This window comes from Pseudarthrobacter sp. L1SW (assembly GCF_020809045.1).
Taxonomy (GTDB): Bacteria; Actinomycetota; Actinomycetes; order Actinomycetales; family Micrococcaceae; genus Arthrobacter.
On sequence record NZ_CP078079.1, the window covers coordinates 1,652,397 to 1,766,590 of the forward strand.

A 114,194-nucleotide genomic window follows, 5' to 3' on the forward strand; every position below is an offset into this window, starting at 1 on the left:
AGCCAGCCTGGTCGAAGTCCACCTGGAGACGGGCCGCACCCACCAGATCCGCGTCCACTTTGCCGCCCTTCGGCACCCCTGCGCCGGAGACCTGACGTACGGTGCCGATCCGCGGCTTGCTGCCACCCTTGGCCTGACGCGGCAGTGGCTGCACGCCCGGGAACTGGGATTCGACCACCCGGTGACCGGGGAACCGGTCCGGGTCAGCAGCGACTACCCGCAGGACCTCGCGTTTGCCCTGGAAGTGCTCGCGTCCGGCAAGGCCTGACGCGGTCCAGCCACACCCGGCGCATAGAATAGTGCGGTGACTTCCAGCAACGACTCGTTTGTCCATCTCCACAACCACACCGAGTACTCGATGCTGGACGGTGCCGCCAGGCTCGGCGAGCTGTTCGATGAAACGGAGCGGCTGGGCATGCCTGCCCTTGCCACCACCGACCACGGCTACCTCTTCGGCGCCTTCGACTTCTGGAAGAAGGCCACGGACAAAGGGATCAAGCCGATCATCGGCGTCGAAGCCTATGTGACTCCGGGAACAGCCCGCGGTGACAAGAGCCGCGTGCGCTGGGGTGAGGAACACCAGCGCAAGGACGATATTTCCGGCGGTGGTTCCTACACCCACATGACCCTGCTCAGCTACAACAACGCGGGCATGCGGAACCTGTTCCGGGCATCCTCCATCGCCTCCCTTGATGCAGTCTTCGGCAAGTGGCCGCGCCTGGACAGGGAGCTGCTGAACACCTATTCCGAGGGCCTGATCGCCACCACGGGCTGCCCGTCCGGTGAAATCCAGACCCGGCTGCGGCTGGGCCAGTACCGCGAGGCGCTGGAGGCCGCTGCGGAGTTCCGGGACATCTTCGGGGCGGAAAACTACTTCTGCGAACTCATGGACCACGGGCTGGACATCGAGCGGCGCGTCACCGGGGACCTGCTGCGGCTCGCCAAGGAGCTGAACCTCCCGTTGGTGGCCACCAACGACCTCCACTACACCCACGAGCACGATGCCAAGGCCCACGAGGCCCTGCTGGCCATCCAGTCCGGTTCAACCCTGCTGGAACCCACCTATGACAACGGCGGGTCCCGCTTCGCCTTCTCCGGCAGCGGCTACTACCTGAAGTCGCCCCAGGAAATGCGGGAACTGTTCCGCGACCACCCCGACGCCTGCGACAACACCCTCCTGATCGCCGAGCGCTGCGAAGTGTCCTTCAACACCGGGGCCAACTACATGCCGCGGTTCCCCTGCCCGCCGGGGGAGGACGAAACCTCCTGGCTGGTCAAGGAAGTGGCCAAGGGGCTGGAATACCGTTATCCGGGCGGTGTCCCCGACAACGTCCGCGCCCAGGCCGACTACGAGCTGGGCGTCATCACTTCCATGGGTTTCCCCGGCTACTTCCTGGTGGTGGCGGACTTCATCAACTGGGCCAAGAACAACGGCATCCGGGTTGGCCCCGGACGTGGTTCCGGCGCCGGCTCCATGGTGGCCTACGCCATGCGCATCACCGACCTGGACCCGCTGCGCCACGGTCTGATCTTTGAACGGTTCCTGAACCCGGACCGCGTCTCCATGCCCGACTTCGACGTCGACTTCGATGACCGGCGCCGCTCCGAAGTCATCGACTACGTGACCCGGAAATACGGCGACGAACGCGTGGCCATGATCGTCACGTACGGCACCATCAAGACCAAGCAGGCGCTGAAGGACTCCTCGCGCGTGCTGGGCTACCCGTTCAGCATGGGTGAAACGCTCACCAAGGCCCTGCCCCCGGCCGTGATGGCCAAGGACATCCCGCTGGCGGACATCCAAAACCCGGAGGCCAAGCGCTACGGTGAAGCGGGCGATTTCCGCCAGCTCATCAGCACGGACCCGGAGGCCGCGAAGGTTTTTGAGACGGCCCTGGGCATCGAGGGCCTGAAGCGGCAGTGGGGTGTCCACGCGGCCGGCGTCATCATGTCCTCGGACCCGATCATCGACGTCATCCCCATCATGCGCCGGATCCAGGACGGCCAGGTCATTACCCAGTTCGACTACCCCACGTGTGAGGGCCTCGGCCTGATCAAGATGGACTTCCTGGGCCTGCGGAACCTGACGATCATTTCCGACGCCCTGGAAAACATCAAGATGAACCGCGGCATCGACCTGGACCTGGAAAACCTGGAACTCGACGACGCCCCGTCCTACGAGCTGCTGGCCCGCGGCGACACCCTGGGCGTGTTCCAGCTCGATGGCGGGCCCATGCGGTCCCTGCTCAAGCTGATGAAGCCTGACAACTTCGAAGACATTTCCGCAGTGCTCGCCCTGTACCGGCCCGGTCCCATGGGCGCCAACGCGCACACGGACTATGCGCTGCGCAAGAACGGGATCCAGGAAGTCATCCCCATCCACCCGGAACTGAAGGAACCCCTTTCGGAAATCCTCGGCGGAACCTATGGCCTGATCGTGTACCAGGAACAGGTTATGGCCGTGGCGCAGAAGCTGGCCGGGTACTCGCTGGGCCAGGCAGACATCCTCCGGCGCGCCATGGGCAAGAAGAAGAAATCGGAACTGGACAAGCAGTTCGCGGGTTTTTCCCAGGGCATGCAGGACAACGGCTACTCCATGGAGGCCGTGAAAACCCTGTGGGACATCCTGCTCCCCTTCTCCGACTACGCCTTCAACAAGGCGCACTCGGCCGCCTACGGCGTGATCTCCTACTGGACCGCCTACCTGAAGGCGCACTACGCCCCGGAGTACATGGCCGCGCTCCTGACCTCCGTGGGCGACGACAAGGACAAGTCGGCCATCTACCTCAACGAATGCCGGCGCATGGGCATCACCGTGCTGCCGCCGGACGTGAACGAGTCCGCCCTGAACTTCACTCCCGTGGGCAATGACATCCGCTTCGGCATGGGTGCCATCCGCAACGTGGGCGTCAACGTGGTGGAGGCCATGGTGGCCGCCCGGGAAAGCGAGGGGGCGTTCACGTCCTTCAAGGACTACCTGATGAAGGTCCCCGCCGTGGTCTGCAACAAGCGGACCATTGAATCCCTGATCAAGTCCGGCGCCTTTGATTCCCTGGGCCACCACCGCCGGGCCCTGGCCATGATCCACGAAGAGGCGATCGACTCCGTGATCACGCTCAAGCGGAACGAGGCGATCGGACAGTTCGACCTCTTCGCCGGCTTCGACGAAGCCGAGTCCGAGTCATCCCTGAGCATCGAAATCCCGGACCTGCCGGAATGGGAAAAGAAGGACAAACTCTCCTTCGAACGCGACATGCTGGGGCTCTACGTTTCGGACCACCCCCTGCAGGGCCTCGAAGGGCTGCTGAGCCAGCATGCGGAGATGAGCATCACGTCCGTCCTGGGCGAAGACGGACCGCAGGACGGCGCCATCATCACCATTGCCGGAATGATTACGTCGCTGAGCAGGCGCATTGCAAAGGCCAGCGGCAACGCGTACGCACGGGCCGAGGTGGAGGACCTGGGCGGCTCCATGGAAGTCATGTTCTTCGGCCAGGTCTACGGCCCCATCGCTTCCGTGCTGGCCGAGGACCTGATCGTGGTGGTCAAGGGACGCCTGCAAAAACGCGACGACGGTGCCATCACACTGAACTGCATGGAGCTGTCCGTCCCCGACCTCAGCGAGGGGCTCAACGGCCCGCTGGTGATCACCATGCCCACCTACAAGGCCACGGAAGCGGTGGTCACCGAACTTGGCGACGTCCTCCGTACCCACCGGGGCAACTCCGAAGTGCGGCTGCACCTCCAAGGCGACACGCGGACGGAAATCATGGGCCTGCCGGTCCACCTGCGCGTGAACCCCAGCCCGTCCCTGTTCGGCGACCTGAAAGTGCTCCTCGGCCCCGCCTGCCTTGACGCCTGACACACGGACTGACGACGGCGGGCGGCACGTGCCGCCGTCGTCCGCGGTTTGCCGGGACTGCTAGATCTCGTAGTCCAGGGGAACCGGCTGGCCGTACGCTCCGCCGTGGTATAGCAGGGGAGAGCCTTCGCCGCCCACCTGGCCGTCCACCACCTGGACCACCACCACGGCGTTGTTTTCGAAGGACAGGCGCATCTGCACTTCGCCAATAAGCCAGCCTGCCACGCCCTTGAGCACCGGCACGCCGTGCGGGCCCACCTCCCAGTGGTCACCCTCGAAGCGGTTGCCGGCACCGGCAAACCGGTCAGCAAGCTGCTGGTTCTCCAGGCCCAGCATGTGGACCCCAAGGTAGGTGGTGTTGGCCACGGCAGGCCACGAGCGTGAACTGCGGGCCATGTTGAAGGTGAAACGCGGCGGCTGCGCGGAAAGTGAGGCAACCGAGGTGGCGGTGAAACCGTAGGGCTGGTCCTGGTAGTTGACCGTGATGATGGCGACGCCGGCAGCATGGCGCCGGAACATCTCCCTGAACGTCCGCTCAAACGGAACGTCGGCTGTTGTCACGGAAACTCCTGGTGGCTGGAATGGCTGGTGTTCTCTGTCCTCCTTCAAGGGTATTGGTCCGGCGCGCCTGCGGTGAATCACTTGAAGCACCACGAACGGCGGTTAACCCGGCAGAACATTTGTTAAGGTTTGTTGCATGACGAAAGCCACCCGCCGCACGCGCCCGCGCCTGTCCTGGGCTGTATTCGCGGTCCCGGCAGCTGCGGGTGTCCCGCTCGGCATCCTGTGGTGGCTCCTGGCCCCCGGCGGGCTCAACCTGATCACCCGGGATCCCTCCCTCGCCAGCGGCACCAATCCGGTGGTCTGGCTGCCGCGGGACCTGACGCTGGCCGGCCTGCTGGTCCTGGCCGGGTGCCTCCTTGCCGTCTTCCTGGCCGACAGGAAGCGCGTGGACCCGCAGGCGGACCTGGTGATGGGGCTCGCCGGCGCCCTGTGCGGCGCAGTGACCGCCTGGCAGGCGGGGCTGCTCAGTGCCCAGCTGTGGGCGCCCGCCGTGGACGCCTCGGCGAACGCCAGCATTGCCTTTTCGCTGCGGGCCTGGCCGGTGCTGCTGCTGTGGCCCGCTGCCACGGCCGCTTCGGTTTTTGTACTGGAGCTTCTAAACCTCCTGGGCAGGAAGTCCGACGGCGGCACGCACCAGCCGCAGCACGCTGCGGCGGCGCCGTGAAGCAGGGCGGCGGGCCCGTAAAATGGCATGGTGACCATTTCTTCGGAGAATCCCGCCAGCCCAGCCGCCGCCGTCGTAGACTTCCGCACCGTTGACCTGCGCGGCCAAAGCCTGACCCTCGCCGGACTGCGCGCCGCTGTCCCGCGCGCCCAGGGCCAGACCGTGGCGGACGCGGAAGGGAAGGTCCTGGACATCATTGCGGCCGTCCGGCGGGGCGGCTTCGAAGCACTCGGAGAACTCGCCCTTCGATTCGACGGCGTGCAGCAGCGCCATCCGCTGGTCCCGCAGGAGGCCCTGGCAGCCGCCCTGGAGGAGTTGGAGCCGTCCGTCCGCAGCGCGCTTGAGGAGTCCATCAGCCGGGCACGGCGCTTCGCGGACGGCCAGCGCCCCCGCGACATCGAGGTCGAGCTTGGCGACGGCGCCGTGGTGGCCCAGAACTGGGTGCCGGTGGCAAGGGTGGGACTCTACGTACCCGGCGGCCTCGCCGTCTACCCGTCCTCCGTAATCATGAACGTTGTTCCCGCCCTCGCCGCCGGAGTGCAGTCGATCGCACTGGCGTCGCCGCCGCAGAAGGAGTTCGGCGGCCTGCCGCACCCCACCATCCTGGCCGCCGCCGCTCTGCTGGGCATCACCGAGGTGTACGCCATCGGCGGCGCCCAGGCCATCGCCGCGTTCGCCTATGGTGTTGAGGCCACGGAGGCTGGCCCGGCACTGGAGCCTGTGGACGTGGTGACCGGGCCGGGCAATATCTTTGTTGCCACCGCCAAGCGCCTGGTGAAGGGCGTCGTGGGGATCGATTCGGAGGCCGGCACCACGGAGATCGCCATCCTGGCGGACTCCACGGCCCGGCCGGCCCTGGTGGCCGCAGACCTCATCAGCCAGGCTGAACACGACCCCAAGGCGGCCTCGGTGCTGATTACCGATTCCGAGGACCTCGCCACGGCGGTCCGCGCCGAACTCGGCCACCAGGCTGGGGCCACCAAGCACTCCGGACGGGTCCTCGAGGCGCTGTCCGGACCGCAGTCCGGGGTGGTACTGGTGGACAACCTGGAACAGGGCATCGCAGCCTGCGACGCCTATGCGGCAGAACACCTGGAGATCATGACCGCGGACGCCGCCGGCGTGGCCGCCAGGATCCGGAATGCCGGCGCCATTTTTGTGGGCGACTACAGTCCCGTCAGCCTGGGGGACTACTGCGCGGGGTCCAACCACGTCCTGCCCACCAGCGGCACCGCCGCTTTTTCGTCCGGCCTGAATGTCACCACGTTCCTGCGGGCCATCCAGGTAGTCAACTACAGCAGGGACGCGCTGGCCGAGGTCAGCGGGCACATTGTCAGCTTGTCCGGCGCCGAAGACCTTCCCGCCCACGGGGAAGCGGTGACGGCAAGGTTCGCCTGAAACCCCTCCCGGGCCAATATCTAGTGGGTCCTACCACTACATGTAGTATTACACGCTTGTTATTAGGGGTCCCGGGGACATAAAATAGGAGGCGCTGAAGGTGCGCCTGCACTGGCGCCTGGGAAGGAGGGTGGCACTATGTATTGTCCGTTCTGCCGCAACCCGGACTCCCGGGTGGTGGACAGCCGCATGGCGGATGACGGTTCGGCCATCCGCCGGCGCCGCCAGTGCCCGGAGTGCGGCCGAAGATTCACCACGGTGGAAACTACCAGCCTTTCCGTGATCAAGCGTTCCGGCGTGGGGGAGCCCTTCAGCCGCAGCAAGGTGATCAACGGGGTGCGCAAGGCCTGCCAGGGGCGGCCCGTCAGCGAAGACGACCTCGCGCTGCTCGCGCAGGAAGTGGAAGAGCAGATCCGGTCCTCCGGCGCGGCCGAGATCGACGCCCACGAGGTTGGCCTGGTCATCCTCGGCCCGCTGCAGAAGCTGGACAAGGTTGCCTACCTGCGCTTCGCCAGCGTCTACCAGGCTTTTGAATCCCTTGAGGACTTTGAAACCGCTATCGCCCTTCTCCGCCAGGAGGAGGAAGGCGCCCCAGGTATTACCCCAAAGGGCGCGAAGAGCTCCGAGAAGAGCCCACTCTAGACTCCGGTGGCGGCAGCGGAGGGGAAGCCGCAGCCGCCACCGGCACCACCGTCAGGATCCGCGTTGGCGGGCGGTTCACCTGCCCCCGGACACCGGCAGCACCACTCCTGTGATGTAGGACGCCTCGGCTGACATCAGCCACAGGACTGCCGCGGCCACCTCCTCCGGCTCCGCTCCACGTCCCATGGGAATGGTGGGGTTGAGGCGTTCCATCCGGTCCGGCATCCCGGCTGCTGCGTGCAATCCCGTGTTGGTGCTGCCGGGGGCCACGGCATTGACCCGGATGCCTTGGCTGGCCACTTCCGCCGCGAGGCCCACGGTCAGGACGTCCACCGCACCTTTGGACGCCGCATAGTGCGCCCATGTCCCGGGTGACCCTGCCTTGGTGGCAGTGGATGAGATGTTGACGATGCAACCGCCGCGTCCTCCGGCCGCTGTGCCGAGGCGCCGCACCGCCTCCTGGCACACCTGGACGGTCCCGGTGATGTTGACGTCCATCACCCGGCGGACCGTCTCAGCCGGCACATCGGCAAGCTTGCCGATCCGGTTCCCGGTTATCCCGGCGTTGTTCACGACGGCCGTCAGTGTGCCCAGGTTGGCGGCGGCCTCGAACAGGGAACGGACGGCGGAGGGGTCGCTGACGTCCGCCCGCACCGGAACTGCCGTGCCGCCGTCGTCAGTAATGCCTCGCACCACGGAATCCGCGCCGGCGGCATCCGCCGAGTAATTCACGACGACGGCAAATCCCCTGCGGGCAGCAAGCCGCGCAATGGCGGCGCCGATGCCGCGGCTGGCCCCCGTCACCACCATGACGCCCCGGCCCGGGGCGGTCGCAGCCACGGCTACTTGGCGAGCTTGTGCTTCAGCGCGATTTCGATGGCGGCACCAACGATGCCGGCCTCGTTGCGAAGGACTGCCGGCACGATGGGGGTGCGGAGCCGGAGGTTGGGCAAGTACTCGTCGGCGCGCTTGGAGATGCCGCCGCCCACAATGAACAGTTCGGGCGAGAACAGGAATTCGACGTGCGAGAAGTAGCGCTGCAGCAGGACGCTGTATTCGTCCCAGGACAGGCCGTCGCGCTCCCGTGCCACTGCCGAGGCTTTGGATTCGGCGTCGTGGCCGTCGATTTCCAGGTGGCCCAGTTCAGCGTTGGGAACAAGCTTGCCATCGAAAATGAACGCCGAGCCGATTCCCGTGCCCAAAGTGATCACCAGGACCGTGCCCTTGACACCGGCCCCCGCACCGTAGCGGGCCTCCGCCAGCCCTGCGGCGTCGGCGTCGTTGATGACCTCCACCGGCCGCCCCAGCCGGGCGGTCAGGAGCGCATCGATGTCCGTGTTGAGCCAGCTCTTGTCCACGTTGGCGGCGGAGTGGACCACGCCGTGCTGGATGATGCCGGGGAAGGTCACGCCCACGGGCGAGCCGGCCGCCGGCGCCTCGGGCCGGGCAGAAAGCTCTGAGACCACCAGAGCCACTGCTTCGGCAACGGATTCCGGGGTGGCCGGCTGGGGGGTGGGGACCCGGAACCGTTCGCCAAGCAGCTTGCCCTTCTTCAGGTCGACGATGCCGCCCTTGATTCCAGTGCCTCCGATGTCGATGCCGATCAGGGGGGCGTTCTTGTGCGACTTTTCGTCATTCTTGGCCAATGGGATTCCGTTCGTGGCAGAGGCGGGCAGGGTTGCGGCGGCCGGAGGGCCGCCTGGGATGTGATGTCCGGTCAGGAACCGGGAAAGGGTATGCGGCGATCAGTACATCAGGCTGGAGACCAGGTGAACAGGCTACGGCAGGGTCAGGATCTCCGCACCGGAGTCCGTCACCAGCAGCGTGTGCTCAAACTGGGCAGTGCGCTTCCGGTCCTTCGTGACCACGGTCCAGTCATCAGCCCACATGTCCCACTCCACGGTGCCCAGGGTCAGCATCGGCTCGATGGTGAAGACCATGCCGGCTTCGATCACGGTGTTGTAGGCCGGGGCGGCATCGTAATGCGGAATGATGAGCCCAGTATGGAATGCTTCGCCCACGCCGTGGCCGGTGAAGTCCCGCACCACACCGTAGCCGAAGCGCTTGGCGTAGGACTGTATGGCGCGGCCGATCACGTTGATTTCACGGCCTGGGGCCACGGCCTTGATGGCCCGGTTCAGCGACTCCTGCGTCCGTTCCACCAGCAGCCGGGATTCCTCGTCTACGTCGCCCACCAGGAAGGTGTAGTTGGTGTCGCCGTGGACGCCGTTGATGAAAGCGGTGATGTCGATGTTGAGGATGTCGCCGTCCTGGACCACGGTGCTGTCCGGGATGCCGTGGCAAATGACTTCGTTCAGGGACGAACACAGGGACTTGGGGAAGCCCCGGTAGCCCAGGGTGGACGGGTAGGCGTGGTGGTCAAGGAGGAACTCGTGGCCCACCTTGTCCAACTGGTCCGTGGTGACGCCCGGCTGGATGTGCTTGCCCACTTCCACGATGGCCTGCGCGGCGATCTTCGAAGCCACCCGGATCTTCTCGACCGTTTCGGGGGATTTGACCTCCGAACCCGTGAACTTTGCCGGGGCAGGCTTGCCGACGTACTCCGGCCGGGGGATGGACGCCGGGACGGGACGCTGCGGACCTATGGTTCCCGGAGTGAGGGTGCCGATGGGTGCAGTCGAGGCAAGGGAAGGCATAGATTGATCATATAAGGCACTGCAGAACGCCTAACAACCGGAAGCCGCGCGGGACCCGCGAAAGAATTTAAGTTACGCGGATCACGCCGCTGCTTCCCCGCCGCCGGAACGAGGAGCCACGATGACTGAGTACTGGTACAACGTCAGGACGCACGAGATCGAAGAGGACCGGCTGTCCGACTGGAGCCAGCTGATCGGCCCGTACAAAACCAGGGAAGAGGCCGAGCACGCCCTCGAGAAGGTCCGCGCCCGCAATGAGGCGTGGGAAAAGGACGACGACGACTGAACGTCGGGCGGAAGGGCTGGCCGGGTGCCGGCCAGCTGTTCCGTCGGCGCCTTTCAGAAGGAGTGTTCAGGCCCGGGGAACTGGCCGGACCGGACGTCGTCGGCGTAGGCAGTGGCAGCATCCAAAAGGGTGCTGCGCAGGTCCGCGTACTGCTTGACGAACTTGGCCATCCGCCCGCCGCGGAGCCCCGCCATATCCTGCCAGACGAGCACCTGCCCGGTGGTTTCCTTGCCGGCGCCGATCCCCACGGTGGGAACAGTGACCGCCGCGTCCACCGCGGCCGCCGTCTCGGCCGGAACCATTTCCATCAGCACACTGAACGCGCCCGCCTCAGCCAGCGCGACGGCGTCGTCAATCAACCGCTGTGCGTCGCCGCCGCGGCCCTGGACGCGGTACCCGCCCAGCGCGTGCTCGCTCTGCGGGGTGAAACCGATGTGCGCCATCACCGGGATCCCGGCCTGCACCATGGCCTTCACGGTGGGGGCATAGTACTTGCCGCCCTCAATCTTGACGGCGTGGGCCAGGCCTTCCTTGAGGAAGCGAACGCCCGCGGCGACGGCCTGCTCGGGCGAAACCTCGTAGCTGCCGAACGGCAGGTCGGCCACCACCAGCGCGCGTTTGGCGGACCGCGCCACGGCCCTGCACAGCGGGAGCAGCTCGTCCACGGTCACCGGCAGGCTGGTTTCATTGCCGAACACGTTGTTCGACGCCGAGTCGCCGACGAGGAGCACTTCGATGCCGGCGGCGTCGAAGATCTCCGCCGTGTACTGCTCATAGGCAGTCAGCATCGCGAACTTGGTCCCGTCCCTCTTGGCCTGCTGAAGGTGGTGGATGCGGACTTTTGCAGGCTTCCGTTCCGCAGCGGACGCGGCAGCCTGCCCGGGCCCGCTGCCGTAGGGGGCGGGGACGTCGGCGGACATGCTGGAGTCGGAGCTGTTGCTTGTGGCCATGGCACGAGCGTAGTGCGGTACCGGCCGTCCTAGCTACCGGCGGCCGTCACGGCCAGTGGTGATACGCATCATAGGTCGGCGCCAGGACACGTCCCCGGGAGCGGGCGGAGGCGCGCTCCGGAGCCAAAATCCGGCGGGGAGGTGTTAACGCTGTGTTACGCGCGGCGCAGGCTCCAGCATCGGCGCCGAATGCTTAGTACAGTGTTGGTGAACTGCTGCCGGCTTTCCCCCTCTGCGGACCCGGAGCATGGACGTTGACCGGAGAAGAGGCCATCATGGACCGCCAGCAAGAGTTTGTCCTGCGCACAATCGAAGAGCGCGACGTACGGTTCGTACGCCTGTGGTTCACCGACGTCGTGGGCTCGCTCAAGTCCGTGGCACTTGCGCCCGCTGAGGTTGAGGGCGCCTTCGAGGAAGGCCTGGGCTTCGACGGTTCCGCGATCGAAGGCCTGGCCCGGGTGTTCGAATCCGACATGTTGGCCCAGCCCGACCCCTCCACGTTCCAGATCCTGCCCTGGCGCGGCGAGACGGAGCAGACGTCGAGGATGTTCTGCGACATCCTCACGCCCGACGGCGAGCCGTCCGCCGCGGATCCGCGCAATGTGCTGAAGCGGACCCTCGCCAAGGCGGCGGACATGGGCTTCACCTGCTACACGCACCCCGAGATCGAGTTCTACCTCCTGAAGTCGCAGGAACCGGGTCCGGACGGCGCGCCCGTGCCGGTGGACGAGGGCGGCTATTTCGACCATGTGCCCGGCGGCGTAGCCCAGGACTTCCGCCGGACGGCCGTGACCATGCTCGAATCCGTGGGGATCTCGGTGGAATTCAGCCACCACGAAGCAGGTCCAGGCCAGAACGAAATCGACCTCCGCTACGCGGATGCCCTGCAGACCGCGGACAACATCATGACGTTCCGCACGGTCATCAAGGAAGTGGCACTCCAGCAGGGGACCTATGCCACCTTTATGCCCAAGCCGTTCACCGCGCATCCCGGGTCCGGCATGCACACGCACTTCTCCTTGTTTGAGGGGGACACCAACGCCTTCTACGAGGCCGGCGCGGAATTCCAGCTGTCCAAGACCGCCCGCCAGTTCATTGCCGGCATCCTGAAGCACGCCCCGGAATTCACTGCGGTGACCAACCAGTTCGTCAACTCCTACAAGCGGCTCTGGGGCGGCGGGGAAGCCCCCAGCTACCTGAGCTGGGGCCACAACAACCGCTCGGCGCTGGTCCGGGTTCCGCTGTACAAGCCGGGCAAGGGGCAGTCCGCCCGGATCGAGTACCGCGGCATCGATTCCGCCGCGAACCCCTACCTGGCGTACGCCGTCCTGCTCGGCGCCGGCCTCAAGGGCATCGAGGAAGGCTACGACCTTCCCGCAGCCGCCGAGGACGACGTCTGGTCGCTGAGCTCCGCGGAACGCCGGGCCATGGGCCACGATCCCCTTCCCGCAAGCCTCCACGACGCCATCCGGACCATGGAAGACTCCGAACTGATGCCCCAGATCCTGGGCGAGCAGGTCTTTGAACACTTCCTGCGCAACAAGCGCGCCGAGTGGCAGGACTACCGCCTGCAGGTGACGCCCTACGAGCTGCAGCGCAACCTCGGCATCCTCTAGGCGGCGGGCGTGAGCCTGGCACGCCGCCTTATTGCGGCCGGTTTCAGTGACCTTGAAAAGGGCGAAAGGTTCCTGGCTGCCCGCGAACTGGAAGGGCTGGACCAGGACAGGCTATTCGCGGGACTGCACATGGCAGCCAGCCCGGACACTGCCCTGCAGTCCCTGGTCCGGCTGATCGAAAAGCACCCGGAGCTGCGGGACCTCGCCGCCGCCGACCCCGACACCAGCGAGCCCATGTACCGGGTGCTCGGTGCGTCCGAGGCGCTGGGGGAGTTCCTCATCCGCCACCCGGAACACCTGGAGGCCTTCCGGGTCAGGGCAAGTCCTGAGCCGCTGCAGGCAAATCCCGCGGACCTGCGCGACGCCCTGCTGCAGTCCGTTGGCGCCGACCCGCGTGCCGAGCGCCCGGTGGCAGCCAGCACGGGAGCCGAGGCCTATGCCGCCCTGCGCACGGCCTACCGCAGGGGAGTAGTGGACCTCGCCGTCAAGGACCTGTGCGCGGCCGATCCCCTGGACTTCCTGCCGTCTGTGGGCGGCGAACTCGCGGACCTGGCCGGGGCAGCCATCGAGGCGGCCCTCGCTGTCTCGCGCGCCGAGGCCTCCGGGCAGTACGCCGCGGAGGACGTAGCCGCCGTCGGGCTTGCCGTCATCGGCATGGGCAAATGCGGCGCCCGCGAGCTGAATTATATTTCCGACGTCGACGTCATTTACGTCGTGGACCCCGGGTCCCTCGACGACGCGCACGCCAGCACCATCGGGACGGCCCTTGCCAGCGGGATATCCCGCGCCATCTCCTCCGTCGCACGTGAGCCGGGCCTCTGGGAGGTGGACGCAAACCTGCGGCCGGAAGGAAAATCCGGTCCGCTGGTGCGCACCCTGGCCTCACACGAGACGTACTACGCCCGCTGGGCCGAAAGCTGGGAGTTCCAGGCCCTCCTCAAGGCCAGGACCATTGCCGGTGACGCCGCCCTGGGCCGCCGCTACGAGGAGGCCGTGGCGCCGCTGATCTGGAGTTCGGCGAGCCGTGACGGTTTCGTTGAATCCGTCCAGGCGATGCGCCGCCGGGTCACCGAGCACATTCCGGCCGCGGAGGAGCAGAGGCAGATCAAACTGGGCCGCGGGGGCCTCCGTGACGTTGAATTCACTGTCCAGCTGCTTCAACTGGTGCATGGGAAGGCAGATGAAACGCTGAGACGGCGTGACACCACTTCTGCCATCGCTGCCTTGTCCGCCGGCGGGTACATTGGCCGCTCCGACGCGGCCGCGTTCGACAATGCCTATCGGTACCTGCGGCTGCTGGAGCACCGCATCCAGCTCTTCCAGCTGCGCAGGACCCACCTTATGCCGGTGGCTGAACCGGCCCTCCGGTCGCTGGCCAAGGCCGTGCTGGGGCCCTTCTCAAATGAGCGGCCCCACCCGGACGCGTTGCTCGCCACGTGGCAGAAGACCAAGCGTTCAGTACGGGAACTGCACGAGCGTATCTTCTACCGGCCGCTGCTCAACACGGCCGCCAAGCTCAGCAGCGAGGACGCCAAACTGACCCCGGAAGCCGCCCAGGGCCGGCTTGCCGCCCTCGGATACCGGGATCCGCAGGGTGCCATGCGGCACATCGAGGCGCTAACGGCCGGGGTCAGCAGGCGCGCCGCCCTGCAGCGGCAGCTGCTGCCAATCCTGCTTGACTGGCTGGCCGAGGGCGTGGATCCGGATGCCGGGCTGCTTGCCTTCCGGCGCATCAGTGAAGCGCTGGGAACCACGCACTGGTACCTGGGAATGCTCCGGGACTCCAACGCCGCAGCAGAACGCCTGTGCCACATGCTGTCGAATTCCAGGCTGATCGCGGATCTCCTGGAGGTCTCGCCCGAGTCCGTCGCCTGGCTGGGCCACGACAAGGACCTGATGCCGGTGGGCTTCGAAGCCCAGTGGCAGGAGATCACGTCCAAGATGTCCCGGCATGCGGATCCGGAGAGCGCCATGCGGCTGATCCGCCTGATCAGGCGGCGGGAGATCCTGCGGATCGCCGTGGCCGATTCAGCCGGCCTGCTGGACCAGGACCAGGTGGGGACTGCCCTGGCGGACACCGACCGGGCTGCAGTGCTGGGTGCCCTGCGGGTGGCCGAAGGCATCGTCTCCGCCGGCGGCCCGTTGAAAACGGCAGTCCTGGTGGTGGCCATGGGCAGGCAGGGCGGCCGCGAGATCGGCTACGGCTCGGACGCGGACGTTATGTATGTGCACAGGGCACTGCCCGGTTTCAGCCAGGAGGAAGCGCAGGAGCAGGCTGCCCGGATCGTCGCGAAGGTCTCCACTCTGCTGACCCAGCCCCTGAAGCCGGCCATCATGGCCGAGCGCGTCCTGCAAATGGACGCAGACCTGCGGCCCGAGGGAAAGAACGGCGCGATGGTCCGCTCGCTGGATTCCTTTGCCGAGTACTACCGGCGATGGTCCCTGATCTGGGAGGCCCAGGCGCTCCTAAGGGCGCGCCCCATGGCCGGCAACGACGATCTGGCCAAGGATTTCCTCGAACTCATTGACCCCATCAGGTACCCGGAAACCATCGCGGACACCGACGTGCGGGAAATCAGGCGGATCAAGGCGCGCGTGGAGGCAGAACGGCTGCCCCGGGGAGCCGACCCCGCACGGCACCTGAAACTGGGTCGCGGCGGATTGAGCGACGTCGAATGGCTGGTCCAGCTTCTGCAGCTTCAGCACGCGGGCCGGCACCCCGAACTGCGGACCACGTCCACGCTCGAGGCTCTGGAGGCCGCCGCCCAGCTTGGCCTGCTGGCCCGGGCGGATGCCGAGCTCCTGGCCCGGGCCTGGCGCCTTGCCAGCCGCATCCGGTCCGCCAACGTGATCTGGAGCGGCAAGGCCTCGGACCTCCTGCCCTCCTCCCGCCGCGACCTGGAAGCGGTGGCGCGCTGGTGCGGGTACGAGCCGGGACAGGCAGCCGTGCTTGAAGAGGACTACCTTCGGGTCAGCCGGCGCGCACGGGCGGTCTTCGAACGGGTTTTCTACGGCCAATAGGCACGGCAGGCAGCAGGACGCCTCCCCGGCGGTGACCGCGAATGGCTGACACCAGTCAGAGCCGGTGCTATTTTGGGCCCATGGCTACCGAAATCTATTTCAACCTGCCCGTCAAAGACCTGAAACGCTCGGTGGACTTTTTCACCGCCCTTGGCTTCTCCTTCAACCCGGACTATACGGACGAGAATGCCACCTGCATGATCGTCAACGAGAACGCGTACGTCATGTTCCTGGTGGAGTCCTTCTTCAAAACCTTCACCTCCAAGGACGTTGCGGACAGCAAGGGCTCCGCCGAGGCGATCATCGCCTACTCGGTGGACAGCCGGGAGGCGGTGGACGAGGCCGTGAGGACCGCACTGTCCTCCGGCGGGTCCCCGTCCGAGAAGCCGCAGGATTACGGGTTCATGTACAACCACAGCTTCCAGGATCCGGACGGCCACCTCTGGGAAGTGATGTGGATGGATCCGGCCGGTCCGCCGGCTGAATCCGCGGCGGACGGTAATTCCGCCGGCCCCCAGTCCTGAGCGGCATGGACCGGAGCGTCTGGCTTATTTCGCTCCGGGACCTCGACGCCGATGCCCGGGCTGTCCAGCTCGGTGCGGTGGCGGGCTTGGAGCTTGGCCCCGGGCAGGAGCGGTTCGTCGGCGACCCGCTCCGGATGGCCCTGGCAGGACTGGCGGAGGAATCGCGGCGGCCTTACGTGATCGAGTGCGCCGGCCGGGCTGTTGGGGTGCTGACCCTGCAGGCGGGGGCAGCACGCCTGGCGGGGTGGCCGGACGAGGCGTCAGCGTGGCTGCTACGGGGTTTCCTGATCGACAGGCGGGAGCAGGGCCGTGGGCTGGGCCAGCTCGCCGCAGCCGCCGCTGTGGCGGCCGCTGGAAAACTTACCGCCAGGCACCAGACCCCGGAGGCCGGCGTCGTTCTTTCGGTTAACGAAGCCAATCCTGCGGGCCTGTCCGCCTACCGGCAGGCGGGCTTCGAGGACCGCGGCCAGTACACGGGAGGGGCGGCAGGACCCCAACGCATCATGTTCCGCAGTTTTCGGCCACAATAGCGTCTCGGCGGCGGGGCGTCGTTTGCACTGAGAAAGCGATTGCCCGATCATGTGGATTGGCGGTGTTCTTCAACCTTGTTGGGGGGAAGGCTGCAACGGTCTTCATCCCGGGGGGCATTCGTCAGGGGGTCTGGTTCCCGGTCTCAGCACGTCTGGAACCGGGCCCCCACCTATACTTTCTTCCCGGCCAGGGTCCCTTCCCGCGCATGGCCTTAGGGGCGGCACGCAAAAGGCGGCCACCGGATAACCGGTGGCCGCCTTTGGTGTCTTAGGAGTCCTGAAGAACAGGTCCTGGACTAGACGCCGTAGTAGAGCTCGAACTCGTAGGGGTTCGGGCGCAGCGACAGCGGGCGGATCTCGTTCTCGTACTTGTACTCGATCCAGGTGTCGATCAGGTCCTGGGTGAACACGCCACCGGCCTGCAGGAACTCGTTGTCCTCGCGCAGTGCTTCCAAGGCCTCCTCGAGGGTGCCCGGTGCCTTGGGGATGTCCTTGGCTTCCTCGGCCGGGAGCTCGTAGAGGTCCTTGTCGATCGGAGCCGGGGGCTCGATGCGGTTGCGGATGCCGTCGATGCCGGCCATCAGCTGGGCAGCGAACGCCAGGTACGGGTTGGATGAGGGGTCCGGCGCGCGGAACTCGATGCGCTTGGCCTTGGGGTTGGTGCCCGTGATGGGGATACGGATACCGGCGGAGCGGTTGCCCTGCGAGTAGACCATGTTGACCGGAGCTTCGAAGCCCTTGACCAGGCGGCGGTAGGAGTTCACGGTCGGGTTGGTGAAGGCCAGGACGGCGGAGGCGTGCTTGAGCAGGCCGCCGATGTACCAGCGGGCGGTGTCGGACAGGCCGGCGTAGCCCTTCTCGTCGTAGAACAGCGGCTCGCCGCCGTTCCAGAGCGACTGGTGGCAGTGCATGCCGGAGCCGTTGTCGCCGAAAACCGGCTTGGGCATGAAGGTTACGGACTTGCCCCAGGCGTCTGCGGTGTTCTTGATGACGTACTTGAACTTCTGCAGGTCATCGGCAGCGTGGGTCAGCGTGGTGAACTTGTAGTTGATCTCAGCCTGGCCGGCGGATCCAACTTCGTGGTGGCTGCGCTCGACCTCGAGGCCGGCCTCGTCCAGTGCAACACACATGGCGTCACGGAGGTCAGCCTGCTTGTCGGTGGGGGAGACCGGGAAGTAACCGCCCTTGACGGGGGTCTTGTAGCCGAGGTTTCCGCCCTCTTCCTCACGGCCGGTGTTCCAGTGTGCTTCTTCGGAGTCGATCTTGTAGAAGCTGCCCTGCGGGGAGGACTGGTACTGGACGTTGTCGAACACGAAGAACTCGGCTTCGGGAGCGAAGAACGCGGTGTCCGCGATGCCGGTGGAAGCCAGGTACGCTTCAGCCTTCTCGGCAACGCCGCGGGGGTCGCGGTGGTAGGGATCGCCCGTGCGGGGGTTCACGATGGAGAAGTTCAGCGCGAGGGTCTTCTCCATGCGGAAGGTGTCCAGGAACGCCGTGGTGACGTCGGGGATGAGCTGCATGTCAGACTCTGCAATGCCCTGGAAGCCGCGGATGGAGGATCCGTCGAAGAGCTGGCCGTTGATGAAGAAGTCGGCGTCAACACTCTTCGCGGGGACGTTGAAGTGCTGCTGGACGCCCGGAAGATCGGTGAAACGGATGTCGACGAACTTAATATCTTCGTCCTTGATGAACTTGAGGACTTCGTCCGCAGTCTTGAACATCTATGCTCCTAACGCATATGTAAATATCTGGCGTGCAAGCCAGCTGATCCAGCGCAATCCGAAGGCAGGGAAACAACGCGGTGTTCCCCTGCCTTCAGTACCCTGCCGCAATTGCCTGCCGTGTACTACCTGCTGTGTTGCCTTCCGGCGGATTGCTCGAAACTGGTAACAGCCTATGGACGCGGCATTTCCCGTCCGTGTCCGCATTGTTTCGGGCAGGTTACAGAATGCCCTGATATGGCAACGCTATCCTCTGTCCACAGTGTGGTCTAACCCCATCCACAGTGTGGTCGGGGGGAAGTCGCTAAGCTTGGACGGTGGTAGATCGCAAAGACATCGGCTCCTGGCTCTCCGGCCCCGACACCTCGGGCATATCCAAATACCCGGGGGAGCGCCTGGGACTGCCGGAGTCGGGGCCGGGCTCCATTGCGCGGGCGGGCCGCAGGATCGCCGCCATCATGATCGACTGGATCGTGGCGCTGCTGATCAGCAATTTCGCCTTTGCGGGCGACGCCTGGGCCACCCTGGCGATCTTCGCCGTCGAACAAACCCTGCTGGTAGGCACGCTCGGCTACAGCATCGGGCACCGTGCGGTGGGCATCCACGTGGTGAGGGCCGGAGGCGGTGCCCCGGGTCCGCTGGCCGCTTTGGTGAGGTCCCTGCTGCTCTGCCTGGTAATCCCCGCAGTGATTTTCGATCCTGACCATCGCGGCCTCCATGACAAGGCAATGAACACCCTGCTGGTCCGCCGCTAGGCACGGGAAGCCCGGGAGGGGAACGGGGCGGACCCGGCAGCCCCTAGACGGAGCTTGGCTCCCGGACGGGAGCGGCGGACGGTGCCCCGGCAACGCTGAGGTGCCCGCGTTTGCCTGCCCACCGTTCGAACAGGACCGTGGCGAACGGGAACACCGCGGACAGGCCTGCGAACAGGGCCACCACAAAGGGCCAACGCTGCAGCCACCAGAGTGCCAAGGCACAGACGCCATACCCCACGAACAGGGCCCCGTGGATGGGCCCCGCTACCTGGACGCCGATTTCCGTGGTGCCGGCAATCCACTTGAAGTACATGCCGACCAGCAGGGCAACCCAGCTGAAGGCTTCCGCGACGGCCAGGATCCGGAACGCGCGGATCACTGCTGTGGTCATGTTCATGGTGATGTCCTGTCCTGCCTGGGGGCTGCAAAGAAAACGCCCCGGCTGCCGGCTGAAGCCGGAACCGGGGCGGGATCAAAACCTAGCGCCCGCGGTTGGGACGCGCCTTGTAGGGGTCGATGCCCTTGGGAATGGGGAGGCGGTTGCCCAGCGACGAGATCCGCTTGGACACGGCGTTCACCTCAAGCTTGGTCAGTTCCTTCTTGAGTTTGCCCATCTTCTTCGCCACCTCGCTGAGCGGCACTTGGCCCTCGCCGCGGCCGCTTTCGATCACGTGCACGGTGACGTTGGGCAGGATGCGTGCCAGGCGCTTGCGTTCAGCCTCCAGCAGCGGCTTGACCCGGTGCGTGGGGCCTTCGCTGACGAGTACGACGCCGGGACGGCCAATGGCGCGGAAGACGGCGTCCTGCGTGCGCGGGTTAACGGCAACAGGCTGTTCCTCGGTGATCCAGCCGCGCCGCAGCGTGCCCAGCGCAGCGCCGGAGGCACCGGGCTGGTCCTCAATCTGCGCGAAGGCGGCGCGCTCGGCCCGGCGCGACAAGATGAACGTGGCGCCGAGAAGGCCCAGCGGGATGCCGATGATAAGGCCGGTGATCCAGTTGTCCAGCCAGAAGCCCACCAGGAAGCTGACAGCCACAACACCAAGGAAGACCAGCAGCATAAGCCACGGAACCATCGGGTCATGACGGCGGGTCATGGTGAAGACTTCGCCGATCTGCTTGAGCCGGCTGGGCTTCTTGGCCTTCGCCTCTTTGGGCTTCCGGGAGAAGAGGCCACGCTTGACTGCGCTGGAGCCAGACGGAGTGGAGTTGCTGGAATCAGGGGATTTCGCCATAGTCCCTCAATTCTACGTGACCAAAGCCCAAGGGCCGGCACCGGAGTCTTCCGGTGCCGGCCCTTGGCTCGCGCGGTGTTTTTGTGGAAGGCGGGCAGCTCAGGAGCGGGCTGCGAGCAGTGAGCTGGCTTCCTGGCGGGTGGTGCCGGAGTCCTGGATGCCTTCGGCGATGTGGGCGAGTTCGGCGGGGATGTCGCGGCCCTTCTTGCGCATGGCGGTGGCCCAGAGCCGGCCGGCGCGGTAGGAGGAGCGGACCAGCGGGCCGGACATGACGCCCAGGAAGCCGATTTCGTTGGCTTCGTCCTGGAGGTCCACGAATTCCTGCGGCTTGACCCAGCGGTCCACCGGCAGGTGCCGCTCGGACGGGCGCAGGTACTGGGTGATGGTGATCAGGTCGCAGCCGGCCTCGTGCAGGTCCCGGAGCGCTTCGGAGATCTCCTCGCGGGTTTCGCCCATGCCCAGGATCAGGTTGGACTTGGTCACCATGCCCAGGTTCCTGCCCTGCGTGATCACGTCCAGGGACCGGTCGTAGCGGAACGCGGGCCGGATCCGCTTGAAGATCCTGGGCACGGTTTCGACGTTGTGCGCGAACACCTCGGGCCTGGAATCGCAGATCGCGGCGATGTGTTCGGGTTTGCCGGAGAAGTCCGGGATCAGCAGCTCCACTCCGGTGCCGGGGTTCAGCTCATGGATCTTCCGGACCGTTTCGGCGTACAGCCACACGCCCTCATCGGCGAGGTCGTCCCGGGCCACGCCGGTGACGGTGGCGTAGCGCAGCTGCATGGCCTGCACGGAGCGGGCCACCTTGGTGGGTTCGAACATGTCCACCGGCGAGGGTTTGCCGGTATCGATCTGGCAGAAGTCACACCGGCGCGTGCACTCGGACCCGCCGATCAGGAAGGTGGCTTCCTTGTCCTCCCAGCACTCGAAAATGTTGGGGCAGCCGGCCTCCTCGCACACCGTGTGCAGGCCCTCTTTCTTGACCAGGTTCTTGAGCTGGACGAACTCCGGGCCCATCTGGACCTTGGCCTTGATCCAGTCCGGCTTCCGCTCCACCGGGACAGCGGAATTGCGCTGTTCAACGCGCAAAAGCTTCCGGCCTTCAGGTGCCAATGTCACAGTAGAGCTCCTTCGGGGGTAGCGACCAGGGCGTCTTCATTCTTGCGAAGTTCTTCGATGACCCGGGAAACAAGGTCGGCAGGGGCAACATCCTGGCCGGTTTCCTGGGCAATGGTTGTCACGCCGGCATCCGTGATTCCGCAGGCGATGATCTGTGAATACGGTGCAAGCTCGTTGTTGCAGTTGATGGCGAAGCCGTGCATTGTTACGCCTTCGTGCACCCGGATGCCAATGGCAGCGATCTTCCGGTCCGGGCCCTTGCTGTCTGCGGTGATCCAGACTCCGGCCCTGCCTTTGATGCGGACGGCGTTGATCCCGTAGTCGGCAAGAACGGCAATAATCACCGATTCCAGGCGTTCGACATAATCACGGATGCCTGCCCGGTTCTTCAGTTTGATGATGGGGTATCCCACCAGCTGGCCCGGACCATGCCAGGTCAGTTTCCCGCCGCGGTCCACCGGGACCACCGGGGTGCCGTCGAACGGCCGTTCGTGGTCCTCGGTCCGCTTGCCGGCGGTGTAAACCGGTGCGTGTTCCAGGAGGAGGACGGTGCTGGGGGCCACCCCCGCGACCACTTTGTCATGGAGTTCGCCCTGGATTTCCCAACCACGGGTGTAATCGACAAAATCGGGAGCAAGACCCAGCTGTGAAAACTCAAGAGTCATGGCATCCAGCTTAGACCCCGTGGCGTTCCCGGCCCGGTTTAGTGCTTAAGCTCACCCATCCCCTGGAGGCACGTCACAGGCTGCCCGACGCCGGTGCGGAGCGCGGCTGCGGGGCCTGTGGATAACTTCTGCGGGCCCCGCCAAATTCGGCTAGACATAAGCCATGGAAGATTTGCAGGCACCCGAGGTGCCGGGCTTCGCCGTCGAACGCTTGCTTGGGCAGGGCTGCAGCGCGCTTGTCTGGCTGGCCAGGGAGCAAAGGACGGGGCGGAACTTCGCGGTGAAATGCTTCCGCCCGGGCCCGGGCGGGGTAGAGGATGCCGAAGCGGTCACGGAAGACGCGGTGCGGCGCGAGATCCGGATCCTGTCTGCCCTGGACCACCAGCATCTGGTCAAAGCGTATGATGCCGTCCGGCTGCCCGGGCCGCCGGACGGCGGAACGGCCCTGGTCATGGACTACGCGCCAGGCGGGTCCCTGGCAGCCCTGGTAGCCAACCGCGGCCGGCTCAGTATTGGGGAGACAGTGACAGTGCTGACGCCCCTGGCCCAGGTCCTGGGCTACCTGCACGGCAAAGGATTTACCCACTCGGATGTCTCTCCGGGAAACGTCCTGTTCACCGGACAGGGCAAGCCGCTGCTGTCCGACCTCGGCATTGCGCGCATGTTGGGTGACCCCGGCAGCGCCGGGCGTTCCGGGACGCCCGGCTTCGTGGACCCGGCCCCGGTGGACGCGGTGCGGGGCCTGCAGCCGGAACGGGATGTGTATTCGACGGCGGCACTTGGCTGGTTCTGCCTCACCGGCCAGGCTCCGCCACGGACGGCTGACCGCCCGCCGCTGTCCCTCCTGGTTCCGGAGGTTCCGCGGGAGCTTGCGGCCGCCTTGGAGGCCGGCCTCAACGAGGACCGGAGGAGCCGGCCCACGGCGGCGTCCTTGGCCATAGCCGTCTACCGCAGCGCATCGCCCCGGCCGCTGGATCTCGCGGCCTCGGTCCATCCCACGGTGATCCCGGAGTTGATGACCCGCCGGCACGTCCCGGCACCCTCCCGGCGCGGAGCAGTGCAGGACAAAGCCGCGGCCGCTGTCAGGCGGATCGCCACTGCGGCGTGGGTGCGGCTGCCCCAGCCGAGGCAACGCATGCCTTTCCCGGACACAGCGGGTGAAGCCCACCCTTCCCAGGGCAAACACGCGCGCTCAGCTCCCGGCGCGCGCACACCGGCCGGCGGGGTCCGGCGCCGTGTGCGGGTGCTGCGCCTGCTGCCGGCCGCAGTGGCAGTGGCAGCTGCCGGCCTGTGGTGGCTTTCCGGAACTGGAGGCACGCCCGCCGAATCTGCCCCCGCACCGGGATCAGCCGGTGCCACCGCCGGACCGGCACCGGCAGCGGCCGGGACCGAAGGAGGGACAGGCCCGGCGGGTGCGGCCAGGCACCAGGCCGGGGCCGCCGATCCCGTCCAGGCTGTCGAAGGCCTGGCCCGCCTGCGGGACCTCGCCTTCAGCGGGGGCCAGTGGGAACTGCTGGACGAGGTCAATGCCAAGGGTTCGCCGGCGGCGGCAACGGACCAGCAGACGGCGGAACCCCTTCGCAGGTCCGGCCACGTCCTGGCCGGGTTCTCCAGCAACATCGACGAGCTCCGGACCGAGGACGGTGCAACCGCCGCCCGTGCCGTGGTGCTCCTTCTCTCGGGTTCCTCTGCATATGAGGTGAAGGATGCCCGGGGCGCCGTCATCGGCAAGGGGCCGGCGGCGGGCGCGCGCCAGCTCAGGTTGGTACTTGTGGCCGAGGACGGTACGTGGCGGATCAGCGACATCCTGCCGGGAAGCTGACCCGGCTGACCCGGCTGATCCGGCCGCCGGGCTGGTCAGCCCAGGCCGGCGCCTTCCTTGCCTGCAACCTTGTCCCTGCCGGCAACCCACTGCGCGGCCTGGGCCAGCGTGGGATGCTGCCACACAAACCCTTCCGCCTGCAGCACCGCAGGCTCCATGCGCTGGCTGGACAGCAGGAGTTCCTCCGCCAGATCGCGCATCAGCAGCCGCAGGACGGGGGCCGGGACCCGCAGGGCCGAGGGCCGGTGCAGTGCGTGGGCGATTTCCCCGACCAGCGCGTTGACGTCGGTTTGTTGGGGAGCGCAGACGTTGACCGGGCCGCTGATACCGGACTCCAGCAGAAAGAGGGACGCCGCCGACACGTCCGGAAGGGTTATCCAGGGCCAATACTGTCGGCCGTTCCCCAGCGGCCCGCCGACGCCCAGCCGGATCAGGGGCAGCAGCCTGCCCAGGGCGCCTCCCTTGCGGCTGAGGACCACGCCCGTCCGCGTCACCACCACCCGTACACCCGGGGGAGCGGTGGCGGCGGCGTCCTCCCACTCCCCGCAGATGGCGGCCAGCGTTCCGGAACCGCGCGGCGCATCTTCGCGGAGCACCGTATTTCCGGCGTCGCCATAGTAGTTGGAGCCTGACTGGCTCAGCAGGACAGGCGGCGGGGAATCAAGCTGCTGCATTGCCCGGGTGAGGGTACGCGTCGAGTCCACCCGCGAGCTGAAGAGCTCCTCGACACGCTTGCGGGTCCACGGCCTGTCACCGATGCCGGCGCCGGAGAGATTGACGACGGCGCCCGCCCCGGCGAGGGCCTGTGGGTCCAGTTCGCCCGCGGCCGGGTTCCAGCGGACTTCCGCCGCCGTGCCGGGGGCCCGCCTGACCAGGGACACGACGTCGTGTCCCGCGTTCCGGAACGTTGCTGACATGGATTTGCCGATCAGCCCGGAGGCCCCGGCCATGACGATGCGCATGGTCCATCTCACCACGCCACGGCCCCTGCGGCACCTCCCGACCGGCCGCAGAAGGGTTGACTATGATCGAACGATGACCTTTTCGAGCTACTTCCGTTTCCCGCATCTGCATGGCGATCTGGTCACTTTCGTGGCCGAGGATGACGTATGGATTGCGCCCCTGGGCGGCGGCCGCGCCTGGCGTGTCTCCGCGCTCCAACTGCCCGCCCGCAACCCCCGCTTCACCCCCGACGGCAAGCGGCTGGTGTGGACGGTGGTCCAGGGAACGGCACCTGAAGTGGTCTCTGCAAAGGTCGACGGCGGCGGGTACCGCCAGCTGACCTACTTCGGCCACAGCACCACAAGGGTCAAGGGCTTCACGGCCGGCGGTTCGGTGGTGGTCACCAGCGCCTTCCGGCAGGCCGAAAGCAGGCACACGCATGCCTACAGCGTGCCCCTGGAGGGCGGCTGGGCGGAGGAACTCCCGTTCGGACCAGTCGAGTCCGTGGCTTTTGGCCCCGAAGTGGGCGACGAGCGCCCCGTGGTGGTGGGCAGCGTGCTGTCCCGGGAACCGGCCTGGTGGAAGCGCTACCGCGGAGGCACGACGGGGAAGCTGTGGATCGACACGGATGGAAACGGGGAGTTCGAGCGGCTCCTTCCGGAGCTTGAGGGCAACCTCGCTGACCCCATGTGGGTGGACGGCCGCATTGCGTTCCTTTCCGACCACGAGGGTTACGGGAACCTGTATTCGGTCCTGCCCGGCGGAAAGGACCTGCGCCGGCACACGGACCACGAGGACTTCTACGTCAGGCACGCCTCCACCGACGGCAAGCGCGTCGTCTTCGAGTCCGCGGGCGAACTCTGGGTGCTGCACGATCTCGGTTCCGACGCCGTCCGGCTGGACATCAGCCTGGGCTCCGCCTCACAGTCCCGGCGCCCGGCACTGCTGAAGGCAGCCAAGCACCTCGGCGCAGTGGTACCGGACCCATGCGGCTCAGCCAGCGCGGTGGAATCCCACGGCACCATCCACTGGCTACGGCACAAGGATGGTCCGTCGCGCATCATCGAAGCCACGCCGGGGGTACGCGCCCGGTTGCCCCGGCCCCTTGGTGACGGCAGGATCGCCTACCTGGCAGACCACGACGGTGTGGAGGCGCTGTACATCAAGGACATTGCCGCCCCTGTGCCGCAGCCTGCCGCAGCACCCGGCACCGATGCACGCAGCCCACATGCCGCGGGCACGGAAAGCGGGGACGGGCGTCCGGATACAGCGGGTCAAGGGGAAAGCGTGGTGCTGCCGCAGCCCGTCCCGGCTGCCGGCGCCGCCGTGCTTGCCGGGAACACCCCGGCCGTCCACGCCTCGGACGAGCAGGCCGACGTCGCGCCTGGATCCGGCGCACCAGCTGCGGAAGCACCGGCAGGTCCGGCCGCAACCCGCATCGCTTTCCCCAAGCCCTCGCGCGCCAGTGCCTTGGAGGCGAGCCCGGACGGCCGCCGGATAGCCCTCGGGACGTCCTTCGGTGAGGTCTACGTGGCGGACACGCAGACGGGAGAACTGACACTCCTGTCAAGCATCGGTGAGGGCACGGTGGCCGACCTCGCATGGTCCGGAGACTCGCAGTGGCTCGTATGGTCGGAACCGGTCACGTCCTTCGGCTCCCGCAGCCGGCTGCGGCTGGCCAGCATTGCAAAGCCCGGCGCCGCCCCGGTGGACGTCACCGATGGCCGCTTCTGCGACCAGTCCCCGGCCTTCACCCCGGACGGGAAGTTCCTGGCCTTCCTGTCCAACCGCAGCTTTGACCCGGTGTACGACGGACATTCCTTCGACCTCTCCTTCCCCAGCCCCATCAAGCCGTACCTTGTGGCACTCGCTGCGGACACGCCGTCGCCCTTCGGCCCCGCCGTGGACTCCGAAGGGGCGGACACGCCGTCCGCTGGTGAGGCAGGCCGGAAGGACGAGGGCGGCCCGGAGCAGCCGGAGGTCCGGGTAGACCCCGAAGGCCTGGCGCACCGGGTCATCACCGTGCCCGTGCCGCAGGGCAACTACACATCCCTGAAGGCCGCCGAGGGCGCGCTGCTGTGGCTCGACTGGGCCCTGGCCGGCGTTACCGGTGATGGAAAGGCCAGCCAGGAGGACAAGGACTCCCGGCCAAGCCTGGTCCGGTTCGACCTCGGCCGGCGCAAGCAGGCCACCCTCGTGGACGCGCTGGACAGCTACCGGCTGTCAGGGGACCGCAGCAAGGTGGTGCTGATCTCGGACAAGCAGGTCACGGTGGTCCCCGCCGACGCCAAGGCGGATGAGGAGTCCGGGAAGCTGGTCAAGGTTGACCTGGGCCGGATCCGGGTGATGATGGACCCGCTCAGTGTTTGGGGCCAGGCCTTTGACGAGGCCTGGCGGCTGCAGCGCGATTTCTTCTGGACCGAGGACATGGCCGGGCAGGACTGGGACTCCATCCACCGCCGCTACCGTCCGCTCGTGGAACGCCTGGGCTCGCACGATGACCTGGTTGACCTCCTCTGGGAGCTGCACGGCGAGCTGGGCACGTCCCACGCCTACGTCCGGCCGGCTCCGGTCACCGAAAACGGCAGCCACGGCCAGGGCAGGCTGGGCGCGGACCTGGCCTGCACCGCCGCCGGGTGGGAGATCACCCGGATCCTGGCCGGTGAGTCTTCCGATCCGCTGGCCACGTCACCCCTGACCAGGCCGGGAGTGGGGGCGAAGGCCGGCGACGTCCTGCTGGCCATCGACGGCGTGCCGTTGTCCGAAGCTGTCACCCCGGCCATGCAGCTGGTGGGTGCGGCCGGACGCGCAGTGGAGCTGACCCTCCTGAACGGTTCGGCGCACGGGGCCGCCGCAGGCACCCAGCGCCGCGTCGCCGTCGTTCCCATCAAGGACGAGGAGCGACTCCGGTACCAGGAATGGGTGGCCTCAAACCGGCGCACCGTCCGGGAGGCCTCGGCGGGCACGTTCGGCTACCTGCATATCCCGGACATGATGGCCAACGGCTGGGCGCAGCTGCACCGGGACCTTGACACCGAGACTGCGCTGGACGGCCTCATCGTCGATGTCCGCCGGAACCGCGGAGGCCACACCTCGCAGCTGGTGGCGGAACTGATCGGCCGCAAGGTGACCGGGTGGAGCATGCCGCGCGGGGAAAAGCCGCGGACCTACCCGCACCACGCGCCACGCGGCCCGGTGATCATCCTGGCGGACGAATTCGCCGGTTCTGACGGTGACATCATCACGCAGGTGTCAAAGCTGCGGGGTATCGGTCCGGTCATCGGCACGCGCACCTGGGGCGGTGTGGTGGGCATTGACAACCGGTTCTCCCTCGCCGACGGCACCGGCGTGACGCAGCCGCGGTACGCCACCTGGTTCGGCGGCGGGGTGGGCTGGAGCGTGGAGAACTACGGTGTGGATCCGGACATCGAGGTCACCTACCCGCCGCATGCCTATGCCGCGGGCCGCGACCCCCAGCTGGAGTACGGCATCGGTGCGCTGAAGGAAATGGTCCAGGAGCTGCCCACGGACCGCCCGCCGGCCCGCGAAGGGTACCGACGCCTGCGGCCGGCTCCGCTCCCGGCGCGCCGCCAGGGGAACTGACCGGGGAGCAGCCCGGGGGCGCCAGCGAGGCACCCGAAACAGCAAAAAGGCCCTGCCTGGCCGGAAAGATTCCGGTCAGGCAGGGCCTTTTGCCGTCAGCCCTGGATCAGGGCTGGATCAGGAGCCCAGGGTCAGGACTGCAGCGTCGCATCCAGGGTGATGTCGATGCTTGCGAGGGCGCCGGAGACCGGGCAGCCCACCTTCGCTTCAGCAGCGATCTTCTGGAATTCCTCTTGGGAGATGCCGGGGATCCGGGCGGACATGGTCAGGTGGCTGCCAGTGATGCCGGTGCCCGGAACGAAGGTGACGTCCGCCTTGGTGTTGACTTCCTCCGGCGCGTGGCCGGCCTGGGCCAGCGCGTGGCTGAAGGCCATGGAGAAGCAGGCCGAGTGGGCTGCGGCAATAAGTTCTTCAGGGCTGGTCTTGCCGCCGGAAGCCTCGGTACGGGCCTTCCAGGTGACCTCGTAGGTGCCCAGGCCTGAGCTGTCCAGCGTGGTGTTCCCCGAACCCGTCATCAGGTCGCCGTTCCATACCGTGTGCGCGGTGCGTGTTGCTGCCATAACCACTCCTCAAGTCGATTCGAACCGGGGCAGGCCAGTGCCTGGCCCCGCCGTCTCCCATCCTAGGGACTTCCCGGGAGCCGTGCACCAGCTGTCCGCTGTCAGAGGATTGTGACCAGGGCAGGCGGGTAGCCACCGCGGCCAATACATAACGACGGCGGGACATAACGACGGCGGGACATGACGACGGCGACGCCCCCGGCTGAGGGGGACGTCGCCGTGATCGCGTCAGCGGCCGGCGCTTACTTCCAGAGGGTCGCGATGGCGATGTTCAGCAGCGCGAGGCCGCCGACGCCGTGCGCCAGGCCCGCGCTGATGTCCTCGCCCTTCTTGTACTTCCGGCGGCCGATGAAGGCCAGCACGCCCACGGCGAGGGCAACGGCGAACTTGATGCCGAGCTTGAAGTAGTTGGCGTCCATGTCCAGGGCCGGGATCAGGCCCATCAGGGCGACGCCTGTGAGGAGCTGGAGCATGGCGCCGTCGAACTGGCGGGGGTGGACGGTGGGCTTCTTCATCTGGCCGATCCAGATGCCCACGATCATGGCGGCGCCGACGATGTGCAGGAAAACCACGATGTTATAGACGATGTTCATGGGACCAGTGTAGCCAGAGATTCTACAGCCTGTAGTAGTTAAACGCCGACGGCGGTGCAGGCCGCCCGGTGGATTTCCACCGGTGCCTGCACCGCCGTCGTGCGTTTTGGTCCGTTACAGGCCCAGGTCAGCCTCGAAGGCGCCTTCTTCAAGGCGTGCCTTCAGGGTCTGGAGGAACCGGCCGGCGTCCGCGCCGTCCACCAGGCGGTGGTCGTACGTCAGGGACAGGTACATCATGGAGCGGATGGCGATCGAGTCGTCGCCGTTTTCATCGGAAACAACCACGGCACGCTTGACGATGGCGCCGGTGCCGAGGATGCCTACCTGCGGCTGGTTGATGATCGGGGTGTCGAACAGGGCCCCGACCGAGCCGATGTTGGTGATGCTGAACGTGCCGCCGGACAGTTCATCCGGGCCGATCTTGCCGTCGCGGGTGCGGCTGGCAACGTCGGCGATCTTGCCGGCCAGGCCTGCGAGGTTCAGGCTGCCGGCGTCGGAGATGACCGGGACCAGCAGGCCCTTGTCGGTGTCGACGGCGATCGCCAGGTGCTCCGCGTTGTGGTAGGTGATCTCCTGCTTTTCCTCGTCGTACGCAGCGTTGAGCTTGGGGTGCTGCTTGAGGGCCTCGGCCACTGCCTTGGCGATGAACGGCAGGAAGGTCAGCTTCACGCCGTTCTGCGCCTGGAACGAGTTCTTGGCACGGGCGCGGAGCTTGGCCACCTTGGTCATGTCCACTTCGTGGACCTGCGTCAGCTGCGTGGAGACCTCAAGGGACTCGCGCATGCGGCGGGCTATGACCTGGCGGATGCGCGGAGCCTTCTGCGTGGTGCCGCGCAGCGAGGAGACTGCGCCGTTGGATGCTGCGGCGGCGGGTGCTGCCGGGGCCGAAGCGGCTGGAGCGGCGGCCGGTGCAGCCTTTGCTTCGGCCGCGGCAATGACATCCTGCTTGCGGATGCGGCCGCCGACGCCGGTACCCGAGAGGGAGGTGATGTCCACGCCGTGCTGGTTTGCCAGCTTGCGGACCAGGGGAGTCACGTAGCCGGATTCGCCGCCGGCAGCGGGTGCCTCGGCTGCGGCCGGGGCGGACTGCGGTGCACTCGCCGGTGCAGGCGCTGCCGCGGGGGCCGGAGCTGCTGCCGGTGCTGCTGCGGGGGCTTCCTGCTTCGGTGCCTCCTGCTTGGGCTCTTCCTGCTTCGGTGCCTCCTGGGCGGGGGCGGACTGCGGTGCTGCAGGTGCCGGAGCGGCAGCCGCGCCTGAGCCGATGACGGCCAGGACGGAGCCAACCTCTGCGGTCTCGTCCTCGTTGACGCGGATCTCCTGGAGCGTACCGGCCACGGGGGAGGGGATTTCGGTGTCGACCTTGTCGGTGGACACCTCCAGCAGGGGCTCGTCCACCTCCACGGTGTCTCCGACGGCCTTCAGCCAGCGGGTGACGGTGCCTTCGGTGACGCTTTCGCCGAGGGCCGGGAGGGTGACCTCGTGGCCCTCGCCGCCGCCTGCAGCCGGAGCCTGCTGGGCCGGTGCCTCTTCGGGCGCTGCTTCCTGTGCAGGGGCTTCGTCCGGTGCGGGGGCCTCGGTGGACGGGGCCTCGGCGGGGGCGGCCTGCCCAGCAGCCGGGGCCTCTTCGGCAGGAGCTTCTGCGGCGGGTGCACCACCACCGGAGCCGTCGCCGATGCGGACCAGGGGAGCGCCGACCTCAGCGGTCTCGTCCTCGGCGACCAGGATTTCCTCAATCACGCCAGCTACAGGAGAGGGGATTTCAGTGTCTACTTTGTCGGTGGAGACTTCGAGCAGGGGCTCGTCCACCTCTACCCGGTCACCTACCTGCTTGAGCCAGCGGGTGACGGTTCCTTCGGTGACGCTCTCACCGAGGGCGGGCAAGTTAACGGATTCAGACATGTCGTCCCCGTTCTCCTTATTGATCTTTAGTGCGGATGATTGCTGCCTTGTTGGCCAGCCTAGTGCACCCGGCATTCCGTGCCGGGTGCACCAGGCCCTGTGGTGCTTGGGGGAGACTAGCCGTGAAGGGGCTTGCCCGCGAGTGCCAGGTGGGCTTCGCCCAGGGCTTCGTTCTGGGTGGGGTGGGCGTGCACCAGCTGCGCCACATCCTCGGGGTAGGCTTCCCAGTTCACGATCAGCTGGGCTTCGCCGACCTGCTCGCCCATGCGGGCGCCGATCATGTGGACGCCCACCACGGGGCCGTCCTTCTGGCGGACCAGTTTGACCAGGCCGGAGGTGCCCAGGATGGAGCTCTTGCCGTTGCCGGCCAGGTTGTATTCCTGCGTCTGTACCTGGTCCTCGCCGAACTTCTCCTTGGCTGCCTTTTCGGTGTAGCCAACCGTGGCGATTTCGGGCTCGGAGTAGGTGACCTTCGGGATGTTGATGTCCTCGACGATCACGGGCTTCAGGCCGGCGATTTCCTCGGCCACGAAGATGCCCTGCTGGTAGCCGCGGTGTGCGAGCTGGACGCCGGGCACGATGTCGCCCACTGCGTAGATGTTGCCGACGCCGGTGTGCAGGCGCTCGTTGGTGATGACGAAGCCGCGGTCGATTGTGACGCCGGCTTCCTCGTAGCCAAGGTTGGCGGTGACTGGGCCGCGGCCCACGGCAACCAGGAGGAGGTCGGCTTCGAAGGTCTTGCCGTCCACCAGGGTGACCTTGACGCCGTCCTCGTTCTGCTCGACGCCCTGGAAGAAAACGCCAGTGGAGAACTTGATGCCGCGCTTCTTGAAGGCACGCTCGAAGTTCTTGACGATGGTGGCGTCCTCGTTGGGAACCAGCGAGGGCAGGCCTTCCACGATGGTGACGTCCACGCCGAAGGACTTCCAGACGGAGGCGAACTCGACGCCGATTACGCCGCCGCCCAGGATGATGGCGCTCTTGGGGATGAAGTCCATGGTGAGGGCCTGGTCCGAGGTGATGACCTTGCCGCCGAGCTCCAGGCCCGGGAGGGTGCGGGAGTAGGAACCGGTGGCCAGGACGATGTTCTTGCCCTTGTACGCGGTGCCGTTCACCACGACAGTGTCGGTGCCCTGGAGCTTGCCTTCACCTTCAATGACAGTGATGCCCTTGGACTTGATGAGGCCCTGCAGGCCCTTGTACTTGCCGGCGATGATGCCGTCCTTGTACGCGTTGACAGCGTTGATGTCGATGCTGTCAAGGGTGACGTTCACGCCGTACTTGGCGGAGTCACGGGCGTGGTCGGCCAGCTCCGCAGAGTGCAGGAGGGCCTTGGTGGGGATGCAGCCGTTGTGGAGGCAGGTGCCGCCCAGCTTTGCCTTCTCCACGAGGCCGACGGTGAGGCCAAGCTGTACTGCCCGCAGCGCGGCGGCGTATCCGCCGCTGCCGCCACCGAGTACCAGGATGTCGAATTCTTGCGCAGTTGCCTGATCGGCCACTTAAACGCTCCCTCGCGTGAACGATGACGCGGTCCTGCGCATCATCTGGTCTTGGAACCTGCACTGCCGTGATTATTCCAGCAGGCCAATTCTCTTGCATTTGTGACTACCGTGGTTCACCTTAGCGAACCACTAATCCATGCTCCACCCTGGCACCACGTTTGTGGAGCGCTTGTGTCGAGTGTCACGCGGCTTTGTGGCACAGGGATCACCGGTCCCGCAAAGCCGCGTGCCAGCACGGTGCCGGCCGCCGGATGTCAGGCAGCAGCAGCCAGGATGTCCTCCACGTAGGCCACCAGCGTCCGGACCGTGCAGCCCGTTCCCTGCTTGTGCGTGTAGCCATAGGGGCTCCCGTTATTGAAGGAGGGCCCGGCGATGTCGATGTGGGCCCAGGGGATCTGTTCCCCGTCCTTGCCCTTACCCACGAACTCACGGAGGAAAACGGCCGCGGTCATCATGCCGCCGTGGCGTTCGCCGATGTTCGCGAGGTCGGCCACCTGGGAATCAAGGCTGGGCCGCAATTCCTCGGGAAGCGGCATCGGCCACACGAGCTCTCCGGCCCGGTCCGCTGCGGCCTTGAGCGGGCCGGTCACGCTGTCCGATCCCATGACGCCCGCGGTCCGGTTTCCCAGGGCGATCAACTGCGCCCCGGTGAGGGTTGCGACGTCGATGATGGCGTCCGGGTACTCGGCGCTGGCGGCAACGATGCCGTCGGCCATGACCAGGCGCCCTTCGGCGTCGGTGTTCAGGACCTCCACGGTCTTGCCGCCGAACATCGTCAGGACGTCAGCCGGACGTGATGCGGCGCCGGAGGGCATGTTCTCGGCGATGCACAGCCAGGCGGTTGCCTTAACCGGCAGGCCGAGTCCCGCGAGGGCCAGCACAGTATTAAGGACGACGGCGGCGCCCGCCATGTCGCTCTTCATGTCGCCCATGCCAAGGGCCGGCTTGATGGAGATTCCGCCAGTGTCAAAGGTGATGCCCTTGCCGACGAGCGCGATCTTTGACGTTGCCTTGGCGGGAGAGTATTCCACCTTGACGAGGCGCGGCTGGCGGGCGGAGCCCTTGCCCACGCCCATGATGCCGCCGAAGCCCTCCTTCTCGAGGCGCTTCTCGTCCCAGACGGTCACCTTGACGGGCAGGCCCTTGGCCAGGTCCTTTGCAGCTTCGGCGAAGGACTCGGGGTAGAGGTGGCTGGGCGGCTGGTTCACCAGGGAACGGGTGGCGTTGACCGCCTTCCCGATCAACGCCGCCCTCTTAAGGACGGGGCCAAGTTCCTTCTGGTCAGCCAGGTCGGTGAAAATAACCGCATTGCGGACCGGATCCTTCAGGCCGTCCCTGGAGGTCCGGAACTCGGTGAAGGAATAGGCCCCCATGGCGGCACCTTCGGCCACCGCTGCGACGTCGGTGACTGTCGCCGTCGGAAACGCCAACGCGACCGTGGCGAAACCGGCGAGCTGGCGGATGGCGGAACCGGCCGCCCGGCGCAGTGCTTCCCCGGCAAGCGGTTCCGCAGCCGATACCTTGCCCACGCCGGCCAGGACCAGGACACCCGCGCCGGTCTCCGGCAGGCCCGGCAGGCGCACCAGCTGGTCGGCCGCGCCCGTGACCCCGAGCGCCTTGAGCGAATCCGCGAGTGCCTCGGCGGACCTGGCAGTCAGCGGGTTCTCCAGGAGGACGGGACCGTCTGCACCCTGCCCAACGCCTATGACCACCGCGTCGCTGGGGCTCTTCTTCAGGTCCCGCGAGAGGGTACTAAGGTTGATTTCAGTATTCTTGACCACGGGGTCAGTCCTCGATTCTCGAAAGATGTTCGGGCAGGGGTGCATGTTCGGCGTTCTGCCATGGTTGCCCGGGTACGGCCGTTCGGAACGCAGTCCGGGTGTCTGCAGGCCCGTCTGGCAGGCCAGTTCCGATCGTAGCCCGTAGCCGCCGCGCCGGGGGAATTTCGTGAGAGGTGCGCCACACCGGGTGCCGGAATGCGCGGCCGTCCCGGGGCGTTGTAAAAGAATGTCCACCCGCACCTGTGAAAGGAACATGCCGTGCTTGAACGGATCTCCGGCTCCCTGCTGGACCCCGGCGCGCTCTACGCGAGCAACATTGGGCTATTCCACAGCCCCGGGCTCCGCGGGCTGAACCTGGTGATGGGCTTCACCGGATTCGCCGATGCCGGCCACGTGGTGAAGCAGATCAACGCGGAGTTGCTGGACTCGCTCGACGCCGAGCCGGTGGCGGTGTTCGATGCCGACCAGCTGATCGACTACCGCTCGCGCAGGCCGCACCTGACGTTCGTGGAGGACCACCTCCAGGATTACCAGGAACCGAAACTGGCCCTGTACCGCCTCGTCGACGGGCTGGGTAAGCCTTTCCTCCTGCTGGCCGGCTTCGAACCGGACCTGCAGTGGGAACGCTTCGCACGCGCCGTGGTGGGCATCGTGGAGCAACTGGATGTCAACCTGGTCACCTGGATCCACTCCATTCCGATGCCGGTTCCGCACACCCGCCCGGTGGGCGTCACGGTGCACGGGAACCGGCCGGAGCTGATCGAAGGCATCTCCGTGTGGAAGCCCACCGTGGAGGTTCCCGCAGCCGTGGGCCACATCCTCGAACTCCGCCTGATGGAGGCCGGACGGAATGTGGCCGGTTATGTCATCCACGTGCCCCAGTACCTGGCCGAGGCGGAATACCCCACGGCCGCCGTCGCCGGCCTGGAATACCTTGGCGCAGCCGCCTCGCTGATGCTGCCCTCGGACAGGCTCCGCGAAGCGGGCCGTGAAGTCAGCCGCCAGATCGCCGAACAGATTGATGCCTCCGAGGAAGTCCAGCAGGTGGTGTCGCGGCTGGAGACCCGCTATGACGAAAAGGCGGAGGGCACAGTTCGCCGCTCGCTCCTGGCGGACGAGAACGACGAACTGCCCAATGCCGACGACCTCGGCGCCGCGGTGGAAGCGTACCTGGCACGGGAGAACCCGGGTCAATAAAGGGGCTGGACCAATAAAGGCCTCCGGCCGCCGCCCGGGCATAATGAAGTGGTGACTGCACCCCGCGCCTGGCTTATCTGGACCATCGGAATTTTTGGGTACCTGGTAGCGGTGGCGCAGCGGACGTCCTTTGGCGTAGTGGGACTGGAAGCCACCGAGCGGTTCCAGGCCAGCGCGTCAGCGATCTCGTTCTTCACCGTCCTCCAGCTCCTGGTCTACGCCGGACTCCAGATTCCCGTTGGCCTGCTGGTGGACAGGTTCGGCTCTCGCGCCATGATCGCCGGCGGTGCGGCCCTGATGGGGCTGGGCCAGCTCCAGCTGGCTTTTGCCGACACCATTCCCGGGGGAGTCGCAGGCCGGGTGCTGGTGGGGGCCGGGGACGCCATGACATTCATCTCCGTGATCCGCCTCATTCCGCTGTGGTTTGCTCCTGCCCGGGTGCCCCTGGTGACCCAGCTCACGGGCATGTCAGGCCAGCTCGGTCAACTGTTCAGCGTGATCCCGTTCGCCTTCGTCCTGCATCTCTCAGGCTGGACCCCCGCGTTCCTGATGCTGGCAGGCCTGTCAGCCTTCGCCGTCGTCCTGGTCCTGCTGCTCCTGCAGGATGCACCGCCAGGCACCGAACGGCCACACGCGAAGCAGGGCCTGCGGGCTACGGGTGCGTCACTTGCCCGGGCGTGGCGCCAGCCGGGAACACGGCTGGGCATGTGGAGCCACTTCACCATCCAGTTCAGCGGCACAGTGTTTGCGATGACCTGGGGCTACCCCTTCCTCATTTCCGGCCAAGGGCTGGACGCCGGAACAGTGGCCGCACTCATGGCGCTGTACGTCGCCGCCGCAATGGCCGTAGGTCCCTTCATCGGGCGCTTCGTTTCACGGCATCCGCTGCGGCGTTCCACCATGGTCCTGCTCATTGCCGGCGCCACCGCCGGGGCATGGGCTGCCGTCCTGCTGACTCCCGGACAGGCGCCCCTGTGGCTGCTGGCCGGCCTTGTCGTGGTGCTTGCCGTCGGCGGCCCCGGCTCGATGATCGGCTTCGACTTTGCGCGGACGTTCAACCCGGCGCACCGGATCGGAACAGCGACGGGCATTGTCAACGTGGGCGGGTTCATCGCAGCCCTTGTTGCGATCTTCCTGATCGGGCTGGTGCTGGACGTCCTGTTTGCCAGCGGCTTCTCCAACGGCGTGCTGTATGGCCTGGATCCGTTCCGCATTGCGCTGAGCGTCCAGTTCCTGCTGCTCGGATCAGGTGCGGCGGCGATGCTGGTCTGCCGGCGCAAAGTGCGGCGGCAGATGGCCGCGCAGGGCGTCGTTGTTCCACCGCTGCGCAGCGCCATTGCCCGCCAGCGGCGGGAAAACCTCGCCCGTCGCCGGCAGCCAACGCCTGTGGATGACGCCGACTAGTCCTGCACCGACTAGTCCTGCACCGACCAGTCCTGCACAGGGCAGGTTTCTTCACATAGCCGACGGCGGGCCTTACCCGGCATCGGAAGCCAGCGAAGGCTGGAGGCATGACACCTCCAGAACACCTGACAGTCCGCAGCCCGCAAGACGTCCTGGGCTTCATTCCCCATTCGCTGGGCTACTGGCCGTCCGCAAGCCTGGTTGCCATGACGTTGCAGGGCAAACGGCTGGGCGCCACGCTCAGGCTGGACCTTCCCGCTCCGGAGGTCCTTGCGCAGCCCGCCGCTTTTGCCCGGACGGTCTGCGCCTACCTTGAAGCGGACCAGCACGCCGACGGGTCGCTGTTGGCACTTTTCACGAACAACGGCTGGCTGGCGGGTCCGGACGGCTACGGCAGCCTGCTCGCGGAGTTGCAATGGACGCTGGACCATGCGGGAATGCCGGTAAGGGACGCCTGGTACGTCGGCAGCGAGTACTGGCGGGACGCCTTTTGTGCCGATCCCGCCTGCTGCCCTTTTCCAGGACGTCCGGTCCAGGAGATCCGGGACAGCACCCTGAACGCCGAAATGGTGTACCGCGGAAGCAGCGTGGGTCCGCCGCCGCATGAACAGCCGGCCGCGGTCCTGCCGGGTTCCAGCCTCCACTGTGCTGCCGTCCGGGAGGCGGAGGAGGCGTGGTCGGCGGAACTGGACCTTCGCCGAGGAAGCAGGGGGCAGTTTGACGCCGTGCTCGGGCTCTGGACGGCCCTAATTAACCGTCCGCCGGGTGAACCATGGCTTCCCGAGGCTGACCGCGACGGTTTCCTGCGGGCAACCCTGCTGGTGCCGGGATGGCGGGATGCCGTCCTGATGATGGCCGCCGCCGGACGGAGGGCAGCGGAAGCCGGGGCTGAGCAGTTCGCCATCTTTCGCGATGAGTGCCGCCTGGATCCCGTGGCGCCGCCGGCAGGACCCCCGGGAGCAGGCCCCGCCGAGGAAGTGGCCGGGCTTGGCGGTGGCGTAAGCGGCCGGGTGCTGGAGGTTGGGGTTCCTTGCTATGGCGATGTCCTGATGGGGATCCAGCCCGCCGTTCCGGACTGGGAGAGGCTCGACGCGCTGGATCTCGTACTCCAGCAGCTGGCCGCGGCCGGCGGCCCGGCAGCCGCAGCCTCGCTCACGGGAAGGGGCTGGATCGCCTGGTGCCGGGGCCGCGGTTCGTTCTCGGCAGCCCACCTGGCGCAGGCCCTTGAGATCGAACCCGGGTATCGGCTGGCCGAGCTGCTGCTGGAAATGGTCCACCGAGGCACCATCTGCGGCTGGGCGGCCCGGAAGGAAGCTGCGTGGCAGAAATTCGGTCCTGACGCCGCCTAGGGCCACACGCAGGATGGCGGGGAGGGTGCCGCGGGCCCGGGGCGGCGGCCCCTGTGGCGGCGGAGAACGGCGGGGAGGCCGGAATCGGGGAAATCATGAGACAATGGATGCCGAGACCCGGTTGGGTCCGTGTATCGAGCGCTCAGGATTGTGCCCTTCGGGGAACATTACAGCGGCTCCGGCAGTTGTCTTAATAGACTCTGCCGGCCGTGGTGGCGCTTGGTTTTCACCACGGACTTGACAGGGTCATAGTGGTGTTGCCCGTATGGTGATTCCACAGACCACCGCTAGAAAGGTTTTCTGTGACCCCGTCTTCCACGAAGAAGGACCCCGCCGCCCAGGACGAACTGTCCGCCGAGGAGAAGCAGGCTGCGACCAACGCCAAGCGGGCAGCTACGCGGGCAGCCAACAAGGCATCTGCCGGTGAGGCCGCGGACGGCAAGCGCGAGCCCAAGAAGCGCGGCCCCAAGCCCGGTGCAAAGGCAGCTGCCGAGGCTGCCGGCAAGTCTGCGGCCGGTGGCGCGGACGATGTAGAAGAAGTCGAGGAAGAGCTCGACGACATCATCCTCGAAGGACCTGAGGTCATCGAGGAGGACGCCGAAGCAGATCCAGCCAAGGGAGCTGCCGGCTCGGGCAAGGGCTTCGTCTATTCGGACGCCGACGACGACGACGCACCCGTGCAGCAGGTCATGTCCGCCGGGGCTACCGCCGACCCCGTCAAGGACTACCTGAAGCAGATCGGAAAGGTCGCGCTGCTCAACGCAGAGCAGGAAGTGGACCTGGCGCTCCGGATCGAAGCCGGCCTGTTTGCCGAGGAAAAGATCAACGCCGACGACGGCTCCATGGATCCGAAGTACAAGCGTGAGCTCGAATTCATCATCCATGACGGCAAGCGCGCCAAGAACCACCTCCTCGAAGCGAACCTCCGCCTGGTGGTCTCGCTGGCCAAGCGCTACACCGGCCGCGGCATGCTGTTCCTGGACCTCATCCAGGAAGGCAACCTGGGCCTCATCCGTGCGGTGGAGAAGTTCGACTACACCAAGGGCTTCAAGTTCTCCACCTACGCCACCTGGTGGATCCGCCAGGCGATCACCCGCGCCATGGCTGACCAGGCACGCACCATCCGTATCCCCGTGCACATGGTGGAGGTCATCAACAAGCTGGCCCGCGTCCAGCGCCAGATGCTGCAGGACCTGGGCCGCGAACCCACGCCTGAAGAGCTGGCCCTCGAACTGGACATGACTCCCGAGAAGGTTGTTGAAGTCCAGAAGTACGGCCGCGAGCCCATCTCGCTCCACACACCCCTGGGCGAGGACGGCGACTCCGAGTTCGGCGACCTGATCGAGGACTCCGAAGCCGTGGTTCCGGCGGACGCCGTGAGCTTCACGCTTCTGCAGGAGCAGCTGCACTCCGTCCTGGACACGCTGTCCGAACGCGAAGCCGGCGTCGTGGCCATGCGCTTCGGCCTGACCGATGGCCAGCCGAAGACTTTAGACGAAATCGGAAAGGTCTACGGAGTCACGCGCGAGCGTATCCGCCAGATCGAATCGAAGACCATGTCCAAGCTCCGCCACCCGTCGCGGTCGCAGGTGCTCCGGGACTACCTGGACTAAAGCCAGGTCCGGTCAACAAAGCGGCCCGCCAGCCGCCGCGCCCCAGGCGCGGCAGCCGGCGGGCCGCTTTGGGTTTCCGCCGTAGCGGGCGGAACCGTTGCGGGTGGGCCCAGGGCGACGCTGAAGGTTGGTGCTTAAAAGGATTGGGACCCCACCTTGCGGTGGGGTCCCAACAGCTTCGGGAACCTAGTCGATTTCTACGACGGCCTTCTCGTGAAGCTTGCCCGTCTCGTCGTGCCAGTCGGAGCTCAACGGCTTGAGGGTGGCCTCCACTGCACGGGCATGGTGGCCGCAGAACAGCAGTTCACCGCCGGAGGACTCCAATACAACCCGGACGTAGGCCTGCGCTCCGCAACGGTCGCACCGGTCGAGTGCATTGAGTGTGCGGTCTGCCACTGCTGTTGTCATGTCGGCCTCCTTAGTAGATCAGTACGTCTATATAACCAGCATTCGTAACAAAACCATCGCAAGGATGGGGCAAGTTCGCTGTGCGCGTATCCGCAAAGTTGGCTCAAGTTCGCCGCAGCAGCCGCCGGCACCACCGGCGTGGCGCGCTCCACAGCCACCGCCAGGTGTGGCAGCCGTCCGCCCGGCTCCGGGCCGACTACCCTAGAGGAAGCGATTCCAGCCTGCTGTTTCCGTCCCTGAAGGAGTTCATCACCAGTGGCACCAAGTTCTGATTACACCGCCCGGCACCTGTCTGTATTGGAGGGCCTCGAGGCTGTCCGCAAGCGCCCGGGCATGTACATCGGATCCACAGACTCACGCGGACTTATGCACTGCCTCTGGGAGATCATCGACAACTCCGTGGACGAGGCCCTGGCCGGATTCGGCCACGACATCAGGATCATCCTCCACGCAGACAACTCGGTCGAGATCCACGACGACGGCCGCGGCATCCCCATCGACAAGGAACCCAAGACTGGCCTGACCGGCGTCGAGGTGGTCTTCACGAAACTCCACGCCGGCGGCAAGTTTGGCGGCGGCTCCTACACCGCCTCCGGCGGCCTGCACGGCGTCGGCGCGTCCGTGGTCAACGCGCTGTCCTCCCGCCTCGACGTCGAAGTGGACCGCGGCGGCAAAACCTACAAGATGTCCTTCCGGCGCGGCGAGCCCGGACGCTTCAAGGACGTTGGCTCCAGGATCGACCCCGCCGCACCCTTCACTCCGTTCGTGGACGATTCCGTCCTGGACGTGGTGGGCAAGGCCAAGCGCGGCGTCACGGGCACCCGCATCCGGTACTGGGCCGACCGGCAGATCTTCACCCCGGACGCCAAGTTCTCCTACGACGAACTCGCTGCCCGGGCGCGGCAAACGTCCTTCCTGGTGCCGGGCCTGAAGCTGACGGTCCGTGACGAGCGCAGGGTCCCCGGAACCGCCGGTGAGTCCGGGCCGCACGAGGAAGTCTTCCACCACGACGGCGGGATCTCCGAGTTCGTCGAGTTCCTGGCCGCAGACCCGGCCGTCACCGACGTCTGGCGGCTGCACGGCTCCGGGAAGTTCAAGGAGACCGTTCCGGTGCTGGACGAACGCGGGCACAGCCAGCTCGCCGAGGTGGAACGCGACTGCGAGGTGGACGTTGCCCTGCGCTGGGGGATCGGCTACGACAGCACCGTGCGGAGCTTCGTCAACATCATCTCCACCCCCAAGGGCGGAACCCACCAGTCGGGTTTCGAGCAGGCCCTGGTCAAGACGTTCCGCAAGGCCGTGGAAACCAATGCCCGCAAGCTCAAGGCCGGCAACGACAAAATTGAAAAGGACGACATCTTCGCGGGCCTGACTGCTGTCCTGACGGTACGGCTGGCCGAGCCGCAGTTCGAGGGCCAGACAAAGGAGATCCTCGGCACCTCGGCCGTCCGCGCGATCGTGGCCAAGGTGGTGGAGCGCGAAATCACGGCCAAGCTCGGCTCGGCGAACAGGAACGACAAGGCCCAGTCCGCGCTCCTGCTGGAAAAAATCGTCAGCGAGATGAAATCGCGCATCTCGGCGCGCGTGCACAAGGAAACCCAGCGGCGCAAGAACGCCCTGGAAACTTCCTCCATGCCCACCAAGCTGGCTGACTGCCGGACGGACGACGTCGGACGTTCTGAACTGTTCATCGTGGAAGGCGACTCGGCGCTGGGAACCGCCAAGCTGGCCAGGTCCTCCGACTTCCAGGCCCTGCTGCCCATCCGCGGCAAGATCCTCAACGTGCAGAAGGCCTCGGTGGGGGACATGCTCTCCAACGCCGAATGCGCAGCCCTCATCCAGGTGGTGGGCGCTGGCTCCGGCCGCAGCTTCGACATCAGCGCCGCCCGCTACGGCAAGGTGATCCTGATGACGGACGCCGACGTTGACGGCGCCCACATCCGCACGCTGCTCCTGACGCTCTTCTTCCGCTACATGCGCCCCATGATCGAAGAGGGCCGCGTCTTCGCCGCGGTCCCGCCCCTCCACCGCGTGGAGGTCATCAACGCCGGCCAGAAGGCCAACGAGATGATCTATACCTACTCGGAGGCGGAGCTCCACGTCCTCCTGGCCCGGCTGGCCAAGGAAGGCAAACGGTACAAGGAGCCCATCCAGCGCTACAAGGGCCTGGGCGAGATGGATGCCGAGCAGTTGGCCGAGACCACCATGGACCCGCGGCACCGCACCCTGCGCAAGGTGGGCATCGAGAACGCCAAGCAGGCAGAGGAGATCTTCGACCTGCTGATGGGCTCCGACGTGTCCCCGCGCAAGGACTTCATCATTGCCGGCGCGTCCAGCCTGGACCGGGAACGCATCGACGCCTGACGTCGGGAAGCGGGCCCCCCATAGCGGGAGGCCGACGGCGGGACTCAGCCCAGCAGGCCGGGCACCACCAGCAGGGCGGTGGGCAGCGCGAGCAGCAGCACGGAGCCGGCCATCACCATGTGCCGGACCGGCGCCGGGAGCTCAGGCTGGGGTGAAAGCAGCCTGCTGACCCGGGTGGCCGTGGTGCGGGCCGGGTCCGGGTAGGACGTGCCGGCGGCCGTTTCGAGGCCGGGCAGTGCCAGGCTGGACGCTCCGGGATGGAGTTCCGCTCCGCCGGCGTTCCCGGCCGAGCCGCTGGCCACGATGGCGATTGCCTTGATCAGGGTGGCCTTGCTCTCGGTTTTCAGTGCGACGTCGTCGGCCAGCATTTCAATCAGCGAATTTACCGACTCCTGGGCAAGGCGGGTGGTGGGCAGCCACGGCAGGGCCTGGCGCCAGGCAGCAAAGGCCCACAGCAGCAGGTGGTGCCGTTGGCTCAGGTGCGCGTTCTCATGGATCAGGACCGCCCGGAGTTCGGCCGGTTCAAGCGCCGCCATCAGGCCGTCCGAGAGGACCGTCACAGAACGGGCGCCGCCGGGAAGGCAGTAGGCCACGGGGGAGTCGTGGCTGATAACGAGCGTTCCTGTTCCCTCAGCGGACGGCGAAGCCAGGAGGGCAAGCAGTTCGCGGTGCCGCCGCCGCTGGCGCTCGATCTTGTAGTACGTCAGCAGCAGCGTGAACACCAGGTGGGCGGTGAGCAACGCGGCGGCGGAGAGGGCAAAGATGTGCCAGAACCCCAAGGCTGTGGTGGGGGCATTAAAGAGCACCATTCCGGCCAAGGCCCGGAGCCCTGAAATCAGGTTGTCCCCGACAGGCTCCAGGCCGTAGACCAGCATGGCGCCGATCATCGACAGGCCGCCGGCCAGGGCGATCGCCTGCCACAGGAGCATGGCGGTGAACGGCGAGCGGGCGGGCCACTTCGCCCGCGAGAGGAGGATAGGCACCGGCCACGCCAGGACTATCGCAAGGACCGCCAGCAGGTACGAGGCCCAGAACATGGTGCGTTACAGGTGGCCAAGCAGTTTGCGCAGCGTCTCGGCCTCGCCCTCGGACACGGACCCGATGAAGCGTGCCAGCACGGCCTCGCGGTCCGGCGCTGATCCCAGCACCTCATGCATCAGCTCAGCGGTGTGGTCCTCGCGGCTGGATACTGCCTGGTAGCGGTGCGGACGGGTGCCGCGTTCGCGTTCCACCAGGCCCTTCTTCTCCAGCCGGGACAGCACGGTGAGAACGGTGGTGACGGCAAGTTCCTTGCCTTCGTGGCCTGCCGTGCCGTCCTGTCCGGCAGAGGTCTGTGCCAGCCGGTCCCGCAGGGTATTCGCGGTGGCTGCTTCCTGGCCCGCCCAGAGCAGATCCATCACTGCCCGTTCCAGTTCACCAAGACTAGCCATTGCACTTTTCCTTTGTTTCCCCGCGCCACCGCCTCGAAGCGGCGGTGGCTGCATGCTTTTGTTTCAACTACAACCTCTAATTTACCCGGTTTTCCCCTGACTTTCTACGCCGGGTAGAACACGGGTCGGACGGGCACCCCGCCCTGGTGTTACAAGAGCCGGAATGCCGGTTTTACACCGCTGCGGACGCTGTTCTACACTCGGTAGAAGTTAGACTTCTACAAAACGTAGAAGATCTGCAGCCGTTGACAAGAGGGAATACCTTGGACGCTATGGACGCCCTGGAAATCGCACGCTGGCAATTCGGTATCACCACCGTCTACCACTTCATGATGGTCCCGCTGACTATCGGCCTCGGCCTGGTGGTCGCCGTGATGCAGACCGCCTGGCACCGCACAGGCAAGCAGGAATACCTCCGCATGACAAAGTTCTGGGGGAAGCTCTTCCTCATCAACTTCATCATGGGCGTGGCCACCGGCATCGTGCAGGAGTTCCAGTTCGGTATGGCCTGGAGCGAGTACAGCCGGTTCGTCGGAGACGTGTTCGGAGCTCCGCTGGCATTGGAGGCCCTCCTTGCCTTCTTTGTCGAGTCAACGTTCCTGGGCCTGTGGATCTTCGGCTGGAAGCAGCTGAAGCCGGGCATCCACCTCGCGTGCCTCTGGATTGCGGTGATCGGCTCGGTGTTCTCCGCCTACTTCATCATCGTGGCCAACAGCTGGATGCAGCACCCCGTGGGCGTGGAAATGGTGGACGGCCGGCCCGTCATGACCGATGCCTGGGCAGTCTTCACCAACAACACAGCACTCGTTGCTGTGCCCCACACGCTGTTCGGCGCGCTGGCCGTCGCCGGCGGCTTCCTGCTGGGCATCGCCTGGTACCACCTGTGGCGGAGGCGGCGCGACGGCGTGGACACCGTGGGTGCCGACGGCAAGGTTATCCCCGGCGAAGCAGCAGGGATCCCCGGCCGTGACGTGAACGACCACAAGGTGTGGCTCCGGTCCCTGCGCATCGGGGCGGTGGTGGCCATGATCTCCTTCGCCGGCACCGCCCTCACCGGCGACCTCCAGGGCAAGCTGATGTTCGAGCAGCAGCCCATGAAGATGGCCGCGGCGGAAGCTGCCTGCCACGACGGCACCGGATTCTCTGTCCTCAGCATCGGCAACATCGGCTCGCAGAACTGTGACGACATCGTGGCGCTGATCGAGGTTCCGGGCATCCTCTCCTACCTGGCCAAGGGCGACTTCACCACCGAAGTCCAGGGCGTCAACAGCCTGCTGCCCGAATACCAGGAGAAGTACGGCACGCACCTGCCGGACAACCCGATCTACGGCGAACGCGCCGGACAGGCAATCGACTACCTGCCGGTCATGGAGGTGACCTACTGGGGCTTCCGCATGATGATCGGCTTCGGCGGGCTTGCCGCCCTGGCAGCGCTGGTGGCGCTGTGGATCACCCGGAAGGGAACTGTTCCCGAGTCCCCGTGGCTCATGCGACTGGCGGTCTTCGGCATCCTTGCCCCGTTCGGCGCCAATGCGGCCGGCTGGATCTTCACGGAAATGGGACGCCAGCCTTTCGTGGTGGCTCCGAATCCCGATCCCAGCGGCATCGACCAGGTCTTTATGTTCACGGCGGCCGCCGTTTCGCCGGGGGTCTCGGCGGGCGAACTGCTGGCATCACTGGTGGCATTGACGGCGGTCTACGCGGTCCTGCTGGTGGTTGAGGTCAAGCTGCTCGTCAAGTACATCCGCGGCGGGGTGGTCTCCGCAATGCCGGAACTGGTCCACGCACCCGTGGACGAGAACGAGGACGCCACCCCCGGACAGGGCGGCCCCGGCGGCGGGAAACCGGCCGACGACGTCCTGGCCTTCGCGTACTAGCCCGACACCAAGCAGAGGAAACACAGAATGGAACTGCTCCCCACCATCTGGTTCATCGCCATCGCGGTGCTGTGGACCGGCTACCTCTTCCTGGAGGGCTTCGACCTCGGTGTCGGAATGCTCATGAAGCTTTTCGCCCGCAACAACACCGAACGCCGGGTCCTGCTCAACACCATCGGCCCGGTGTGGGACGGCAACGAGGTCTGGCTCCTGACGGCAGGCGGCGCCACCTTCGCTGCCTTCCCGCTCTGGTATGCCTCCCTGTTTTCGGCCCTCTACCTGCCGCTGCTGGTGGTGCTCGTTGCCCTGATCTTCCGGGCGGTGGCCTTCGAATACCGCGGCAAGGTGGACACGGACCAGTGGCGTGCCCGGTGGGACTGGGCCATCGCGCTGGGTTCCTTCTTTGCCGCCTTCGGAGTAGGCGCCGCGCTGGCCCTCACCACCACCGGGCTTCCCCTGAATGCGAACGGCGACCGTGAAGGCGGCCCGCTGGCCTGGTTCAGCGGCTACGCGGTGCTGGGCGGGCTTGCCGTGGTGGGATTCTCGCTGCTGCATGCCCTTGCCTTCCTGGCGCTGAAAACCGACGGCGACGTCCGGCACCGGGCCCGCCAGTGGTTCGTGCGGCTGCTCCCTGCCCTGCTGCTGCCCATCGCCGCCTGGGCCCTCAGCATCCAGTTCCTCGACGGCAAGCCCTGGACCTGGGCCCTGGTCGTGGTGGCTGTCGCTGCTGCCGCAGCGGCCTGGGTGTGGGCCCGCAAGGGAGCCGAAGGCAAGGCATTCCTGGCCCTCGGCGCCTTCCTGGTCCTCGGTACCGCATCCATCTTCGGCGCAGTATTCCCGGTGGTGCTGCCTTCAACCCTGGACGGCGCCTTTGACCTGACCATCTCCAACGCTTCCTCCTCGGACTACACTCTTGGGCTTATGAGCGTCGTGGCCGCCTTCGGCCTTCCCCTGGTCATCGCGTACCAGGCCTGGACCTACTGGGTCTTCCGGCGGCGGGTCAGCGCAGCGCACATTCCGGAGGCCCACAGCTTCCTGCCGGCCATCGCCGCCAGGGCCTTCACCACGAAGGGCTGACATGCGGTCAAGTTTCCCGCCCGGTCCCGCCACCCGCTCCGCCATCTACCTGCTTGGACTGCTGGCTGCGCTCAAGGCGCTGTCACTGGTGCTCATGGGCCAGGCAGTGGCGTCAGTCCTCACCGGACTTGTGGCGGGGGATGCGGGCTGGGCCGGCCAGGTTCCCCTGGGACTGGCCGGCGTGGTCCTGCGGTCCCTGACCGTCTGGGGACAAGCCGTTGCGGCCCGCCGGGCCGCCCTTGGCATCAAGGAGGAGCTGCGCACCCAGCTCCTGGAAAGGGCACTGCGGAACGGGGCCAGGGAGGCGGGACCGGCCGACGGCGGACTCGCCGTCCTGGCAACGCGCGGCCTGGACGCCCTGGACAACTACTACACCCAGTTCCTCCCCGCCCTGGTCAACTGTGCCGCGATCCCGCTGCTCCTGGGGGCCCGGATCCTCTTCGCCGACTGGGTCAGCGCGGTGGTGATTGTCCTGACGGTGCCGCTCGTGCCGCTGTTCATGGTGCTGATCGGCCGCTACACCGAGGACAACGTCCGCGAGGCACAGGCCTCGCTGGCACGGCTCTCCGCCCACATGCTGGAACTGGCAAAAGGCCTGCCCGTCCTGGTGGGACTCGGCAGGGCCACGGCGCAGCGCAAGGCGCTGGAAGAAATCTCGGAGGAATACCGCGCCCGCACCACGGGAACCCTGCGCACGGCGTTCCTGTCCGCCCTGGCGCTGGAACTGATCGCCACCATCTCGGTGGCCGTGGTGGCGGTGTTCATCGGCGTCCGGTTGGTGCACGGCGACATGCCGCTTGAGGCAGGCCTGCTCGCCCTGATCCTGGCACCCGACTGCTATCTTCCGCTGCGTGAACTGGGCACCGCCCACCATGCCAGCGACGACGGCCGCGTGGCCCTTGCCGAAACCACCGCGGTCACGGAGGCTCCCGAGCCGCGGCCGCTTCCCGCGGCCAAGGCGGGAAGGCCTGGTGCGCCGCTCACCGTCACCGGCCTGGCCGTGAGCTACAGCGGAAGGTCCGGGCCCGCCGTCGGCCCGCTCACCTTCTCGGCGCCCCAAGGCAGGATCACCGCCTTGGACGGGGCCAGCGGCGCAGGGAAGAGCACAGTCCTCGGCGTCCTCGCCGGGACCATTGGCGATGGTGCCGGCACCACGGTGTCCGGCGCGGTCCAGGGACTTGACCGTGCCGCCCTGGCCTGGGTGCCGCAGCATCCGGTGATGCTCGCGGAAACCGTCCTGGAGGAGGTGGTGCTCTACCTTTCCGGGGACATCCATGGCGGCCGCGGCCAGGCAGCCGTGCAGGCCGCAGCGCGGGCCTGCCTGGCCCGCGCCGCTGCCGGCCACCTGGCCCGGCAGCACCCCGCAGAACTGAGCCCTGGCGAGCTGCGGAGGGTCGCCCTGGCGCGTGCCCTGGCGAGGATCGAGGCGGGGGCCACAGTCCTGCTGCTGGACGAGCCCACTGCCCATCTGGATGACGCGTCGGCGATGGCCGTCGAGGACGCCATCAGGAGGCTTCGGGGCCGGGTAACCGTCATCCTGGTGGCGCACAACGAACGCACCCGCAACCTGGCAGACCACGTTGTGCCCGTGGGGCCGGGCCGAACGGTCACGGCGGCCAGCCACCAACCTGCCGGCCACCAACCTGCCGCGCTGCCGGCGGACGCCGCCCAGGCAGGACGTATTGCCCCGGCCGGCCCCGACGCAGGCAAAACGCCCTACAGCCCACCCACGACGGACGCGGGCGCCGCCCCTGCGGCAGCAGAGGGAGCCGGCAACCGCGCCACCGCCCGGCTCCTCTCGGCGCTCCTCGCGCCGGTCCGCGGCAAGTTCGCCGCCGCCGCTGCAGTGGGCACGCTCGCGGCGGTCTTTGCCGTGGCGCTGTCCGGCCTGTCCGGCTGGCTGATCATCCGGGCCAGCGAGCAGCCGCCCATCCTTTACCTGCTGACGGCGATTGTGGGCGTGCGGTTCTTTGGCATCGGGCGGGCCGTGCTCCGTTACTGGGAACGGCTCCTCCTCCACGATGCGGTGTTCGCCGCCCTCACCCGGCTCCGCGGGCGGCTGTGGGAGTCACTGAGCCGCAGGGCGCTCGCCCTCCGCCGCCTGCTCCAGGGCGGCAACGTGCTGGGAACGGTGATTGACGACGTCGATACCGTCCGCGACCTCCTGCCCCGCGTTGTGCTGCCGCCGCTGACCGCCCTTGCCGTCTCCGCGCTGGCGCTGGCAACCACCGGGCTGCTGGTACCGGCCGCGCTCCCGGCCGTCCTTGCGGCCGCTGCGGGCAGCCTGTTCCTGGCCCCTGCCGTGGCACTGTGGGCCGACCGGAAATCTGCCAGCGCCGAACAGGTGCTGAGGTCCGGAGTCCTGCGCCGCATTTCCGCCGCACTTGATGCCAGGGCCGAGCTCCATGCCAACAATGTCGCCTTTCCGGTCCTTGCCGGACTGCGCGCCCAGGACCGCAGGGCCACCCGCGCGTCCCAGCGCTCGGCCTGGGCGGACGGCCTGGGCCACGCCATCACCACCGCGTCCTGCTGTGCGGCGGCTTTCGCGGCCGCCTGGCTGGCGGCTCCCGCGGTGTCCGACGGCCGGCTCGAGCCCGCCACGGCGGCGGTTCTGGTGCTGCTGCTCCTCGCGCTGGTGGAACCTTACGCAGCGATGACGACGGCGGTCCGCCAGTTCCCCGCGCTCCGGACAGTCATGCGGCGGGTTGCGGCCTCCGGCGCACTGGACGCCGACGCCCCGGGTTCCGGGGGCGGCGCTGCCGACGGCCTGCAGGAGGTGCCTGCCCGGCGCAGCGGTGCTCCCGGCGTCGAAATCGAGAACCTTGCCGCGGCCTGGCCGGGCGGCCTGCCGGTGTTTACCGGGCTGGACGCGGTGGCGGAACCGGGCCGGTGGCTGGCAGTCACCGGGCCCTCCGGCTCCGGAAAGTCCACCCTGCTCTCGGTCCTGCTGGGCTTCCTTCCGGCCGCTGCGGGAGCTGCCCGGGTGACCGGCCGGGCAGCGTGGTGCCCGCAGGAGGCCCACCTCTTCGACTCGACCATCCGCGGCAACCTGCTGCTCGGCAGGCCTTCCTCCGATGACCGGACTGCCGGCGGCGGAACCGGCGGAGCCGGCGGCGACAATGAACTCCGCGATGTGCTGGCGTCCGTCGGGCTGTCCGGCCTGGTGGAGCGGCTGCCGGCCGGCCTGGACACCAGGATCGGTCCCGGCGGGGCGTTCCTGAGCGGAGGGGAGCGCCAGCGCCTGGCGGTGGCCCGCACGCTGATGACGGGTGCGGAGGTCATCCTGCTGGATGAGCCGACGGCCCACTTGGATGCGGAATCTGCGCGGACGATGCTGGCCGACCTGCGCACAGGCCTGCGGGACCGCACGGTGGTGCTGGTGACCCACAACCCTGCCGATGTCCATCCGGAGGATGCGAGGCTGGTGCTGGCCGGATCCGGGGACGCCGGAGGTGCAGGACGCAATGGTGCGCCGGCGTATGCCGCCGTGGCGGAAGGTGCTCAGCCGTCCACGTCGTGAAGGTGGTGGACGACGTCGTGCAGGAAATACTGGGCCAGCGTCAGTACGGTGAATTCGGCGCCGTTGCTGCGCAGCCCTTTCCGTCCCCACTCAGCTTGGCGGACGCCGGCAAAGGATTCCGCCACCTGCTTGCCTTCCGCGGCCAGCTCGGCGCTGACTACGGCGGGATCGGCGTTGGCGTAGTCCTTGTCCAGCGCTGTCTGGTCCTGGTCCCAGTTCTCGAACCGTGCGCCGTCCGTATCCAGCATGAGGTTGAGCCTCTGGTCAAAGAGGCTGAAGACGTCCCGGACGTGGCAGGCGTACTCCAGCGCCGACCAGGTGTGCTCATTCGGGCGCTCGGCAGCGTCCGGCCTGCGCAGGACGGCCCGCCAGCGGGGGAGCATGTTTTCGATGGTCCCGGGGACCGTTGACGGGGTGACCGTGGAAGCGTCAAAAGAGCATTCCGGGCAGGGACGGGTCAGGACCCAGGTCCAGTCCTTCTCATCAGGAACGATAGGCATGAAAGCAGTCTAGGCGGGATCGGGCCAGGCCATGGCAGGACCCACCACATCCACCGGCTGGGAGAGCGGGACGCCGGATCCGTCCCGGCGGCCGTGCTCCTGCGGCAGGGACCTGGCAACCCCGGCAGCCGACGACGCCTTGGCCGGGCCGTGGCCAGCCCAGGCCAGCAGCAGCGTGTCCTCGCCCTTCAGGAAGCGGTGGGCCCGCACACCCGCCGTGGCGCGGCCCTTCACCGGGTACTCGGAGAACGCCGTCACCTTGGCCGTGCCGGGGGCGGTGCCGGGAAGGGCTCCGGTGGTCCCCGCGATTGTGACCACGACGGCGGCCTCGTCCTTGGGCTGGACGGCGCCGAAGTACACCACCCGGTCCCCGGCCGCGAGCTTGATCCCGGCCATGCCGCCTGCGGTGCGTCCCTGCGGCCGCACGCCGGCGGCGGCGAACTTGAGCAGCTGCGCCTGGCTGGTCACGAACACCAGCTCGGCATCGTCGGCTCCCGCAGGCACCACATTGACCACAACGTCCTTGTCCTTCAGGGAAATGACGTCCCAGTCTTCCCTGTTCAGGGGATAGTCCGGCTGCACGCGCTTGACCACTCCCTGCGCCGTGCCGATGGCGAGTACTTCGTCCAGCGGGACGAACGCCACCAGTGTTTCCCCCTTCAACAGGGTCAGGAAGTCCTTGGCCGGAACCCCGCCCGCGAGGTTCGGCAGCCCCGAGACGGGGGGCAGCACGGGCATGTCCATCACCTGCAGGCGCAGCATGCGCCCCTGCGAGGTGACCGCGGCGATCTCGCCCCGCGCCGAGGTCCTGACCACGGACGTGTACACATCGTGCTTGGCCCGGGGTCCGGCCTCCGCCAGCGGCTCCTGGTTGCTGGTCCGGGCCACCTGCCCGGATGCGGTCAGGATGGCCCAGCAGGGGTCGTCCGCAATTTCCAGGGCCAGCGGCGCGGCCTTGCCCTTCCTGCCGTTGGCCCCGGAAAGTTCGGCGGCCACGGTGGGGGCCACGGCCTCCGATTCCAGCAGGACCGTCCGGCGCGGGGTGCCGTGCTCTTCGGCGAGGGCGCCCAGTTCGTCGGAGACGAGCGTGCGCAGCCGCTCCTCTGAACCCAGGATCGCCTCCAGCTCCGCGATCTCGCGGCGCAGCTCGTCCTGTTCCTTCTCGAGCTCGATCCGCGAGTACTTGGTCAGCTGCCGCAGCCGGAGCTCCAGGATGTAGTTCGCCTGGATTTCCGTGAGGTCGTAAATGGACATCAGCCGCGCCCGGGCGGCGGCGGCCTCATCGGAGGACCGGATGATCTGGATGACCTCGTCGATGTCCACGATGGCGATAAGGAGGCCCTCCACCAGGTGGAGGCGGTCCTTCTTCTTCCCCAGCCGGAACACGGTCCGGCGGCGGACCACATCGATCCTGTGGTTCACGTACACGCTCAGCAGCTGCACCAGACCCAGGGTCTGCGGCTGCCCGTCCACCAGGGTGACGTTGTTGATGCCGAAGGAGTCCTCCATCGGCGAGTAGCGGTAGAGCTGCTGGAGCACCGCGTTGGGGTTGAAGCCGTTCTTGAGTTCGATGACCAGCCGCAGGCCGTGCTTGCGGTCCGTCAGGTCCACGATGTCGCTGATGCCCGTCAGCTTCTTGGCGTTGACGGCGTCCTTGATCTTCTCTATGACCTTCTCCGGACCCACCATGTAGGGGAGCTCGGTGACCACCAGGCCGGTCCGGCGTGCGGAAAGCTGTTCCACCTCCACCTTGGCCCGGGTCTTGAAGGATCCGCGCCCGGTGGCGTAGGCGTCGCGGATGCCGTCCAGGCCCACGATCCGGCCGCCGCTGGGGAGGTCCGGGCCGGGCACGAAGCGCATGAGGTCGTCCAGCGTCGCGTCCGGGTTGGCGATCAGGTGCCGTGCGGCGGAGATGACCTCCACCAGGTTGTGCGGGGCCATGTTGGTGGCCATGCCGACGGCGATGCCGGTGGCGCCGTTGACCAGCAGGTTGGGGAAGGCCGCGGGCAGGACGTCCGGCTGGGTCAGCTGGTTGTCATAGTTGGGGACAAAATCCACCACGTTTTCATCGAGGTGGTCGGTGAGCGTGAGGGCGGCCGCCGCCAGCCGCGCCTCGGTGTACCGCGGTGCTGCAGGGCCGTCGTCGAGCGAGCCGAAGTTGCCGTGCCCGTCGATGAGCGGCAGCCGCAGCGAGAAGTCCTGCGCCATGCGCACCATGGCGTCGTAGATGGCGGTATCGCCGTGCGGGTGCAGCTTGCCCATGACCTCGCCCACCACTCGGGCGCTCTTCACGTGGCCGCGGTCCGGGCGCAGGCCCATGTCGCTCATCATGTAAAGGATGCGGCGCTGCACCGGCTTAAGCCCGTCCCGGGCGTCGGGGAGGGCCCGCGAGTAGATCACCGAATACGCGTACTCCAGGAAGGACCCCTCCATTTCGGAGGTGACATCGATGTCCACGATGTTCTCCGTGTAGGGGGTGCTGTCTTCCACGGTGGGGGCGGGGGTTTGGCGGCGGGCCATGGGGTTGGTGAATCCTTCTGGAGTGCTGTGCAATCGGTTTATTCTGCGCAAGCGGCGGTGCTGCGGGAGTTTTTGGCTAGGCTAAGCCTATGGTGGATCAGCCCGTGGACGGCGAATATCCGGAACATTGGGAAGCCGATGTCGTCCTGCGCGACGGCGGAACCGCGCATCTGCGGCCCATCCATCCCTCTGACGCGGACGCTGTCCAGGCGTTCCACATGGGGCAGTCGCAGAATTCAATCTACATGCGCTTCTTCGCGTTCAAGGCCAAACTCTCCAGCAAGGAGCTCAAGCGGTTCACCGAGGTGGACTACCGGGACCGCGTGGCGTTCGTCATCACCATCGGCGGCGAAATCGTGGGCATCGGCCGGTATGACCGCCTCGACGACCCCACCGAGGCGGAAGTGGCGTTCAACATCGCGGACGCCCACCAGGGGAGGGGCATCGGCTCCATCCTGCTGGAACACCTTGCCGCCGCCGCCCACGAGAACGGCATCCGCCGCTTCAGCGCCGAGGTGCTCCCGGAAAACCGCAAGATGCTGATGGTCTTTTCCGACGCCGGCTATGACGTCAAACGGCACTTTGACGACGGCGTCGTGAGCCTGGAGTTCAACATCGACCCCACCGAAAAATCCCGGGCCGTGATGGAATCCCGCGAGCACCGCGCAGAGGCGAGGAGCGTCCGCGACCTGCTGACGCCGTCGTCCGTGGCCGTCATCGGTGCCAGCCGCAAATGGGGGACGGTGGGCTACCAGCTGCTGGAGCACATCATTGAGGGCGGCTTTTCCGGACGGGTGTATGCCATCAACCCCGAGGCGCTGGAACTGGCGGGCATGATGTCCTTCGGCAAGCTCTCTGAAGTCCCCGAGCCCGTCCAGCTTGCGGTGGTGGCCGTCCCCTATGAGGAGGTAGCCGCCGTCGTGGCCGACTGTGCCGCAGCCGGGGTCAAGGGGCTGGTGGTTGCGTCAGCGGGCTTCGCGGACGACGGCGAACGCGGCCTCGCGAGGCAGCGGGACCTGGTGCGGCAGGCCCGCGCCAACGGCATGCGGGTAATAGGGCCGGCGTCGCTGGGAATCGTGAACACGCACCCCGACGTGTCCCTGAACGCTTCCATGGCGCCCTCGCTGCCGCTGCGGGGCGGCCTGGGCCTGTTCTCGCAGTCTGCCGCCATCGGCGTCTCGCTCTATGCCGCCTCCAGCAGGCGGCGGCTGGGCCTGTCCACCTTCCTCTCCGCCGGGAACCGTGCCGATGTGTCCGGTAACGACATGATGCAGTACTGGGAGGACGACGCCGACACTTCGGCCGTGGGCCTCTACCTGGAATCGATCGGCAATCCGCGCAAGTTTTCCCGGCTGGCCCGCCGGCTGGCGCGCATCAAGCCGGTGATCGTGGCGAAGTCCGACGCCATGGGGCTGCGGCTGCCGCCGGGGCATGCCGTCCGGACCACCCAAGCGCCGGCCGGGGCCCTCGACGCCATGCTGCGCCAGTCCGGCGTCATCCGGGTGGAAACCATAGAGCAGCTGGTGGATGTTGCGCAGGTCGTCTCCGGCCAGCCGCTCCCGGCCGGGCCCGGCCTGGCCATCTTCAGCAACTCCCAGGCGCTGGGGAAGGTGGTGGCGGACAGTGCCTCCTCGCACGGCCTCGGCATCGGCCAGATGGTGGCGGGGGTGGACCTCGACGCCGGCCAGTCAGTTGCCCTTCCGGCCCTGCGGTCGGCGCTGCTCGCCGCGCTGGAGTCCGACGCCGTCCACGCGGCCGTTGCCGCACTGCTCCCGGCCCGCGGGCTCACCGTGGACAGCATCGCCGAAGTACTTGCCGAATGCTCCGTGAAGTCCGGAAAGCCCGTGGTGGCCGCCTTTACCGGGATACTCGATCCGTCGGTCTACGTCGAAGGCATGGTGGGGACGGGGGAGCGTGCCGTGCCCTGCTTTTCCAATCCGGGCGCTGCCGTGGCCGCGCTCGCGGCCGTGGTGCGGTATTCCGAGTGGGTCTCGCGCGACCACGGGCACTTCGTTGAACCGGAAGGCTGCGATCCGCAGCGCGCCCGGGACGAACTCGAGGCCCACCTCCGGGATGTAAGGGGTGAGCAGCTCAAGCAGCTGGACCCCGCGGCCACGCGTTCCCTCCTGGGCCACTACGGCATCACCGTGCTGCCCTCGGTCGGCTTCGACACCCCCGACGAGGCGGTGGCGGCCGCGGAGGCCCTCGGCTGGCCGGTAGCGTTGAAAACCACCGATCCTTCCCTGCGCCACCGGCTTGACCTCGGGGGAGTGCGGCTGGACATCCAGGACGCCGAGTCCCTGCGGCTGAACGTGCTGCAGATGCGCCGGACCCTCTCCCGTTACGGCGACCCTGCCCTGGAGGTGCAGACCATGGCACCCGTCGGGCAGGCCTGTACCTTCAGGGCCATCGAGGACCCGCTCCTGGGACCGGTCATCTCCTTCGGCCTGGCCGGCGACGCCGTCAACCTGCTGGATGACTGGGCGCACCGGGTGCCGCCGCTGTCCGCGGCGGACGTGCACGACTTCATCCGCGGACCGCGGGCGGCCCGGAAGCTGTTCGGCTACCAGGGCCTGCCCGCGGTGGACGTCGCCGCACTCGAGGACCTGGCCGGCAGGCTCGCGTGGCTGAAGGACAGCCATCCGGAAATCGCCCTGCTGGAGTTCAATCCCGTGCTGTGCGGGGCTTCCGGAGCGGTGATCCTGGCCGCGGACGTCCGGATCGGCAACGCGGCCCAGCGCACGGACAGCGCCCGCCGCGCCATGCTCGGCTGACGCGGTTAGCAATGTGACCGGCCCATCTGTGAAAATGGGGGAATGAGCTCACAGCCTCCCGCGTCGGCGCCCGAAACGCCCGGCAATGAAAACCAGGCAGTCCGCCACAGCTCACACAACCACGGTGCCCAGGGCCAAAGCCTGGACGGCGCACTGCAGAAGGCCGGTTTCTATCCCCGCCTGGTTGCCGACGTTGTTGACGACGCCCTGGACGGCCGCGACTGCGTAGCCCACCTGGTGCACCTGGAAACACACTTTGACCGGGCCGAGGTCCGGCGCCACATCACCGTCCTGGTGCTGACTGCGGACATGCTGGTGATCACCCACGTGGACGACCAGCAGCTTGACGAGGCCGGCGAACAGATCGTGGCCCAGATCTCCACGGAGTCCGTTCCCGTGGCGCAGATCCGCTCCGTGGTGCTCAGCTACATGTACGCGCAGCCGCAGAACTACAAGCCATCGGATCCCGTGCGCGAGGTGACGCTGTCCATCGCCTGGTCCGGCGGCCAGCGGCTGGATATGGGTCCAGCCAGCTGCGGGGATCCCCAGTGCGAAGCCGACCACGGCTACAGCGGCACCATTGCCCAGGAAGACATCGTCCTCCGGATCAGTGCCGAGGCGGATGGGCTGCAGGCAGTCCAGGACGCCAAGCTTTTTGCCCGCGCGCTGCGCGCAGTGAACACAGGTTCCGCCGCTCCGGCGCCGCATGTCCAGTCCCTCCCTCCGCGGCCGCGTCCGGGTGTGTTCGGCAACCGGCTGAGCCGCGGGCATCAGCAGCGCTGAGATGCCGGACGAACGCCGCTCAACCATCCCTGACGCAGCCGCCCCCTCCGGCGCCGCCCCAGTCCAAGCGGGCCGGGCGCCCGAGCTTCCGCCCGCCCCTGCCTACGGCCGGCGCTCCGTAGCGGACGTGCTGTCCAGCGCCGCGGCAAGCCTGGGACTCGATGGCTTCACCAACACGCTCGGCTTTCCTGCCGCGCCGCGTGTCTGCGTCGTTGTGGCCGACGGCCTGGGCCGGAACCTCCTGAAGCAAAAGTCCGCGCACACACCTTTCCTCAGGTCGGTCATCCAGGCCGGGCAGCGTGAGGTTCCGGTGTGGCTGGACTCAGCATTCCCCTCCACCACGGCTGCCGCACTGGCCAGTTTTGGTACCGGGCTGCCCCCTGGCCAGCACGGCATGGTGGGCTACGACGTGCTGGACCCCGCCCAGGACAAGGTAGTCAACATGCTGGGCAACTGGGACTCCGGCGTGGATCCCCTTGCCTGGCAGCCGTTCCCCACCGTGCTGGAACGCGCTGCCGGCCAGGCCGCCGTCACCACGGTCAGCCTTCCCCAGTTCGGTGATTCGCCCATGACCAGGGCTGCCCTGCGCGGCGGAAGCTTCGTAGCCGGCACCACGTCCCATGCCCGGACCGAGGCCGCCGCCGAAGCCCTCGCCGGCCCTGGACCGGGCCTGCTGTACTTCTACCTCAATGAGCTGGACAAGGCCGGACACCGCTACGGCTGCCAGTCCGAACACTGGGAACACCAGCTCGAGGAGCTGGATTCGACCATGAAGCGGTTGAATGCCTCCCTGCCGGCGGGGACCACCATCCTGCTGACTGCGGACCACGGCATGCTGGACGTGCCGGAACAGCAGCGCATCGACTTCTCCGCAGACCCGGCGCTGGTGGAAGGCGTCCGGCACACCGCGGGCGAACCGCGCATGGTGCACCTCTACCTGGAACCCGGAGCGGACGGCACAGGGCCCGACGCCGGTGCACGCGGGCGGCTTCTCGCCGCCTGGCGGGCCCGCTTCGGTCCGCGCGTCTGGGCCTTCACCCGGGAGGACGCCATTACGGCGGGCCTCTTTGGTCCGGTGCGGCCCGCCGTCGAGGGCAGGATCGGGGACGTGATGATTGCAGCCCGCGATGAGCTCGCGCTGTATGACACAAGGCGCGTCCGCCCCACGGCGATGGACGTCGTGGGCCAGCACGGATCCCTGACCAAGGCTGAGCGGGAGGTTCCGCTGCTGTGTTTCACCGCAGGCGGCAGGAGCGTCCGCCGTGGCTGAACTCGTCTTTTTTTCGGGCACCATGGACTGCGGCAAATCCACCCTTGCGCTGCAGATGGACCACAACCACCGCGCCCGGGGCCGGGGCGGGGTGCGCTTCAGCCGGAACGACCGTGCCGGCGAATCAAAAATCTCCAGCCGGCTGGGCCTCGAAACCGACGCCGTGGAGGTGGCGGACGGGACGGACTTCTGGGAGGAAGTCATGCTGCGGCGAACCCAGGGCCAGCGCGTTGATTACCTGATTTGTGATGAGGCACAGTTCTACACGCCGGAACAGGTGGAACAGCTGGCCAAGGTGGTGGACGAGATCGGCGTCGATGTGTTTGCCTTCGGCATCACCGCGGACTTCCGCACCAGGCTTTTCCCAGGCTCGCAGCGGCTCATCGAACTGGCGGACCGGGTGCAGGTCCTGCAGGTGGAAGCCCTGTGCTGGTGCGGCCGCCGGGCAACGCACAACGCAAGGACGCTGGACGGCGTCATGGTCACCGAAGGTGCCCAGGTGGTGGTGGGTGACGTTGACATGGCCGTTGACGGATCCGCTGCTCCGGCGCCAGGCCACATTCCCGTTGTGGGCTACGAAACCCTCTGCCGGCGGCACTTCATGCGGCGCGTCACTGCCCATGGTGCCAACCTCATGGCCGAGCAGGACCAGCTGCTGCCGTTCGACGTGGACGCGTGCCTCTGGCGCGGCACCGGCGGAACAGGGGCAGGCGCCTAGTCTCCGCGGGTCCCGAAGACGATCTCGTCCCAGGACGGAACACTGGAGCGCTTGGGCCTTGCGGGCTGCCTTTCCGGTGCACCCGTTTCCGGCAGCTGGCCGGTGGTGGGGGAGTTGTCGTCAGTCCTTGGTGCCGGCCGCCGCGGCTTCCCGCCGAGCAGCTCGTCCAGTCCCGCCCCGCTTCCCGACGCGCCCGGGCCCCGTGGCGCATCAGGTTCAGCGGAGCCGGAGGGCCGCTGGGGGGAGGCCACGATGGTGATTTCGCGGGTGTCCGTGCTGACCCCGTTGTGCAGCCGGAGGTTGTCGTCAACCGGGTCAGGGTGCGGCGGGATGAGGCTCAGCCGGGAAAGCATCGACGGCCGGGCATCCCGGCGCCGGATGAAGGAATCACCCTGGGCGGCGGGAGCACTGCCGCGGTCCTCTTCCGGTTCCGCGGCCTGCTCGTCCGCTTCCGGCAAGACCTCGGAGGGCCGGGGGTGGGCCGCCGGCACGCCGTGCGTCAGCAGCAGGGCAAGGGCGTCGTCGGAATCTTCATCCACGCCCAGCCGCTGGCCCCGGCGGGAACGCAGCATGTCCAGGAGGCCGTCGGATTCCTTTTCCTTGCCGGGAGCCTGGCCGGCGTGGCCTCCCGGGCTTCCGGGAGCGGAATCGGCATCGGTCTCAAAGTCAAAGGGCCGGTCGGAGACGGCTGACAGCCGGCGGGCGGGGACTGGCCCGTCCAGCGGCTCCAGCTCGCTCAGCTGCTGGGCCCAGCGGTTGGCGTTCTGCAACGACTTCCGGGCCGGGCTGAAGGTCCACAGCGCCGGCGGCTCCTCGCCTATGCCCGGCGTGTTGCCCGTCTTGGGTTCGAAGCTGGCAGAGACAGTCCAGGTGCCGTCCTGGCGGCGCCAGGAGTCCCACTCCACCGTTGAGGGGTCTATGCCATGGGCTGCCAAGCGGTGGCCCACCATGTCGTTCAGGGTGGCAGGGTTGTCGCCGAACGCGGAGCGGTAGGCGTCATGGCCGGGAGAAGGGGACGCCACTTCCACCTTGCGGGCCTGCTGGGCTACGTACTCCCGTTCTGCAAGGACCGGACCTTCATACCGTTCAACCTTGGCCAGCGGAAGCCCGGAAAGCTCGGCGACGTCGGCCGCCGTTGCCCCCGCACGTATCCGCGCCTGGATGTCCCGTGGGGACATGGGAACGGCCGGCCGCTCAGCCCGCGGCTTAACCGCCGGCCTGCTGGCCGTCCTCAGCGCTTCGTCGATCGGCAGCTGGAACATCTCGCCGCCGGCCCCGCTCAACAGGAGGTGAGTCCCGTCGTCGTGTACGCCTACAAGCCGTAGATCCTGCATACAAATCCTCCACCCTGGCATTACTATCACTCGAAACTTTGCCACCATGGGGGCGGGTTTTCGCTCAAGGGGCAGGGCGCGCCGCGATTTTCCGGGACAACGCTCGCAAATCACTGCCGCAGCCGGCTTTTCGTCCGGGCACCAACGGGCGGCATCCTGCGTTGTCACAGGTGTTGTCCCAGACACGCACACAACAGGAAGAAGGCCAGGGCCACGATGTCCACCGATTACGATGCCCCGCGCAAGTCCGAGGAAGACGCCAACGAAGATTCGCTGGACGAGCTGAAGACGCGCCGGGCGGACAAGCCGGTCGCGGTGGTGGATGAGGACGAAAACGAGCTGGCCGCCGGCTTCGAACTCCCGGGAGCGGACCTCTCCGGCGAGGAGCTGGTGGTCCAGGTAGTTCCGGCGCAGGCTGACGAATTCACCTGCTCCTCCTGCTTCCTGGTGCGGCACCGGTCCCAGATCGCCAGGGAGAAGGACGGCCGGTTCTACTGCAGGGACTGCGAGGGCTGAAGGGCTGCCGCCAGTTTGTCCGGGCGGCGGGTGGATGCCAGCCAGTACGGCGTCGGGTCCGAGGGGTCGGTGATGTCGATCTTGACCACGGGATCGATCCAGCCCCGGATGCACAGGTAGGCCAGGCCGTTCAGCCGGGTGCCGCGTTCCGCCGTCGCTTCTTCACCCCGGAATGGCTGGGCGGCGCCAATAAAACGGCGTTCAATGGTGGCCCGCCCCACCGTGAGGGTGTTACCGGTGACCAGGATGGTGGGGGTGGAAGCGAGCAGGAGTATGGCGATGATCGCAAAGAGCACCACCGCAGCCGTGTAGCCCGCAGCCGCGCTGATAGGTGCAAACACCAGGATTCCGGCACCTGAGATGCCCGCTGCAATGATCCAGATCCAGGCATTGGGCCACAGCTTTTCCCGGTAGATCACCGCGGCCCCGGCAGAGGGTGTACTGGGAACGGGCGCGGCGGAACTCGATTCGGGCATAGGGCAAGCTTTCCATTTTTCCCTTGCTATTTCATCCCGGCGGCTCATGCCCCGGCTGCCGCGGCTCCTCCCGGCCCGCCCAGGCTGTCGGGGGCATGCATCGCCTAGGTCCCGGCCACGGGCGCGGGTTAGAGTGAGTGACTGTGACTGATCATTCCGCAGCAGTAGACACCTTCCCCGCAGCAGCACCTGCCGGCCCGGCCCCTTCTGCCTCAGCCCCCACCCTGCAGGTTCAGTTGAAGATGCTGGACCCTGGCCTTGAGGCGCCTTCCTATGCGCACCCGGGCGACGCCGGCGCTGACCTTCGTGCCAGGGAGGACGTTGTCCTGCGGCCGGGGGAGCGCAAGCTGGTTCCCACCGGAGTGGCCATCGCCCTGCCGGAAGGGTACGTCGCCCTGATCCATCCGCGCTCCGGGCTGGCCACCAAGCACGGACTGACCATCGTCAACGCCCCTGGAACGGTGGACGCCGGATACCGGGGGGAAATAGCAGTCACCCTGCTGAACACCGATGCGACCCAGTCCATTGAGCTGCACCGCGGCGATAGAATTGCGCAAATGGTTATCCAGCGTGTGGAGTATGCACAGTTCATCCCCGTCAATGAATTGAACGGGTCTGTGCGCGGCACGGGAGGATTCGGGTCAACCGGCGGATTCAACCGGCCGGTGGCCTAGGGAACCATTCTTCCGGTTCCGGCAGTACTCCTGCCTGGCGCGTACAGCACGACGGCGGGACCCCCATGGGGCCATACCGGCACATTTCACAACTAAGGAGACACCCTCATGGTCTTTGGGCTCGGCAGGAAAGCAAAGAAGGAACAGGCAGCCGAACCGGACGACTCCCTGGCCGGCGCGGAGGCTTCCGCCGACGCAGCGGCCCCCACGGGTATCCGTGCGAACGGCCCGCTTGATGAATCCGAAATCACCAGCCGCGACGGTTACGTGGATCTTGGCGCGTTGCTGATCGCTCCCAGCGAGGGCCTCCAGTTGCGCCTCGAGGTGGAAGAAGCCACCCAGCGCGTTGTGGCAGTCACGCTGGACCTCAACGGCTCCAGCCTTCAGCTCCAGGCGTTCGCCGCTCCCAAGACCGAGGGCCTGTGGGATGAGATCCGCGAGCAGATCGGCCAGTCCGTGGGTGCGCAGGGTGGCCAGGTGGAAGAGATCGACGGCAGCTTTGGAACCGAACTCGTGGCCAAGTTGCCCGCAGGGCTGCCCGACGGCAGCCAGGGCTACCGCGTGGCCCGCTTTGTGGGCGTTGACGGACCCCGCTGGTTCCTTCGCGGCGTGCTGGGCGGACCGGCGGCCCTCGAACGTGAAGCGGCCGAGCCGCTGGAGGCGCTGTTCCGGCAGGTTGTGGTGATCCGCGGGGGCAGCCCCATGCCGCCCCGCGACCTGCTGCAGCTGCGCCTGCCCAAGGACACGGCCACGACGCCTCCTCCCGCTGCCCCCGCACTGGGGGAACCGGAACGTGGTCCGGAAACCACACAGATTGGCTGACGCGGCACCTGGGGACGGGCTCCAGCGCCGCCCCGCCGTCCTCTCCCTGGACCAGCTTCCGGACAAGGGCCGCGTGGTGTGCCAGGGCCGTATTGAATCCGTGACGTATCTTCCGGCGGACCAGGCTCCTGCATTCAGTGCCATTGTTTCCGACGCCGAACCAGGCAGGTCACTGTCCGGCCCGGCCGGGCCAGGCCGGGCAGAGCCAGGCAAAAAACTGTCCGGCCAGGCCAGGGCACAGGGCCGGCTCCGGGTTGTGTGGCTGGGACGCCGCCGGGTGCCGGGCATCGAAGCCGGCGCCGAGCTCCGGCTTGAAGGAATGCTTTCCCGCAGCCAGGGCCTGCCCACCATGTTCAACCCCCGCTACGAAATACTGTCCCGCCAGGAGAACGAATGACCGAGCCCCAGCCCGACCCGTCATCCGGAGCCCAGAGCCCCGGCAGTCCTGAACGTGATTCGCGGCCGGGACCTGCCCAGGAGGCGTCACCGATGGCCGGCCTTGCGGCGGAGTACGCGGCCAAGGCGGGGCTGCACCGTACACACGACGGCCATGTGGACGTCCTGCGCAGCGCCGGAGGAGTCCAGGGGATTGCCGAAAGCATCCTGCCCGGGCTTGTGTTCCTGGTGGCCTTCACCATCACCCGGGAACTGACGCTGTCCCTGGTGGCGGCATTGGCCTCCGCGGCGGTGTTCACCGTGGTCCGGCTGGTCCAGCGGCGCCCGCTGACGCAGGCCTTGGCCGGAGTGGTGGGCGTGGGCATCTCGGCCTGGCTGGCCAACACCACCGGCAAAGCGGAGGACTTCTACCTCCCCGGGTTCTTCACCAATGCCGGCTACATCCTGGCGATGGCGCTCTCCATCTTCCTTAAATGGCCGGTGGCCGGCCTGCTCTTCGGATTCATCCGCAATGAAGGCCTGGACTGGCGCAAGGATCCGGACCGGGTCAAGGCCTACCAGCTGGGCACCTGGATCATCGTTGCGGTCCTGGCGCTTCGGCTCGTGGTGCAGGTGCCTCTCTACCTCATGGGTGCGGACGGGCTTGCCGCGCTGGCCACCACCCGGCTGATCATGGGCGCGCCCCTGTACATCCTGGGTGTCTGGATTGCCTGGCTGGCAACCCGGCCGGCCCCCGTCGACGCTGGCACGGACTCCAGCGGGGAGGACACGGGCCTGAAAGCCTGACCCCGGCCGGCGCATGACTATTGGTCCGCCCTAGCCGTCGAAGCCGTCGTCCTCCGGGGCCTGCTGGGCGGTCCTGGCGCCGGCGGGCAGCGGAGCCTCCGCCTCGCCGGCGGTATCGGGGGCGTCCGGCGACAACAGGGCGCGCAGGTCATCCTCGGCTGCAATGGTGGTCACGAAAAACAGCTCGTCGCCGCCGTCAATGACGTCGTCCCGGCTGGGCGTGATGGGGGCATGATCCCGCAGGATGGCCACCAGGGTCGCGTCCTCGGGCCACCGGATATCGCCAACCGTCTGGCCGATCACGTGCGAGTCGTGCGGCACCGTGAACTCCACGAGGGAAGAAACGCCGGTCTGGAGGGTGAGCAGCCGGACCAGGTCGCCGATCTCCACGGCTTCCTCCACCAGGGCGGTCATGAGCTGCGGCGTGTTGACGGCGACGTCAACGCCCCAGGAATCGTTGAACATCCAGTCGTTCTTGGGGTTGTTCACCCGCCCTACGGTGCGGCCCACCCCGAATTCGGTCTTGGCCAGCAAGGAAACCACCAGGTTGACCTTGTCATCGCCGGTGGCCGACACCACCACGTCTGCCTCTTCCACCTTGGCCCCCTGCAGGGTGCTCAGCTCGCAGGCGTCGCCCACCAGCCAGTGCGCGCCCCGCAGGCCGCTCCGGCCGATGACTTCCGGCTTAAGGTCGATCAGCAGGATCTCATGCTTGTGCGCCAGCAGCTCCCTGGCGATGGACGAACCGACGCTGCCGGCACCCACGATGACTACTTTCACTGGTACTCCTTGGCGGGTGCTTTGGCGAGGATGTGGGCCACCTGGGCGCTGCGGTCGACCTGCAGCATGGCGTGCACGGTGTCGCCGTCCTGGTAGGCGGTGGCCGCTTCCGGCAGGAGTCCTTCGCCGAAACGGGTCAGGTACGCCACGCGGATCGCGGCGGCTTTCTCGATGGTGCTCACCCGTTGTCCGATCCAGCTGGCGTCGAGGTCGAGCTCGGCCAGCACCAGGCGCCCGGACGGCTCGCGGAAGTCGCCTGCCAGGTGCTGTTCGGGCAGGATGCGGCGGAGCACCTGGTCCGCGCTCCAGCGCACGGCCGCCACGGTGGGGATCCCAAGGCGCTGGTAGATCTCGGCGCGGCCGGGATCATAGATGCGGGCCACGACGTGGGGGACGTGGAACGTTTCCCTGGCCACCCGGGTGGCCAGGATGTTGGAGTTGTCGCCACTGGAGACGGCGGCGAAAGCATACGCTTCAGCCACGCCGGCCTGCTTCAGGGTGTCCCGGTCGAAGCCGACGCCCGTGACTTTGCGCCCGGTGAATCCCTGGCGGAGCCTGCGGAAGGCGCGGTCGTCCTGGTCGATGATTGCCACGGAATGCCCGGCGTCCTCCAGCGTGTGCGCCAGCGTTGCCCCCACCCGGCCACATCCCATGATCACGAAATGCGCCACGGTCTCTCCTCTGTATTCCTGTCAAGGTCCTGCTGCTAGAACTCTACCGCCAGCGTCCGGGCTCCCGTCGTCCCCGGTCCGTCATGACATCGTCCGGGAATCAGACTAGCTTTGTGGGGTGCTGACAATATTGAACGCCGCCAAGCGTGTGCTGGTGGGCAGGCCATTTCGCAATGACCGGCTGGCCCACACGCTGCTTCCCAAGCGGATCGCACTCCCGGTCTTCGCCTCCGATGCCCTCTCGTCCGTAGCCTATGCCCCGGACGAGATCCTGCTCACTCTGGCGCTGGCGGGCGTCAGCGCCGTGGCGTTCTCGCCGTGGGTGGGCGTGGCGGTGATGGTGGTCCTGCTGACGGTGGTGGCCTCCTACCGGCAGAACGTCCACGCCTATCCTTCCGGCGGCGGCGACTATGAGATCGCCGGGGAGAACCTGGGCAAGTACGCAGGCCTGACGGTGGCGTCGGCACTGCTGGTGGACTACGTCCTGACCGTGGCGGTGTCCATGTCCTCCGCTGCCGCCTACCTCACCACGGCGGTCCCCGCCCTGCACGGCCAGCAGGCGGGCATTGCCACCATCGGCGTCGTAATCCTTGCCCTGGTGAACCTGCGCGGGATCAAGGAGGCCGGCACACTCTTTGCCGTCCCCACCTACATCTTTATGGCGTCCATCCTGGGCATGACGGCGGTGGGCCTCTTCCAGGCCGCGACCGGACAGCTGGGCCAGGCTCCCTCCGCGGCCTTCACCATTGTTCCCGCCCCTGGTTTCGACGAAGGACTGGTGGGCCTCGCCGGCGCCTTCCTGCTGCTGCGGGCCTTTTCCTCCGGCGCCGCGGCGCTGACCGGCGTCGAAGCCATCAGCAACGGGGTGCCCAACTTCCGGCCGCCGAAGAGCAAGAACGCCGCCACCACACTGCTGCTGCTGGGCGTCATCGGCGCCACCATGCTGGCGGGCATCATTTACCTGGCCAATGCCACCAAGGTCCACATCGTCCTGGACCCGGCGACAGAGTTCCTGCTCAACGGCAGTCCGCTGCCGGAGGGCTACATCCAGAACCCTGCCATCAGCCAGATCGCGCAGACCATCTTCGGCCCCGGTTCCATACCGTTCTATATCGTGGTTGCCGCCACCGGCGTGATCCTGGTGTTCGCCGCCAACACCGCCTTCAACGGCTTTCCGGTGCTGGGCTCCATCCTCGCCCAGGACGGCTACCTGCCCCGGCAATTGCGCACCAGGGGTGACAGGCTGGCCTTCAGCAACGGCGTCCTGGCCCTGGCCGCCGGCGCACTGGTGCTGATCATCGCCTTCAACGCGGACGTCACCAAGCTCATCCAGCTGTACATCGTGGGTGTGTTCATCTCCTTCACCGCCAGCCAGCTGGGCATGATCCGGCACTGGGGGCGGCAGCTCAAGCTGGCCAAGGACAAGGCAGTCCGACGGCGGATGGCCAAGTCCCGCGTCATCAACAGCATCGGCTTCGGCATGACAGCCACGGTCCTGGTGATCGTGCTGGTCACCAAGTTCGAGCAGGGCGCCTGGATTGCCCTCCTCGCCATGATCATCCTGTTCCTCATCATGTGGAGCATCCGGGCGCACTACGACAACGTGGCCAGGGAGCTGGCAGTGGACGAGGACTCCTCGCCGCGCGCCCTTCCCACCCGGGTGCACGCCGTCCTGCTGGTATCGCATGTGCGCAAACCGGTTCTCCGCGCCCTGGCGTATGCCAGGGCGTCCCGGCCCTCCCGGCTGGACGCGGTGACGGTGGACATCGATGCCGAAGAAACCGCGCAGACCGTGGCCGACTGGGAGAAGCTGGAGATTCCCGTGCCGCTGACCGTGCTGGCCAGCCCTTACCGCGAGACGGTCACGCCCATCATGGAGTACGTCAAACACATGCGGAAGGATTCCCCGCGGGACCTGATCGTGGTCTACATCCCCGAATACGTGGTGGGCAAGTGGTGGGAGCAGCTGGTCCACAACCAGACTGCCCTGCGCATCAAAACCCGGCTGCATTTTGAGCCCGGCGTTATGGTGGCGAGCGTCCCCTGGCAGTTGAAATCATCCGAAGAAGCGAAAAACCTGCAGGACGTCCAATAATGGCAAACACCGAAACACAGCCGCCACTGACCGGAGAAGCGGGCAGGGAAATAGTGCTCGACGTCGGGCCCGTGGCCCATGGCGGCCACTGCGTCGCCAGGCACGAGGGCCGCGTGATTTTCGTCAGGCATGGCATTCCCGGCGAAAAGGTGCGGGTGCGGCTGACGGACGCCGAAGAGAAGGCCAAATTCTGGCGGGCGGACGTCGTCGACGTCCTTGAAGCCTCCCCTGACAGGGTTGGCCACTTCTGGCACCAGGCCGACTCGGCGCGTGCCTGGCGCCACGGACATCCTCCCGTGGGCGGCGCCGAATTCGGCCACATCACCCTTGCCCGCCAGCGCAGCCTCAAGGCAGAAGTGCTGGCTGAACAGCTCAAGCGGCTCGCCGGCGTCGAGCATGGTGCTGGAGGGCCGGGCACGCGCGGCGCCGGCAGCGTGGAAGCAGTGGGCGGGACGGCCGACGGCGGGGACGGCCTTGGGTGGCGGACGCGGGCTAGCTTTTCGGTCACCCCCGGCGGCAAGCTGGGCATGCACGCACACCGCTCCACCCACATCGTTCCGGTCCGGGAGATGCCGCTGGCCATTGAGGCCATCAACAACCTCCGCCTGTGGGACATTGACCTGCAGGGCATCGAGCGGGTGGAAGTGGCAGCACCGGCCAACGGCTCCCGTCCCCTGGTGCTGCTGGCGCCGGCGGAGGCCACCAAACCCAAGCGGCTCAGCGCCATAGCTGCCCAGCTGCCGGATGACGTCTCCGTCGCTGCCTTTGATCCGGCCAGCGAGGCCGTGCAACAGCTCCGGGGCCGAACCTGGGTGCAGGAATCAGCGGCCGGACACGACTACCGGGTCACCGGTGCAGGGTTCTGGCAGATCCACCGCGACGCGCCCGGGGCCCTTGTGGGGGCTGTCACAGAATTCCTCCGCGGCGGAGGATTCCTCCATCCCGGGGCTGTTGTTGCCGACCTGTACGCGGGAGCCGGCCTTTTCACGGCAGTCCTGGCTGACGCGGTGGGGGAGACAGGGTCCGTCCTGTCCGTTGAAGGTGCCGCCGGAACCAGCCGGGATGCCCGGAAGAACCTGCACGGGGCGCCCCAGGTGGAGATCGTCCAGGGCCGGGTGGAGCGCGTGCTCCGCCAGCAGCCGCGGAGTTTTGACGCCCTGATCCTCGACCCGCCACGGGCGGGGGCCGGGAAGGCGGTGGTGGGCCAGCTTGTTGCGTCCCGTCCCCGCGCCATTGCCTACGTGTCCTGTGATCCGGCGTCGTTCGCCCGGGACGTGGGGTACTTCCGCCAGGCGGGGTGGGGGCTGTCCGGCCTGCGGGCCTTCGATCTCTATCCCCACACCCACCACCTGGAGACTGTGGCGCTGCTGGCACCGCTTCCGTGATGCCGCTGCTGTTGCTTCCGTGATGCCACTGCTGTTTTGGACTACGATGGCCGTAGTAGTCCCACGTCGCGCTCCGTAATCACGGCCGGCCGTGTGCAATTTTCGGGCCCGGAACTAATTAGGGCTTCCTAACTAGCAGGCGGTCAACCGCGCGACAAAGATGAAACTGTTGCGAGAGGAGTCCTGCGATGAGCACTGTGGACAGCTTCGGTTCAAAAGGCAAACTTAATGTAGCCGGAACCGAATACGAAATTTTCCGGTTGAACTCCGTTGAAGGTGCAGAAAACCTTCCGTTCAGCCTCAAGGTATTGCTTGAAAACCTGTTGAGGACCGAGGACGGCGCGAACATCACTGCCGATCACGTCCGCGCCTTGGCAGGCTGGGATCCCAATGCCCAGCCCGATACAGAAATCCAGTTCACGCCTGCACGCGTGATCATGCAGGACTTCACCGGCGTCCCCTGCGTGGTGGACCTGGCGACCATGCGTGAAGCGGTCAAGGAACTGGGTGGCGACCCCAAGCGGGTGAACCCCCTGGCGCCTGCCGAGATGGTCATCGACCACTCGGTCCAGATCGATGCTTTCGGCAACTCCGGCGCACTGGAGCGCAACATGGAGATCGAATACCAGCGCAACGGGGAGCGTTACCAGTTCCTGCGCTGGGGCCAGACGGCGTTCGACGACTTCAAGGTGGTTCCCCCGGGAACCGGCATCGTGCACCAGGTCAACATCGAATACCTGGCGCGCACCGTCATGACCCGCGAAGTCGATGGGGCGCTCCGGGCGTACCCTGACACCTGCGTGGGCACCGACTCGCACACCACCATGGTCAACGGCCTGGGCGTGCTCGGCTGGGGCGTCGGCGGCATCGAAGCCGAGGCCGCCATGCTGGGGCAGCCCGTTTCCATGCTGATCCCGCGCGTTGTGGGCTTCAAGCTGAGCGGTTCCATCCCTGCCGGCGCCACGGCAACCGACGTGGTGCTGACTATTACCGAAATGCTCCGCAAGCACGGCGTTGTGGGCAAGTTCGTGGAGTTCTACGGCGAAGGCGTGGCCGCAGTGCCGCTAGCCAACCGCGCCACCATCGGCAACATGAGCCCGGAGTTCGGTTCCACGGCCGCCATGTTCCCGATCGACGACGTGACCTTGGACTACCTGCGCCTCACCGGCCGCTCCGAGCAGAACGTTGCCCTCGTGGAGGAATACGCCAAGGAACAGGGCCTCTGGCACGATCCTTCCCGCGACATCAAGTTCTCCGAGTACCTGGAACTGGACCTGTCCACGGTTGTTCCGTCCATCGCAGGCCCCAAGCGCCCGCAGGACCGCATTGAACTGACCGAGGCCAAGGACGAGTTCCGCCACGACCTCAAGAACTACGTCTCCCACGACGCGAACGCCGGCACCCTGGATGAATCCCTCGAGGAGACCTTCCCGGCTTCCGACGCCCCGTCCTTCACCTCCGGCGGTACGCATGTCTCCGACACTGACCGTGAACCGCCGAAGTACTCGGCAGGCCACGGGGCAGCTGGCCGGATCTCCCAGCCCGTGCCGGTTAAGACGGCTGACGGCCGCGAGTTCGAGCTGGACCACGGTGCTGTCACCATCGCCTCCATCACGTCCTGCACCAACACGTCCAACCCGTCGGTCATGCTGGCCGCCGCGGTCCTGGCGCGCAACGCCGTGGACAAGGGCCTGACGTCCAAGCCGTGGGTCAAGACCTCCGTCGCCCCCGGCTCGAAGGTTGTCACCGATTACTACGAGAAGTCCGGCCTGACTCCGTACCTGGAGAAGCTCGGCTTCTACATCGTGGGCTACGGCTGCGCCACCTGCATCGGCAACTCCGGCCCGCTGGAAGCTGAAGTTTCGGAAGCGATCCAGGCCAACGACCTCGCCGTCGCTGCTGTCCTCTCGGGCAACCGCAACTTCGAAGGCCGCATCAACCCGGACGTCAAGATGAACTACCTGGCCTCCCCGCCGCTGGTCATCGCCTACGCCCTGGCCGGTTCCATGGACTTCGACTTCGAAACCGACGCCCTGGGCCAGGACCAGGCCGGCAACGACGTCTTCCTGAAGGACATCTGGCCCAACCCGGTTGAGGTCCAGCAGGTCATCGATTCCTCGATCGACAAGGACATGTTCGCCAGGGGCTACGAAGGCGTCTTCGAGGGCGACGACCGCTGGAAGGCGCTCGACACTCCCGCCGGCGACACCTTCGCCTGGGATCCGAACTCCACCTACGTCCGGAAGCCCCCGTACTTCGAGGGCATGCAGGCGCAGCCGGAGCCGGTCAAGGACATCACGGGCGCCCGCGTACTCCTGAAGCTCGGCGATTCGGTCACCACCGACCACATCTCCCCGGCAGGTTCCTTCAAGTCCGACACCCCTGCCGGCCAGTACCTGCTGGCCAACGGCGTGGAGCGCAAGGACTTCAACTCCTACGGTTCCCGCCGCGGCAACCACGAGGTGATGATCCGCGGAACGTTCGCGAACATCCGCATCAAGAACCAGATCCTGGACGGCGTCGAAGGTGGCTTCACCCGCGACTTCACCCAGGAAGGCGGCCCGCAGGCCTACGTCTACGACGCCGCGCAGAACTACCAGGCGGCCGGCACCCCGCTGGTGATCCTGGCCGGCAAGGAATACGGTTCCGGTTCCTCCCGTGACTGGGCTGCCAAGGGCACCGCCCTGCTGGGCGTCAAGGCCGTCATCGCCGAGAGCTACGAGCGCATCCACCGCTCCAACCTCATCGGCATGGGCGTCCTGCCGCTGCAGTTCCCGGCCGGCGAATCCGCAGCCAGCCTGGGCCTCTCCGGCACGGAGACGTTCTCCGTTGAGGGCGTCACAGCCCTGAACGAGGGCACCACGCCGAAGACCCTCAAGGTCACTGCAACCGCAGAGGACGGCACCTCGACGTCGTTCGACGCCATCCTGCGCATCGATACCCCGGGTGAAGCGGACTACTACCGCAACGGTGGCATCCTGCAGTACGTGCTGCGCCAGATCTCCGCGAACTAGCGGGTTCTGCCAGCAGGCACCACCTCCCGAAGCCCCGGCCGGTCACCGACCAGCCGGGGCTTCGGCTTTAGGGTGAGTCAGGCCCTGCAGGCCGAGGCGTTAGAGTTAAACGGCACGTCTACCACCCAAAGGAGGGGTCATTGGGAATCTTGGACACCATCCGGAATCCGCAGGACCTGAACGAGTTGTCCGAAGAGCAGCTGAAAGTGCTGGCTTCGGAGATCAGGGAGTTCCTGATCACGAACGTCTCCCAGACGGGCGGCCACCTCGGACCAAACCTCGGCGTGGTGGAGCTGACGCTGGCCGTGCACCGCATCTTCGACTCGCCCCGCGACAGCATCGTTTTTGACACCGGCCACCAGTCGTACGTCCACAAGCTCCTGACCGGGCGGCAGGACTTCAGCACGCTGCGGCAGGAAGGCGGCCTCTCCGGCTACCCCGCCCGCGCGGAGTCCGAGCACGACATCGTGGAAAGCTCGCACGCCTCCTCCTCGCTGTCCTGGGCCGACGGCATCTCCCGCGCCCGGCAGCTCACCGGCGAGGGCGACCGGCACGTCGTCGCCGTCGTGGGTGACGGTGCCCTGACCGGCGGCATGGCCTGGGAAGCCATCAACAACATCGCGGCCGACAAGAAGCGCCGCGTGGTGATTGTGGTCAATGACAACGGCAGGTCCTATGCCCCCACCGTGGGCGGCTTCGCCGACTACCTTGCCTCCCTCCGCCCCACCATCGACTCCTTCCGGGCCACCCCCGCCTACGAGCGCGCGCTGGACTGGTGGAAGAAGAAGCTCCAGAGCGGCGGCCCCGTGGGCCAGTTCACCTACAAGAGCCTGCACGCCATGAAGAAGGGCATCAAGGACTGGTGGGCGCCGCAGGGAATGTTCGAGGACCTCGGCATGAAGTACATCGGCCCCGTGGACGGCCACAACCTCCAGGCCATGGAGCATGCCCTGGCCACGGCCAAGCACTACGCCGGTCCCGTGATTGTCCATGCCATGACCGAAAAGGGCCACGGCTACGCCCCGGCACGCGCCCACGAGGCTGACCAATTCCACGCCGTCGGCATCATCGATCCCGAAACCGGCGAGCCCACCGGAACCGCGGGCGCCCAGTCCTGGACGTCCGTGTTCGCCGATGAGATCGCCGCGATCGCGGATGAGCGGAAGGACGTCGTGGGCATTACCGGCGCCATGCTCATCCCCGTGGGCCTGCACAAGTTCGCGGCCCGGCACCCGGACCGCGTGATCGACGTGGGAATCGCCGAACAGCACGCCCTCACCTCTGCCGCGGGCATGGCGTTCGGCGGCCTGCACCCGGTGGTTGCCGTGTACGCCACCTTCCTCAACCGGGCCTTCGACCAGCTCCTGATGGACGTTGCCCTCCACAAGGCAGGCGTCACCATCGTCCTTGACCGGGCCGGTGTCACGGGGCCGGACGGCGCCAGCCACCACGGCATGTGGGACATGTCCATGGTCCAGATCGTCCCGGGCCTCCACCTGGCAGCGCCGCGCGATGCCAGCCGCCTGCGTGAGGAACTCCGCGAAGCCGTGGCCATCAGCGATGCACCCACCGTGGTCCGCTTTTCCAAGGGATCGGTGGGTGCCGAAGTGGAAGCCCTTGAACGGTTGAGCGACGGCGTGGACGTACTGTCCCGCAGGCCCAGCGGCTCAACCGAGAACGATGTCCTGATCGTCAGTGTGGGCGCCATGTCCGAGCTTGCGCTGGACGTGTCCAACAGGCTTGGCGCGCAAGGCATCAGCACCACCGTGGTGGACCCGCGCTGGGTGCTTCCCGTCCCGCGCTCCATCATTGCCCTGGCGTCCCACCACCGCCTGGTCATCTGCATCGAGGACGGCGTCCGTGCCGGCGGCGTCGGTTCACGGATCCGCCAGGAAATGCGCGCAGCAGGGGTGGACACCGCCCTGAACGAGGTTGGCCTGCCGGTCGAATTCCTGGACCACGGCACCCGCGGCCAGATCCTTGAACGCGTGGGCCTTACGGCCCAGCAGATAACGCACGACGTCGTAGCGCAGGTTCTGGGGACAAAGGTCCCGTTTGCGCGTCCCCTGCCCGGCCAGCAGCACCCCACCACCGGCAGCCTTCCGATTCTGTGAGGGAAGAAGACGCACTGAAGTACCCGGGTGCGGTGGGGGAGTCCGGGCCGGCCATGCACACCACTACTACCCGGGTACCCGCGGGGCTGAAGCCGGGCCAGTTGGTGGTGTCCAGGAACAGGAAATGGAACGGCAAGGCGCACTGGGTGGTGCCCGGCCGGTACCTCGGCGAAGACCGGCACGGGTGGTGGATCTTCCAGGGCACCAATGAGTTCTGCTCCCGGCCCGGGGCGGCGTTCTACACCAAATCCGACGCCGTGCTGCTGGTTCCGCGCTCCGGCGACTGGGTTGCCACCTTCTACGACGACGCCCACCCCAACCAGGTCCGTGTGTACGTGGACCTGGCCGTGGCCCACGAGTGGACGGTCATCCGGCCCGCCGTCACCGAGTTCCACGTGATCGACATGGACCTGGACGTCATCCGCACCGCAGACCGGGGCGTGTTCATCGACGACCAGGACGAGTTCGCGGAGCACAGCGTCTCCATGCACTACCCGGACCTCCTGGTGGCGGACATCCAACGTGCAGCAGACCAGCTTTACCAGGCCGTCAAGGCGCAACAGGCTCCGTTCGACGGCACTGACGTCGCATGGTTCACAGAGGGACGAAAATGAGCGGAATTGTCAGGGTCTACAAGCGCGACGACGAGGGCACCCTCCACTTCCGGGAGGCCTGGTATGACCAGGACTACAGCCAGTTCGTCATGAACTACGGCGTGGTGGGGCACCAGAGCAAGACGGAAGAGACCGACGTGCCGGATGCGGAGGCAGCCGAGGGCCTCCTGGACGCGTTCGCGGCTCAGTGCGCGGAGGACGGCTACGCCGAAATCCCCGAGGAGGAGCAGTTCTGGGTAGTAGCCCAGTTCGCCCTCAAAACCAGGGAAGGCACGGACCGGGACCGCTACCTGGAAGAGAAAGCAACGGACGCCCTCATCAGCCACCTGGCATGGCGTGGACTGGGCACCGTGGAGCGTTCCGGGTTCACGGACTACAAGCTGAACATCTTCTGCCTCTGCCCAGAGGTGAACAAAGCCGTGAACGCCATCAAGGTCTGCAGCCGGAGTGAGGACCTGGACTTCACCAAGCTCAGCATCGGCGCCGCCCCGTACAACGAGCCTGAGAACTTCAAACTCAAGCACTCAGCCAAACCCGCCACCGGCTTCAGCCTTTAGGAGGATCCCGTGACCACGTACCGCCGCGTCGGCAGATCCGGCCTGACCGTCTCCACCGTGGGCCTGGGCTGCAACAACCTTGGCCGCGCCAACACCCCCACCGAATCCCAGGAAGCCACTGACGCCGTGGTCCATGCGGCACTCGACGCCGGAATCACCCTGTTCGACGTCGCCGACACCTACGGCCGCGAACCCGGCCTCAGCGAAACAATGCTCGGCAAGGCGCTCGGCAGCCGGCGGCCCGGCGTCGTCCTGGCCACCAAGTTCGGCATGGACATGAAAGGCGCCAGCGGGCCGGACTTCGGGGCGCGCGGCTCCCGCCGCTACATTATCCAGGCAGTGGAGGCGTCGCTGCGGCGGCTGGGCACCGACTGGATCGACCTCTACCAGTTCCACACGCCGGACCCGCTGACCCCCATTGACGAAACCCTGTCCGCCCTGGACACGCTGGTCACCAGCGGCAAGGTCCGTTACCTCGGGCACTCCAACCGGGCCGGCTGGCAGATCGCCCAGGCCGAGTACGTCGCCCGCGAACTCGGCAGCGCCCGCTTCATCTCCACCCAGAACCACTACAACCTCCTGGACCGCAGGGCGGAACTCGAGGTGACACCGGCCGCGGAGGAGTTCGGACTGGGCGTCCTGCCGTACTTCCCCCTCGCCAACGGACTGCTGACCGGCAAGTACTCGCCCGGCCACGCCCCGGAGGGCTCCAGGCTCAGCCACACGCGCACCCACCTGGTGCACGACGCCGACTGGGACCAGTTGGACAGGTTCAGCAGCTTCGCCAAGGACCGCGGCTTGAGCGAGATCCAGGTTGCCTTCTCCTGGCTGGCCGTCCAGCCCTGCGTGGCCAGCGTCATAGCGGGAGCCACCCGGCCGGAGCAGGTCCGCCAGAACGCGGAAGCAGCGGACTGGGTACCCTCCGAAAAGGACCTCGCGGAACTGGACGGCATCTTCCCCGCAGCGCCCAAGGTAGCGCTCTTCTAGGAACGCCATGACCGCCTTCCTGCTGGATGTGGACACGGGCATCGACGACGCCCTGGCCCTCGCCTACCTTGCGGCCCTGCCGGACACCGAGTTCGTCACCGTCACCGCAACCCCCGGGAACGTGGACGCGGACCAGGTGGCGCGCAACACCCTGGCACTGCTGGAACTGTGCGGACGCCCGGGAGTGGAAGTGGCCGTCGGCGCCCGCAAGCCGTTGGCCGTTCCGCTGGTGACCACCCCGGAAACGCACGGCCCGCAAGGCATCGGTTACGCCGTCCTGCCGGAACCTGAGGGCGCCGTCTCACCGCGGGACGCCGTCGACCTCTGGGTGGAACATGCCCGGGCGCGGCCGGGGGAGCTCACTGCGCTGATCACCGCACCCCTGACCAACTTCGCGCTGGCGCTCCGGCAGGAACCCAGGCTCCCCGAGCTGTTGGCGAAGGTGGTCATTATGGGCGGCAGCTTTTACCACCAGGGCAACACCACGCCCACCGCGGAGTGGAACACCCACGTGGATCCGCATGCGGCCAAGGAAGTGTACGCGGCCTTCCAGGGCCGCCCCCTGGAAGAGCTCCCCATTGTCTGTTCCCTGGACACCACCGAGCGGATGGAGCTGCACCCGGAACATGTCCGGCAGCTGGCGGAGGCCGCGGGCGCAACAGTCCCCGAGCTGGTGCAGCCCGGCCAGCCCGAGGGACAGCGCAGCGCCTCTGACAACGTGCTCATCAGGCACCTGTCCGATGCCCTGCGGTTCTACTTCGAGTTCCACCGCCATTATGACCAGGGATACCTCGCCCACGTCCACGACTACTTCGCAGCGGGCGTGGCCGCGGGCACCCTGGAGTTCGAGGCACGGCCCGCCACCGTCGACGTCGAGACCGGGTCACCGCTCCTGATGGGCACCACCGTGGCCGATTTCCGGGGCCTCTGGGGAGCGCCGCCGAACGCCCGCGTGGTCTCCACGAACCATCCGGAAGCGGCCTTCCGGGAGCTGGTGTCCGCCGTCGGGAACCTGGCCCGCCGCGTGGGCTGAGAGGGCGCCCAACAAAGGCTCCTGCCGGTAGAATTGTGCGCGGACCGGACAGGCGCAGGCTGCCTGCCGGCTGCTGCCGAGGTGACATAAGCAGCGCTCCGCCCGGCCCGGGAACACCGGGCCCTCCGTGCGCACCCTGAAGGAACTCCATGTCATCGCACTCCCTGACGTTGCCGTCCACGTCACCGGCGGCCGCCCGCAAACGCCGGCTGCTGGAAATCCTCGGCGCCGTGGCCATCGCCGGCACCTACGTCTACCTGGTCCTCAACCAGCCTGCCGACATCACCGGCGGGCCGGGCAGCGCGTCCGCCCTGATCGCCCTGTCCGGCTTCCTCATCGGAGCCGTCCTGCTGATTGTCGCCGTGCTCCCCACGTTGCCGGCCTCCACCGTGGTGCTGATCCCGGTGGCACTGGTGCTGAACATCGTGCTCGGACAGTTCGTGGGCAGCACCCTGGTGCCGTTCTACCTGGACACCATCGGCACGGTCCTCATCGCGGTGCTGGCCGGCCCGGCCGCCGGTGCAGCGACCGGTGCGCTGAGCAGCATCGTCTGGTCCTTCTTCAACCCCACTGTGCTGCCCTTCGCCGCCGGGGCTGCCCTGATCGGCTGCCTTGCCGGCCTCGCCGCCCGCCACGGGATGTTCCGGCGCTTCTATCTCGCACCGGTGGCAGGGTTCGTCACCGGCATCATCGGCGGCGTGGTGTCCGCGCCGGTGGCGGCTTTTGTCTTCGGCGGCACCTCCGGCGTAGCCACCGGTGCGATCGTCAGTGCCTTCCGGTCCATGGGCGACTCCCTCCTGGGCGCCATCACCAAACAGGCGCTCATCTCCGACCCCATGGACAAAGCGATTGTGTTCACCGTGGTGGCCATCCTGGTATACGCCCTTCCACGGCGCGCGCGGCTGCAGTTCCCGTTCATCCGCAGGCACCGCGTGCTGGCAGGCAAGACCCCCGAACAAGGCTCCTGATCCGGCGGTGCGCCTCCACCCGCTGACCTCGCTGGCAGCCGCCGGCAGCACGGCGGCCATCACGACGGCGGCAGCGTACCTGCCGCTGTCCCTTGCCGTGATTGCCACGGCAGTGGGCCTCGCAGCCTGGAGTGGTTCGGTGCGGCGGCTCCTGCCAGCGGCAGCTGCCATCCTGGTGCCGCTGTGCTTGTCGCTGCTGGTGCTGCATGGCCTGTTCTTCCCCGAAGGGGACACCGTGCTCGCCGAGTGGGGCCCTGCACGCGTCACGTCCGAAGGGCTCTCCTTCGCCCTGAACCGGGCAGCGCAGCTGGGCGCCGTTGTCCTCGCCCTCCTGGTGTTCTCCTTCAGTGTCAGCGTTCCGGACCTGGTGGCGGCGTTGTCTGTGCGCGGCGTCCAGGGCAGGTTCGCTTTCGTGCTGGCGTCCACGCTCACCCTGCTGCCGGCCATCACCTCCAGGGTGGAACGCATCCGGCAGGCCCAGGAATCCCGTGGGCTGGTGATCCGGCGCGGGCTGCTGCACCGGGTGGCGGCCTTCCGCCGCCAGGCAGTGCCGCTGGTCCTGTCCCTTGTGGAGGACGCCGGAACCCGTGCTGCGGCGCTGGAGTCCCGCGGCTTCAGCAACCCAGGACCCCGGACCAGCTACCGGGATGTGCCGGATTCCAAACCCCAGCGGGCGCTCCGCGTTGTCCTGCTGGTGGCCGCCGCGGCTGCAGTCGCCATCCGGCTTTGGCTTGCAGCGGAGGGGACCTAGGAGATGGCGGGCGCACGGGACACCCTCGAAACCGCCGGGCCGGTACTCTCGGCCGGCATCAGGACCTTCACGTTCCACGACGACGCTGCGCCCGTCCTGCACGGGATGGAGCTCGCGTTCGTCCCGGGAACGTTCACCGCAATCCTTGGGCCGTCGGGAAGCGGGAAATCCACCCTTGGCCGGCTGCTGGCCGGCTGGCTTCCGCCCGGAGGCGGGGGAACCCTCCACGGCTTCCTGGAGCTCGCGGGCACCAGGCTGCAGTTCGGCGGCAGCGGGGATCCGCGCATCAATCCCGCTGAATGGGGCCGGCACGTGGGGTTTGTTCCCCAGGACCCAGCGGCCGTCCTGTCCACGGTGCGGGCCACAGTGGCTGAGGAACTCGCGTTCGGACTCGAGAACAGGGCGGTGGAACGCGGCGCCATGAAGTCCATGGTGGAACGTACCGCCGCACTCCTGGGGCTCACGGACCTCCTGGACCACAACCCCGCCCGGCTTTCGGGCGGCCAGCTGCGCCGCCTTGCCATCGGCTGCGCCATCGTCACGGAACCGAAGGTGCTGATCATGGACGAGCCGTTCGCGTCGCTGGACAGCGCCGGAGCGGCGGGACTGGCACAGCTGGTGCGGGACCTCGTCAAGCGCGGCACCGCCGTCGTGGTCCTGAGCCAGGTGGTGGACGCGGCGCTCCTGGACGCCGGCACATGGTATGTCCTGGTGGACGGCCGGGTGGCGGCGAGCGGCACCCCTGCCGAACTGCACCAGGGCTCCGGGCTGCTGCCGTCGGGCATCCGGTCCCCCGGCAGCGCCGCGGCAGGAGATGATGCAGCCCGGCACGGACTGTCACCGCGTCCGCACCGCCAAGCCCGGGTGCAGCCTGGCGTGGCGCCGCCAGCCCCGGTGCTGGAGCTCCGCGGAGTCTCCTTCGATTACAAAGCCGGCGGCAGGAAACCCCCGCGGCATGCACGGCGGGCAGGCGCGGCGGGCGCTCCGGGCGACGCCACGCCGCACGTGCTGCAGGACGTCAGCCTGGCGGTCAACCCCGGGGAGGTCGTGGCAGTCACCGGTCCCAATGGAGCGGGGAAATCAACGCTGCTGCGGCACCTTAACGGGCTGCTGCGCCCCACCTCCGGGCAGGTCCTCGTCCATGGCTGGGACATTGCAGGGACACCGGCGGGCAACGTGGCCCGCTCCGTGGGACTGCTGTTCCAGCAACCCCGGGACCAGCTGTTCGAGCGGACTGTGCTCCGTGAGGTCCGCTTCGGCCTGGACCGCATCTTCCCGCCCGCCGAAACGGACCGGCGGGCCCTGGAAGCGTTGGCAACTGTCGGCCTGGCGGGGGCCGCAGGGGAGCACCCCGCCGAACTGCCCGCGTCCAGCCAGCGACTCCTTGCCCTTGCCGCGGTCCTTGCCCGCAGGCCCGCGGTCCTGGCCCTGGACGAACCCACCGTGGCGCTCGACGGCGAGGGCCTGGCCCTCCTGGACGCTGCGGTACGTGCCGCGGCAGGGGAGGGCGCCGCCGTCGTTCTGGTCACGCATGACCTCGCCTATGCCAGGGAGATGGCAGACCGCATTGTGGGGCTGGAGGGCGGCAGGCTGGCCGGCTGACTAAGTCAGCCGGCCACCTTGCCGGTGACTAAGCCGGGCGGGAGGCCACTCCCGGCGGCAGGAAGCGCCTGCCGTTGACCCGCTCGGAGGCGCCCACCCTGTCCAGGTATGGGGTGATGCCGCCTAGGAACATTGGCCACCCGGCGCCGAGGATCATGCAGAGGTCAATATCCTCCGGGCCTGCAACCACGCCTTCCGCGAGCATCAGGCCGATTTCCTCGGCGAGCGCGTCCTCGGTGCGCCGCAGCACCTGCTCCGCGGTGGAGGGGGAAGAACCGAAGGACATCAGCGACAAGGTGGACTCCGGGATCTCCTTCGAGCCGTCCGGGCCTGCCGCCCACAGGCTTTTCACGCCGTTGTCGATGAGCTTCTGAAGGTTGGCGGACACCGTGAAGCGTTCGCCGAAGGCTGCGTGGAGCGATTCCTGCACGTGCTGGGCCACGGGCAGTCCCACCATGGCGCCCAAGGTGAAGGGCGTCATGGGCAGGCCCATGGGCCGCAGGGCGTTGTCCGCCACCTCAGCCGGGGTGCCCTCGTCAAAGGCGGCCGTCACTTCGCCCATCAGCCGCAGCAGGATCCGGTTGACCACGAACGCGGCAGCGTCCTTCACGAGCACTGCCGTTTTCTTCAGGCCTTTGGCGAGCTCGAAAGCGGTGGCGAGTACGGCGTCGTCGGTCCGCGGGGCACGGACGATTTCCAGCAGCGGCATAACGGCCACGGGGTTGAAGAAGTGGAAGCCCACTACGCGCTCCGGGTGCCGCAGGTCCTCCGCCATGGCGGTGACCGACAAGGACGAGGTGTTGGTGGCCAAGATGCAGTCCGGACTGATGATCTCCTCCAGCTCCGCAAAGACCTGCTTCTTGACGTTGAGTTCCTCGAAGACGGCCTCGATTACAAAATCGGCGTCCGCGAAAACGTCCTTGGACACTGACCCCGTCACGAGCGCCTTGGTCCGGTTGGCGGCATCCTGGCTGATGCGCTTCTTGCCCAGCAGCTTGTCCACCTCGGCATGGACATAGCCCACGCCCTTGTCCACACGGGCCTGGTCGATGTCCGTCATCACCACGGGGACCTTCAGCTGGCGGGCGAACAGCAGGGCCAGTTGGCTCGCCATCAGGCCGGCCCCAACAACTCCCACCTTGGTGACGGGGCGGGCCAGCTTGCGGTCCGGTGCACCCACGGGACGCTTGGAGCGCTTCTGCACGAGGTCCAGGAATGCATACACCGTGGCGCGGAACTCGTCAGTCTGCATCAGCTCCGCGAGTGTTTCGCATTCCAGGGCAGCCGACTCCGCCTGGGTCATGGTCCGGTTCGCCTCGAGGATGTCCAGGACTTTTCCCGGGGCGGGCGCCGCGTTGGACGTCTTCGCCTCCACGAAGGCCCGCCCGGCCGTGACTGCGCCAGCCCACCGGGCGGTGGTTCCAGCTTCGGAAGGATCGACGGCGTTGGCGCGTTCAGGAACAATGTCCCCCGAAATGACGCCGGCAGCCCAGGCCAGGGACTGCTCCAGGAAGTCGGCCGGCTCGAAGAGGGCGTCGGCCATGCCGAGGCTGAAGGCCTCGGGTCCGGTCAGCGTCCGGTTGTTGCTGAGCGGGTTTTCAATCATCACCTTCACGGCGTTTTCCGGCCCGATGAGGCGGGGCAGGAGATAGACGCCGCCCCAGCCGGGGACCAGGCCGATAAAGGCTTCGGGCAATGCCAGCGCCCCGGCTCCGGTGGACACGGTGCGGAAGGTGGACTGCAGCGCGATTTCGAGGCCGCCGCCCAGGGCTGCGCCATTGATGAAGGCGAAGCTGGGGATACCCAGGTTGGCCAGGGTTGCGTAAACATCATGGCCCAGCTGCGCCATCCACAGCCCATGCTCGCGTTCTTCGAGGTTCTTGACGGCGGAAAGATCGGCGCCGGCCACAAGATAATAGGGCTTGCCGGTCACTCCGACGCCGACGATCTCACCGCGGCCGGCACGTTCCCGAAGGCCCTCCAACACGGTGCCAAGCTCCACCAGCGTGTTGGGTCCGAGCGTGGTGGGCTTGGAATGGTCCAGGCCGTTGTCCAGGGTGATGAGCGCGAAGGTGCCGGGGCTTGGCTTCCCGGCCGGTGCGGGCAGTTCGATGTCCTGGACGTAGGAGTGCGTCACCGTTTCGTTCGGGAACAGGTCAGCAAGCTGGGTGAAATCTGCGGCGCTCATGCGGCTCCTTCGGAAGCGGTTTCGGTGGCGGCGGAGTCCCCGGGCCGGGCTCCGCTGTGGTCTGTGTATTCCGGGTGGTGCGGGTTCTCCCAGATCACCGTTGCACCCATGCCCAGGCCAACGCACATGGTGGTGATGCCGTAGCGGACGGAGGGGTCCTCCTCGAACTGCCGGGCGAGCTGGGTCATCAGCCGCACACCGGACGAGGCCAGGGGGTGGCCCACGGCGATGGCGCCGCCGTACCGGTTGACCCGGGGGTCGTCGTCGGCAATGCCGAAGTGGTCCAGGAAGCTGAGCACCTGCACGGCAAAAGCCTCGTTGATTTCAAATAGCCCAATGTCCCCGATGCCGAGCCCGGCGTTCTTCAGCGCCTTCTCGGTGGCCGGCACCGGCCCGATACCCATAACTTCAGGCTCCACACCCGCGTAAGCGTAGCTGACCAGCCTCATCTTCACCGGCAGTCCCAGCTCGGCGGCAGCCTCTGCGGATGCCAGGACGGCCGCGGTGGCGCCGTCGTTCAGGCCCGCGGCGTTCCCGGCGGTGACGCGGCCGTGGGCGCGGAACGGGGTGCGGAGGCCGGCGAGGTCAGCCATGGTAGTGCCTGGCCGCGGCGGCTCGTCCACCGTGTTCAGCGTCCAGCCCTGGCCGGGCTTGAGGGCTGCCACGGGGACCAGGTCCGGCTGGATGCGGCCGTCGCGGCGGGCAGCCTCGAACTTGGCCTGCGAAGCGACGGCGTAGGCATCCGTCCTTTCCTTGGTGATGGCCGGAAAGCGGTCATGCAGGTTCTCGGCAGTGTTCCCCATGTTCAGCGCGGCCGGGTCCACCAGCCGTTCTGACATGAACCGCGGATTCGGGTCGGTGCCTGAGCCCATGGGGTGGTTGCCCATGTGTTCCACGCCGCCGGCCACCACCACGTCGTACGCGCCAAAACCGATCCCTCCTGCCGTTGTGGTCACCGCGGTCATGGCCCCCGCGCACATACGGTCAATGGCAAAGCCTGGTACCGTCCTGGGCAGCCCGGCCAGCAGGGCGGCTGTCCGGCCCAGGGTGAGGCCCTGGTCTCCGGTCTGGGTGGTGGCAGCAATGGCCACTTCATCGATGCGCCCGGGCGGCAGCGACGGGTTCCGGCGCAGCAGTTCGCGGATGCATTTCACTATCAGGTCGTCAGCCCGGGTGCCGGCGTAGATGCCCTTGTCCCCGGCCCTGCCGAATGGTGTGCGGAGGCCGTCCACAAAGACGACGTCCCGGACAGTGCGCAAGGCTGCGCCGCTTCCCTGGTGGCTCACGTATAACTCCTCATCGAGACGTAGGCGCCGGTGGCATGCCTTCGGTGGCAGCGGCCTCACGGCAGTACGTTCGATGTTACTCGCGAGTAACTTAGCCTGCAAGACCCCGCCCTGAAGGGACGCTCTCTCACTTGATGCGCATTTTTGGCGATCCCTCTCGCACTCTCTTCAAGAAAGTGAGAGAGGGTTGCCAATATTCACGCGTGGAGTGAGAGAGGGTTGCCAATATTCACGCATCAAGTGAGAGAGCGTCTGGGGGGTCGTGTGGGGCTGGCGGCGGCCCAGGCGGCTGGCGCCTACTGGCCTGCTGTGGCTGCGTCCGGTTTGGGTTCCTTGGCGGGCAGCGGCTGCGGGTGGAGGAACGCCTCGACAATGAGGGGGGTTGCCAGTTCCACCTGCCATTCACGTGCGCCCAGGGCGCGGAGTTCGGTGGCGACTGCTGCTTCGGTGATTTCCGCCGGCGGCCGCCAGGCCACCCGCCGCAGGTAGTCCGGGGTGAGCAGGTTCTCCAGCGGAAGGTTCAACGACTCGGCCTTCGCCTGCAGCAGCGGCCGTGCGGTGGCCAGGCGGGCAGCGGCTTCCGGGTCCCGGTCCGCCCAGACGCGGGGCGGAGGCGGCGCGTTCGTGGGCAGGTGCAGCGGCGGAAGCTCTTCGAGGTCCCGTGCAGCTGCGATGCAGCGGAGCCACCGGGGCGCTTCACGTTGCGCCGCCCGGCCGTGGAAGCCCTTGGTGCCCAGCAGCTGCGGCACGGTGGACGGCATGGCTTTGGCCGCCGCCACCAGGGCGGAGTCGGGAATCAGCCTTCCCGGTGCGACGTCCCTTTTCTGTGCCAGGGAGTCGCGCTCCAGCCACAGCTCACGCACTGCTGCCAGCTGCCGGCGGTCCCTGATCTGGTGCAGGCCGGAGGTCTTCCGCCACGGATCCACGCGCACCGGAGGCAGTCCTGCCGCCAGGATCGCGGCGAACTCCTGTTCGGCGTATTCCAGCTTTCCGTCGGCCTGCAGGAGCTCGATGAGTTCCTCCCGCAGTTCCGTAAGGACCTCGACGTCCAGCGCGGCATACCGCAGCCAGGGTTCCGGGAGGGGCCTGGTGGACCAGTCTGCCGCCGAGTGCTCCTTGGCGAGCCCGAAGCCGAGCAGCTGTTCGATGACGGCGGCCAGGCCCACGCGGGGCAGCCCCGCCAGCCGCGCTGCAAGTTCGGTGTCGAAGAGCTTGTCCGGCCACATGCCCAGCTCCGAGAGGCAGGGCAGGTCCTGGCTGGCGGCGTGCAGGATCCATTCGACGCCGCGGAGGGCGTCATTGATGATGTCCAGGTTGTCGAAGGGTTCAGGGTCTATCAGCCAGGTTCCGGCCCCTTCGCGCCGGATCTGGACCAGGAAGGCGCGCTGCCCGTAGCGGAACCCGGAAGCCCGTTCGGCGTCGACCCCCGCCGGTCCGGTTCCGGCGGCGATGGCCGCGGCGCAGCGCTCCAGGCCGGACTGCGTCTGGATGACCAGTGGAACGCCCTCCCGGGGCGACGCCAGTTCAACGATTTCGGGGATGGGGCTGTCAAAGCCTTCCACCGTGATGTGGGGTGCGGTATCAGCAGCCGGGACGCCGGCCGTGGTGTTTTCCGGAATGTTAGGGGTCATGATGCCTTCAGTTTACCGGCCGGCTTGTTCAGTTCCGGCGGCGCAGCGTCAGCGGCGTCACGCCGTCCGGAAGGGGCGGCAGCCCGGCGAAGGTGCAGACCATGTCGGACCAGGCCTCGAGGTGGGCCTTGACGTCGGAGGTGGCGGGCGTCCAGGAGGCCCTCAGTTCGATGTCGATGGAGCCTGGCCGTTCGGACAGGGTCCCGAAACTCTCCGAGAGGACCCGCGTGGCGGTGCCGCCCGCTGCCCTGTAAGGCGCCTTGTGGTTCTCCAGCGCCTCCACCAGCCAGGTCCAGGCGACTGTTCCGAGCATTTCGTCGTTGCCCATCTCGGGTTCCAGTTCCGCACGGATATAGGTGACGATCCGGAATTCCCCGTCCCAGACTTCGGAGCCCTCTGGATCGTGGAGGAGGATGAATCGCCCCGTTGCCAACTCCAGCCCGTCCTCGTCTTCCGTGCCTGAGGCCGCAGCGAGAGCCATGGCGGCGGGGCCGTGGAGTGGGGTGCCAGGGTGACCGGAGCCGGGGGCGAAAACTTCTGCGCCAAGGGCCACGGCAAAGGGCGCCAACCGGGCCGGCGCGGGGATCTCCGCCAGGCGGAGTTCCCGGCGGCACTGGGCTTTCCTGAGGGTTCCCAAGGCGTGGAGAAATTCCGGGGGAACCTGGTCAAGTGCGTTCACCTTCGCAGGTTACGCAACTGGGCGGGGCAGGGCGGGTAGGCTCGCCGCCTGCCGGGGGCGCGGACTGTCAGTTCCCGCCACTGTGAAGTTCCCGGCGGAGTGCGGCAACAAAGGAATCCACATCCTCTTCTGTGGTGTCGAAGGAACACATCCAGCGCACCTCCCGCGTGGCTTCGTTCCAGTCGTAGAACCGGAATGACGCCCGAAGCCTGTCAGCCACGCCTTCGGGGAGGATGGCGAACACGCCGTTGGATTCGGTCGCCTGGGTGGGCCGGACGCCGTCGATGGTGTCGACGGCGGCGCGGAGCCGTGCGGCCATGGCGTTGGCGTGCGAGGCGGACCGCAGCCACAGGTCGCCTTCCAGGAGCGCGATGAACTGCGCCGACAGGAACCGCATCTTGGATGCCAGCTGCATGTCCATCTTGCGGAGGTAGACCAGGCCGTGGGCTGCCTCCGGGTTCAGTGCCACCACCACTTCGCCGAAAAGCAGCCCGTTCTTGGTGCCGCCGAAGGACAGGATGTCCACCCCTGCGTCGCGCGTGAAGGCCCGCAGCGGAACCTGGAGGTGCGCCGCCGCGTTGGCCAGCCGGGCGCCGTCCATGTGCAGCTTCATCCCCTTGGCATGGGCGTGCTCGGCAATGGCCCGCACTTCATCCGGGGTGTAGCACGTGCCAAGTTCCGTGGTCTGGGTGATGGACACGGCCAGCGGCTGGGCGCGGTGTTCGTCCCCCCACCCCCAGGCCTCGCGGTCAATCAGTTCGGGAGTGAGCTTGCCGTCCGGCGTGGGGACGTGCAGCAGCTTGATGCCGCCGATGCGTTCCGGGGCGCCGTTCTCGTCCATGTTGATGTGGGCGGTGGAGGCGCAGACCACGGCGCCCCAGCGGGGGAGCAGCGACTGCAGCGAAAGGACGTTGGCGCCGGTGCCGTTGAAGACGGGAAAACACTCGATGCCGGGGCCGAAGTGGTCCTCCATCAGTTGCTGCAGCCGTGCGGTGTAGTCGTCCTCGCCGTAGGAGACCTGGTGGCCGTCGTTGGCGGCCGCCAGCGCCGCCAACACCTCGGGATGAACGCCCGAGTAGTTGTCCGAGGCGAACCCCCGCACGTTCGGATCGTGGAGGCGGATGCCGGCGGCTGTTTCAACGGTGGTTGTCATGGCTTTGCTCACGCTTTCAGTCTAAGGAAAGTCCGGTCCGGTGTGGGTCGGGCCGCCAGCTGCAGCCGGCGGCCGTTCAGCCCGGCGGCTGGTGCATCAAAGAGCCCGACGACGGCGCGCGCCAGGTCCTCGACGTCAGTTGCGCCGGCGAAAGACCGTTCGGGGTGGCTCAATCGCATCTTGTCATCCACCAGCGCTTTGACCACCAGGACGACGGCGGCCGCGGCGCCGCCGCCGTTCTTCCCGGCGTCGCGGCTGAAGCCGTCCGCGATGGCCAGGGTCCAGGCCTCGGCCGCTGCCTTCGCAGCGGCGTAACTGGCTGTTGCCGCGGTGGGCTTGGCGGCGGTGGTGGAGGACACCATGGCGAAGCGGCCGCTCGGCGAGGCGGCAACGTCGTCGTAAAAAACGCGTGCGACGTTGCGGAGCGTGGTGATGGCTGCGCGCTCGAGGAACTCCCAGTCCTCGTCAGTCTGGTCCGGAATGCCTTTTGCGCCGCGCCAGCCGCCCACCAGATGGATCACGGCATCCATGGGCCCGGCAGCCGCGGTGACCTCGGTCCGCAGCTGCCGTACCTCCTCCATCCGTGCAAGGTCGCACACGAAAGGGGCAACGCCGTCGCCCGCCTGTTGTGCCGCAGACTGGATCCGTTCCAGGTCCGTGCCCACGGTGGAGACGCGGTGCCCGGCCTCCCGGAGCGCCCGCGCCACGGCCACGCCGGATGCTCCGCTGCCACCCGCAACCAGGACGTTCAGCGGCGGTTTTGCCGGCCCAGCTCCAGCTGTCACAGCGCAGACGCTCCGGTAATGCCGGCCGTGGATTCAATGACAGGACGCATCTTCTTTTCCAGTGCTTCGTAGAACATGGACAGCGGGAATTCGTCATCGAGGACCTGGTCGGTGAGGCCGCGCGGCGGACCTGCCAGCGGCAGCGCCTCCGGGCCCCTGGCCCAGACCGACGCCGGGTGGGGCGTGACGGTGGCGGAGATCAGCTGGTACGCGGCCAGCCAATGGGCCGTTTTGGGCCGGTCGATGGAGCGCCAGTACAGGTCGTCGATGCTGGCGCCGAGGGCGATCACGGCGGTGGACACCTCATCCCAGTCGATGGTGAGCCGGGTGTCGGTCCAGTGGAGGACGCGCTGCTGGTGCAGCCACGCGAAGAGGAGCTGGCCACCCAGGCCGTCGTAGTTCCGGACCCGGCTACCGGTGATCGCAAAGCGGAAGATGCGGTCAAAAATGATGGCGTACTGCACCAGCTTCGCGTGGCGGCGGGCCTCTGGATCGGCGTCGTCATCATTTTCGATCCGCACGGACTCGCGGAAGGCCGTGAGGTCGCAGCGCAGTTCTTCCAGGGAGTACAGGAAAAACGGCATCCGTTGCTTGATCATGAACGGATCAAACGGCAGGTCGCCGCGCATGTGGGTCCTGTCATGGATCAGGTCCCACATAACGAACGTCGCCTCGGTCAGGTCCTGGTCCGCCAGCATGTCCGCGGCGCCCTCAGGCAGTTCCAGGGCGGTGATCTCGGCGGCGGCCTTGAGGACGCGGCGGAACCTGGCTGCCTCCCTGTCCGCGAAAATCGCACCCCAGGTGAAGGTGGGCGTCTTGCTGACCGCGACGGTCTCCGGGAACAGCACTGCCGAGTTGGTGTCGTAGCCGGCGGTGAAGTCCACGAACCGGATGGGTACGAACAGCTTGTTCGAGTAGTCGCCGGCTTCCAGCCCTGCGATGAATTCCGGCCAGATCACCTCCACCAGAACGGCCTCCACCAGGCGGTTGCTGCTGCCGTTCTGGGTGTACATGGGGAAGACGACCAGGTGCTGGAGGCCGTCGCGGCGCTGTTCCTGCGGCTGGAAGGCCAGCAGGGAGGACAGGAAGTCGGGGGTGGCGAAGCCGCCCTGGGCCCACCGGGAGAAGTCGGTGCACGCAGCGTCCAGGTAGGCAGCATCATGCGGGAAGGCGGGGGTGAGGGCGCGGAGCGCATCGATGATCTCGTTGACGCGGGCAGCGGCCTCCGCGTGGTGTGCAGCGTCCGGAATGGAGCCGTCCTGGGACTGGAAGGCCTGGAGGGCGGTGGCGGCTGCCTTGAGCCGGAGCCAGTCGTGGTTCTCGGCTGAAATCCCGGTGACGGCGGTGGTCAGGGTTTCGGTCATCGTGGGCTGCCTTTCTGGTTGCTTGCTAACTATGGCGAGCGTAGCAAGCAACCAGCAGGGCTAATTGGAAAAGCGCCTAAGCTTAAGTATTCCTTTTGCTTAATGCCCTTTCCGGTGGTTGGAGCAGGTCCTTACCTGCGGGTTCAGGCCTCCTGGTCCGGACCGTTGACCTGCGGATCCTCCGCGGGGACCAGCCGGATGGAGATGGAGTTGATGCAGTAGCGCTGGTCGGTGGGGGTTCCGTAGCCCTCGCCTTCAAAGACGTGCCCCAGATGGGAATCGCAGGTGGCGCAGCGGACCTCCACCCGGTCCATTCCCAGCGTCCGGTCGTGGATGTAGCGGACGTTTCCTTCGGCCAGCGGGGCCCAGAAGGACGGCCAGCCGCAGTGGGAATCGAACTTCTCGTTGCTGGTGAACAGTTCCGCTCCGCAGGCGCGGCACTGGTACACGCCGGCAGTGTGGGTGTCCCAGTACTCGCCAGTGTACGGACGCTCGGTTCCCGCCTGGCGGAGCACGTGGTACTCCTCCGGCGTGAGCTCCTCGCGCCACTGCGCGTCTGTCTTTTCCATACCGGTGCCCGGGACGTCGGCCCCTGCCGGACCCGCCGTGGCCGGCGCATCCGTAGTTTTGTTTCCGAAGATGCTGTTTCCGAAGATGCTCATAGCCTTGTCAACGCTTACGAGTCGCCGATAAATCCCGAGCCTGCATACAGGTGCAGTACCGGCACCCCCAGCTGGTCCTGCGCCTTGTTGGCCCAGTCCGTATGGAAGGTGTCGGCGACGGCGTGCGGCCGGGTAATCACCACGGCCTGCCCGGCGCCGGTCTCGCGGACCTTGGAGACCAGCCCGTTGACGGCGCCGCCATCCACAATCTCGCCCGTAACGCCGGTGCCCAACCCCTCCAGGGCCGCCAGGGATACGGCGAGGGTCTCCGCTGCCTGGGCCCGCTCCTGGGTGGGGTCGGGGGTGTGGGCAGTCAGCTCCCTGAATGCCTTGGCAATGTCCAGCATCGAAAGGTTTTCAAGGAAGTCCACCAGCAGGTGCCGTTCGGTGTTTGCGGGCACCAGCACCACCAGGCGCGTTTCCGCTCCGTCCACCAGGCGTTCGATGTTCAGGCGGTCGTCCGCCCCCAGGGGTTCTTCGGTCAGGATGACGATCGGTTCACTCATGGCCCTAGCCTAGTCCCGGAGCACGGCCGTGCGCAGGGGTCACCGCACCCGGATGGAGGCCGGGGCCGGCCCCGGCGGCCAGTGGCGGAATGCGGGCTTCGGTGACCGGGCGGTAAGAATAGTTCCATGGCATCTTTGCAGCGAACCCGCCCCGCCCCCGTCCATCGCCCCGAGACAGGCGGAATGTCGCTCCGGGCAAAGTGGGCAATCGGCGGAGCGATCGGCGGGGGCGGCCTGGCCGGGCTCCTGGCCACCGGCTCATCCGCGCTGGCGGTGTACTTCGCGCGCCGGGTCATTACGCCCGCCCGGCAGCGGACGTCGGACCAGGAGGTGCTTGCCGTCATCAGGGACGGCCAGGGGCAGCGGGCCATCTTCGCTGCCACCGACGACACCACGGTGGACGGTGTCTACGGGTTCTTTTTCGACGGCGGCAAGGGGCACGCACGGATCGGCCGCATCGTCTCCTACTCGCCCGCCGACCGGACCGTGCTGCGCGAGGTCGAAGCGGTGTACGCCGGTGACCTCTCCGCGGCGCGCCGCGGCTGGTGGAGCGGTGCCGTCCATCCGGACCCGGCCGCCGTCGGAATTCCCTACGAGGACGTCGCCATCGACGTGGAGCGCGGGCAGGCGCCCGCCTGGCTGGTCCGCGCCGGCGGCACTGCCCGCACCTGGGCGGTGATGGTGCACGGACGCGGTGCCACCAGGCAGGAGGCCCTCCGCGCCGTCGGGCCCGCGCTGGAACTGGGGCTCACCAGCCTCCTGGTTTCCTATCGCAATGACGGCCTGGCACCGTCAGCCGACGACGGCCGTTACGGACTGGGCTCCACGGAGTGGCGGGACATCGAAGCGGCCATCGAGTACGCCCTGGCTAACGGGGCGGAGGAAATCGTGCTGTTCGGCTGGTCAATGGGCGGCGCCATCTGCCTGCAGACCGCCGACCTGTCCCGCTACCGCCACCTGATCCGGGCCATGGTGCTCGATGCGCCGGTCACGGACTGGGTCAATGTACTGGCACACCATGCACAGCTGAACAGGATTCCCTCCTTGGTGGGGCGGTACGGCCAGCTTATGCTGGGGCACCCCCTGGGCAGGCGGCTGACCGGACTGTCCGCGCCCGTGGACCTGAAGGCGATGGACTGGGTGTCCCGGGCCGTTGAACTGCGGACTCCCACGCTGATCCTGCACAGCGTCGACGACGAATACGTGCCGTACGAACCCTCGGCGCTGCTTGCAGAGCGGAATCCGGAGATGGTGACCTTCGAGCCCTTCCACCAGGCCCGCCACACGAAGGAATGGAACGTCGACCCCGACCGCTGGGAAGGGCGGGTTAAAGCGTGGCTGCGGCAGCAGCTGGCTCCCCGGCTCAACCCGGGCGCCCTGGGCTCACTGTCTTCCGGAGGCGAGTGAGCTGATCGGCGCCGTGACGGCGTTCGTGAGGCGGACCAGGTCGGCGGGGGCCAGTTCGATGTCCAGCCCGCGCCTGCCGCCGGAAACCAGCAGGCTATCCAGTGCAAGGGCGCTCGTGTCCAGCACGGTGGGGGAGGGCAGCCGCTGGCCGAGGGGTGAAATGCCGCCGAGCACGTAGCCGGTGCGCCGTTGGGCGGCGGCGGGATCCGCCATTGCGGCCTTCTTGGCTCCCAGAGCCGCAGCGAACGCCTTCAGGTCAAGGGTTCCGCTCACCGGCACGATTCCCACGGCCAGCCGGCCCTCCACCTCCACCATCAGGGTCTTGAAGACCCTCGACGGATCGATGCCGAGGACCTCGGCCGCTTCAAGCCCGTAGCTGGCGGCGGCGGGATCGTGGGTATAAGGGTGGAGCACAAAGGGAACCCCGGCCGCGGCCAGTGCCGCTGTTGCCGGGGTTCCCTGTGCTGCGCCCTTGTTGCGTGCCATGGGTGCTTTCCGCCGGGAGCGCTACGGTCCTTCGGTGGCGGCAGCAACCCTGCGCTTGATCCTGCCCAGCATCGCCGTCATGCCGCGCATGCGCAGCGGCGTGATGGCCCTGGTGAGCCCCAGGAGCTCGGGCATGTCGTCCGGAACGGAGAGGATCTCTTCGGCGGACAGCCCGTCCAGGCCTTCGTGGAGCACGCCGGCGAACCCGCGTGTTGTGGGAGCCTCCGCCGGAGCCTTGAAGAACAGCCGCACGGCAGCATCGGGTCCGCCCTCCCTGTCCGTCTCGATGGTCAGGAAGAGCGGCGACTGGCACTCCACCACCTGTTCCAGCAGTTCGGGGTGGTCCTTGAGCCGTTCCGGCAGTTCCGGGAGGCCCTCGGAGAACTCCAGCAGCAACTGGAGCCGCTCGGGTTCAGTCAGGGCCTGGAAGTCATCCACGATTGCCGCCAGTGCGGAAGGCAAAGCTTGAGTAGTCATCGGTCCAAGTCTACGCAATAGCGCCGCGGCGGGCCGCGTCAGGCGCCGACGGTGGCGGGGACGGAACCGCGTTCCGCGCCCTTGGCGATGGGTACCCGCACGGCGTTGCCCCATTCGGTCCAGGAGCCGTCGTAGTTGCGGACGGAATCGAAGCCCAGGAGGTACTTGAGGGCGAACCAGGTGTGGCTGGAACGTTCGCCAATGCGGCAGTAGGCCACGACGTCGTCGCCTTCGCTCAGGCCCGCTTCGCCAAGGTAGAGGGCCTCAAGTTCCTCGCGGCTGCGGTAGGTGCCGTCCGCGGCGGCGGCGCGTGCCCACGGGATGGACGCGGCAGTGGGAATGTGGCCGCCGCGCAGGGCGCCTTCTTCGGGGTAAGCCGGCATGTGGGTGCGCTGGCCGGTGTATTCCTCGGGGGAGCGGACATCGATGAGGGGCTTGCCCAGGTGCGCCAGGACGTCTTCCTTGAAGGCGCGGATGGGAGCATCGTTCCGCTCGACAACCGGGTAGTCCGCCCTGGCCGGAGCAGGCTTCTCCGTGGTGAGTTCCCGTCCTTCGGCAATCCACTTGTCCCGGCCGCCGTCGAGCAGCCGCACGTCCTGGTGGCCGAACAGGGTGAAGACCCACAGCGCGTAGGCGGCCCACCAGTTGGACTTGTCCCCGTAGATGACAACGGTGCTGTCACGGGAAATGCCCTTCGACGCCGCCAGTTCGGCGAAAGCGGCCCCGTCAACATAATCGCGGGTGACTTCGTCGTTCAGGTCCGTGTGCCAGTCGATCTTTACGGCTCCGGGGATGTGGCCGGTTTCGTAGAGGAGGACGTCCTCGTCGGATTCCACCACCACCAGCTCTCCGTTGGCGGCAGCGCCGTTTTCCAGGGCGGCAGCAAGCCACTCCGTGGAAACCAGCCGTTCCGGGTGGGCGTACGCGGCAAACTTCTCATTTTCTTCAACGGGATAGGGCATGATCTTGGCCTTTCATTGAGGACACGGGTGGCCTGCTGGACCTGAAGGGGACCTGCTTCCACCCTAGCCAGCAGCCCGGGCGATGTCCGTATTCCGTTAACAGGGCGAAATGTTGGCTTCATCACGCCGGCTGCCGGATGGCCCGGCGCCATTAAAAGGCCCGGGCGCAATGCCGGTATCCTTTCTGGGGACCAACCACCAGCAGAACGGACCACCTTGGTACAGATCGAACAGCTTGCCGCCCGCACACCGGCAGTTTCGGTGGATGAGCTCCTCAAAGGCTTTTATCCTTCACCACGTTTCGGCCAGGTTTCCTTCGCCAGCTACCGCCCCGATCCTAAGCAGCCCAGCCAGTCCGCGGCAGTCCGGGCCCTGGAGGGCTTTGCCCACGGTGTCGGTTCCAACGGCGAAGGCGGACTGTTCAAGAAGCTGTTCGCCAAGAAGGACGATTCCCGCGCCGGCATCTATTTGGACGGCGGGTTCGGCGTGGGCAAGACCCACCTGCTGGCCTCCTTGTGGCACGCGGCGCCCGGCCCGAAGGCCTTCGGCACGTTCGTGGAGTACACCAACCTGGTGGGCGCCCTGTCCTTTCGAAAGACAGTGGAGGCGCTCAGCAGCTACAAACTCGTCTGCATCGATGAGTTCGAGCTCGACGATCCGGGCGATACCGTCCTGATGTCCCGGCTGATGCGCGAGTTGGCCGACGCCGGGGTAAAGCTGGCAGCCACCTCCAACACGTTGCCCGGCTCGCTGGGCGATGGCCGGTTCGCTGCCGTTGACTTCCAGCGTGAGATCCAGGTGCTTGCGGACCAGTTCGACGTCATCCGGATTGACGGGGAAGACTTCCGCCACCGCGGGCTTCCGGCGGCGCCGTCCCCGCTGAAGAACAGCGAGCTGTCCTCCCACATGAAGGCGGAGTTCGACGGGAAGAGAGTTGCACAGGACGAGTTCAGCACCTTGATTGCGCACCTGGCAGGGGTGCACCCCAGCCGTTACCGCCAGCTGATCGACGGCATTGACGGCGTGGTGTGGCGCAACGTGCACACCATTACGGAGCAGGCCGTGGCGCTCAGGTTCGTGGTTCTCGCCGACAGGCTCTACGACAAGGACGTTCCTATCCTTGCCAGCGGCGTGCCGTTCGACCAGCTCTTCACCGAGGAGATGATGACCGGCGGCTACATGAAGAAGTACTTCCGGGCTGTCTCCCGCCTCACTGCACTGGCCCGCGAAGGCCAGAACCACGAGCCGTCCTGACCCTCCCGCCGTAGCCGGCACTTGGGTCCTGGCCGGCCATCCGCCGTCGTCCTTAAACGCCAAAGGTGCAGGTGCCGCCTCCCGGCGGGACCTGCACCCCCTTGACGCGCTAGGGCAAGACCCTGGCCAAATCCTTGTTACGGAGTCCTGTCAGCCGGCGGAACCGGGGTGACGGGAGTGACCGGCGGAACCTGCTCGGCGGCAGGTGCCTGGCCCGGGGTTCCGTTCTTGTCAATGAGCTTGGAAGCGCCATCCTGGATCTTGTCGACGTGGCCCGAGTACTTGCCTCCGGTCTTGGTGTCGACGAAATCACCGGCCTTGCTGATGCCGTTCTTGATGGCCTGCTCGTTGCCGCGGATGAGACCCTGAGCCTTGCCCTTTAGGTCGTCAATTAGTCCCACGAGCACCTCCCTTCAATCGCGGAGCCAGGTCGCTCCTCCGCGTTCGATCCTAGCCCCGCAGGGAACACCCAACAAGGAAATCAGGAGTTTTCGCCGTTCGCCCGTAGCGGATGCACTGTCCGGGCAAGAAAAAAGCAGCTCCGGGGAGCTGCTGTATGTGGGCGATACTGGGATCGAACCAGTGACCTCTTCCGTGTCAGGGAAGCGCGCTACCGCTGCGCCAATCGCCCGGAACCGGAAGCCCGGCTTATGGGATTTTTAGAAGTGTGAGAGCGGACGACGAGATTCGAACTCGCGACATCCACCTTGGCAAGGTGGTGCTCTACCAGCTGAGCTACGTCCGCGTATGGAGTGCGTTCCGGCCAGGGCCGGGCGTACTGCATGAAGCAAGTTTCCTTGCTTGGTGGGCGATACTGGGATCGAACCAGTGACCTCTTCCGTGTCAGGGAAGCGCGCTACCGCTGCGCCAATCGCCCATGCATCCGGTTGTATCCGGAAACCATGGTTTTCACCGAGGTGGGTACGGGATTCGAACCCGTGTATACGGCTTTGCAGGCCGCTGCCTCGCCTCTCGGCCAACCCACCGTGTAAGCGTCGGTTCCGGAGAACTTTTGCTGTGACAGTGTCCTGCGAGCGGACGACGAGATTCGAACTCGCGACATCCACCTTGGCAAGGTGGTGCTCTACCAGCTGAGCTACGTCCGCATTTTGGAGGCTTGATTCCTTGCCGTTCCCGGCATTTCCTCGCGTTCCAACGAGTAAAAACAATATAGGAGGTTCGGGGATTCTCCAAATCGCCCCGGCCGCCTCCGCGCCGCGTGGCCGTGCTTCCCAGTGCTGGCGCGGAAGCAGGCGAGTTACAGGGGTGTAATTCACGACGGCGGGCGGGGGCGTTTTGGTCCTTTCCGTCCCGTCTGAAGGGCTGCGGCAGGGCGGGCCTGACGGGCCGGGGCCGGCGATTTTTGAATTACGCCAACGTGGGCTAGCATTCAAATGCATCAGGGCGATTGGCGCAGTGGTAGCGCGCTTCGTTCACACCGAAGAGGTCACTGGTTCGAACCCAGTATCGCCCACCGCACAGAGGTCCGTTTCCGCTCGTTCGCAGCGGAAACGGACCTTTTTGTTTGCGGATCCTGCCTGCAGATTTTGTCGGCCCCCTGTGAAAGAGTTTTTTTATGACAGCTCCCCTTCTCGCCCATGCCACCGAATACGGCCGGATGTACGCCCGCTCCACGTCGGAGCAGTTCTCGGTTCCGTCCATCACCACGGTCATCAGCCAGCAGCCGCACGGACTGGATGGCTGGTTCGGGTACATGGGGGCCAGCAGCCTGGCCAATGATCCGCTGCTGGCGGACTGCCTGGGCAGCCCCGCGAAAATCCGCCAGGCCGTCAGCCGGGCGGCCAAGGCTGCCGAGAACTACCGCGATGACGCCGCAAAGCGCGGGGACCGGGTGCACAACTACTGTGAGCAGGTGGCGCTGCGTGCGTTGGGGCGCCCGCACGCCATGAAGGAAGCCCGCGAGGCCCTGGCCGCCAACGGGGAGGAAGCATTTGCCGTCCGCTTTGACGAATGGTGGGAACTGTTCCGGGTGGAACCCATCGCCCCGGAAATCACTGTCTGGAACAACGCCGTGGGCTATGCCGGCACCCTGGACCTGGTGGCCCGCATCAACGGCCGCGTCTGCCTGATCGATTACAAGACCAAGGGCACCACGCGGGACGGCCTGGTCAAGCCGCTCGACGACAAAGTGGTGATGCAGCTGGTGGCGGGCATGAAGGCCGAAGAAAGCCTTGTGGACCCGGAGGCAGGGACGTGGGAGCCCTGGAAGTACGGAGAAAACCCTGTCCTCCTGGCGGTGGCCATCGGCGAGACGGAGGTCCGTCCCGTCCGCGCCAACCCGGACGTCCTGAAGCACCACTGGTGGAAGTTCTGCGCCCTGCGGCGCGTGTGGGAGCTCTCCGCGGACACCATCAGCGCCGGTACGGCGCTGCTTCCCATCGCCCCGCCGCCGCTGGCGCAGGTGCAAACGGCCTAGGAGTTTGCTGCGCCTAAACTGGATTGGTCCCCCTTTGCCGTCAACCGTGAGGAAATACCGCGCATGGCTATCCTGAATATCCGCATCATTGGCGATCCTGTGCTGCGCACAGTCGCCGATCCCGTGACGGAATTCGGGCCCGAGCTGGCCAAGCTGGTCGCGGACATGACCGAAACCATGGAGGACGTGGACGGTGCAGGCCTGGCCGCGCCGCAGGTAGGCGTAAGCCAGCGCGTTTTCACCTACCGGATCGACGGCGTCGAGGGCCACATCATCAATCCTGTGCTGGAAAACAGCGAGGACTACCAGCCCGACCATGTGGAAGGCTGCCTGTCCATCCCGGGCCTCAGCTTTCCCGTACGGCGTTTCCGCGCCACGCGCGTCACCGGCGTCGACCTGCACGGCAACCCTGTCACCGTCGAGGGTGAGGGGCTGCTGGCCCGCTGCTTCCAGCACGAGAACGACCACCTGGACGGCATCCTCTACACGGACCGCCTTAAGGGTGAGGACCGGAAAACCGCGCTGCGGTCCATCCGCAACGCCAACTATGACGCCATCACCGAACGGACGACGACGAAGCGCGCCAGGACCGTCGGGTCCAGTTTCGGCGGCCCCGCCCAGGGCTCCCCGCGGGGCTCAAGCTTCGGCGCCGGGGCAGCCGGCGGCGCCGGGTGAGGGTCCTGTTTGCGGGAACCCCCGCCGTCGCCGTCCCGTCCCTTAACGCGCTGGTGGAAGCCGGCGTCGAGGTGGTTGCCGTCCTTACCCGGCCGGACGCGCCCGTCGGCCGGAAGCGGATACTGACGCCCTCGCCGGTGGCTGCGCGCGCGGCTGAGCTGGGGATCGAGGTCATCCACGCCGCGCGGATAGGCGCCGACACTATCGCCAGGATTTCCGCCCTCGGCCTGGATGCCGCCGCCATTGTGGCGTACGGCGGGCTCGTTCCGCCCGCTGCCCTGGCCATTCCCAAGCATGGCTGGATCAACCTGCATTTTTCCCTGCTGCCAGCCTGGCGTGGTGCAGCCCCGGTGCAGCGGGCCATCATGGCCGGTGACGACGTCACCGGGGCAGTGACCTTCCAGCTGGAGGAAGGGCTGGACACGGGGCCGGTCTTCGGAACCCTGACGGAATCAGTGGGGCCGGAAGACACTGCCGGCGAGCTCCTTGAACGGCTGTCCCACAGCGGCGCCGTGCTCCTGGCCCAGACACTGTCCGCCATCGAGGCAGGGAAGGCCGTCCCGCAGCCCCAGTCGGGCGAGGTTTCCCACGCGCCCAAACTGACCCTCGAGGATGGCCACCTCAAGTGGAACCACCCCGCCCTGGCCCTTGGCCGGCAGGCCAAGGGGGTAACCCCCGAACCCGGTGCGTGGACTTGGCTGGACGGACAGCGCGTGAAGCTGGAGCCGGTGCGGCTGCGGCCGGACGTCACCGGGCTGGCGCCGGGGGCCGTTTCCGTGCAAGGCAAGAGCGTGCTGGTAGGCACCGGTTCGCACGCCGTGGAACTGACCCGCATCCAGCCTGCGGGCAAAAAGATGATGGCCGCTGCTGACTGGGCACGCGGCATGGCTTCCCTTGAAAGCGTGGTGTTCGAATGAGCGGGTCCGGCGGTAATCCAGGCGGGCGCGGCAACGCCGGGCGCGGTGGGCAGGGCAATACAGGCGGCAACACCGGGCAGGGCGGCGGGCGCGGCAAGGGCGGCCCCCGGGACAACAGCCGGCGGAACGCCCAGGGCCGTGAACGCAACCGCGGTCCACAGCGGAGCTTCACGGAGAATGCTCCCTCCCAGCGGACGCGCCGCGCTGATCCCGCCCGGCTGGTGGCCTTCGAGGTCTTGCGTGCCGTGGCAGCAGAGGACGCGTACGCCAACCTGGTGCTGCCCGCCAGGATCCGGCACCACGGGCTGGACAAGCGTGACGCCGGATTCGCCACCGAACTCACGTACGGCGCCCTTCGGGGCCAGGGAACCTACGACGCCATCCTGGCCCGCTGCGTGGACCGGCCGCTGGACCAGCTCGATCCTGCCGTCCTGGACGCCCTGCGTATCGGGGTGCACCAGCTGCTGGCCATGCGGGTGCCGGCGCATGCCGCCCTGGACCAGACTGTTGGCCTGGCCCGGGCCGTGATCGGCGCCGGCCCTTCCGCACTCATCAACGCTGTGCTGCGGAAGGTCGCTGCACACACCCTTGAGGAGTGGCTGGACCTGCTCGTGGCCGAAGAGACTGACGAGACGAAAATTGCGGCCCTGCGGTTTGCCCACCCGGAGTGGATCGTCCGCGCCATGCGCCAGTCCCTGGTGGCACACGGCCGTTCCGCAGCGGAGATCAACGACCTCCTGGAGGCGGACAACGCAGCCCCCGTGGTCAACCTGGTGGCCCTGCCTGGCCTTGGAACCCTTGACGAAGCCCTGGAAAACGGCGCCATCCCGGGCGAACTGGTCGAAGGTTCGGCCCTGTCCAGCGGTGGCGACCTGGGACGCTTTTCCTCCGTCCGGGAAGGAACAATGCGCGTCCAGGACGTGGGCTCCCAGCTCGTGGCCCGCGCCATGGCGGCCGCTGACATCAGCCAACCTGGCAGCGGCGGCGGGAAGCCGGAGGCCTGGCTGGACCTGTGCGCCGGCCCCGGCGGAAAAGCAGCACTGCTCGGCGCCCTGGCGCAACAACGGGGTGCAACGTTGCTGGCCAACGAGACAGCGCCCCACCGCGCCAAACTCGTAACCCAGGCGCTCTCCGCTGTCCCGCATGCAACGTGGGAGGTCAGGACCGGCGACGGCCGCGACGTTGGAGTGGAAAAACCTGAATCCTTCGACCGCGTCCTCGTGGACGTGCCGTGCAGCGGCCTTGGCGCATTGCGGCGCCGGCCGGAATCCCGCTGGCGCCGTTCCCCTAAGGACCTCGCCGACCTCGGCCCGTTGCAGCGCGAGCTCCTGGCCTCCGCCCTGGCAGCTGTCCGTCCAGGGGGAGTGGTGGCCTATGTGACGTGTTCGCCACATCCCGCGGAGACGACGGCCGTGGTCGCCGATGCCCTGCGCAAGCGTGACGACCTGGAACTCCTTGACGCCGGCGCGGTGCTCGACGCCGTCAGCCTCCGCGGAAAGCTGGACGCCGGGCATGGCTCCACAGCACAGCTTTGGCCCCATATCCACGGCACAGACGCCATGTTCCTCGCGCTCATCCACAAAAAGCCCTGACCCGTGAAAGGTTCCCCCGTGACGCAATGCTGCATCAACCCGAGCATCCTCTCCGCCGACTTCGTCAACCTGGAGGCCGAACTGCAGCGCATCAGCACGGCTGACGCCGTGCACGTGGACGTCATGGACAACCACTTCGTCCCCAACCTGACCATCGGGCTGCCGGTAGTGCAGCGCATCCAGGCCGTGAGCCCCATTCCCCTTGACGCGCACCTGATGATCGCCGATGCAGACAGGTGGGCACCGGGCTTCGCCGACGCCGGCCTGGCGTCCGTCACCTTCCACGCGGAGGCCTCCATCGCACCGGTGAAGCTGGCACGCGAACTTCGCAGCAGGGGCTCGAAGGCCGGAATGGCAATCCGTCCAGCCACTCCCGTGGAGCCCTACCTGGACATGCTGTCCGAGCTGGACATGCTGCTCATCATGACAGTGGAGCCCGGCTTCGGCGGCCAGGCCTTCCTGGACCTGACGCTCCCCAAGATCCGGCGGGCAAGGGCTGCCATCGACGGCTCCGGAATCGGCGTGGCCATCCAGGTCGACGGCGGCATCACCGAAGAAACAATCACCCGGGCAGCAGAAGCAGGGGCCAACGTCTTTGTCGCCGGCTCAGCTGTCTACGGCGCCGACGACCCCGCCGCCGCCATCGAGCGGCTGCGCCAGGAAGCGGGCAGGACGTTACCTGCAGTGACGGGGGAATAGTCGGGAGCCTGTGCCGGTTATGGCACAATAGCAACACACATACGTGCTCCGGGGTCGGTGTAAGTCCGAACCGGCGGTGACAGTCCGCGACCCGCGAGCCGGTGGTTGTCCTGGTTGACCAGGAGATCCCGGCGGACGGTTGAACCGGTGAAATTCCGGTACCGACAGTTAAAGTCTGGATGAGAGAAGCACGTACAGCTGCATCTGTGGGGCCATTCCGGCCCTGCAGCCTTCTGCTGTCGTATACCCCCGGAGCCATCGCGGTTCGAGAGGGAAGGAACGACACGCAATGAACCCCCAGCGATGGCTCTTAGATGCCAAACACCCTGCCCGTTCGCCGGAGGGCGCAACCGCCGCAGTGGTTCCCTTATGACGGCGGGAAACCCGGAAGCTCTAGTCGCTACCAGCCCGGAGCCGCATCCCGGCCACCAGCTGCAGCACGCTGACGGCGTAGTCACCGCCTTCAGTGCTGCCGAGGCCGGAGCCATGGAGGCTGCCCTCGAAGCAGCCCTGCGGGGTCCGCGCGGGGCCAACCCGCTGGTGGGTGCCGTCGTCGTTGATCCTGCCGGCCGCCACCTCGCTACCGGTTTCCACCGCGGCGCCGGCACCGCGCATGCAGAGGCGGATGCCATCAGCCAGGCAACAGCCGCCGGCCTGGATCTCTCAGGCTGCACTATGGTGGTCACCTTGGAGCCCTGCAACCACGTTGGACGCACAGGCCCATGCGCCGAGGCCATCATTGCCGCCGGAATAGCGGACGTGGTGTACGCGGTGGATGATCCCCATGATCCTGCGGCAGGCGGAGCGGCAACGCTGCGCGCCGCCGGCGTCCGTGTCCGCAGCGGGCTCGGGGCTGCGGAATCCCTGGACCTGAACCGGCAATGGTTCGAGGCTGTGACGGCGAAACGGCCTTTCGTCACCCTCCACATCGCGCAGACGCTGGACAGCCGCATCGCGGCCGAGGACGGCACCAGCCAATGGATTTCCAGTCCGGAATCCCTGGCCGACAACCACGCCATCCGTGGCCGGATCGATGCCATCCTGGTGGGCACGCAGACTGTCCTGGTGGACGATCCGCGGCTCACCGCCCGGAACCCCTCGGGAGAGCCGGCAGCGAGCCAGCCACTGCGCGCCGTCATGGGGCTCCGGGACATTCCCGCCGGCGCCGCAGTGCGCGGAACAGACGGACTGGTGGCGCACCTCCGCACCCGGGACCCGCGTGAGGCACTCACCATGCTGTACGGATCAGGAACCCGCCACGTCATGGTGGAGGGAGGCTCGCGCATCCTCAGCGCGTTCCTGGCTGCCGGGCTGGTGGATGAACTCATCGTGTACCTGGCGCCCACCCTGCTGGGATCCGGCACCCCGGCCCTGGGGAACCTGGGGATCACCACCCTCGCCGATGCCCAGCACTGGGACTGGGACGGGTCCGACGGCGGTGCCGTGCGCGCGCTGGGCCGGGACCTGCGGCTTCACCTTAGACCACAACGAACCGTTGCACTGGACCCTCAACCAACCCGCGGCAGCGCGGAGCCAGCCCAGGGAGGCTACTGATGTTTACCGGAATTATTGCCGAACAAGGGCATGTGCTGTCGGTGGAGCGGGACGGCAACGCCAGCGCCACCGTGCGGCTGTCCGCGCCCGGCACCACCGAGGGGCTCGCGCTGGGCGGCTCCATCGCCGTAAACGGGGTCTGCCTCACGGCTACGGAGATCAACGGCAAGGAAATCAGCGTCGACGTGATGGGGGAAACCCTGGTCCGCAGCACCATAGGTGAACTTGCTCCGGGCGACTCAGTGAACCTTGAACGCTGCGTTCCGGCCGGCGGCCGGCTGGACGGCCATGTGGTGCAGGGGCACGTGGACGGCGTCGGGATGCTGCTGGAACGCGAGGCGCTCGGCAACTGGGAACGGCTCCGGTTCGGCGTGCCTGCCAACCTGGCCCGCTACATCGCCGAAAAGGGCTCGATTGCCATCGACGGCGTCTCGCTCACGGTGACCGCAGTCAGCGAGGCCCGCGAGCAGGAACCTTGGTTTGAGGTGGGGCTTATCCCCACAACCCTGGCTGAGACCGGCCTCGGCGCCAAGGGCACCGGCAGCCGGGTGAACCTGGAAGTGGACGTCCTGGCCAAGTACACCGAACGCCTGCTGGCGTTCAACACGCCGGCGCCCGCCGCTGTTGAGGGAGACGCCCGATGAACGCCGCAGTCAAGGTGGAACAGGCAGCGGTGCCCGGATCCGCCGTCGCACCTCCGTCCAACGCCGGCCGGCCAGCGGCTGCCGCTGGACTGGACACCATCGAGGAGGCGGTACGCGCCATGGCCGCCGGCAGGCCTGTGCTGGTGGTGGACAACGAGGACCGGGAGAACGAGGGCGACATTATCTTCGCCGCCCAGCACGCCACGCCGGCCTTGATGGGCTGGACCATCCGCTACAGCTCGGGTGTCATCTGCGTCCCGCTGTCCGGGGACCGTGCGGACGCCCTGGCACTGCCACCCATGGTGGCGGTCAACGAGGACGCCAAGGGCACGGCGTACACGGTGTCCTGTGATGCGGCCGTCGGCGTGAGCACCGGGATTTCCGCCACCGACCGGGCCCTGACAGCCCGGGTGCTGGCGGATCCGCAGGCCGGACCTGAGGCCGTGACCCGTCCCGGGCATATTTTCCCGCTGCGGGCCGTTAATGGGGGAGTGCGGGAGCGCCCCGGCCACACTGAAGCGGCCGTGGACCTGTGCCGGCTCGCCGGGCTGGAAGCTGTGGGCGTAATCGCCGAAGTTGTTTACGACGACGGTGAGATGATGCGGCTGGACGGGCTTCGCGCCTTCGCTGCCGAACACGGGTGCCCACTGATCTCGATTGAAGACCTGGTGGCCCACCTCGAGGCAGCGGGCACACCGGCCGACGGCAATACCCGGGCAGGACGCGCGGGCGGAGAAGAGGAGATACGATGACGGCTTCCGGAGCTTCGGGCAACGGCCACCACCTGCCTGGTTCTGGCAATGGCCACCATGCACCTGATTCTGGCAACGGCCACCACTTGCCTGGTTCGGGCAACGGCCACCACCCGGATTCGGGCCATGGCCGGGTGCACCATCCCGTGAGCGGCGGACCCATCGTGCAGCTGCCCACGGCTTTCGGCGACTTCGTTGCCCAGGCCTGGACAGACCTGGTCACCGGCCACGAGCACCTGGCCGTCAGCTCGCCCAACCCGCCCAAGGACGGGAAGGCGCCCCTGGTCCGGCTTCATTCCGAGTGCCTCACGGGGGATGTCTTCGGTTCCTACCGGTGCGACTGCGGCGAGCAGCTTGCCTACGCCCTGGAAATGATCGGCGAGCAGGGCGGCACGCTGCTGTACCTTCGGGGCCAGGAGGGCCGTGGCATCGGCCTCGCCAATAAGATCAAGGCCTACGCGCTGCAGGAGGCCGGTTTCGACACCGTCGAGGCGAACGAGCAGCTTGGCCTGCCCGTGGATGCCCGCTGCTACAAGGCCGCTGCCCAGGTCCTCGCGGAGATGGGGCTGCACGAGGTCCGGCTCCTGAGCAACAACCCGGACAAGCAGAACAGGCTGGCGAGGGCGGGTGTGAAGGTGGTGGAAATGGTCCCCACGGAGGTGCCCTCCCGCGACCAGAACATCCGGTACCTGCAGACCAAGAAGGACCGCATGGAGCACCGGCTGACGCTTGACACCCACGTGGCTGCCGTTCCCGCCGCCGCTGATTCGTTCGACCACGAACAAGACTGACCCACCTCCAGACTTCCCCCACACAACACTGACCCCACACAAGACTGAACGGAACAGAACTGACTTATGAGCGGACACGGCGCCCCCGACATTGACCTGACCACCCTCAACCCCGCGGAAACGTCGCAGCTGCGGCTTGCCATCGTTGCGGCCAGCTGGCACACGCAGATCATGGACGGACTCCTGGACGGCGCACTCCGGGCCGCGAAGGACGCCGGGATTGCTGAGCCCACCGTCCTGCGCGTCCCAGGCAGCTTCGAGCTTCCCGTGGCTGCCGCGCGGCTGGCACCGCACTTCGACGCCGTGGTTGCCCTCGGCGTCGTCATCCGCGGCGGCACCCCGCACTTTGAGTACGTCTGCCAGGCTGCGACGTCGGGCCTCACCGACGTCAGCGTACGCACCGGCGTCCCGGTGGGCTTCGGCGTCCTGACGTGCGATACCGAGCAGCAGGGCCTGGACCGGGCGGGGCTCCCGGGCTCCAAGGAAGACAAGGGCCACGAGGCCGTCACCGCGGCCCTGGCCACCGCCGTCGTGCTCAAGCAGTACGGAAGCTAGCGCGCCCCGCCTGGCGGGCGCGTGTGTATTCGCTCACATCGTGCCCGTCATGCAACGGCCCGGGAAGCGCCCTTCGGGCCGCAGCAAGTAGGCTGGAGGGCGTGAAGAATTTCGAGACGCTGTTCGCTGAGCTCAGCGAGAAGGCAGCCACCCGCCCGGAAGGCTCCCGCACCGTCGCTGAATTGGACTCCGGTGTGCACGGCATCGGCAAGAAAGTCGTTGAGGAAGCAGCCGAAGTGTGGATGGCTGCCGAATATGAATCCGATGAAGCCGCGGCCGAGGAAATCTCCCAGCTGCTGTACCACCTACAGGTCCTGATGCTCGCCAAAGGCCTCACCCTGGAAGACGTCTACAAGCATCTCTAGCCACCGGTCCGGCGCGCGCCCCAGCCGCCGGTGCCCGCTGTGGCCTGCATTGCCTGACTCCTAGACTTTTTACAATCCAGAAAGATTTCCCATGCTGCGAGTAGCCGTCCCCAACAAGGGCTCCCTGTCCGAAGCCGCGTCCGCCATGCTGTCCGAAGCTGGGTACCGCCAGCGCCGCGATTCCCGTGAGCTGGTGATGGTGGACCCGGACAATGACATCGAGTTTTTCTTTCTCCGTCCCCGCGACATCGCCGTGTACGTCGGCCAGGGAACGCTCGACGTCGGCATCACCGGACGCGACCTCTTGCTGGACGCGGAGGTGGAGGCTGAGGAACTGCTTCCGCTTGGCTTTGCTGCCTCCACGTTCCGTTTTGCCGGCCCCGTTGGCGACTTTGCCAAGGTTGAGGAACTGGAAGGCAAGCGGCTGGCCACCAGCTACGACGGCCTGCTCCGCGGCTACCTTGCCGAGCGCGGCATCAAGGCCAAGGTTGTCCGCCTGGACGGCGCCGTGGAATCCTCGGTCCGGCTGGGCGTCGCGGACGCCATCGCGGACGTCGTGGAAACCGGCAACACCCTCAAGGCCGCCGGGATGGAAATCTTCGGCGAACCCATCCTCAAGTCTGAAGCCGTCCTGATCCGCCGGACCGGCAACGGCGGTGCCGCAAACGGCACGGCCAAGGAGATCGAGGTCCTCATCCGCCGCCTGCAGGGTGTGCTGGTTGCACGCCAGTACGTGCTCATGGACTACGACATCCGCAAGGAGCTCGTGGAGCAGGCCGCCGCACTCACGCCAGGCCTGGAATCGCCGACGGTCTCACCACTGCGGGACTCGGACTGGGTAGCCGTCCGTTCCATGGTGCCCAAGCGGGAAACCAACCGGATCATGGACGAGCTGTACGATCTCGGTGCGCGCGCCATCCTGGTCAGCAGCATCCACGCCTGCCGCATCTGATTTCCAGGAGAACCCCATGGCTGTAGCTGTACGAGTCATTCCCTGCCTCGACGTGGACGCCGGGCGCGTCGTCAAAGGCGTCAACTTCGAGGGCCTGCGCGACGCCGGGGACCCGGTGGAGCTGGCACACCGCTACGACAACGCCGGGGCGGATGAACTGACGTTCCTGGACGTGACGGCGTCCTCCGGCAACCGGGAAACCACCTTCGACGTGGTCCGCCGCACCGCAGAGGAAGTCTTCATTCCGCTGACGGTGGGCGGTGGCGTCCGTGGAGTTGCCGAGGTGGACAAGCTGCTGCGCTACGGCGCAGACAAGGCGTCCATCAACACTGCCGCGGTTGCGCGGCCCGATGTCATCGACGAGATCACCCGGCACTTCGGTTCCCAGGTCCTGGTCCTGTCCGTGGATGCCCGCCGCACCCGCCCGGGGTCCCAGCCGACGCCGTCGGGATTTGAAGTGACTACGCACGGTGGGCGCACCGGCACCGGCATCGATGCCATTGAATGGGCCAGGGAAGCCGCGGACCGCGGCGTGGGGGAGATCCTGCTGAACTCCATTGACGCCGACGGCACCAAGGACGGGTTCGACCTCGAACTCATCAAGCTGGTCCGGGCTGCCGTCAAGGTGCCCATCATCGCCTCAGGCGGAGCGGGGGAGCCGGCGCACTTTCCGCCGGCGGTCGCGGCGGGCGCCGACGCCGTCCTGGCGGCATCCATCTTCCACTGGGGCCCTGACGACATGATGTCCCAGGTGAAGGACGCCATCCGGGACGCGGGTTTCGAAGTCCGCTGAAGCGTGTCCCCTCCCAACTAGGTAGCGCTAAGTGTCGTTTTGAGGGCTCATAACGACACTTAGCGCTACTCAGTTGGGGGCTAGAGGCCTACTTCGGCTGACTGGAGAAGCGCGACGGCGTCCGGCTGGCCTTCGAAGGTCACCAGGGCGTGGCGGGTACGGCCGTGGGCGTGCATCAGCAGTTCGCCCGGCTCGCCCACGATGGCCACCGAAACAGGTGCCCGTTTGGCCACGTGGCGTGGCCCGGACGGACGCACCAGGACGATGCCCAGGTCGACGCCGCGGTAGAGGATGGCGGCGCGCTTGACGAGTTCGTCCCACAGGGCTTCGGAGTAGGCCTCGTCCAGTGCCCGCGGCGCCCAGCGGTCAACCGCCCGCCGGACATCCTCGGTGTGGACGAAGTACTCGATGAGGTTGGAGCTTTCGTCCAGCGCCTTGATGTTCATCGGCGACAATGCCGGCGGCCCCGCACGGAACGTGTTGACGAGCCGCGCATAGTCCTCGGCCGTGGTCAGTTTGGCTGCGAGCCTGGCAGTCGCCTGGTCGGAGGCCTTGGCCAGGCGCTTAATGATCAGGCCCAGCCCCACGGCGGCCTTGCGTTCGCGCAGGTAAAGGTGCGCGGCAAGGTCCCTGGTACGCCAGCCCCTGCAGAGCGTGGGCGCGTCAGGACCGGCCGCAAGCAGGGTCTCGGCAAGGACTTCTCGGGACGGTTCGACGAAATGCATCACTTGTGAAACTAGCACGACACGCGCAGAGTTGGGCAGCACGCCCGCGCCTGCTGGCGTGCCGTTGTTCACACACAATAGGGGGCCAGGCGGAGGCACTAGACTTGACCTGATGTCTGAGCAGCCCGCCCCCGTCCCGAACCCCGGTATTGCCGCGCCCGCAGCCACTTCGCCCGGCCAGGCCCCGGCCTCCCCGGCGAGCCCGCTGCCCGCTGAACTGGCCGCCGCGCTGAAGCGCGACAGCGCCGGCCTTGTGGCCGCCGTCGTCCAGCAGTACGACACCAACGAGGTCCTGATGCTGGGCTGGATGGATGACGAAGCCCTGCACCGGACCATGACCACCGGCCGCGTCACCTTCTACTCGCGCTCCCGCCAGGAGTACTGGCGCAAGGGGGACACCTCGGGGCATGTGCAATGGGTCAAATCGGTGGCAATGGACTGCGACGGCGACGCACTGCTCGTGCGCGTGGACCAGGTCGGGGCAGCCTGCCACACCGGCACCCGCACGTGCTTCGACGGCCGCGGCCTGGCCGTGGCAACAGGCCAGGCACACTGAATTCTTCTGACCGCAGCCGGCTGCGGAACGGGAGGGGCCAGGGCCGCCCCTCGCAAGAACCTGTCAGTACACCCCCGGCATTACCGGCCTCCCGGCACCTGGGCCACCAGAACCGGCCCCCTACCAGAACAGGCGGAACAGCATAGCCATGCAGGACCTTGGAATCATCAGCCCCGGCCTTGAGGAGTTCCGGGAACTGGCCGGCCACAGCCGCGTCATCCCCGTCCGGCTCAAGGTGCTCGCGGACGCCGAGACCCCCATCGGCCTGTACCGCAAGCTGGCGCAGGGGCAGCCTGGCACCTTCCTGATGGAGTCGGCTGCGGTGGGCGGAGCCTGGTCCCGTTACTCCTTTATCGGTGCCAAATCCCGGGCCACGCTGACCACCAAGGACGGCCAGGCGCACTGGCTGGGCGAACCGCCGGCCGGTGTCCCGGTGGACGGCAGTCCCGTGGACGCAGTCCGCGACACCATCGAGGCCCTCCGGACAGACAGGTTCGACGGGCTGCCGCCCTTCACATCCGGCCTGGTGGGCTTCCTGGGCTGGGAGACGGTCCGGCACTGGGAACGCCTGGTGAGCCCGCCGGAGGATGACCTGCAGTTGCCGGAAATGGCGCTGAACCTGGTGACCGACATGGCCGTCCACGACAACGTCGACGGCACAGTGCTGCTGATCGCCAACGCCATCAACTTCGACAACAGCTCCGAACGCGTCGACGAGGCCTGGCACGATGCCGTGGCCAGGGTCAAGGCGCTCCTCGCGAAGGTCAGCACCCCGGTGGCGCAGCCCGTCTCGGTCCTTGTTCCGGCGGCCGTGGACTTCGCCTCCAGCGTCCAGGAACGCTGGGACGAGGCGGAGTACCTGGCGGCCCTGGACCGCGGCAAGGAAGCCATCGTTGACGGCGAGGTGTTCCAGGTGGTCATCTCGCGCCGCTTCGAAATGGAATGCAAGGCGTCCGCACTGGACGTCTACCGGGTCCTGCGGAACACCAACCCCAGCCCGTACATGTACATCTTCAGCCTGGAGGACGCCGAAGGCCGGGAGTATTCGATTGTTGGCTCCTCGCCCGAGGCCCTCGTCACCGTGACCGGCGAAGAGGTCATCACGCACCCCATCGCCGGCTCGCGCCCACGCGGCAAAACCGTGGAGGCGGACAAGGCCCTCGCCGAAGAGTTGCTGGCGGACCAGAAGGAACGCGCCGAACACCTGATGCTCGTGGACCTCTCGCGCAACGATCTTTCCAAGGTCTGCGTGGCGGGCACGGTGGACGTCACGCAGTTCATGGAGGTGGAGCGCTTCAGCCACATCATGCACCTGGTGTCCACCGTGGTGGGCCGGCTCTCGCCCAAGGCCAAAGCCTATGATGTGCTCAAGGCGACCTTCCCGGCGGGAACCCTGTCCGGGGCCCCGAAGCCCCGCGCCCTGCGCCTCCTGGACGAGCTTGAGCCGCACCGCCGGGGCATCTACGGCGGCGTGGTGGGCTACCTGGACTTCGCCGGTGACATGGACATGGCCATTGCCATCCGTTCAGCGCTGATCAGGGACGGGCGCGCCTACGTCCAGGCTGGCGGCGGCATCGTGGCGGACTCGGTCAACCCAACGGAGGCACTGGAAACCGTCAACAAAGCCGCGGCTCCCCTCCGGGCGGTCCATACGGCGGGTTCCCTGCAGAACATCTCGGCGGACTCGCTTCCCGGGGCGGACTCCCGATGACAGGCAGCGGACCGGCAGCAGCGCCAGCGGGAACAGCCGGCAAACGCATGCCGGCCTGGGCACGTAAGTCCACGGTGGTGCTGCTTATCGCGGTCCTGGCGCTGGCGGTGTTCGGCACCACCACCCAAACCTGGATGACCGTGACGCTCGATCCGGACCAGGTGGGCCAGGCCGGAGCCGGGCAGAGCGCGCTTGAGGTGCAGGGGAGCAAGGCCGCCACCGCCGTCACGGCGCTGGCGCTGGTTGCCCTTGCCGGCGGCCTGGCAGCGGCCATTGCGGGCAGGATTGCGCGCTGGGTCATCACCGGCATCATCGTCCTGGCCTCCGCTGGAATTGTTGCCGCCGCTGCAACAGTTTTGGCCAACCCGCTGGCGGCCGCCCAGGGCGCCATCGCGGAAGCGACCGGCGTCACCGGAAGCCAGGCGCAGGTGACCGTCACCGCCTTCCCCGTCCTCGCCGTCGTCGCGGGCTGCCTGCTGGCCCTCGCCGCCATGGCCATCCCGCCCGCGGCACGCCACTGGAAGGCGCGTACGAAATATGACGTGCCGGCCGCGGGCAGCGCTGCGGGGGCCGGTCCGGTAGATGAAATCGACAGCTGGGACCGGCTTTCCCGCGGCGACGATCCCACCTGAGCCGGCAGGGGCGCACCGCCGCTACCGGCAGGGTGCCGGCGGATAAACGGGCACCGGCCAAAAAATGGCAGAATGTAAGCAGTATTCACCCTGAGGAGATTTCCATGAGCAAAGCACCTGCGTCCGTTTCCAAGTCCGGCACCCGAACCGTGGCTCCTGGCGCCATCGACCACAGCCAGGAACTTGGCCACGGCAACAGCCCCGCAGCCTGGACCTGCGTCATCGTCATGCTGGTGGGCGCCCTCATCGCCTCCATTGCCTTCGTGATCGCCAGCACGCCCATCTTCATCGCCGGCGCCGGCGTCATGGTGCTGGGCCTGATCCTGGGCTATATCATGCGCAAGGCAGGCTACGGCGTCGAAGGCAGCAAGCTGAAGAACTCCGGCCACTGATGTCCACTGTTCTCGATGACATCAACGCTGGTGTCAGGGAGGATATGGAGGTCCGGAAGCAGCTTGTTTCGCTGGCTGAACTGAAGGACCTGGCACAGGCCGCGGCACCTGCCCGCGACGCCTGGGCAGCCCTCGGTGGAACCTCCCCGTCGCGGGATGAGCTCAAAGTCATCGCGGAAATCAAACGCCGCAGCCCCTCCAAGGGGGACCTCGCCGCCATCGGCGATCCCGCGTCCCTCGCCCGGCAGTATGCCGACGGCGGTGCCTCCGTCATCAGCGTCCTCACCGAGCAGCGCCGCTTCAACGGGTCCCTGGCGGACCTCGACGCGGTTCGCGCCGCCGTCGACGTTCCGCTCCTGCGGAAAGACTTCACGCTGGACGAGTACCAGATCTGGGAGGCCCGCGCCCACGGCGCGGACCTGGTCCTGCTCATCGTTGCCGCGCTCTCCGACGCGCAGCTTGCCGACTTCAGCGCCCTCAGCCACGAACTCGGCATGAACGTCCTTGTGGAAACGCACACGGATGAGGAAATCGAGCGGGCGGTGGCCGCGCAGGCGCGCATCATCGGCGTCAACGTGCGGAACCTAAAGACGCTCGACGTCGACCGTTCAGTATTCGCGTCCCTGGCCGGGCAGATTCCGGCCGGCGCAGTAGTGGTTGCCGAGTCCGGCGTGCGCGACGCCGACGACGTCACCCACTACGCTGCCAGCGGCGCCAATGCCGTGCTGGTGGGCGAAGCGCTGGTCAGCCACTCGACACCGCAGGAGCGGATTGCCGAGTTCAAGGCCGCCGGCGCCGCCGCCATCGCCGCCCGGGGCTGAGGCGAAAGCACCTGCGCACAGACGGGCGGGCACCGATCCCCGCCCGTCGAACACGCCCGGCGGGCTGCCCCCGCCGGGACAACCACTTTTTGCACGACCAACTGGAACAGGACGGGACTGATGGCTGAAGCGCCCTCCGGCAACGCCGACAACGATACCGACAACAACGCCGCGGAAGCATTCCTGCAGGGCGGGTCCCTCAAGCACGCCCCCGGGCCGTATTTCGGCAGCTACGGCGGACGCTGGATGCCCGAATCCCTGATCGCCGCCCTGGACGAACTTGAGGAGACGTTCAACAAGGCCAAGGACGACCCCGAGTTCCAGGCGCAGATCGCGGACCTCAACAAGAACTATTCCGGCAGGCCGTCGCTGCTTACCGAAGCCAAGCGCTTCTCCGAGCACGCCGGGGGAGTCCGGGTGTTCCTCAAGCGCGAGGACCTGAACCACACCGGTTCGCACAAGATCAATAACGTCCTGGGCCAGGCGCTGCTGGCCAAGCGCATG

At 67.2% G+C, this 114,194-nt stretch carries 101 protein-coding genes, 6 tRNA genes and 1 riboswitch (2 of these 108 cut by a window edge); of the genes, 63 read left to right on the forward strand and 44 right to left on the reverse strand.

Going from position 1 to position 114,194, the window contains the following annotated elements; genetic code table 11:
* Both KTR40_RS07595 and dnaE read left to right on the forward strand, forming a co-directional pair.
* On the forward strand, positions 1–268 hold the 3' end of the coding sequence (locus KTR40_RS07595; protein ID WP_139028882.1) for an RluA family pseudouridine synthase. Its footprint begins 659 nt before the window's first position; 268 of the gene's 927 nt are visible here — the last part of the coding sequence; the start codon falls outside the window, past its left edge; it ends in the stop codon at positions 266–268.
* Between the two features lie 36 nt (positions 269–304).
* Positions 305–3,862 (forward strand): DNA polymerase III subunit alpha, encoded by a 3,558-nt coding sequence (gene dnaE / locus KTR40_RS07600; RefSeq protein WP_228405764.1) that lies wholly within the window; start codon positions 305–307, stop codon positions 3,860–3,862.
* Between the two features lie 60 nt (positions 3,863–3,922).
* Here dnaE and KTR40_RS07605 read toward each other — a convergent pair whose 3' ends face one another.
* Positions 3,923–4,381: a flavin reductase family protein gene (locus KTR40_RS07605; protein WP_139028883.1), complete on the reverse strand. Its 459-nt coding sequence runs from the start codon at positions 4,379–4,381 to the stop codon at positions 3,923–3,925.
* Positions 4,382–4,559: 178 nt separating this feature from the next.
* Here KTR40_RS07605 and KTR40_RS07610 point away from each other — a divergent pair, with 178 nt between their 5' ends.
* The 3 genes from KTR40_RS07610 (at position 4,560) to nrdR (ending at position 7,130) form a co-directional block, all read left to right on the forward strand.
* The gene (locus tag KTR40_RS07610) at positions 4,560–5,090 is read left to right on the forward strand and encodes a hypothetical protein (RefSeq protein WP_228405765.1); all 531 of its coding nucleotides are present in this window, start codon (positions 4,560–4,562) and stop codon (positions 5,088–5,090) included.
* A 27-nt stretch (positions 5,091–5,117) separates the two neighbouring features.
* Positions 5,118–6,488, forward strand: a complete 1,371-nt coding sequence (gene hisD, locus KTR40_RS07615) for a histidinol dehydrogenase (protein ID WP_228405766.1) — start codon at positions 5,118–5,120, stop codon at positions 6,486–6,488.
* Positions 6,489–6,626: 138 nt separating this feature from the next.
* A complete protein-coding gene (nrdR, locus tag KTR40_RS07620; protein WP_228405767.1) occupies positions 6,627–7,130 on the forward strand; it encodes a transcriptional regulator NrdR in 504 nt (167 codons plus the stop codon).
* A 75-nt stretch (positions 7,131–7,205) separates the two neighbouring features.
* On the opposite strand, the gene KTR40_RS07625 is transcribed toward nrdR, so the two are convergent.
* The 3 genes from KTR40_RS07625 to map form a co-directional block, all read right to left on the reverse strand.
* Complete coding sequence (locus KTR40_RS07625) at positions 7,206–7,940, reverse strand: SDR family oxidoreductase (RefSeq protein ID WP_139028884.1); 735 nt, start codon at positions 7,938–7,940, stop codon at positions 7,206–7,208.
* A gap of 32 nt (positions 7,941–7,972) precedes the next feature.
* Positions 7,973–8,776: a polyphosphate--glucose phosphotransferase gene (gene ppgK, locus KTR40_RS07630; RefSeq protein WP_139028870.1), complete on the reverse strand. Its 804-nt coding sequence runs from the start codon at positions 8,774–8,776 to the stop codon at positions 7,973–7,975.
* A gap of 132 nt (positions 8,777–8,908) precedes the next feature.
* Complete coding sequence (map, locus tag KTR40_RS07635) at positions 8,909–9,787, reverse strand: type I methionyl aminopeptidase (RefSeq protein WP_139028871.1); 879 nt, start codon at positions 9,785–9,787, stop codon at positions 8,909–8,911.
* A gap of 121 nt (positions 9,788–9,908) precedes the next feature.
* On the opposite strand from map, the gene KTR40_RS07640 reads away from it, so the two are divergent.
* Positions 9,909–10,073 carry an SPOR domain-containing protein gene (locus tag KTR40_RS07640; protein ID WP_120691318.1) on the forward strand — a complete coding sequence of 55 codons (165 nt, stop codon included), beginning with the start codon at positions 9,909–9,911 and terminating at the stop codon, positions 10,071–10,073.
* Positions 10,074–10,126: 53 nt separating this feature from the next.
* On the opposite strand, the gene panB is transcribed toward KTR40_RS07640, so the two are convergent.
* Positions 10,127–11,023, reverse strand: a complete 897-nt coding sequence (gene panB, locus KTR40_RS07645) for a 3-methyl-2-oxobutanoate hydroxymethyltransferase (RefSeq protein ID WP_228405768.1) — start codon at positions 11,021–11,023, stop codon at positions 10,127–10,129.
* A 275-nt stretch (positions 11,024–11,298) separates the two neighbouring features.
* On the opposite strand from panB, the gene glnA (KTR40_RS07650) reads away from it, so the two are divergent.
* The 4 genes from glnA (KTR40_RS07650) to KTR40_RS07665 all read left to right on the forward strand — a co-directional run bounded on the left by glnA (KTR40_RS07650) (position 11,299) and on the right by KTR40_RS07665 (position 16,714).
* Entirely contained in the window at positions 11,299–12,639 is a 1,341-nt protein-coding gene (glnA, locus tag KTR40_RS07650) for a type I glutamate--ammonia ligase (protein WP_066280551.1), read from the forward strand.
* Between the two features lie 9 nt (positions 12,640–12,648).
* On the forward strand, positions 12,649–15,660 hold the full coding sequence (locus KTR40_RS07655) for a bifunctional [glutamine synthetase] adenylyltransferase/[glutamine synthetase]-adenylyl-L-tyrosine phosphorylase (RefSeq protein ID WP_139028873.1): 3,012 nt from the start codon (positions 12,649–12,651) through the stop codon (positions 15,658–15,660).
* An 80-nt stretch (positions 15,661–15,740) separates the two neighbouring features.
* The gene (locus KTR40_RS07660; RefSeq protein ID WP_139028874.1) at positions 15,741–16,184 is read left to right on the forward strand and encodes a VOC family protein; all 444 of its coding nucleotides are present in this window, start codon (positions 15,741–15,743) and stop codon (positions 16,182–16,184) included.
* A 5-nt stretch (positions 16,185–16,189) separates the two neighbouring features.
* Positions 16,190–16,714: a GNAT family N-acetyltransferase gene (locus tag KTR40_RS07665; protein ID WP_228405769.1), complete on the forward strand. Its 525-nt coding sequence runs from the start codon at positions 16,190–16,192 to the stop codon at positions 16,712–16,714.
* A 296-nt stretch (positions 16,715–17,010) separates the two neighbouring features.
* Here KTR40_RS07665 and glnA (KTR40_RS07670) read toward each other — a convergent pair whose 3' ends face one another.
* The gene (gene glnA, locus KTR40_RS07670) at positions 17,011–18,435 is read right to left on the reverse strand and encodes a type I glutamate--ammonia ligase (protein ID WP_139028876.1); all 1,425 of its coding nucleotides are present in this window, start codon (positions 18,433–18,435) and stop codon (positions 17,011–17,013) included.
* A 317-nt stretch (positions 18,436–18,752) separates the two neighbouring features.
* Here glnA (KTR40_RS07670) and KTR40_RS07675 point away from each other — a divergent pair, with 317 nt between their 5' ends.
* The gene (locus tag KTR40_RS07675) at positions 18,753–19,190 is read left to right on the forward strand and encodes an RDD family protein (protein WP_228405770.1); all 438 of its coding nucleotides are present in this window, start codon (positions 18,753–18,755) and stop codon (positions 19,188–19,190) included.
* A 43-nt stretch (positions 19,191–19,233) separates the two neighbouring features.
* Here KTR40_RS07675 and KTR40_RS07680 read toward each other — a convergent pair whose 3' ends face one another.
* The 4 genes from KTR40_RS07680 to lipB all read right to left on the reverse strand — a co-directional run bounded on the left by KTR40_RS07680 (position 19,234) and on the right by lipB (position 22,206).
* The gene (locus tag KTR40_RS07680; protein WP_228405771.1) at positions 19,234–19,587 is read right to left on the reverse strand and encodes a DUF3817 domain-containing protein; all 354 of its coding nucleotides are present in this window, start codon (positions 19,585–19,587) and stop codon (positions 19,234–19,236) included.
* A gap of 82 nt (positions 19,588–19,669) precedes the next feature.
* Positions 19,670–20,422, reverse strand: coding sequence for a DUF4191 domain-containing protein (locus KTR40_RS07685; RefSeq protein ID WP_139028879.1), 753 nt, complete (start codon positions 20,420–20,422; stop codon positions 19,670–19,672).
* 99 nt (positions 20,423–20,521) lie between these two features.
* Positions 20,522–21,541, reverse strand: a complete 1,020-nt coding sequence (gene lipA / locus KTR40_RS07690) for a lipoyl synthase (RefSeq protein ID WP_228405772.1) — start codon at positions 21,539–21,541, stop codon at positions 20,522–20,524.
* The gene (gene lipB, locus KTR40_RS07695) at positions 21,538–22,206 is read right to left on the reverse strand and encodes a lipoyl(octanoyl) transferase LipB (RefSeq protein WP_228405773.1); all 669 of its coding nucleotides are present in this window, start codon (positions 22,204–22,206) and stop codon (positions 21,538–21,540) included. Before lipB ends, lipA begins: the two co-directional genes overlap by 4 nt.
* Positions 22,207–22,369: 163 nt before the next feature.
* Here lipB and KTR40_RS07700 point away from each other — a divergent pair, with 163 nt between their 5' ends.
* Positions 22,370–24,028 carry a serine/threonine-protein kinase gene (locus KTR40_RS07700; protein ID WP_228405774.1) on the forward strand — a complete coding sequence of 553 codons (1,659 nt, stop codon included), beginning with the start codon at positions 22,370–22,372 and terminating at the stop codon, positions 24,026–24,028.
* Between the two features lie 35 nt (positions 24,029–24,063).
* Here the strand turns inward: KTR40_RS07700 and KTR40_RS07705 are convergent, their stop codons facing one another.
* Positions 24,064–24,990: a TIGR01777 family oxidoreductase gene (locus tag KTR40_RS07705; protein ID WP_228406061.1), complete on the reverse strand. Its 927-nt coding sequence runs from the start codon at positions 24,988–24,990 to the stop codon at positions 24,064–24,066.
* A gap of 73 nt (positions 24,991–25,063) precedes the next feature.
* Between KTR40_RS07705 and KTR40_RS07710 the strand changes: the two genes are divergently transcribed.
* A complete protein-coding gene (locus KTR40_RS07710) occupies positions 25,064–28,573 on the forward strand; it encodes a S41 family peptidase (RefSeq protein ID WP_228405775.1) in 3,510 nt (1,169 codons plus the stop codon).
* A 131-nt stretch (positions 28,574–28,704) separates the two neighbouring features.
* Here the strand turns inward: KTR40_RS07710 and KTR40_RS07715 are convergent, their stop codons facing one another.
* The 5 genes from KTR40_RS07715 to KTR40_RS07735 form a co-directional block, all read right to left on the reverse strand.
* A complete protein-coding gene (locus KTR40_RS07715; RefSeq protein WP_228405776.1) occupies positions 28,705–29,133 on the reverse strand; it encodes an OsmC family protein in 429 nt (142 codons plus the stop codon).
* A 242-nt stretch (positions 29,134–29,375) separates the two neighbouring features.
* The gene (locus tag KTR40_RS07720; RefSeq protein ID WP_139028889.1) at positions 29,376–29,726 is read right to left on the reverse strand and encodes a hypothetical protein; all 351 of its coding nucleotides are present in this window, start codon (positions 29,724–29,726) and stop codon (positions 29,376–29,378) included.
* 114 nt (positions 29,727–29,840) lie between these two features.
* A complete protein-coding gene (gene sucB, locus KTR40_RS07725) occupies positions 29,841–31,625 on the reverse strand; it encodes a 2-oxoglutarate dehydrogenase, E2 component, dihydrolipoamide succinyltransferase (RefSeq protein WP_228405777.1) in 1,785 nt (594 codons plus the stop codon).
* Positions 31,626–31,741: 116 nt separating this feature from the next.
* A complete protein-coding gene (gene lpdA / locus KTR40_RS07730) occupies positions 31,742–33,124 on the reverse strand; it encodes a dihydrolipoyl dehydrogenase (RefSeq protein WP_139028891.1) in 1,383 nt (460 codons plus the stop codon).
* Between the two features lie 257 nt (positions 33,125–33,381).
* A complete protein-coding gene (locus KTR40_RS07735; RefSeq protein WP_228405778.1) occupies positions 33,382–34,908 on the reverse strand; it encodes a leucyl aminopeptidase in 1,527 nt (508 codons plus the stop codon).
* Positions 34,909–35,166: 258 nt separating this feature from the next.
* Here KTR40_RS07735 and KTR40_RS07740 point away from each other — a divergent pair, with 258 nt between their 5' ends.
* From KTR40_RS07740 to KTR40_RS07755, 4 genes are all read left to right on the forward strand, one after another.
* On the forward strand, positions 35,167–36,105 hold the full coding sequence (locus KTR40_RS07740) for a proteasome assembly chaperone family protein (protein WP_228405779.1): 939 nt from the start codon (positions 35,167–35,169) through the stop codon (positions 36,103–36,105).
* A 51-nt stretch (positions 36,106–36,156) separates the two neighbouring features.
* Positions 36,157–37,509, forward strand: coding sequence for a nitrate/nitrite transporter (locus KTR40_RS07745; protein ID WP_139028894.1), 1,353 nt, complete (start codon positions 36,157–36,159; stop codon positions 37,507–37,509).
* Between the two features lie 107 nt (positions 37,510–37,616).
* Positions 37,617–38,858 (forward strand): DUF4192 family protein, encoded by a 1,242-nt coding sequence (locus KTR40_RS07750; RefSeq protein ID WP_228405780.1) that lies wholly within the window; start codon positions 37,617–37,619, stop codon positions 38,856–38,858.
* 302 nt (positions 38,859–39,160) lie between these two features.
* On the forward strand, positions 39,161–40,471 hold the full coding sequence (locus tag KTR40_RS07755) for an RNA polymerase sigma factor (RefSeq protein ID WP_139028896.1): 1,311 nt from the start codon (positions 39,161–39,163) through the stop codon (positions 40,469–40,471).
* Positions 40,472–40,657: 186 nt separating this feature from the next.
* On the opposite strand, the gene KTR40_RS07760 is transcribed toward KTR40_RS07755, so the two are convergent.
* Positions 40,658–40,879, reverse strand: coding sequence for a hypothetical protein (locus KTR40_RS07760; RefSeq protein ID WP_139028897.1), 222 nt, complete (start codon positions 40,877–40,879; stop codon positions 40,658–40,660).
* Positions 40,880–41,134: 255 nt separating this feature from the next.
* Between KTR40_RS07760 and KTR40_RS07765 the strand changes: the two genes are divergently transcribed.
* Positions 41,135–43,243 (forward strand): type IIA DNA topoisomerase subunit B, encoded by a 2,109-nt coding sequence (locus tag KTR40_RS07765; RefSeq protein ID WP_139028898.1) that lies wholly within the window; start codon positions 41,135–41,137, stop codon positions 43,241–43,243.
* A gap of 44 nt (positions 43,244–43,287) precedes the next feature.
* Here the strand turns inward: KTR40_RS07765 and KTR40_RS07770 are convergent, their stop codons facing one another.
* Complete coding sequence (locus KTR40_RS07770) at positions 43,288–44,280, reverse strand: M56 family metallopeptidase (protein ID WP_139028899.1); 993 nt, start codon at positions 44,278–44,280, stop codon at positions 43,288–43,290.
* A 6-nt stretch (positions 44,281–44,286) separates the two neighbouring features.
* Positions 44,287–44,673 (reverse strand): BlaI/MecI/CopY family transcriptional regulator, encoded by a 387-nt coding sequence (locus KTR40_RS07775; protein ID WP_139028900.1) that lies wholly within the window; start codon positions 44,671–44,673, stop codon positions 44,287–44,289.
* Positions 44,674–44,945: 272 nt separating this feature from the next.
* Between KTR40_RS07775 and KTR40_RS07780 the strand changes: the two genes are divergently transcribed.
* From KTR40_RS07780 to cydD, 3 genes are read left to right on the forward strand one after another with little or no spacing between them, the layout of a single operon-like run.
* Positions 44,946–46,550, forward strand: coding sequence for a cytochrome ubiquinol oxidase subunit I (locus tag KTR40_RS07780; protein ID WP_139028901.1), 1,605 nt, complete (start codon positions 44,946–44,948; stop codon positions 46,548–46,550).
* Positions 46,551–46,577: 27 nt separating this feature from the next.
* Positions 46,578–47,627: a cytochrome d ubiquinol oxidase subunit II gene (cydB, locus tag KTR40_RS07785; protein ID WP_139028902.1), complete on the forward strand. Its 1,050-nt coding sequence runs from the start codon at positions 46,578–46,580 to the stop codon at positions 47,625–47,627.
* 1 nt (position 47,628) lies between these two features.
* On the forward strand, positions 47,629–51,147 hold the full coding sequence (gene cydD / locus KTR40_RS07790; RefSeq protein WP_228405781.1) for a thiol reductant ABC exporter subunit CydD: 3,519 nt from the start codon (positions 47,629–47,631) through the stop codon (positions 51,145–51,147).
* On the opposite strand, the gene KTR40_RS07795 is transcribed toward cydD, so the two are convergent.
* Entirely contained in the window at positions 51,129–51,647 is a 519-nt protein-coding gene (locus KTR40_RS07795; protein WP_139028904.1) for a DinB family protein, read from the reverse strand. The two genes, cydD and KTR40_RS07795, sit on opposite strands and share 19 nt — an antisense overlap.
* 9 nt (positions 51,648–51,656) lie before the next feature.
* Positions 51,657–54,167, reverse strand: coding sequence for a DNA topoisomerase (ATP-hydrolyzing) subunit A (locus KTR40_RS07800; RefSeq protein ID WP_139029038.1), 2,511 nt, complete (start codon positions 54,165–54,167; stop codon positions 51,657–51,659).
* Between the two features lie 89 nt (positions 54,168–54,256).
* On the opposite strand from KTR40_RS07800, the gene KTR40_RS07805 reads away from it, so the two are divergent.
* From KTR40_RS07805 to KTR40_RS07820, 4 genes are read left to right on the forward strand one after another with little or no spacing between them, the layout of a single operon-like run.
* On the forward strand, positions 54,257–56,941 hold the full coding sequence (locus KTR40_RS07805) for a bifunctional GNAT family N-acetyltransferase/acetate--CoA ligase family protein (protein WP_228405782.1): 2,685 nt from the start codon (positions 54,257–54,259) through the stop codon (positions 56,939–56,941).
* 42 nt (positions 56,942–56,983) lie between these two features.
* Complete coding sequence (locus tag KTR40_RS07810) at positions 56,984–57,724, forward strand: DUF5998 family protein (RefSeq protein WP_139028906.1); 741 nt, start codon at positions 56,984–56,986, stop codon at positions 57,722–57,724.
* 1 nt (position 57,725) lies between these two features.
* Complete coding sequence (locus KTR40_RS07815) at positions 57,726–58,994, forward strand: alkaline phosphatase family protein (protein ID WP_228405783.1); 1,269 nt, start codon at positions 57,726–57,728, stop codon at positions 58,992–58,994.
* Positions 58,987–59,712, forward strand: coding sequence for a thymidine kinase (locus KTR40_RS07820; protein WP_139028908.1), 726 nt, complete (start codon positions 58,987–58,989; stop codon positions 59,710–59,712). The genes KTR40_RS07815 and KTR40_RS07820 overlap by 8 nt, the downstream gene beginning before the upstream one ends.
* On the opposite strand, the gene sepH is transcribed toward KTR40_RS07820, so the two are convergent.
* A complete protein-coding gene (gene sepH / locus KTR40_RS07825; protein WP_228405784.1) occupies positions 59,709–61,046 on the reverse strand; it encodes a septation protein SepH in 1,338 nt (445 codons plus the stop codon). The genes KTR40_RS07820 and sepH overlap by 4 nt on opposite strands.
* A 216-nt stretch (positions 61,047–61,262) precedes the next feature.
* Here sepH and KTR40_RS07830 point away from each other — a divergent pair, with 216 nt between their 5' ends.
* Positions 61,263–61,562, forward strand: coding sequence for a DUF4193 domain-containing protein (locus tag KTR40_RS07830; protein WP_139028910.1), 300 nt, complete (start codon positions 61,263–61,265; stop codon positions 61,560–61,562).
* Here the strand turns inward: KTR40_RS07830 and KTR40_RS07835 are convergent.
* Complete coding sequence (locus KTR40_RS07835; protein WP_139028911.1) at positions 61,538–62,038, reverse strand: DUF3093 domain-containing protein; 501 nt, start codon at positions 62,036–62,038, stop codon at positions 61,538–61,540. The two genes, KTR40_RS07830 and KTR40_RS07835, sit on opposite strands and share 25 nt — an antisense overlap.
* Before the next feature lie 143 nt (positions 62,039–62,181).
* Here KTR40_RS07835 and dut point away from each other — a divergent pair, with 143 nt between their 5' ends.
* From dut to KTR40_RS07855, 4 genes are all read left to right on the forward strand, one after another.
* The gene (gene dut / locus KTR40_RS07840) at positions 62,182–62,712 is read left to right on the forward strand and encodes a dUTP diphosphatase (RefSeq protein ID WP_139028912.1); all 531 of its coding nucleotides are present in this window, start codon (positions 62,182–62,184) and stop codon (positions 62,710–62,712) included.
* Positions 62,713–62,820: 108 nt separating this feature from the next.
* Positions 62,821–63,534, forward strand: a complete 714-nt coding sequence (locus tag KTR40_RS07845; RefSeq protein ID WP_228405785.1) for a DUF3710 domain-containing protein — start codon at positions 62,821–62,823, stop codon at positions 63,532–63,534.
* Complete coding sequence (locus KTR40_RS07850) at positions 63,527–63,931, forward strand: hypothetical protein (RefSeq protein ID WP_228405786.1); 405 nt, start codon at positions 63,527–63,529, stop codon at positions 63,929–63,931. The genes KTR40_RS07845 and KTR40_RS07850 overlap by 8 nt, the downstream gene beginning before the upstream one ends.
* On the forward strand, positions 63,928–64,716 hold the full coding sequence (locus KTR40_RS07855) for a DUF3159 domain-containing protein (protein ID WP_228405787.1): 789 nt from the start codon (positions 63,928–63,930) through the stop codon (positions 64,714–64,716). Before KTR40_RS07850 ends, KTR40_RS07855 begins: the two co-directional genes overlap by 4 nt.
* A 30-nt stretch (positions 64,717–64,746) precedes the next feature.
* Here KTR40_RS07855 and KTR40_RS07860 read toward each other — a convergent pair whose 3' ends face one another.
* Positions 64,747–65,496, reverse strand: coding sequence for a TrkA family potassium uptake protein (locus KTR40_RS07860; protein ID WP_139028915.1), 750 nt, complete (start codon positions 65,494–65,496; stop codon positions 64,747–64,749).
* A complete protein-coding gene (locus KTR40_RS07865) occupies positions 65,493–66,167 on the reverse strand; it encodes a TrkA family potassium uptake protein (RefSeq protein ID WP_139028916.1) in 675 nt (224 codons plus the stop codon). The genes KTR40_RS07860 and KTR40_RS07865 overlap by 4 nt, the downstream gene beginning before the upstream one ends.
* A 118-nt stretch (positions 66,168–66,285) precedes the next feature.
* Between KTR40_RS07865 and KTR40_RS07870 the strand changes: the two genes are divergently transcribed.
* The 11 genes from KTR40_RS07870 to KTR40_RS07920 all read left to right on the forward strand — a co-directional run bounded on the left by KTR40_RS07870 (position 66,286) and on the right by KTR40_RS07920 (position 81,287).
* Positions 66,286–68,262 (forward strand): APC family permease, encoded by a 1,977-nt coding sequence (locus KTR40_RS07870; RefSeq protein WP_228405788.1) that lies wholly within the window; start codon positions 66,286–66,288, stop codon positions 68,260–68,262.
* Positions 68,262–69,647 (forward strand): class I SAM-dependent RNA methyltransferase, encoded by a 1,386-nt coding sequence (locus KTR40_RS07875; RefSeq protein ID WP_139028918.1) that lies wholly within the window; start codon positions 68,262–68,264, stop codon positions 69,645–69,647. The genes KTR40_RS07870 and KTR40_RS07875 overlap by 1 nt, the downstream gene beginning before the upstream one ends.
* Positions 69,648–69,835: 188 nt before the next feature.
* Positions 69,836–72,661, forward strand: coding sequence for an aconitate hydratase (locus KTR40_RS07880; protein WP_139028919.1), 2,826 nt, complete (start codon positions 69,836–69,838; stop codon positions 72,659–72,661).
* A gap of 140 nt (positions 72,662–72,801) precedes the next feature.
* On the forward strand, positions 72,802–74,775 hold the full coding sequence (gene dxs / locus KTR40_RS07885) for a 1-deoxy-D-xylulose-5-phosphate synthase (protein WP_228405789.1): 1,974 nt from the start codon (positions 72,802–72,804) through the stop codon (positions 74,773–74,775).
* Positions 74,772–75,389 (forward strand): DUF402 domain-containing protein, encoded by a 618-nt coding sequence (locus KTR40_RS07890; RefSeq protein ID WP_171058971.1) that lies wholly within the window; start codon positions 74,772–74,774, stop codon positions 75,387–75,389. Before dxs ends, KTR40_RS07890 begins: the two co-directional genes overlap by 4 nt.
* Positions 75,386–75,946, forward strand: a complete 561-nt coding sequence (locus tag KTR40_RS07895; RefSeq protein ID WP_228405790.1) for a hypothetical protein — start codon at positions 75,386–75,388, stop codon at positions 75,944–75,946. The genes KTR40_RS07890 and KTR40_RS07895 overlap by 4 nt, the downstream gene beginning before the upstream one ends.
* Positions 75,947–75,955: 9 nt before the next feature.
* Positions 75,956–76,933, forward strand: coding sequence for an aldo/keto reductase (locus KTR40_RS07900; RefSeq protein WP_228405791.1), 978 nt, complete (start codon positions 75,956–75,958; stop codon positions 76,931–76,933).
* Between the two features lie 7 nt (positions 76,934–76,940).
* Positions 76,941–77,966 carry a nucleoside hydrolase gene (locus KTR40_RS07905; RefSeq protein ID WP_228405792.1) on the forward strand — a complete coding sequence of 342 codons (1,026 nt, stop codon included), beginning with the start codon at positions 76,941–76,943 and terminating at the stop codon, positions 77,964–77,966.
* Positions 77,967–78,115: 149 nt separating this feature from the next.
* Positions 78,116–78,934, forward strand: a complete 819-nt coding sequence (locus KTR40_RS07910; RefSeq protein WP_139028924.1) for an ECF transporter S component — start codon at positions 78,116–78,118, stop codon at positions 78,932–78,934.
* A 7-nt stretch (positions 78,935–78,941) separates the two neighbouring features.
* Entirely contained in the window at positions 78,942–79,685 is a 744-nt protein-coding gene (locus tag KTR40_RS07915; protein WP_228405793.1) for an energy-coupling factor transporter transmembrane component T, read from the forward strand.
* Positions 79,686–79,688: 3 nt separating this feature from the next.
* A complete protein-coding gene (locus tag KTR40_RS07920) occupies positions 79,689–81,287 on the forward strand; it encodes an ABC transporter ATP-binding protein (RefSeq protein ID WP_228405794.1) in 1,599 nt (532 codons plus the stop codon).
* Positions 81,288–81,315: 28 nt separating this feature from the next.
* Here KTR40_RS07920 and KTR40_RS07925 read toward each other — a convergent pair whose 3' ends face one another.
* From KTR40_RS07925 to KTR40_RS07965, 9 genes are all read right to left on the reverse strand, one after another.
* Entirely contained in the window at positions 81,316–83,475 is a 2,160-nt protein-coding gene (locus tag KTR40_RS07925) for a 3-hydroxyacyl-CoA dehydrogenase NAD-binding domain-containing protein (RefSeq protein ID WP_228405795.1), read from the reverse strand.
* Positions 83,472–84,761: an acetyl-CoA C-acyltransferase gene (locus KTR40_RS07930; RefSeq protein ID WP_228405796.1), complete on the reverse strand. Its 1,290-nt coding sequence runs from the start codon at positions 84,759–84,761 to the stop codon at positions 83,472–83,474. Before KTR40_RS07930 ends, KTR40_RS07925 begins: the two co-directional genes overlap by 4 nt.
* 296 nt (positions 84,762–85,057) lie before the next feature.
* Entirely contained in the window at positions 85,058–86,392 is a 1,335-nt protein-coding gene (locus KTR40_RS07935; protein WP_228405797.1) for an HRDC domain-containing protein, read from the reverse strand.
* A 28-nt stretch (positions 86,393–86,420) separates the two neighbouring features.
* Positions 86,421–87,071, reverse strand: a complete 651-nt coding sequence (locus tag KTR40_RS07940; protein ID WP_139028930.1) for a DUF3000 domain-containing protein — start codon at positions 87,069–87,071, stop codon at positions 86,421–86,423.
* Between the two features lie 67 nt (positions 87,072–87,138).
* Entirely contained in the window at positions 87,139–88,224 is a 1,086-nt protein-coding gene (locus tag KTR40_RS07945) for a low specificity L-threonine aldolase (RefSeq protein ID WP_228406063.1), read from the reverse strand.
* Positions 88,225–88,232: 8 nt separating this feature from the next.
* On the reverse strand, positions 88,233–89,009 hold the full coding sequence (locus tag KTR40_RS07950) for an SDR family NAD(P)-dependent oxidoreductase (RefSeq protein ID WP_228405798.1): 777 nt from the start codon (positions 89,007–89,009) through the stop codon (positions 88,233–88,235).
* Complete coding sequence (locus KTR40_RS07955) at positions 89,006–90,373, reverse strand: DUF6421 family protein (RefSeq protein ID WP_228405799.1); 1,368 nt, start codon at positions 90,371–90,373, stop codon at positions 89,006–89,008. The genes KTR40_RS07950 and KTR40_RS07955 overlap by 4 nt, the downstream gene beginning before the upstream one ends.
* A 143-nt stretch (positions 90,374–90,516) precedes the next feature.
* Positions 90,517–91,035: a peptide-methionine (R)-S-oxide reductase MsrB gene (gene msrB / locus KTR40_RS07960; RefSeq protein ID WP_171058972.1), complete on the reverse strand. Its 519-nt coding sequence runs from the start codon at positions 91,033–91,035 to the stop codon at positions 90,517–90,519.
* Between the two features lie 14 nt (positions 91,036–91,049).
* A complete protein-coding gene (locus KTR40_RS07965) occupies positions 91,050–91,541 on the reverse strand; it encodes a hypothetical protein (protein WP_139028933.1) in 492 nt (163 codons plus the stop codon).
* A gap of 126 nt (positions 91,542–91,667) precedes the next feature.
* On the opposite strand from KTR40_RS07965, the gene KTR40_RS07970 reads away from it, so the two are divergent.
* Complete coding sequence (locus tag KTR40_RS07970; protein ID WP_228405800.1) at positions 91,668–92,948, forward strand: S9 family peptidase; 1,281 nt, start codon at positions 91,668–91,670, stop codon at positions 92,946–92,948.
* Here KTR40_RS07970 and ybaK read toward each other — a convergent pair.
* Genes ybaK through KTR40_RS07985 form a run of 3 tightly spaced genes read right to left on the reverse strand, consistent with a single transcriptional unit; the run spans position 92,925 to position 94,873 of the window.
* On the reverse strand, positions 92,925–93,434 hold the full coding sequence (gene ybaK, locus KTR40_RS07975; protein WP_228405801.1) for a Cys-tRNA(Pro) deacylase: 510 nt from the start codon (positions 93,432–93,434) through the stop codon (positions 92,925–92,927). The genes KTR40_RS07970 and ybaK overlap by 24 nt on opposite strands.
* Before the next feature lie 21 nt (positions 93,435–93,455).
* The gene (locus KTR40_RS07980) at positions 93,456–93,911 is read right to left on the reverse strand and encodes a SufE family protein (protein WP_228405802.1); all 456 of its coding nucleotides are present in this window, start codon (positions 93,909–93,911) and stop codon (positions 93,456–93,458) included.
* Positions 93,912–93,949: 38 nt separating this feature from the next.
* Entirely contained in the window at positions 93,950–94,873 is a 924-nt protein-coding gene (locus tag KTR40_RS07985) for a sulfurtransferase (RefSeq protein WP_228405803.1), read from the reverse strand.
* A 216-nt stretch (positions 94,874–95,089) separates the two neighbouring features.
* Here KTR40_RS07985 and zapE point away from each other — a divergent pair, with 216 nt between their 5' ends.
* Positions 95,090–96,127 carry a cell division protein ZapE gene (gene zapE / locus KTR40_RS07990; protein ID WP_228405804.1) on the forward strand — a complete coding sequence of 346 codons (1,038 nt, stop codon included), beginning with the start codon at positions 95,090–95,092 and terminating at the stop codon, positions 96,125–96,127.
* A gap of 137 nt (positions 96,128–96,264) precedes the next feature.
* Here zapE and KTR40_RS07995 read toward each other — a convergent pair whose 3' ends face one another.
* The 6 genes from KTR40_RS07995 to KTR40_RS08020 form a co-directional block, all read right to left on the reverse strand.
* Positions 96,265–96,528, reverse strand: coding sequence for an antitoxin (locus KTR40_RS07995; RefSeq protein ID WP_139028939.1), 264 nt, complete (start codon positions 96,526–96,528; stop codon positions 96,265–96,267).
* A gap of 158 nt (positions 96,529–96,686) precedes the next feature.
* Positions 96,687–96,758 (reverse strand) — tRNA-Val (locus tag KTR40_RS08000).
* 41 nt (positions 96,759–96,799) lie between these two features.
* Positions 96,800–96,872 (reverse strand) — tRNA-Gly (locus KTR40_RS08005).
* Positions 96,873–96,929: 57 nt separating this feature from the next.
* Positions 96,930–97,004, reverse strand: a tRNA-Val gene (locus KTR40_RS08010).
* 38 nt (positions 97,005–97,042) lie between these two features.
* Positions 97,043–97,113: transfer RNA gene (locus KTR40_RS08015), tRNA-Cys, on the reverse strand.
* Positions 97,114–97,160: 47 nt separating this feature from the next.
* Positions 97,161–97,233: transfer RNA gene (locus KTR40_RS08020), tRNA-Gly, on the reverse strand.
* A 296-nt stretch (positions 97,234–97,529) separates the two neighbouring features.
* On the opposite strand from KTR40_RS08020, the gene KTR40_RS08025 reads away from it, so the two are divergent.
* The 14 genes from KTR40_RS08025 (at position 97,530) to hisF (ending at position 108,853) form a co-directional block, all read left to right on the forward strand.
* Positions 97,530–97,601 (forward strand) — tRNA-Val (locus tag KTR40_RS08025).
* Between the two features lie 102 nt (positions 97,602–97,703).
* Positions 97,704–98,564 (forward strand): cytochrome, encoded by an 861-nt coding sequence (locus tag KTR40_RS08030; protein WP_139028940.1) that lies wholly within the window; start codon positions 97,704–97,706, stop codon positions 98,562–98,564.
* A 63-nt stretch (positions 98,565–98,627) separates the two neighbouring features.
* Positions 98,628–99,239: a peptide deformylase gene (gene def / locus KTR40_RS08035; RefSeq protein WP_139028941.1), complete on the forward strand. Its 612-nt coding sequence runs from the start codon at positions 98,628–98,630 to the stop codon at positions 99,237–99,239.
* Complete coding sequence (gene fmt / locus KTR40_RS08040) at positions 99,236–100,156, forward strand: methionyl-tRNA formyltransferase (protein WP_228405805.1); 921 nt, start codon at positions 99,236–99,238, stop codon at positions 100,154–100,156. Before def ends, fmt begins: the two co-directional genes overlap by 4 nt.
* Entirely contained in the window at positions 100,153–101,748 is a 1,596-nt protein-coding gene (locus KTR40_RS08045; RefSeq protein ID WP_228405806.1) for an RsmB/NOP family class I SAM-dependent RNA methyltransferase, read from the forward strand. The genes fmt and KTR40_RS08045 overlap by 4 nt, the downstream gene beginning before the upstream one ends.
* Before the next feature lie 18 nt (positions 101,749–101,766).
* A complete protein-coding gene (gene rpe, locus KTR40_RS08050) occupies positions 101,767–102,447 on the forward strand; it encodes a ribulose-phosphate 3-epimerase (RefSeq protein WP_228406065.1) in 681 nt (226 codons plus the stop codon).
* 39 nt (positions 102,448–102,486) lie between these two features.
* A riboswitch (FMN riboswitch) is annotated at positions 102,487–102,643 on the forward strand.
* Between the two features lie 290 nt (positions 102,644–102,933).
* Positions 102,934–104,001, forward strand: coding sequence for a bifunctional diaminohydroxyphosphoribosylaminopyrimidine deaminase/5-amino-6-(5-phosphoribosylamino)uracil reductase RibD (gene ribD, locus KTR40_RS08055; protein WP_228406067.1), 1,068 nt, complete (start codon positions 102,934–102,936; stop codon positions 103,999–104,001).
* On the forward strand, positions 104,001–104,645 hold the full coding sequence (locus KTR40_RS08060) for a riboflavin synthase (RefSeq protein ID WP_228405807.1): 645 nt from the start codon (positions 104,001–104,003) through the stop codon (positions 104,643–104,645). The genes ribD and KTR40_RS08060 overlap by 1 nt, the downstream gene beginning before the upstream one ends.
* Positions 104,642–105,397: a 3,4-dihydroxy-2-butanone-4-phosphate synthase gene (gene ribB, locus KTR40_RS08065; protein WP_228405808.1), complete on the forward strand. Its 756-nt coding sequence runs from the start codon at positions 104,642–104,644 to the stop codon at positions 105,395–105,397. Before KTR40_RS08060 ends, ribB begins: the two co-directional genes overlap by 4 nt.
* Positions 105,394–106,188 carry a GTP cyclohydrolase II gene (gene ribA, locus KTR40_RS08070; protein WP_228405809.1) on the forward strand — a complete coding sequence of 265 codons (795 nt, stop codon included), beginning with the start codon at positions 105,394–105,396 and terminating at the stop codon, positions 106,186–106,188. The genes ribB and ribA overlap by 4 nt, the downstream gene beginning before the upstream one ends.
* A gap of 66 nt (positions 106,189–106,254) precedes the next feature.
* On the forward strand, positions 106,255–106,743 hold the full coding sequence (ribH, locus tag KTR40_RS08075) for a 6,7-dimethyl-8-ribityllumazine synthase (protein ID WP_228405810.1): 489 nt from the start codon (positions 106,255–106,257) through the stop codon (positions 106,741–106,743).
* A 101-nt stretch (positions 106,744–106,844) separates the two neighbouring features.
* The gene (locus tag KTR40_RS08080) at positions 106,845–107,108 is read left to right on the forward strand and encodes a phosphoribosyl-ATP diphosphatase (protein WP_015936881.1); all 264 of its coding nucleotides are present in this window, start codon (positions 106,845–106,847) and stop codon (positions 107,106–107,108) included.
* Positions 107,109–107,199: 91 nt separating this feature from the next.
* Positions 107,200–108,060 (forward strand): ATP phosphoribosyltransferase, encoded by an 861-nt coding sequence (hisG, locus tag KTR40_RS08085; RefSeq protein WP_139028949.1) that lies wholly within the window; start codon positions 107,200–107,202, stop codon positions 108,058–108,060.
* Positions 108,061–108,076: 16 nt separating this feature from the next.
* Positions 108,077–108,853: an imidazole glycerol phosphate synthase subunit HisF gene (gene hisF, locus KTR40_RS08090; RefSeq protein ID WP_139028950.1), complete on the forward strand. Its 777-nt coding sequence runs from the start codon at positions 108,077–108,079 to the stop codon at positions 108,851–108,853.
* Between the two features lie 80 nt (positions 108,854–108,933).
* Here hisF and KTR40_RS08095 read toward each other — a convergent pair whose 3' ends face one another.
* Complete coding sequence (locus KTR40_RS08095) at positions 108,934–109,578, reverse strand: TIGR03085 family metal-binding protein (protein ID WP_139028951.1); 645 nt, start codon at positions 109,576–109,578, stop codon at positions 108,934–108,936.
* Between the two features lie 112 nt (positions 109,579–109,690).
* On the opposite strand from KTR40_RS08095, the gene hisI reads away from it, so the two are divergent.
* From hisI to trpB, 6 genes are all read left to right on the forward strand, one after another.
* Positions 109,691–110,134: a phosphoribosyl-AMP cyclohydrolase gene (gene hisI / locus KTR40_RS08100; protein ID WP_228405811.1), complete on the forward strand. Its 444-nt coding sequence runs from the start codon at positions 109,691–109,693 to the stop codon at positions 110,132–110,134.
* Positions 110,135–110,282: 148 nt separating this feature from the next.
* Positions 110,283–111,845 (forward strand): anthranilate synthase component I, encoded by a 1,563-nt coding sequence (locus KTR40_RS08105; RefSeq protein WP_228405812.1) that lies wholly within the window; start codon positions 110,283–110,285, stop codon positions 111,843–111,845.
* Positions 111,842–112,477 (forward strand): Trp biosynthesis-associated membrane protein, encoded by a 636-nt coding sequence (locus KTR40_RS08110; RefSeq protein WP_228405813.1) that lies wholly within the window; start codon positions 111,842–111,844, stop codon positions 112,475–112,477. The genes KTR40_RS08105 and KTR40_RS08110 overlap by 4 nt, the downstream gene beginning before the upstream one ends.
* Positions 112,478–112,581: 104 nt before the next feature.
* Positions 112,582–112,869 carry an HGxxPAAW family protein gene (locus tag KTR40_RS08115; RefSeq protein WP_050055433.1) on the forward strand — a complete coding sequence of 96 codons (288 nt, stop codon included), beginning with the start codon at positions 112,582–112,584 and terminating at the stop codon, positions 112,867–112,869.
* Entirely contained in the window at positions 112,869–113,690 is an 822-nt protein-coding gene (trpC, locus tag KTR40_RS08120) for an indole-3-glycerol phosphate synthase TrpC (protein WP_228405814.1), read from the forward strand. The genes KTR40_RS08115 and trpC overlap by 1 nt, the downstream gene beginning before the upstream one ends.
* A gap of 120 nt (positions 113,691–113,810) precedes the next feature.
* Positions 113,811–114,194, forward strand: the start of a protein-coding gene (gene trpB, locus KTR40_RS08125; protein ID WP_228405815.1) for a tryptophan synthase subunit beta. Its footprint extends 957 nt past the window's final position; only the first 384 of its 1,341 coding nucleotides appear in the window; the start codon lies at positions 113,811–113,813; its stop codon lies beyond the right edge, outside the window.

What these genes read in the sequence shown, in the direction of transcription:
- KTR40_RS07625 (WP_139028884.1), bottom strand. Translation starts at nt 7,940, where the DNA reads ATGGTGGTGACGGGGGCCAGCCGCGGCATCGGCGCCGCCATTGCGCGG.
- lipB (WP_228405773.1), bottom strand. Translation starts at nt 22,206, where the DNA reads ATGACTCTTGAGTTTTCACAGCTGGGTCTTGCTCCCGATTTTGTCGAT.
- KTR40_RS08105 (WP_228405812.1), top strand. Translation starts at nt 110,283, where the DNA reads ATGCAGGACCTTGGAATCATCAGCCCCGGCCTTGAGGAGTTCCGGGAA.
- KTR40_RS07710 (WP_228405775.1), top strand. Translation starts at nt 25,064, where the DNA reads ATGACCTTTTCGAGCTACTTCCGTTTCCCGCATCTGCATGGCGATCTG.
- KTR40_RS07925 (WP_228405795.1), bottom strand. Translation starts at nt 83,475, where the DNA reads ATGAGCGCCGCAGATTTCACCCAGCTTGCTGACCTGTTCCCGAACGAA.
- KTR40_RS07810 (WP_139028906.1), top strand. Translation starts at nt 56,984, where the DNA reads ATGAGCTCACAGCCTCCCGCGTCGGCGCCCGAAACGCCCGGCAATGAA.
- KTR40_RS07920 (WP_228405794.1), top strand. Translation starts at nt 79,689, where the DNA reads ATGGCGGGCGCACGGGACACCCTCGAAACCGCCGGGCCGGTACTCTCG.
- KTR40_RS07660 (WP_139028874.1), top strand. Translation starts at nt 15,741, where the DNA reads ATGGCTACCGAAATCTATTTCAACCTGCCCGTCAAAGACCTGAAACGC.
- KTR40_RS07780 (WP_139028901.1), top strand. Translation starts at nt 44,946, where the DNA reads ATGGACGCCCTGGAAATCGCACGCTGGCAATTCGGTATCACCACCGTC.
- KTR40_RS07980 (WP_228405802.1), bottom strand. Translation starts at nt 93,911, where the DNA reads ATGACTACTCAAGCTTTGCCTTCCGCACTGGCGGCAATCGTGGATGAC.
- sucB (WP_228405777.1), bottom strand. Translation starts at nt 31,625, where the DNA reads ATGTCTGAATCCGTTAACTTGCCCGCCCTCGGTGAGAGCGTCACCGAA.
- KTR40_RS08060 (WP_228405807.1), top strand. Translation starts at nt 104,001, where the DNA reads ATGTTTACCGGAATTATTGCCGAACAAGGGCATGTGCTGTCGGTGGAG.
- KTR40_RS07795 (WP_139028904.1), bottom strand. Translation starts at nt 51,647, where the DNA reads ATGCCTATCGTTCCTGATGAGAAGGACTGGACCTGGGTCCTGACCCGT.
- KTR40_RS07680 (WP_228405771.1), bottom strand. Translation starts at nt 19,587, where the DNA reads ATGAACATGACCACAGCAGTGATCCGCGCGTTCCGGATCCTGGCCGTC.
- KTR40_RS07910 (WP_139028924.1), top strand. Translation starts at nt 78,116, where the DNA reads ATGTCATCGCACTCCCTGACGTTGCCGTCCACGTCACCGGCGGCCGCC.
- KTR40_RS07835 (WP_139028911.1), bottom strand. Translation starts at nt 62,038, where the DNA reads ATGCCCGAATCGAGTTCCGCCGCGCCCGTTCCCAGTACACCCTCTGCC.
- KTR40_RS07775 (WP_139028900.1), bottom strand. Translation starts at nt 44,673, where the DNA reads ATGGCTAGTCTTGGTGAACTGGAACGGGCAGTGATGGATCTGCTCTGG.
- KTR40_RS07815 (WP_228405783.1), top strand. Translation starts at nt 57,726, where the DNA reads ATGCCGGACGAACGCCGCTCAACCATCCCTGACGCAGCCGCCCCCTCC.
- sepH (WP_228405784.1), bottom strand. Translation starts at nt 61,046, where the DNA reads ATGCAGGATCTACGGCTTGTAGGCGTACACGACGACGGGACTCACCTC.
- KTR40_RS07965 (WP_139028933.1), bottom strand. Translation starts at nt 91,541, where the DNA reads ATGAGTGAACCGATCGTCATCCTGACCGAAGAACCCCTGGGGGCGGAC.
- trpC (WP_228405814.1), top strand. Translation starts at nt 112,869, where the DNA reads ATGTCCACTGTTCTCGATGACATCAACGCTGGTGTCAGGGAGGATATG.
- ribB (WP_228405808.1), top strand. Translation starts at nt 104,642, where the DNA reads ATGAACGCCGCAGTCAAGGTGGAACAGGCAGCGGTGCCCGGATCCGCC.
- KTR40_RS07720 (WP_139028889.1), bottom strand. Translation starts at nt 29,726, where the DNA reads ATGAACATCGTCTATAACATCGTGGTTTTCCTGCACATCGTCGGCGCC.
- msrB (WP_171058972.1), bottom strand. Translation starts at nt 91,035, where the DNA reads ATGAGCATCTTCGGAAACAGCATCTTCGGAAACAAAACTACGGATGCG.
- KTR40_RS07705 (WP_228406061.1), bottom strand. Translation starts at nt 24,990, where the DNA reads ATGCGCATCGTCATGGCCGGGGCCTCCGGGCTGATCGGCAAATCCATG.
- KTR40_RS07970 (WP_228405800.1), top strand. Translation starts at nt 91,668, where the DNA reads ATGGCATCTTTGCAGCGAACCCGCCCCGCCCCCGTCCATCGCCCCGAG.
- glnA (WP_139028876.1), bottom strand. Translation starts at nt 18,435, where the DNA reads ATGTTCAAGACTGCGGACGAAGTCCTCAAGTTCATCAAGGACGAAGAT.
- KTR40_RS07895 (WP_228405790.1), top strand. Translation starts at nt 75,386, where the DNA reads ATGAGCGGAATTGTCAGGGTCTACAAGCGCGACGACGAGGGCACCCTC.
- KTR40_RS07800 (WP_139029038.1), bottom strand. Translation starts at nt 54,167, where the DNA reads ATGGCCCGCCGCCAAACCCCCGCCCCCACCGTGGAAGACAGCACCCCC.
- KTR40_RS07700 (WP_228405774.1), top strand. Translation starts at nt 22,370, where the DNA reads ATGGAAGATTTGCAGGCACCCGAGGTGCCGGGCTTCGCCGTCGAACGC.
- ybaK (WP_228405801.1), bottom strand. Translation starts at nt 93,434, where the DNA reads ATGGCACGCAACAAGGGCGCAGCACAGGGAACCCCGGCAACAGCGGCA.
- map (WP_139028871.1), bottom strand. Translation starts at nt 9,787, where the DNA reads ATGCCTTCCCTTGCCTCGACTGCACCCATCGGCACCCTCACTCCGGGA.
- hisG (WP_139028949.1), top strand. Translation starts at nt 107,200, where the DNA reads ATGCTGCGAGTAGCCGTCCCCAACAAGGGCTCCCTGTCCGAAGCCGCG.
- KTR40_RS07715 (WP_228405776.1), bottom strand. Translation starts at nt 29,133, where the DNA reads ATGGCAGCAACACGCACCGCGCACACGGTATGGAACGGCGACCTGATG.
- KTR40_RS07750 (WP_228405780.1), top strand. Translation starts at nt 37,617, where the DNA reads ATGACACCTCCAGAACACCTGACAGTCCGCAGCCCGCAAGACGTCCTG.
- KTR40_RS07905 (WP_228405792.1), top strand. Translation starts at nt 76,941, where the DNA reads ATGACCGCCTTCCTGCTGGATGTGGACACGGGCATCGACGACGCCCTG.
- KTR40_RS07605 (WP_139028883.1), bottom strand. Translation starts at nt 4,381, where the DNA reads ATGTTCCGGCGCCATGCTGCCGGCGTCGCCATCATCACGGTCAACTAC.
- KTR40_RS08115 (WP_050055433.1), top strand. Translation starts at nt 112,582, where the DNA reads ATGAGCAAAGCACCTGCGTCCGTTTCCAAGTCCGGCACCCGAACCGTG.
- KTR40_RS07935 (WP_228405797.1), bottom strand. Translation starts at nt 86,392, where the DNA reads ATGACCCCTAACATTCCGGAAAACACCACGGCCGGCGTCCCGGCTGCT.
- cydD (WP_228405781.1), top strand. Translation starts at nt 47,629, where the DNA reads ATGCGGTCAAGTTTCCCGCCCGGTCCCGCCACCCGCTCCGCCATCTAC.
- ribD (WP_228406067.1), top strand. Translation starts at nt 102,934, where the DNA reads ATGGAGGCTGCCCTCGAAGCAGCCCTGCGGGGTCCGCGCGGGGCCAAC.
- KTR40_RS07770 (WP_139028899.1), bottom strand. Translation starts at nt 44,280, where the DNA reads ATGTTCTGGGCCTCGTACCTGCTGGCGGTCCTTGCGATAGTCCTGGCG.
- KTR40_RS07955 (WP_228405799.1), bottom strand. Translation starts at nt 90,373, where the DNA reads ATGACCGAAACCCTGACCACCGCCGTCACCGGGATTTCAGCCGAGAAC.
- KTR40_RS07880 (WP_139028919.1), top strand. Translation starts at nt 69,836, where the DNA reads ATGAGCACTGTGGACAGCTTCGGTTCAAAAGGCAAACTTAATGTAGCC.
- def (WP_139028941.1), top strand. Translation starts at nt 98,628, where the DNA reads ATGGCTATCCTGAATATCCGCATCATTGGCGATCCTGTGCTGCGCACA.
- KTR40_RS08030 (WP_139028940.1), top strand. Translation starts at nt 97,704, where the DNA reads ATGACAGCTCCCCTTCTCGCCCATGCCACCGAATACGGCCGGATGTAC.
- KTR40_RS07805 (WP_228405782.1), top strand. Translation starts at nt 54,257, where the DNA reads ATGGTGGATCAGCCCGTGGACGGCGAATATCCGGAACATTGGGAAGCC.
- KTR40_RS07830 (WP_139028910.1), top strand. Translation starts at nt 61,263, where the DNA reads ATGTCCACCGATTACGATGCCCCGCGCAAGTCCGAGGAAGACGCCAAC.
- hisI (WP_228405811.1), top strand. Translation starts at nt 109,691, where the DNA reads ATGTCTGAGCAGCCCGCCCCCGTCCCGAACCCCGGTATTGCCGCGCCC.
- KTR40_RS07855 (WP_228405787.1), top strand. Translation starts at nt 63,928, where the DNA reads ATGACCGAGCCCCAGCCCGACCCGTCATCCGGAGCCCAGAGCCCCGGC.
- nrdR (WP_228405767.1), top strand. Translation starts at nt 6,627, where the DNA reads ATGTATTGTCCGTTCTGCCGCAACCCGGACTCCCGGGTGGTGGACAGC.
- KTR40_RS07985 (WP_228405803.1), bottom strand. Translation starts at nt 94,873, where the DNA reads ATGCCCTATCCCGTTGAAGAAAATGAGAAGTTTGCCGCGTACGCCCAC.
- ribH (WP_228405810.1), top strand. Translation starts at nt 106,255, where the DNA reads ATGAGCGGACACGGCGCCCCCGACATTGACCTGACCACCCTCAACCCC.
- KTR40_RS07845 (WP_228405785.1), top strand. Translation starts at nt 62,821, where the DNA reads ATGGTCTTTGGGCTCGGCAGGAAAGCAAAGAAGGAACAGGCAGCCGAA.
- KTR40_RS08110 (WP_228405813.1), top strand. Translation starts at nt 111,842, where the DNA reads ATGACAGGCAGCGGACCGGCAGCAGCGCCAGCGGGAACAGCCGGCAAA.
- KTR40_RS07875 (WP_139028918.1), top strand. Translation starts at nt 68,262, where the DNA reads ATGGCAAACACCGAAACACAGCCGCCACTGACCGGAGAAGCGGGCAGG.
- ribA (WP_228405809.1), top strand. Translation starts at nt 105,394, where the DNA reads ATGACGGCTTCCGGAGCTTCGGGCAACGGCCACCACCTGCCTGGTTCT.
- KTR40_RS07685 (WP_139028879.1), bottom strand. Translation starts at nt 20,422, where the DNA reads ATGGCGAAATCCCCTGATTCCAGCAACTCCACTCCGTCTGGCTCCAGC.
- glnA (WP_066280551.1), top strand. Translation starts at nt 11,299, where the DNA reads ATGGACCGCCAGCAAGAGTTTGTCCTGCGCACAATCGAAGAGCGCGAC.
- KTR40_RS07945 (WP_228406063.1), bottom strand. Translation starts at nt 88,224, where the DNA reads ATGACAACCACCGTTGAAACAGCCGCCGGCATCCGCCTCCACGATCCG.
- panB (WP_228405768.1), bottom strand. Translation starts at nt 11,023, where the DNA reads ATGGCCACAAGCAACAGCTCCGACTCCAGCATGTCCGCCGACGTCCCC.
- KTR40_RS08095 (WP_139028951.1), bottom strand. Translation starts at nt 109,578, where the DNA reads ATGCATTTCGTCGAACCGTCCCGAGAAGTCCTTGCCGAGACCCTGCTT.
- KTR40_RS08045 (WP_228405806.1), top strand. Translation starts at nt 100,153, where the DNA reads ATGAGCGGGTCCGGCGGTAATCCAGGCGGGCGCGGCAACGCCGGGCGC.
- hisD (WP_228405766.1), top strand. Translation starts at nt 5,118, where the DNA reads ATGGTGACCATTTCTTCGGAGAATCCCGCCAGCCCAGCCGCCGCCGTC.
- hisF (WP_139028950.1), top strand. Translation starts at nt 108,077, where the DNA reads ATGGCTGTAGCTGTACGAGTCATTCCCTGCCTCGACGTGGACGCCGGG.
- KTR40_RS07665 (WP_228405769.1), top strand. Translation starts at nt 16,190, where the DNA reads ATGGACCGGAGCGTCTGGCTTATTTCGCTCCGGGACCTCGACGCCGAT.
- cydB (WP_139028902.1), top strand. Translation starts at nt 46,578, where the DNA reads ATGGAACTGCTCCCCACCATCTGGTTCATCGCCATCGCGGTGCTGTGG.
- KTR40_RS07610 (WP_228405765.1), top strand. Translation starts at nt 4,560, where the DNA reads ATGACGAAAGCCACCCGCCGCACGCGCCCGCGCCTGTCCTGGGCTGTA.
- KTR40_RS07760 (WP_139028897.1), bottom strand. Translation starts at nt 40,879, where the DNA reads ATGACAACAGCAGTGGCAGACCGCACACTCAATGCACTCGACCGGTGC.
- KTR40_RS07640 (WP_120691318.1), top strand. Translation starts at nt 9,909, where the DNA reads ATGACTGAGTACTGGTACAACGTCAGGACGCACGAGATCGAAGAGGAC.